Raw genomic sequence first — 113372 nt, 5'->3', positions numbered from 1 at the left:
CCGTAGGTGCCGTACTTTCCAGCTCCCGGTTCATGGTGCTCTCGAACACGACGCTCATGAAGCCCGAGGCGCTGGTCGCCGGCGGTCCGGCCCAGGGCACGGCCACCATGCCGTTCCACAAGGCCAGCATGGGCTTGCAGGCGATGTCTCCCAGCTCCACCAGAGGCCCGCTGATACTGCGCTTGAAGCCATCATCCATGTCGATGACCCAATATTGCAGCTTGACGCCCACCTTGAGCTGTTTGCCCATGTTGCGGTTGAGGGCCGCCTCGCTGTCGAACATCAGGCCCACGGCCTTTTCATGGCAGAAGCGGGTGATGTCGTGCAGGCTCGTGCAGTTGGCCGGCGAGAAGTCCGGCGAATCCGGGTCCAACAGATGCAGGGGCGTCATCAGGGCCGCCAACTCCTTGAGGCGCTGGTACACAGGACTCCCGGCCATAAGGTTGGGGGGCGTCGCTCCCGCCGGGATCAATTCGGGATGGCTCCCGGCCAGTACCGTGCCCCGGTCGGCCAGCAGCGTGACCTCACCGGCATTTTCCAGCAGCTGGCTGGCATCCTTCAGGCTGAACAGGGCCGGGAGCTTGTATTCGCGCGCCACAGAGGCCAGGTGTCCGGCCATGCCGCCCGTCTCGCTGATCAAGCCTGCGGCCCGGGAAAGCAGCGTGGCCCAGCGGGGCTGCGCCCGCTCGATGACCAGGATGCCGCCACGCGGGAAAGACAGCATGTCCGCATCCTTGCGGGCCACGAAAACCGGCCCCACGGCCACCCCGGAGCTGACGGCCATGCCGCCCTGCGCCAGGACGGGCAGATCCCCCGGGTCCTCTTCCCCGGCCACTGCCGCCGGAGCTTCTTCCGTCTGGTCGGGTACGCTTTCGAACAGCGGACGGCTTTGCAGGACCACGATGCGCGTGTTGCCTTCATAGGGTTCCAGCGCCCATTCCACGTCCTGCGGTTCATTGTAGAATTCTTCCAGTGCCAGGGCCACCTGCGCCAGCTCGCGGGCCTGGGCATCCGTCAGGCTGGGACGGACAGCGGCCTCCCCTTCCAGATCGGAACGGCTGACGCCCTGAGCCGCCTCGGGAGCGCAATCCAGGCGAAAAGCCTTGTGGGCGATGTGCTTTTCAAGCAGTTCCGGCGGATTCTGCCGACTGAAGGCGAACACGTCCGGTGTGACGGCCCCGTCCACCACGGCCTGGGGCAGCCCGGGAACGGCATTGAGCGTCACCTGTCCCCGTCCCTGCCGGCTGGCCACGGGGTCACGACTGTAGGCCACACCGCCGGCCAGCGCCTGCACCATGCTGAGCACGCCCACACTCATGGGCGCCGCCTCATCCGGGATGCCGCGCTGGAAACGGTAGCTCATGGCCGTGACCGCGTATTTGCTGGCCACGATCTCTTTCCAGACCTCGCAGGCTTCTTCGGGCAGGACATTGAGCTCCGAGCGGTACTGCCCCGCAAAGGTCACGCCCAAGGCATCCTCGCCCACGGCGCTGCTGCGCAGGGCAAGACGCAGCTCGCTGCCGCAACGTTCCACCATGCCCGCCACGGCCTCTTCGATGGCCTGCTCCAGCTGCGGCGGCAAGGGCGCGTTGAGGATGCACTGCTGCAATGCGGCGGACAGGCTGAACAGGTCGTCCATGCTGTCCATGTCCGCGCTCTGGATACGGCGGGAGATCTCGTCACGCAGCCCGTTGTATTCCATGAAGGCATGATAGGCATTGACCGTCACGGCAAAACCATCCGGCACGGCTAGCCCCACATTGGCGGAGACTTCGCCAAGATTGGCCATTTTGCCGCCGACCTGCGGCATGTCGCCCAGACGGATGTCCGTCAGGGGCAGCAGCAAGGGGCCGTCCGTGACCAGGCTCTTCCGCTCCAGCACGTCCGTGATGCGGCCGCTGACATCATTGAAAGCGGTCTGCAAACTTTCGTAGTGGTTGTCGGAAAGCGCGTTCAGTTCGCGTACCATCTGGTACACGGCCGTTGCCGCCCGCGTACCGGCACCGCGGACATAGCTCATGCCGAAGGGACGCGAACCGGCCAGGGCCTCTTCCACTTCGCTCATGATCTCGAGCGCGTTCTTGTTGGAGGACAGCAGGCGACGGAAACGGGCACAACGTTCGCGGAGCTGCTTTTTCAGCTCTTCCTCGCGTGCCAGATCCTCGGGGCTCAGCTCTTTCTGCCCGCCCAGCAAGTGTCGCAATCGTGTGAATATGGACATATCACGCAGCGGCGCGAACCGCCTCCTCCATCTTGATGATCAGCTCGTTGATGGCCACGGGTTTCAGCATATAGTCATAGGCCCCCAGATCCATGCCCTGCACGGCCACGCCGAGGGAGGCATGGCCCGTCAGCAGCAGGACAGGCAGTTTGGGCGCGATCTTCTTCATGTGGCGCAGCGTTTCCAGCCCATCCATGCCGGGCATGCGCACGTCCATGACCACCACCTGGAACATGGTCTCGGGCTGCTTCATGGCCTCTGTGACGATATCCAGCGCGCTCTGCCCGTCAGGAGCCGTCACGATGGTCATGCCGCGACGGGACAGACGTTTTTCCATCAGCTGCAGGAATTCCACTTCATCATCAACAAAGAGTGCGTGCATGGCATGCTCCTAAGCGTCTTCGCTGGTTTCAAGGGGTTGGCTCGGCGGTTCCGCGGGCAGGCTGATGCAGAATGTCGTCCCCTGCCCCACAACGCTGTTGACCTCTATACGGCCACCAAGCTTTTCCAGAATCGTAAAGCAGATGGCCAGGCCAAGCCCTGTACCCTCGCCCACTGCCTTTGTGGTGAAGAAAGGATCGAAGATGCGCTGCATGGTCTCTTCGTCCATGCCCGGCCCCGTATCCTTGAAGTAGATGCGTGCGCCATTTTCCCAGGGTTCGGTGCGCACGGTGATGGAGCCATTCTTGCCGATGGCGTCGATGGCATTGTCGATGATGTTGATGAACACCTGCTCCAGCTGGGCCGAATCGGAAAGGATGACCGGCACATCGGCGGAGAACTCCTTCTCGATGGCGATATTGCGGCCGCGGGCCTCGGTCTTGAGGAACTCCGTCGCCTGGTCCACCAGCACGTTGACCATGATCTCCGAACGGCCGGGATTCATGCGCCGGCCAAAGCCCAGCATGCGCTGCGTGATCCCCTTGGCCCGCTGCACGTGCTTTTCGATCTTGTCCGTGCTCTCCATAATCTCGTCATAATTGACCATGTTCTTGGGATTCTCGTCCTGCAGCAGGTCGCGGATCCAGCCGGCGTTCTCCTGGATCAGCATGAGGGGATTGTTGACCTCATGGGCCACACCTGCGGCCATCTTGCCGAGAGCCGCCATCTTGCTGGATTGCAGCATGCGGGCATCGATATGGGCCTGCTTGCGGTCGGCGGCGGTCAGACAGGAGACGATGTAGCGCGTCCCCAGGAAGGCCCCCACCGTGACCAGCACGGCACCCAGCCCCACGAAAAGCAGGATATAGATGCGCAGACGGTGCAGCGGGGCCAGGCTTTCCCGCACATCGTCCACCACCACCAGCAACCAGGGCATGGCATCCAGATGCATCATGGCCGCCAAAGGCTCCTTGCTGCCGCTGTCGCCCGGCTGGGACGGCAGGGGCACAAGAGCGATGCCCTGGCGCAGCACATTGGGCAAGGTGACGTCGAAGTGCTCAAGGATGCGGCCGTAGTCACGGGAATCGGTCTGCAGCACGCCCTGCTCGTTGATCAGGAAGGCATCACTACGCTCCCCGGAGTACACGCGCTGCAACAGACCGTTGATGGCTTCCATGTCGATGGTGGCACGCATGATGAAGCTCTCGCCCCCTTCATGACGCAAGACGGCGATGATGAAATGCGGCACATTGCGGAAGCCCATGAACACGTCGCTGACGAAAACGCCCTTGCGCAATACCTCCGTGAACCAGGGGGCATTGACGTAGTTGGCATCGCGCAGGTCGAACGGCCCCACATAGGAGATGTGGCGGCCGTCCATGCCGATGATGCCAAGATCCACGAACGAGCGCCCGCTCTGCTGCATGACCGTGAAGATACGGCTCAGGCGGTCAGGATCCCGCAATTCGGCAAGGTCATGCGTGAAGGCCAGCGTTTTTATCTGGGAAACACGCTCATGCAAAAAGGTATCCAAAGCCCGGTGTTTACTGCTGCAAACGGCTTCGATACCGGCAGAGATCTTTTCATCATAGATGGAATTGATGCGGTCTATGCTGAAGATCCCCAATGCCACCAGCGGCAAAAGGGCAAGCCCCAGATGCGTGACGAACAGACGGCGGAAGATGCGTCTGTATTCCCGTGTGGAAGGCATCTACTCCTCCTTGGCTGAAATCTGGGAAAGGTCTCCACCAGTCAGCAATATACGGCAATGGTTCAGCATGGTCTTGCGGGTCGCCGCCACCTTGGCGCTGTCCTGCATGATCATGTCCAGCTGGCGGGTATGGATGGTCAGATAGCCCGCCACAGCCAGCAGGCACTGCCCTTCTTCCATGTCCATGCCCTCAAGGCGCGCGGTCACGGCGTCATTGCGGACCACCGGCGTCAGGCCGAATTCCCACAACAGATCGGCCACGAAGCGCACTCGCAGGATGCGGCGTTCGATATTGGCCGCCCCGCCGCGCAGCTGGAAGGCCACATAATTCTCCGGTGTACGGTCCCCCAGACGGGCTTCGACAGAGACGAAATGGAAGCCGAAGCGCGAATGCAGGCTGCAATAGTCGCGCGAGACCATGAAATAGTTCTTTTCCGTAAAATAGGCCGTCTGTGCCGCCGGATCCAGATTGGGATTGGCCGTGGCCTCGAACAGCACGGAAAGGAAGCCTTTGCCGTCCACCGGCGGGGGGCCCTGCCAGGGGTAGGCGTTCATGCCGCGCCAGACAGCCTGCATGGGGATGGAGGTGATGTCCTCCACGTCGATGACCGGCCCGGGCTGGACCTTGCCGAAACCGTCATTGAGGTTCACGACCCAGAACTGCTTGAGGACCTTGTCCCGCAGCTGTTTGATGCGCTGGGCCGCGTACTGCTTGTCTGAGCCCAGGGTGAACATGGCGCTGACGGCCTTTTCGTGGCAGTAACGGGCGATATCGTGATAGGTCTGGCAGTTGGCCGCCTTGAAGTCCACGCTGTCCACGTCGATGGTCAGGGGCAGGATATGCTCCGCCGCATGCTGCAGCACCCGGTACACAGGGCTGCCGGGCAGATAGTCACGGGGCGGGCGGGCCTGCGCCAGCAGCTCGTCCAGCTGGCCGGTGAAGACACAGCCCATCTCCGTGCAGACCGTCACCTTGTCGCCCGGAGTCAGCTTTTCCATGGCTCCGGCCAGACCGAACATGGCCGGGATGCCGAATTCGCGGGCCAGGGAGAACAAACGCGAACCCAGCAGGCCGTCCTCGGCGATGATGGCCCCGGCACGGTCCACTAGCGAGGCCCACTGGTACAAGTCGCGCTGCACCACCAGGATGCCGCCGTCCGGAAAATCCAGAACATCGGACCAGGAACGGGCGATGACCACCGGGCCGCAGGCCCGGCCACGGCTGGTGGTGACGCCGCCGGTCAGCAGGGGCGCGGGCAGATTGTCGTCCGCGCGGGACTCGGCCTCTTCCTCGCGCTCTTCCTGGGTCCGGGCCTTGATGACCATGGGACGGGCCATGAGCACCTGCGTCCGGCCTGAGGGCGTACGCAACCACACCATGGACTGGGGGCAGCCGGACATGTTTTCCAGCGCCATGGCCAGGGCCGCCACCTCAGCGGCCGCCTGATCGGAAAACGCGCTGCCGTCTTCGGCATCATGCATACATCGGGCGCTGACCTTGTACGGCGGTGTCCGGGAAACGTGCATCACGTTGACGGGCACCAGAGAGTATTCCATGTCCTGCGGCAGGCCGTTACAGAAATAGATGTGGACGTTGCCGCCCTTCAGGTCGATGGGGTTGGCCGTATGGGCCATGCCGCCGAAACTGCCCTCCTCCACGGCAAGGCAGGTGATGCAGATGCGGGCATTGGCTTCCATCAGGCCGCGGGCACGCCGGTAAACCAGGGCCTGGGCCTGCTGCTTGCGGGCCAGCGTCGTATGCAGGGAGGCCAGGATGTCCATATCGGGCGCGTTCAGGGAGACCGTGGGACCCCAGACCAGAAGCCCGGGATCCGTACCCGGCGTATCTTCGCCGTCATCCATGCAGGGCCACAAACGCCCCTTGAACAGCAGGCGCATCTCACCCGGGCATCTTTTGCGCAGTTCCGCCAGCGCGGCACAAAATTCTTCCACCAGCCTGTCCGGCAGGGGCGTGCTTTCCGTCAGTTCGCTCAGGCTTTCCGAAAGATCCTGCAAGGTCTCGGGAAGATAGCCTCCTGCGGCCTGGATGCGCCGGTTCATCTCTTCCAGCATCCCGGTGCCGGCAAAAAGGCTCATGCAACCTGCGGCCGTCACCACAAAACCGTCAGGCACCACGTCGGGGCTATGACGGCGCAACTCGCCCAGGCGGGCCGTGGATTTGTCGGCCAGATGGACTTCCGCCGCCCGGCCCGCCTCCTCCAGCGGGATGATGTAGGGCCCTTCCAGCAGCTGCACACGCGGGTAGACCTCACTGGCGACCGCTGTTTGCAGATGGTCGAAGCGTTCGTACAGGGCCTTGCACTGGGAAGGGTTGAGCCGTTCGAGGTGCTGGATGCACTGGTATACCTGCGTGGCGACACTGGTGCACAGGGCCCGCACCCGGTGCAGGCCGAAGGGATGGTCACAGCACAGGGTGTACTCCAGGGAGGTCATGTTCTCCTGGAATTTGTTCCAGGCCGTCAGAAACAGTTTGAAACGATGATGGCGGACAGCAAACGTATGTTCAGGGCTGCTGTCCGCAGAAGACTCGTTTTTTTTATCGCTGGTAAACCGTTTGAAAAATTTGCTTAAAAACATTCTCTTCCTCGTCCGGAAAAACAAGGGGCGGCAAAGCTCCGCCGCTTTACAGGAGGCCGGGAAAACGATTTGCAGGATATTGTGCATAATATCCCAAGCAGGACGCAGATTCAAGCCCGGTCAGGGATTTCGGCAAATTTCCCACCCGGCTCCTGTGCCGTGATACCGCTCAGGACGGCGGCCTGTTGCAGATCCTGCGGCGTATTGACATTGAAGAATGCACGGGCATCTTCCGTGCGATAATGTTCGAAGCATTGCAGCTCCAGGGGCACGGCTTCCCGCATCTTGAAGTGCCCTTGCGCCACCGCAGCTTCCAGAAAAGAGACAGCCTCCACCCGGTAGATGGCGGCCAGGGATTCCGTCCAGCCATTGGGCGCCATGAAGGCCGTCATCAAAGACTGACGGGGAGATGCGGCAAAAGCCGCGATCAAACGTCGCAACATGCCGGCGTGCATGAGCGGCATGTCACACGAAAGTGCCAGCACGGCAGGGATGCCTGCCTCACGGGCGCGGACCAGGGCCGCATGGACACCGCAGATGGGGCCGGAAGCCGACAAGATGTCCGGCACGCAACATTGCCCGGCATAGGTCTGCCCTGCCCGGCATGATACCCAGACCTGCTCACACAACGGCCCCAACAAAGCGACGCTCCGTTCCAGCAGGGTCGGGGCAGCCTCCCCTCCCAGGCGCAACAGGCTCTTGTCCCGGCCCATGCGCCGGGAACGCCCCCCCGCCAAAACGACACCGGCGATCCGTACCACGTTCCCTCCTGCCACTGGCGGCCACAAAAGGCCTTGCCAAGACGTCTTCCTGCCAGCATAATGCCCGCCGGAGAGGCTGGCAAGTCTGTGGTTGACAGACAGCCAACCTCTCTACTAAGTTTTTTGAAAATCATTTTCGGATTTACCCTATGCTCGCAATCGCACTCCGGTACAGCTCTCGAACGGCTGCAAGCCTTCTGATCCTGGCCCTTTTCTCGCTGCTGGCCCTGCCCGTACAGGCGGCCTCCCGGCCTCTCCATGTCCTGGCCACCACGTACCCTGTCTGGCAGCTGGCCCGTCCTCTGGTGGCTGGTCTGGAAAATGTCCGGCTCGACCTGCTGATCCCTGCCGCCACCGGCTGCCCGCATGATTATGCGCCGACCCCGGCCGACCTGACCAAAGTAGCCGGCGCGGACGTGATCCTGATGAATGGCCTGGGACTGGAGGCGCCTTTTGCCCCGGCACTGGCCCAGGCGGAAGCCCACAAGGCCGACTGCAGCCAGGGCATCGCCCTGCTCGCCGGCAGCTCCGACCATGAGGAAGAAGGGCACGAGCATCATCATGATGACAACCCGCATGTCTTCACCTCTCCCGCTGCTGCGTCCCAGATGGCCGGGACCATGGCCGAAGCCCTGATCCGTGCCTGCCCGGAACAGGCTGAAACCATCCGGAACAATGCTGCGGCCCTGCAAAACAGCCTGCAGGATCTGGAAAAACGCCTTGCCGCCCTGGGGGCTGCCCATCCCGGTGCCAGCGTGCTGCTGCAACATGACTCCCTGGCGTACATGATGCGTTCCGCAGGCCTGAAAGTCATGGACGTTTTGCGGGAAAACGAGGAACAGGCCCCCTCTGCCGCCCGGCTGCTGGAATGCATCGAGCACATCAAGAAAGAACGGCCCGTCCTGCTCATAGGCGAGCCCCAGTTCTCGCCCCGTCCGCTGGAGACCCTGGCCGCAGAAACGGGAATCCCCGTCATCCAGCTGGATTCCTTGGCTTCGGGGCCGGAAGGCACTCCTGTGAACCATTTTGAGCAGCAGATGCGCAACAACTGTCAGATTCTTGAAAATGCCCTCTCTCACTAATCAGCCTGCGGCCATCGACATCGCCCATGTGGATGTCCGTCGCGGGGACCTCCACATCCTGCAGGACATCTCGGCCGCCGTCCCCCAGGGGAGCAGCACGGTCCTGGTCGGCCCCAATGGCGCGGGGAAAAGCACCCTGCTGCACTGCATCATCAACGAGATCGCCTATACCGGCGAGATCCGCATGCAGGGGAGCCGCGGCCGGAGACCCCGCCTGGCCTATGTGCCGCAGAACCTGCAGATGGACAGCGCCCTGCCCCTGACCGTGGCCGAATTCCTCTCCCTGGGGCATCAGCGCCGTCCCCTCTGGCTCGGCATCAAGGGCAGTGCCTCCCGGCGTGCCCGCGCGGCCCTGGCGCCCGTGCATGCGGAGCATCTCATCCGGCGGCGCATGAGCGATCTTTCCGGCGGGGAACTGCGCCGTGTCCTGCTGGCTGCGGCCCTGGCCCGTGAGCCCGAGATCCTGCTGCTGGACGAACCGGCGGCGGGGGTCGATTTTCAGGGAGAACGCCTTTTCTGGGAGGTCCTCGACACTGCCCGGCGCCAGCAGGGTTTCACCCAGCTCATGGTGACCCACAACCTGCCTCTGGCGGCCCATTACGCCGACCATGTCATCGGGCTGAACAAAAAAGTCGTCGCCCAGGGGCCGCCCCAGCAGACGCTGCTCGCCCCCACGCTGATGAAACTTTTCGGCGTGCCCATCCATCTGTATCCCAACCAGTGCGAACACCCTGAAGCCGCCTGCAACAAATGCGGCGCCCTGTGCCACGCCCTGCGCATGGCGCCTGCGGGCAGGGAAGACAAGGGGCAGCGTCATGCCTGATATCTCCGCCATCTGCCATATGTTTTCCCTGCTGCCACTGGACTGCCTCAAACTGAGCTTCATGCAGCAAGCCCTGCTGGCCATCCTGTTGCTCACCCCCATGACAGCCGCCCTGGGAGTGGAGGTCATCTCCTTCCGTATGGCCTTTTTTTCCGATGCCATCGGGCACTCGGCCTTTGCCGGTGTGGCCCTTGGCCTGCTGCTGTCTGTGGATCCGCACTGGTCCATGCCCGCCTTCGGCGTGCTGGTGGGCCTGGCCGTCATGGCCGTGCGCCGGGGCAGCGCCCTTTCCTCGGATACGGTCATCGGCATCGTCTTTTCCGCCGTCGTGGCGTTCGGTCTGGCCGTGGTCAGCCGCCAGCCGGGCATGGCCCGCACCATGCAGCAGTTCCTTTATGGGGACGTGCTGACCGTGAGCCAGGGCGAGATCCTGTGCCTGGCCATCCTCTTCGTCGCTTTGCTGATCTTTCAGATCATCGGCTACAACCGCCTGCTCTATATCGCCCTCAATCCTGTCATGGCGCGTGTCCACGGCATCAATGTCTGCCTGTGGCAGTATGTTTTTTCCGGCCTGCTGGCTCTGGTCGTCATGTTCTGTGTCTGGACCGTGGGCGTGCTGCTGATCACGGCCATGCTCATCGTCCCGGCGGCGGCAGGCCGCAACTTTGCCCAGACGGCGGGCGGCATGTTCTGGTGGGCCCAGGTCGTGGCCATCACGTCCGGGGTAGCCGGTCTGCTGCTCTCGGCGCAGGAATGGATGTCCACGGCCAGCGGTGCCACCATGATCCTTGTGGCCTGCGTCTGGTTCGCCCTCAGCAGCGTGTGGGCCCGGTTGCGCCGTCCCCACCGGCTTTCGTGACGAGGAGGCCTGGTCCATGAACATGCGAGTCCTGGTCTTTGCCGGCAGCCGCTCCCAACTGCTGCAACACATCCCCGTAGAACGTACGGTACGGAGCTTTCGCGCCTGGGAGCCCCGCCTTGTCCTTTCTTCCGAAAAGGGCGATCCCACCCTCTGGGCCCCCCTGCTCGAGGATTATGGCATCACGCCGTGCCATCGCCTTGGCCCGGCCCCGGCCTCCCTTTCCGATGCGAGCCTGCTGGCCCACATCATGGGCAGTGCCAGCCTGCTGATGCACAGGGAAGCCCCTGCCGCGGTGCTGGTCTACGGCCATTCCGTCACGACGATGGCCGTGGCGCTGGCCGCGACGGAGCTCAGTATCCCGGTCATCCATGTGGGCGCCGGGCAACTCCCGGGAGACATGGACAGCCCGGAAGGACGGCATGCCGAAATCACGGATCGCCTGGCCACACTGCTTTGCTGTCTCGACCCTGCCGACGAGCGGTCCCTGCATACCCGGCTGATGGAACGGGGGACCTGCGTCACAGGGGATACCCTCTATGATCTGTTCGAACAGAACCGTCCCCGCCTGCAGCCCTTCGAAGAAGCGGAACGCCACGGGGCAGCCTTCGGGGAGTTCATCCTCTGCTATCTTTCCCGGCCGGCGGCCCTCCGCAGCCCCGACGACATCCGCTCCCTGCTGGAAGGGTTGCAGGCCCTGCACGCCCGGCAGGAGCGCCCCATCCTGCTGGTGCGGCATCCGTCCGTCCTTTCCTGTTTCCGGGAACAGCGGATCCCGGAGGGCATCCGCATCCTGCCGCCTCTGCCGCACACCGCCTTTCTTTCGCTCGTCTGTGCCGGCGCCTTTGTCGTGACCGACTCCCCTTCCCTGCAGCGGGAAGCCCTGTATGCCGGCAAGCGCGCCCTGCTGCTCCCTCCGCTGCTGTCCGGATCGGCCGCTGTGGAGGATGGCTGGCATATCCCCTGCGCCTCTGCCGCAGACCTGGCCGCCGCCGGAGACACCGTACTCCAGCCCTGTCCGCATCCGGGTCTGCCGGGGACCAGCGGTCAGGCTTCCCGCCGGGTGGCCGCCGCCGTGATGGCCATCCTGGCCGACATCGCCGACGGCATCCCTCAGGGGAACGCCGACTCCTGTCCGCAGGGGGATTGATGCTCTATCCCCCACAACCTGTTGACAATCAGGGAAAAACGCGAAACAAGGGTTGCTTGGTGTTTTCACCGGGCAATCTTTTTTTTGCCCTGTACAAAAGAGCACAATCCCCGGGAGGAACCATGGATGCGCTTATGCTGAGTCAACCGGAAACCGTGGCCTTTGGGATAGCCATGGGAGAGAAAAAGGCCAACGCCGGCTGGGTGCGTCAGCTCGTGCTTGCCTTCTGGGCCGGGGCCTTCATCGCCTTTGCCGCGGAAGGTTCCAACATGGCCGCCTTCAACCTGCTTGCCCGGCCGGAGGCCTACGGCCTGGGCAAATGCCTGGCAGGCACCATCTTCCCGGTGGGTCTGATGCTGGTCATGCTGACGGGAGCGGAACTGTTCACCGGCAACACGCTCATGTGCATGGCCCTTGCGGAAAAACGCATCACCCTGACGGCCATGCTGCGCAACTGGCTGTTCGTCTATATCGGCAACTTCCTGGGCAGCATCTTCCTTGCCCACATGATCGTTACGTCCGGCCAGCTCGCCAGCGGCGCCGGGATGCTCGGCGGCGTGACCCTGCGCATCGCTGCCGGCAAGGTCGCTCTGGACTTCCTGCCCGCGTTCTATCTGGGTCTGATGTGCAACTGGCTCGTCTGTCTGGCGGTCTGGTTCTGCTGGAGCGCCCGCAGCCAGACCGGCAAGATGCTGGGCATTTTCTTCCCCATCTGGCTGTTCATCACCTCCGGCTTCGAGCACAGCGTCGCCAACATGTACTATATCCCTGCGGGCATCATGGCTGCGGGCAACGAACTTTTCGCCAAGGCTTCGGGCCTGTCCGCCGAGGCGCTGGCCAGCCTGACCTGGAGCAACTTTGCCATCAACAACCTCATCCCCGTCACCCTGGGCAATATCGCCGGTGGGGCACTGTTCGTCGGCATGATCCACTGGTGGACGCACCGCGGGGCACTGCCTGCCAAGCAAAACCACTAAAAGGCAGACCAACCTGCGAGGGAGCCTGATCCCTGCGGGACCGGGCGGCAACGGCGCTGTCCTTCCGTTTCGTCCCGTCATGCTCTTCTCGACTGCAAACGATGTAAAAAGGCGGACATCTCTTCAAAAAGGGATGTCCGCCTTTTCCCATGCTGCCGGATGGACGTCAGCCGCCATTACGCATCTGCCGCCTCACGCCTGAAAGATATGAGCGGGAGCCCCCCGGCGTGACCGGAATCTTGCGGTAACCGCCCTCCTCACAGCCTGTGACACTGCGCTCTCGCGCTCAGTGCCACTCTATACTGTCGATCAGGCTTTCCAGGACGGCATGTTCTCCCATGATGGTGATCACACGCAGATCCGCGTCGGCAGCATGTACGACGGCCACGCCATTTTCCCCGAACGCGAAACTGTAGACGCCATCTTCCTCCACAAGCTCACTGCCGCCCAGCCCCTGGGCCATCTCCGCGGCAAAAGCCGCCGGATCGACATCACGGGATGAAGCCACCGTCACGGTCACGACGGCCTCCCTGCCGGGCGAGACGAAGCCAACCATGGCATCCTTTTCCTCGATGACCTCCCATCCCGGGGGCACATCGGCACTAAATCCGTTGAAATCCCTGGCCATAGCGATTGCAGGCAGGAACAGGAGCAGGGCAAAGAAAACAAACATCTTTTTCTGCATCGATATCTCCTTGAAGGAAGAGGGCCCCGTTGCGGTACCGGTACGGAGCCTGCGTACCCGCGAAGGCCACCGCACTTTCCGGATGACCGTATGCGCGGCCCGCACGAGCAACCTATCCTGCGCCCCCGTTCCAGACAATCTTCCAAGCAGTCAGATAGGCTTTGACAAGACAAAGACCTGCGCCTAGCATGACAGGGGCATCGGAATCAGAAATGACATGTATTGCCTTCATGTCGCCGATGCCAGAATCCGGATCGCGTTTTTATGGACAGGTTGCTCCTTTCCCTTTGCCTCATTTTTCTCAGTCTTGCCGCGGGTCATGCCGCGCAGCATCTGCTGCGCATGCCCCGTCCCCGGCTGGAAAACGTCCGGAACCGTCTGCAATCCTTCGCTGTCTTCTGCCTCATCCCCTGCTCGGCCATGCTTTCCCTGTGGGGCCTGCCCTCCCCGGATACCCGCTTGCTGGCCCTCCCCTTCCTGGGCATCGCCTCCTGGATCTGGGGCGGCCTTCTTTCCCTGCGCGTCGCCCGGGCCCTGCATCTGGATGCGCCGCGTACCGGCAGCTTTTACTGTTGCGGGACCTTCTCCAATCTGGGGGCGGTGGGGGCGCTGGTCTCCGTCCTGTTTTTTGGGGAAAAGGCCATTGCCATCGTGGCATTGTTCCGCATCTGCGAAGAGATGTTCTACTTCGGCATCTCTTTCCCTGTGGCACGCCGTCTCGGGGGCGGCGAAGGGGCGTTCCGTCTGCGCTCCTTCCGGCCTGATCCTGTGCTGCTGCTCATCCTGACCGCTCTGGGGCTGGGCCTTGCCCTCAACATGCTGGGCGTGCCTAGGCCCGCGCCGCTGGGTTCTCTGGCTGCGGCCGCCATGCTCCTTGCCACGGTGCTCTTCCTTTTTGCCATCGGGCTGGGGCTGCGTCTTTCCCGCGTATCCTGCTACGCGCGCGAGGCCGCGGCCCTGGCTGTCGTCAAATTCATCGGCGTCCCCCTGCTGCTGGTGCCACTGGCCATCCTGGCTGGACTCGGCACCATCGACGGGGGGCTGCCGCTCCGGGTCGTGACGGTCCTTTCCTGCATGCCCGTTGCCATGACGGCTCTGGTGCCCCCGGCCCTGTTCGGGCTCGACGTAGACATGGCCAATGCGCTGTGGATCTTTTCCACCCTGGCCCTGGTCGTCATTTTGCCTGTGCTGTATTTCGTCCTGCCGCTGTTGTGAGATGCTGCCGCGTGTCGTGGGGACCTGTGGCCACGGCAGGACGTTCTATCCTGAGGAGGATGTTTCATGAAAGGTTTCTACCGCTGGGCGGTCATGGCCGTGTGCGCCTGTCTGCTGGCCCTGCCGGCAACGGCAGCTCCGTACAAAAGCGAGTACAAACTGAGCGTCGTGCCCGGCGCCACCTCCGGCTGGGGCATGACCGGCACGTTCTTTGCCGACCTGGTGCGCGAGCGCAGCCAGGGCCGCATCAACATCAAGGTCTACCACTCCAGCCAACTGCTGGCCGGCAAGCAGACTTCGGAATTTTTGCTGCTGCGCAACGGCGCCATCGACTTTGCCCTGGCCTCCACCATCAACTGGTCGCCCCAAATCAAGGAACTGAACCTGCCCGCCCTGCCCTTCTTCCTGGCCGTGCAGCCTGACCGCTACAAGGCCATGGACGCCATCCTGAGCGGCAAGTCCGGCAAGATGATGACCCAGGCTGTGGAAAAGAAGGGCGTCAAGATCATCGGCTGGACCGAGAACGGCTTCCGCGAGCTGACCACCTCCAAGGGCCCCATCACCAAGCCTGAGGACCTGCGCGGCCTGAAGATCCGTGTGGTGGGCAGCCCCATCTTCATCGAAACCTTCCGTGCCCTAGGCGCCAACCCTGTGAACATGAACTGGAGCGAAGCCACCACCGGCTTCCAGCAGGGCGTGGTGGACGGTCAGGAAAACCCCACCAACGGCATCAACATCCCGCTCAAAATCTGGGATTACCACAAGTTCCACTGCGACTGGCACTACATCATCGACCCCCTGATGCTGGGCGTTAACCCCCGCGTCTGGAAGTCCTTCAGCCCTGAAGACCAGAAGCTGCTGCTGGAATGCGCCGCCGAAACGGAAAAGTACGGCAAGGCCCTTTCCCGTCTGGGCATGGACGACGGTTCCGCCCTGGCCTACCTCAAGAGCATCGGCAAGCTGCCCGAGACCACGGATTGCTACGCGGTCATGGAAGCCAACGGCATGACGGTGTCCCGCCTGAGCAACGAACAAATCGCCGCCCTGGCCAAGGCCACGGAAGGCGTCCGCAAGGACTGGACCGCCAAGATCGGTGCTGACCTTGTCAAGGCCGCCGAGGAGGACATGGCCTCCGTCCGTTAGGGGTGATCCCCGTACGGCAGGCTTTGCTGATCTTTGTTTTTTCGTTTTGCGGGGAGGGCCCGGCCCTCCTCTTTCAACCACCGGATGGATTCGATGCTGCGTTTTCTGGATACGCGCCTGGAAGAGATGCTGGGCGCGCTGCTGCTGGCGGTGATGGTGACCATCGCCTTCGTCAATGTGGTCGTGCGCTATTGCACACCGTTTTCTTTTGCCTGGACTGAGGAGCTGACCATCAACTTCTTCGTCTGGATCGTCCTGCTCGGTTCGGCCCGCTCTTTCCGTGACGGCAGCCACCTGGGCATGAGCATCCTGTATGATGCCCTGCCCAAGTCGCTACGCTTTTGCTGCTATCTGCTCTCCATGGCGCTCTGCCTCGGCTTTTTCGGGGCCCTGGCCTGGACGGGCTGGCTGGAAGTACGGGACGAATACGAACTGGAAGTCATTTCCGAAGCGCTGGCCGTCCCTGTCTGGTGGTATACCATCGCCACCCCGCTTTTTTCTGTGCTGACCATGTTTCGCATGTTGCAACGAGCCTGCGCTGACCTGCGCAGCGGCAGCTATTAGGAGGCCCGTGTGGAAACCACATCCTTGCTGCACGATCCGGCTTTCTGGCTGCTGGTCCTGTTCGCCATCCCGCTGATCCTGCGTGTGCCCATCGCGCTGGCCCTGGGCTTTTCCGCCCTGGTCGTCGTCTGGCAGTGGGACCTGGGCTTCAGTATGCTTTCCTACAACTTTTTTGCGGGGATAGCCAAATTTCCCCTGCTGGCCATCCCCTTCTTCATCCTGGCCGGCTATATCATGGAGCGTTCCGGCATCGCCGCGCGTATCGTGGCCCTGATGGAAGCCCTGGTAGGCTCCATGACCGGCGGCCTGGCGCTGGCCACCGTGGCGGTGGCCACCTTTTGGGGTGCCGTCAGCGGATCGGGCCCTGCCACCGTGGCGGCCCTGGGCCTGATCCTGATCCCGGGCATGGCCAAGGCAGGCTATGACAAGGCCTTTGCCGCGGCCACCGTCTCCGTCACTTCGGGCCTTGCCATCGTCATCCCGCCCAGCATCGCCTTCATCGTGTACGGCAGCGTGGCCGATGTCTCCGTACCTGCCCTGTTCGCTGCCGGTTTCGTGCCGGGCATCGTGGTGGCCCTGTTCATCATGGCGGCCGTGCTCATCATCTCCCGTAAACGGGGCTACAGGGGACAGGCCAGCGGCAAGAGCGTGGGCACCGCCCTGAAGGAAGCCTTCTGGGGGGTCATGACGCCTGTGGTCATCCTGGGCGGCATCTACGGCGGCGTGTTCACTCCCACGGAAGCTGCCGCCGTGGCCGTGTTTTACGGTCTGTTCGTGGGGGTGTTCATCTACCGCACCATCAACAGCATCAGCATCCTGGTCGAGATCTTCGCGGCCAGCATCCGGGCCACGGCCGTGGTCATGCTGGTGGTGACCTGTGCGGGCCTCTTCTCCTGGGTGGCCTCCACTGTGGGCCTGGTGGAAAAAGGCTCCGCCGTGCTTCTGGCTGTTTCGGACAACCAGTGGATCGTCCTGCTGATGATCAACATCATCCTGCTGCTGGCGGGGATGCTGCTGGACGCCATTTCCATCTATTACGTTTTCCTGCCGTTCATGCTGCCCATCATGGCCCACTTCAACTGGGATCCCGTCTGGTTCGGCATCATGATGACGGTCAACCTGGCTGTGGGACAGGTGACGCCGCCCGTGGCCGTGAACCTGTATGTAGGCGCCAACATCAGCGGCATCAGCATGGAACGCATCAGCAAGGCGGCCCTGCCGCTGATCTTTGCCTCCCTGCTGGCCCTGGTGGTCATCATCATCTTCCCCGATCTTTCGACCTTTGTGCCGCGCATGCTGGGACAGATGTAAACCGGCAGGCAGCCCTTGCGGCTGCCTCCTGAAGGAGATCCAGAACATGAAATTTGCCATCATCTATTACAGCAAGACCGGCCATACCCGTGAGATGGCCGAAGTCATCGCCCGCGGTCTGGCCGCCGAAGGTGGCGAGACCCGCTTCTTCTCCGTGGAAGAAGCCATGGATGCCGACTATATCGACCAGTGCGCCGGTGTCATTTTCGGGACGCCCACCTACCTGGCCAATACCTGCTGGCAGATGAAGCAGTGGTTCGATGAAGGTTCCCGCGGCATCAAGCTAGCCGGCAAGCTGGGCGGGGTCTTCGCCACCGCCCACTACGCCCAGGGCGGAGCCGATGTGGCCATCATGACCCTGCTGCCCCACATGCTGGTCAAGGGCATGCTGGTCTATTCCGGCGGCGCTGCCCACGGCAAGCCCTACATCCATCTGGGGCCTGTGGCTCTGGATGCCGTGGGCAACCATTATGAAGAATGCAAGGCCGATTTCGAGATCTTCGGCCGCCGCTTCGCGGAAAAGGCCCGGGAGCTGTTCCCCAATAAATAGCCTGTACCGGAGCGCGACACAGGCGCCGGGAATAAAAGAGCTCTCTGCCCTTCATCCCGTTCCCTGTGCCGCAAATAGCAACAAAAGCGGTCTGTCCTTCTGGGGCAGGCCGCTTTTGTTATTTAGCTGGCCGTTGGTTAGCTCCGGCAGGCGATGGTACTGGACCTGCACCGGTAACGGCACTGGCAAATCTTTCACCGGACTTTCACTGCCCGGGAATACTTTACCTAGTTCTGGACAAAAAGGTGGGGATGGAACGGATATGCCCTAGCAACGCTTCCCTGTGAATCTTTTCCGCAGTTTTCTCTATGGCCTGGCATCGCCCCATACCGGACCTGACTTTGAAAAGGCTTCTTCGCTTCAAAGCTGCGTCGTCGTGCTGCCCTGTCGTGCGGCAACGGATCCATGCTTTACCAAATCAGGATCGTTCCATCTTGGCCCAGTGACGATAGTCCCGGCAGCCCGCACCTCAAGCCGGTGTATGCTTCCAAGCGATTCCGGCACCCTGCAGGGGACATCCTGATCCGGCATTTTAACGCCCCTCTCGAACTGGCTCTGCTGTTCTGGCACACATGGTAACGGCGTTTTTCCAAACAAAAAGGGCCGCCCCCGAAGGAGCGGCCCCATATCAGCTTTGAGCAAAAACCTTACTTGAAGGCCTTTTCAAAGTTGGGCACGACCTGCTTTTTGCGGCTCATCACGCCGGGCAGCCACACGCTGTCGCCGTCGGGCTTCACGCCAAAGGCCTTTTCGACCACGGCGGGATCATCGGAGACGATCAGCATTTCAGAGCCTTCCTTCATGATGTCGGTCAGCAGCAGGAACACGCTGTGGCGGCCTTCGCCCTTGACCTTGGCGATTTCGGCTTTCAGGCCGTCTTTCACCTTGTCGAGGATGGACAGGTCGACGACTTCCAGCTGGCCGATACCGACCTTGTTGCCGTTCATGTCGAAGTCCTTGTAGTCACGGAAGACCAGGTCGGACATGGAGGCGCCGTCAACAGCGCTCTTCACGGTGAACATTTCCATACCGAGGGCCATGACGTCTTCCACGCCGGCGACCTTGGCCAGGGCTTCCACGGCCTTCTTGTCAGCTTCGGTACAGGTGGGGGACTTGAACATCACGGTGTCGGACAGGATGGCGCACAGCAGGCCACCGGCGATGGCTTTGGGCAGTTCCACGCCGTAGAAGTCGTACATGTTTTTCAGCACGGTGCCGGTGCAGCCCACGGGCCAGATCCAGGCTTCCAGCGGGCTGGAGGTGGTCACATCGCCCAGCTTGTGGTGGTCAACGATACCCAGCACGGTGGCGGAGTCCATGCCTTTGGGGGCCTGGGCCAGGTCAGAGTAGTCAACCAGGTACAGGTCCTTACCGGCCACATCTTCCACAACCTGAGGAGCGGTCAGGCCGAACTTCTTCAGCACGAATTCGGTCTCAGGGGTAGGAGCACCCTGGGCGGCGGGGGTGACTTCAAAGCCACGCTTGCTGTACAGGTCAGCAGCGGCGATGGCGGAAATGATGCTGTCGGTATCGGGGTTCATGTGACCAAGAACGAGTGCAGCCATGGTATATCTCCTCTTTGGGAATTTCGTTGCACAGTTACGTGTGTAAGTTGCCTTACGCTTGTTACCTTTAGCACAAGACCTGGGGCTTGCCAAGCCCCCCATAAAAAAAAACCTGACCCGTTTTACCGCAAAACAAAATTTATCTCATTGATTTTTTATCTATTTTTCACTTTTATGACGAACTTGTGATTTTTTTATTTTTTCTGTGCCCTCGGATGCGCTTCATCATACAGGTGCATCAGCCGCTCCAGACTGACCCGCGTATAGCGCTGTGTCGTGGTCAGGCGCTGGTGCCCCAGCAGCTCCTGTACGCTGCGCAGGTCGGCACCGGCATCCAGCAGATGGGTCGCGAACGAATGCCGCAGGGCGTGGGGCGAGACGGGCTCCACCCCTGCGTTACGGCACAGCCTTTCTATGCGGCGCATGGCTTCACGGCGATCGAGACGACCGCCCCGTGCCCCTACGAACAGGGCTTTCTCTCCTTCCGGTGCCAGCGTGCCCCGCTGCTCGAGCCAGGCCCGCAACGCCGTCACGGACGTGTCCGACAACGGCGACATGCGCTCGCGGGCCCCTTTGCCGAAGACGCGGACGACGCTCTCGTCCAGCCGCAGATCCGTCACGTCGAGCCCCAGGGCTTCGGAGATGCGCAGGCCGGAGCCGTACAACAGTTCCGCCAGGGCGTGGTCCCGGGCCGCCAGGGCATCACCGGTGGCAGGAGGGATACGGGGAGAACCTGTCCCGGCCAGGGCATCAGGGGTATCCAGCACGGCAAAAGCCTGATCCACATTAAGGACGCGGGGATGGCGCTGCTCCTGCTTGGGGTTGCGTACCTGGGCCGCCACATTGTTTTCCGTGCGCCCCATGCGCTGCTGATAGCGGAAGAACGTCCGCGCCGCCGCGAGCTTGCGGGCCATGGTGCTTTTGGCTTCTCCCAGCGCGTACAGACGGGCCAGCCAGGCCTGGATATGCTTTTTGCTCACCTCGGCAGGACGGGCAAGACTGGCACCACGCTGCGCAAGGAAAAGGGCCAGCTGGCGCAGGTCCGTCCCATAGGCGATCTGCGTCGTGGGCGAAAGGCCCCGCTGCACGTCCAGCCAGGCCAGGAAAGATTCTATCTCCAGGGTGGTGCGGGGATCGAGCTCCTCTTCCATCGTGTCCTTTTCGATATGTCGTCCCATCTATACGGCCTCGTAACGCGCGCCCGGCAAGCGCCGGATGCGGCCCATTATCTCCAGTCCCAGCAGCACCGGCGCCAGCTCGGCAGGGCTGCGTCCCAGAGCGGCCCCCAGGGCATCCACGTGCAAAGGGCCCTGCTCCCGTAACAACGGGACGATATTGTCCTGTGCCGGGGCAGCGGTATCCGTCTCCCCGTCCGTCCCTTGTGCCGGAGCCCCTTCCCCGTCGCCGGGATCGACCTTTCGCGCTGGCGCATCCGTTTCCGGCGGCATACAGGCAAAAAGAGTGCGGGACAGGCCCGTGCCTTCGGCTTCGGCCCGGCGACGGCGCTCCGCGGCTTCCCGTGTCAGATGTTCGGCCTGCACGCCAAAATCGCGCAATGGCCCGGCAAGGTCTTCCAGCACATCCTCCGGCGCGAACACCGGCTTGGCTCCCTGCCGGACAAGTTCCTGGCAGCCCAGGCTCTGGCCGGACAGGGCCGCTCCCGGTACGGCATAGACTTCCCGCCCCTGCTCCAGCGCCAGACGCGAAGTGATGAGGGTCCCGGAGCGGCTGGCGGCCTCCACCACGATCACCCCCAGGGAAAGACCGCTGATGATGCGGTTGCGGATGGGGAAATTCTCCCGCAGGGCCGGTATGCCGGGAGCAAATTCGGAGACCAGCAGTCCCTTTGCCGCCATCCTGTCATACAGCCGGATGTTGGCCCGGGGATACGGGACATCTATGCCCGTCCCCAGCACGGCGATGCTGCTGCCTGTCCTGTCCAGCGCGGCCTCATGCGCCGCCTTGTCGATGCCCCAGGCCATGCCCGAGACCACCGTGATGCCCCAGGAAGCGAAGGCCCCCGCCATATGCCCGGCCAGGGCCTGTCCCCGGGGCGTCGCCTTGCGCGAGCCGATGACGGCCACGGCCGGATTGGCCAGCAAGGAAAGATCCCCCATGCAGTACAGCAGGACCGGGGCGTCTGGCAGTGTACGCAGCAGGGCCGGATAAGCCGCCTCATGCCACTGGACGATGACAGCGTCCAGATCACGGACGGCATCCCACTCCGTCCGGGCCGTGACCCGCCACGACCCCGTGGAGATCTCGGCGGCCTTGCCCCGGTCCACTCCGGCATCGGCCCATCTTTCCCGGCCTTCCAGCGCGGCGAAGGCCGAGCCGAAATGGCGGAGCAGGCGGCAGCACGAGCGGGCCCCCAGACCGCGGCAATGGCGCAGGGCAAGACCGGCCCAGTATTCGCGACGGGCACGGTCATCCATATCGCCCCAGCGGACGGACAGGGGCGCTTCGGTATCCGTCATGGCTGCACGAGTCCTTTTTTGCGGATGATAGCGGCCGCTGCGGACGCGGGGAAGCGTTGCACCACCTGCCGGAAAGCCTTGCCGGCGCCTGCCGCATCTCCCTGCTGCCTCAAAATCATCCCGGTACGCAGCAGGGCATCGGCATTCTTATGATGCTTGGGATAGCGGGCCTCCACATTACGGAAGTGTTTCAGGGCCTCTTCGTTCCGGCCCTGGCTGGACAGGGCCTCACCCAGCCAATATTCGGCATTGGCCGCATACGCTCCGGAAGGATGCTGATCCAGCAAGGCCTGCATCCGGGCCATGCCCTCATCCAGACGCCCCGACAATATAAGATCCAGCCCCGCCTGATAGGCGGCTTTTTCATCGGTGACGGGCACAGAGGTGTCCGCTGTCGCGCCATCGGACGAGCTATCTGCGCCGGGAGCAGGAGCTACGCCTTGAGCCGCCCCGTCAAGCTGTTGCGCCGAGGAAGGGCCGGACGCCTTATTTGCCGCCGGTCTGGAAGCGGCGGCGGACTGTTTCTTTTTGGGATCCCCGGAGGGTGCCTGTGCGGAGGGAACCTCCTGTGACGGGGCCGTCATGCCCTTCCCGGCAGCAGGACTGGCGGTCGCGGCGGTGGAGGACGGACGTTTTTCCCGGGACGGGATCTCTTGCTCCGAATGTATCTCCTGCCCTTTTGCGACAGGCAGATCCGCCTTTTCCCCAGCCTTGCCCTGCGCCACAGGGGCATCCTGTCGCGTGGGTGCCGCAGGCTCCACCTCGGGCGACAGGCCTTCGGACGGACCGCTGGCTGGGGCGCCTCCTTCGTGGGCAGGCAGGGGGCATTGCCCCTGGTCACACTGCAGGTACTCCTCCCGCACGGGGCCGCGGTAGGCGTGCACGGGCCCGCCGCCATCAGACCACGGCAGCTGCCAGCTTTTCTGCGATCGCTGCGCGTCTGCGGCCGGAATGGCCACGGGATGCGACAGGGCAGGCAGGACCGCAAGCAACAAGGACAGACTGAGGGCATGTGCTTTCATGGGAGACTCCTGTCTTTTTTCTGCCCGATGCGCTCCGGCAATGCAAGCGCTGCTTGCAGCACGGCCATTTTTGAGGCACAACCAACACGAACTCGGCGTCTCCCTGCCGGAGAACCGGGATCCGGTGAATCTTTGGAGGAACAATGGGGAACTTTTTAGAGAGCGTACGCGCCTTCATCGCTGACAATCCGCTGCTGCAGACAGGGCTGGACATGGGGAGCATCATCGTACCCTTTGCCCTGCTCTATGCCTATTTCGGCCTTACCTGCATCGCCATCTGCGGCGAGATCGTAGCCCTGCGGCGCAAGCGTTCCGCTTACAACAAATGTGCGCGGCAACTGGCCTGCCTGAGCATGATGCTGGGCTGGCTCATGCTGCTGGGGGGCCGCCTGTGGCTCATCCTGGCGCTGGACGGCTTCGATTCCTACAGCATCATCGTCCTGCTCAGTGAAGCCACCTGGATGATGTTCGGTTTTTCGGTCATCGTTTCCTGCTGCTACTTCATGCTCTGGAAATTCCTGACCAATTACCCTGTGCTGCACATCATCCTGGGCGTCATCGCTTTCCTGCAGGGCCTGATGACCTGTGTGGGCGTCATGGCCGTCACCCGCCTGTACAATGCCCTTTCCCTGCCCGAGGCCAGCAGCATCACCATCCCGCAGCTGTTCACGCCCCAGTTCGGTCAGGCCTACCTGAGCGCCCTGTGCTACACCCTGCCCCTGATCTTTGCCCTTGCCGGTGCCTTTGGCGCCGTGTGGCTGCTCCTGCGCCGCAAGGCCGATGATTTTGGCCGGGACTACTACAATACCATGGTCCCCTGGTGCACGCGCTGGGCCCGCAACGCCTGGGTCCTGCTCTGGCTGCTGCTGGTGGCCTCCAGCGGGCTGGAGATCTGGCAGACCTGGCAGACCACCGGCGTGTTCATGCAGCAGGATGCCATTTTCCAGAGCCTGCGTGTGCTGCTCTGGCTTTTGCCTGCCCTGCTCTGGACCCTGGTCGCCCGCAGTGCCACGCCGCTGCGCCAGAAGCCTGCCCTTGTGATCGGGCTGCTGCTGTCCATGGGCTTCACTCTGCCCTATTTTATGGAACTGATCCGGCTCTAGCCGATGCGACAGCCAGTGTGCCGCCTTTTTGAGGGAGGCATGCTGGCTGTCGTGCGTCCGGGCCGCTACCGGGAAGTTGCCCATGCCTCACGAATCCCCTGAAAAAAATTTCTATCCCCTTTTTCTGGACCTGAGCGGCATGCACTGTCTCGTGGCCGGGCTGGGAGGTGTCGGCAGCCGCAAACTGCAAGGGCTGCTGCATTGCGCACCGGCTTCCATCCTGGCTCTGGACATGGAAGCCCCTGCCGCAGACCTGCTTCCACTGCTGGAACAGCCCTGCGTCCGTTTTGAGCAGCGGCCCTTCCGTGACGAGGACCTGGACGGTCGCCAGCTGGTCTTTGCCGCCACGGGCAACGCCGTGGTCAACAGGCATATCGCCCTTCTTTGCCGCGAACGCCATATCCTGTGCAATTGTATCGATGCCCCTGCGGAAGGCTCGTTCATCGTGCCCGCCGTGGCCCGGTCCGGCAGCATGGCGCTGGCCCTTTCCACAGGCGGCGCCAGCCCGGCCCTTTCCCGACGCTGGAAGGGCGAACTGACGACCTGGCTGGACGCCCGCCAGAAAATGGTCCGTCTGATGGGACGGTTGCGTCCCATGGTCCTTGCCTTGCACGACGAGACAGGGCACAATACGGCCCTGTTCCGCGCTCTGGCCCAGTCGCCCCTGCAGGATCATCTGCAACAGGGCGACCGGCAGGCGTGCCTGCGCTGTCTGCAGGCCCTGCTGCCGCCAAAGCTGCACGACCGCATCCCGGAGTTGCTTGATGTTATCGCCTGAGACCTCCACCCTACTGACCCTGTGTTGTTACGGCGCTGCCACTGTGGCCGGTCTGGCCGGCATGCTGCTGCGCAATGCCTTCTGGCGGCGGCTGGGCTGCTGGCTGGCGGGACTGGGATTCGTCTGCCAGACGTTCTCCCTCCTGCTCGGCTTCCACAAGACCATGCCCACGGGCCTGAGCCTTGGCGGCTATCTGCAGATGCTGGCCTGGTTCGTCCTGCTGTGCGGGCTTGTCAGCCGCCTGCGGTACAAGCAGGAAGCCCTGCTCCTGCTGGCCACGCCGCTGGCCCTCATCCTCTTTGCCGTTTCCGCCCCGTATCTCTCCGCCGTGGTGCAGGTGCCTCCCCAGCTCAAGGGGTCTTTCTACGCCCTGCACGTGGGGGCGCTGTTCCTCAGCATGGGCCTCATGACGCTGGCTTTTGCCGCCAGCTCCCTGTTCCTGTTCCTGGAACGGCGCATCAAGAGCAAGCAACGCATGGAAGGCTTCTGGCAGGACATGCCGGCCCTTTCCCTGCTGGACAAGATCAATGCCTTCGGCGTGGCGGCTTCGTTCCCGCTGTACACGCTGGGTGTCGTCTCCGGCCTGTTCTGGGCCAAGCCCGTCTACGGTGCCACCTTCACCGGTGACCCCAAGGAAGTGGTCAGCATCATCGTCTGGCTGCTCATGGCCTATGTGTTCCATGGCCGTCTGGCTACCGGCTGGCGCGGCCGCAAGCCTGCCCGCCTGATGGTGCTGGTCTTCGGCCTGAGCCTTTTCTCCATCGTGGTCGTCAATACCCTGATGGAAACGCATCATTCCTTCATCAAACCTTAATCCACCGACGTTGATATGGATTGTGATATCGTACTTGTTGGCCTGAACCATCGCACCGCCGGTGTGGACGTGCGCGAACGTTTCGCCCTTGTGGATTTTTGCAGCCGGGAAAACTGGGCCCTGCCGTGTGACGACGTCATCGGTGAAGCCATGATCCTTTCCACCTGCAACCGTGTGGAACTGCTTGCCACCGGTCATGGCGATGTGGCGGGCCGTATCCTGGAACGCTGGGCCACCGCACGCGGTACCGACCCCGAAGAGCTCCGGCCCTATGTCTACATCTACAAGAACATGGATGCCGTGCGGCACCTGTTCTCCGTGGCTTCCAGTCTGGACTCCATGATCCTGGGCGAGCCCCAGATCCTGGGACAGCTCAAGAGCGCCTACCGCAAGGCGGCCGCCTGCCATGCCACCGGCGTGATCCTCAACCGCCTGCTGCACAAGGCGTTTTCCGTGGCCAAGCGTGTGCGTACCGAGACCGCCGTGGCCTCCAGCGCCGTTTCCATCAGTTATGCCGCCGTGGAACTGGCCAAGCGCATCTTCGGCGAGATGCAGCACCACAAGGCCATGCTGGTGGGCGCCGGCGAAATGGCCGAACTGGCCGCCACCCACCTGCTCCAGGCCGGTGTGGACGAGATTCTGGTGGCCAACCGCACGTTCTCGCGCGGTGAAGAGCTGGCGCGCCAGTTCAATGGCCGAGCCCTGCCCTTCGAGTCCCTGGCGTCCCATCTGACGAAAGTGGACATCATCATCACATCCACCGGTTCACCGGATCCCGTCATCCGCGCCCGTGACATCCGCGGTGTGCTCAAGGCGCGCAAGAACCGGCCCATGTTCTTCATCGACATCGCCGTCCCCCGTGACATCGACCCCGACGTCAACGGCCTGGACAACGTCTATCTTTACGATATCGACGACCTCAAGGAAGTGGTGGAAGAGAACCTGGCCACCCGTCGCGACGAGGCCCAGAAAGCCGCCGAGATCGTGGACGAGGAAGTGGACATCTTCCGGCAGTGGCTGTGCAGTCTGGACGTGCAGCCCACCATCGTGGATCTCATCCAGCATGGCGAGAACGCCGCCCATGAAGAAGTGGCCCGCACCCTGAAACGTCTGGGCCATGTGGATGACGCCACGCGCGAAGCCATCGAAGTCATGGCACTGGCTCTGGTCCGCAAGCTGAACCACGACCCCATCATGTTCCTCAAGCGCGGTACCATGTCGCAGGAAGGCAGCGCGCCGCGCATCAGCCTCATGCGCCGCATCTTCAACCTTGACCAGGGCTGTACCTGTAGTGCCCGGAACAACGGAGAGCACGAATAATGCGCTATTTCCTCATCGATGACCTGCGTGCCGAAGAGACCAAGCGTCTGTGCGAACATCTGGATGCCATGGATCTGGGCGCCGGACTGGACGGCATCTACTGGCTGCCCATCCCCGCCCATATGCTCAGCGCCGTGCAGAAGGAACACGAAAGCCAGTGCGGCCCCTATGTCATGGCGCTGGAATGCGAAGAGACCAGCCTGCGTCTGGAGCTGCTGGTGCGAGCCCGGGGCCGCATCCGCTGTGAATGCGTGGCCTATGCCTCGCCCGAGCTGCAGCGCCACATGATGGACTACATCACGGATACCCTGAAAGAACTCAATATCCCCAACTAAGCGGAATGCCCTGCGGCATGATCCCCATCCCCGAACTGCAAACGCTCCCGTCCCGGCTGGCCCGTCTGTGCCTGGATGTGGAGCGTTTTTGTCGTGACGGCCTGAAGATGGCTGACGGAAAAAGCTGGCTGCTGGCCGTTTCCGGCGGTGCGGATTCGACAGCCCTTTTGTTCATCATGGTCCTGCTGGCCCCCCGGCATAACTGGCGGCTGCATGTGGCAACGGTGGACCATCAGCTGCGTCCGGAATCCGCCGAGGATACCGCCTTCGTGGCCCGGCTCTGTCAGGACTGGCGCATCCCCTGCCGCATCCTGACGGCAGATGTGGCCCGCCTGGCACGGCAAGACGGTCTGGGAACGGAGGAGGCAGCCAGGCTGGCGCGTTATGCCCTGCTGGAGCAGGCCAGACTGGCATGTGGCGCCACAGCCATCCTGCTGGGGCATCACCGGAGCGATGTGGCCGAAGACCAGCTGCTCCGCTTCCTGCGCGGTACCGGCTGGCCGGCACTGGGCGGCATGCGGGCCGAAGATGCGGAACGGCATCTGCTGCGTCCCCTGCTCCGTACGGATAACCGTGCTCTGAAAGAGCTTCTGCACCACTGCGGCATCCTCTGGCGGGAAGACAGCAGCAACGCGGATACCCGCTATACCCGCAATCGCCTGCGGCATACCGTCCTCCCCCTCCTGCGGCAGGAGAACCCCCGTCTTGAGGAAGCCTGCCTGCATCTCTGGGAACTGGCCGGTATCGACGGGGACTACTGGCAGCAGGAGCTGGAACGCCATCTTGCCCGTACGCCCTGGCAGGAGGCCTCCGGCAGCATCACCCTGCCCCGCGCCCTGTTGCGGGGGGCGCATGCGGCCCTGAGGCTGCGTCTTTACCACCGGGCCGTTGCCCGGCTGGCCCGCCTTTCCGGCGGTCAGGCCCGTTCCGCCACGCTGCTGGCCCTTGACCAAGCCTGGCAGGATGGCCGGGGCGGCACCACCTTCCAGCTGCCCGGCAATATCATGGCCCATCTCAAAGGGGGCAGCATCCGCTTTTATGTCGAAAACCGGCAAAGCGCCCAGAAAAACTGAGGCACTGCATCCGGCGGCAAGAGCAGCAGATTCCCGGCCTTTCCCCCTCCGTACAGAAGGCCTGTTCCCTGTGCGCATATCTTCGCCAACGTCTGCCTATTACCTTCCATCCTCCTGCCGGAACGCTATCCCTCTGGGATCTTCCTCATCCCAAAATCGCGCGCCCGGCCTTCTTTTCCCCAGCATACATAAAAAAAGAGCGTACCGGCAGGTACGCTCCTTTCGTTCCCGTTGATGCAATAAAATGATCAGTCCTTCAGGACCAGTTCCCGCACGGCCCGGATGATGTCCGGTGCCCGCAGGCCCACCAGTTCGCGCAACTGGGCCTGAGTCCCGTGCTCCACGAAGGCATCGCCGATACCCAGTCGGCGGATACGCTGGCCGCGCAACAGGCCGTCATCGGCCCAGCGTTCCAGCACGGCCGAGGCAAAACCACCTGCCAGGCAACCTTCTTCCACAAAGACGACGTTGTCGAATGTGCGGGCGATCTCGGCCAGCTGCACCGCAGGCAGCGGCTTGAGCCAGATGGGATCGAAGACCAGCGGCCGGAAGCCGAATTCCTTTTCGATGGCTGCCGCGGCTTCCAGAGCCGGGCGCACGCGATTGCCTACGGCCACGATGGCCACCCGCTCCCCGTCCTGCACGATCTCACCCTGGGCAGAAGGCAGCAGACGCAGCTCGGCATCCAGCGGGACTCCCATACCGGCACCGCGCGGATAGCGCACGGCGCAGGGCCCACCGGACGTGGTGGCCGTCAGCAGGCAATGGCGCAGCATGTTCTCGTCACGGGGGGCCAGCAGGGTCATCTCGGGGATATGGCGCAGATAGGCGATATCGAAGACACCGTGGTGCGTGGCCCCGTCCTCGCCCACCAGACCTGCCCGGTCCACACAGAAGGTCACGGGCAATTTCTGCAGGCAGACGTCATGGACGATCTGGTCATAGGCACGCTGCAGGAACGTGGAATAGATGGCCACCACGGGATGGAAGCCGCTGGCCGCCAGACCGGCGGCAAAGGTGACGGCGTGCTGTTCGCAGATGCCCACGTCCACGAAACGCTCCGGGAAGCGCTCTTCAAAAAGGTTCGTCCCCGTGCCTTCGGGCATGGCTGCCGTGATGGCCAGCAGGCGGTCATCTTTTTCCGCCAGCTCGACCAGTGTCTTGCCGAAGATGCCGGTAAAGGAAGGCGTCTTGTTGCTGCTGGGGATGAGCAGGCCCGTTTCCGGCTCAAAGTGGCCCACACCATGGAAATGCGTGGGATCTTTCTCCGCCGGGGCATAGCCCTTGCCCTTGCAGGTGCGCACATGCAGCAGCACCGGCCCGTCTTCCACGGCTGCCGCCATCTGCAAATGACGGCACAGAGCGGGCAGGTCGTGCCCGTCCACAGGCCCGATATAGGTGAAGCGGAAGGCTTCGAACAGCATGCCGGGCGTGAAAAAGGATTTGAAGCTCCATTCGCCGCGCATGGCGTACAGGGCCAGCTTCTGGCCGATACGGGGGATGGAGCGTAAAAGCTGGAGCACATCCTTGCGCGTCTGCCGTACCCAGCGCCGGGACAGCGTACGGCTCAGGAACAGGGACAGGGCGCCCACATTGGGCGAGATGGAGATCTCGTTGTCGTTGAGCACCACGATGAGCCGACGTCCCATATGTCCGGCCAGGTTCAGGCCTTCGAAGGCCTCGCCCGCGGTCAGGGAGCCGTCACCGATGACGGCCAGCACATGCTCCTTGCCGCCGGCCAGGTCACGGGCCATGGCCATGCCAAGGGCCGCGGAGATGGATGTGGAGGAATGCCCCACCCCAAAGCGGTCATACGGGCTCTCACTGCGGCGCGGAAAGCCCGCAAGGCCTCCCAGGGTACGCAGGGTGTGGAACTGGGAGGCGCGTCCGGTCAGCAGCTTGTAGGCGTAGGCCTGATGCCCCACGTCCCAGACGATCTTGTCCTGCTCCATATTGAAGGTATGCAGCAGGGCCAGGGTCAATTCCACGACCCCCAGCGAGGGGGCCAGATGCCCGCCGTTCTTGGACACCACATCGATGATGCGCTTGCGCAGCTCCGCAGCCAGCACCGGGAGCTGTTCGTCAGAAAGATCCATCACCTGCTTCGGTGAGATCAGGCTGTCCAGCAGGGACTGTGCAGTATTCTCCGTCATCTTTTAGGCCGCTCTCGTGATGGTGTACTCGGCAAGGGCACGCAGGAATTCGGCTTCGGGGCCGTTGAAACCGGCCAGCGCGGCACAGGCGGCATCCGCCTGCTCGCGGGCCAGACGACGGCTTTCGTCAAGGCCCACCAGCGCCGGATAGGTGTTCTTGCCCTGTTCGGCATCGCTGCCGGCAGGCTTGCCCAGAGTGGCCGTATCCGAAACGACATCCAGGATGTCGTCCGCGATCTGGAAAGCCACCCCCAGCGCGGCACCGTAACGGCCGATGCGCTCGCACACATCGTCCGCGGCACCGGCCAGCAGCGCACCGCACACGCAGGAGGCCCGCAACAGGGCTCCGGTCTTCATGGCGTGCATGCGGCGCAGCTCCGCCATGCTCACGGGCGGCAGGCCGGTGTAGAGCATGTCCCATTCCTGTCCGCCCACCATGCCGGACGAACCGGCGGCACGGGCAAATTCCGCCATGGCCCGCAGCACCTGACCGGCGGGCAGTTCCACCCGGCACATATGGGCGAAGGCATCCGTCAGCAGGGCATCTCCGGCCAGGATGGCCGTCGCCTCGTCGAAGGCCTTGTGATTGGACGGCTTGCCGCGGCGCAGGTCGTCGTCATCCATGGCGGGCAGGTCGTCGTGGATCAGGGAATAGGTATGGACCATCTCGATGGCGGAGGCGAAGGGCAGCACGTCCTCCGCTTTCAGGCCGCACAGGGCGGCACAGCTCAGGCACAGGACGGGACGCAGACGCTTGCCGCCCGCCTGCAGGCTGTACAGCATGGATTCCCGCAACCGGGGCGGCATCTCCTGCCCGTCAAGACAGGTCGCCAGATAGCTTTCCACCAGCTTCCCGCGTTCTTTCAGCAGGGACTTCATGGCTTCTGTAGACATCATCATCGTTGCTCCACACTCTGTTGCAGGGAATCTTCCATATTTTCTTCCGGCCGGAACGCCCGGACCTGTCCTTCCTGCCAGACCGTCAGCTGCTGCCGGGCCTGTTCCAGCTGGCGCCGGCATTGCAGGGAACATTCCATGCCCTCCTGATACAGGGCCATCCCCTCTTCCAGCGACGGCTGCCCGTTCTCCAGGGCTTCCACTATCTCCTGCAGGCGCGCCATGCGTTCTTCAAAAGTCAGGTTCTTCTTGGTCGTTCTGGCTTTCATGCTTCATCATCTCCGGGCAGCGGGACGTGCTTCCAGCAAGGGTTCCGGGTCCACCGCCTGCCCCAGGACGATCAGGGAAAGGTGCAGATGCGGCCCCGTGACCCGCCCCGTGGATCCCACTTTGCCGATGATCTGGCCACGCCGGACCACATCGCCCGGCCGGACAAGGATTCGGGACATGTGCAGGTAGGAAGTGAACACTCCCTGCCCGTGGTCAATATATACGGCATTGCCGGAAAAATACAAATCGTCGGCCAGCACGACCCGGCCGTCGGCACAGGCCAGGATGGGCGTCCCTTCCGCACCGCGCAGGTCGAGCCCGCGATGCACGCCACGCGGCTGGTCATTGAAGACCCGCTTGAGCCCGAACTTGCTGGACACGCCCCCCGGCACGGGCCGCGCAAAAGGGGCCGTCCACAAACGTTCCGGGCTGTAGTTGTCCAAAGCCTTGCCGGCCTTTTCCCGGTCCTTGCGGATGCGTTCCTGCACTGCTGCCGGCGGGTCCACATATTTTTTGTCCACCCGCAGGGCCTGCACGGGACGTTTTTTGTCGAACAAGGCCACACGGGCCTCCGCCTGTCGGCCGTCTTGCGTCCGTGCTTTCAGGACAAGGCTTTTGGCGCCGCTGTCCAGCGGCACGGGCAGCAGGAACTCCGCCTGCCAGCCGCTCCCCGACGGCTGTGCCGCCATGACATGCTCGCGCTCCAGCCAGAAGACGGTCACAGGGCGGGCCGGTCCGTCACCGGAGGCCTGCACACGGATGGCCTCGCCGCGGGCTGCCCGTGCGGGAACGTCCAGATGCATGGCCGCCATGGCCGGGAAAGCCCATAGCAGGAGCAGGGCCACTGCCCCCAGGATGCCGCTGAGCGGCCGTTGGAAAAATGAAAACTGCTCAGGCATGATCCCCTCCCTGCCCGTCATGCGGATGCACTGCAGTGACCCTGGCTTCCAGCTCCCCGTCCTGCAACAGGATGCGCACGTCCTGCCCGGCACGGCCCTGCCCGGCCGAAGCAAGCACGCGCCCTTTGGCCGTACGTACCACGGCATAGCCGCGTCCCAGCGGAGCCAGCGGATTGCAGGCCGCAAGGCGCAGCTCCAGACATTCCAGCTCGTGCCCGCGACGCGAGGCAGCCTCCTGCCCCAGACGCGCCAGATCACGCGTATAGTCCCGCACGACCTGCTCACGGCCGCGCACCAGCAGATGTGCGGCATTGCCAACCTTCTGTTCCAGCAGGGCAAGACGCTGCTGCAGATGCGCCAGCCGCCCCGGCCCCGTGAGGGCCCGCAAACGCTCCTGACTGTGCTGCAGGCGCTGTTCGCGATCCCGCAACAAACGTTCCCCGGCCTGGAGCAGACGTTGCTGCCACTGCCGCAATTGCAGCTCCGCCCCTTCAAGACGGCGTGCAGGCGAACACAGGCGCAGGCCACGCTCGCAACGCCGGAGCCGGTCTTCCTGCCGTTGCAGCCATCCCTGCCGTGCGCGTTCCAGCGCCAGCGAAAGCTCGTCCAGCCGCTGCCAGTATTCGCGCCGCAAGGGCCAGAGCAGCTGGGCCGCGTGGGACGGAGTGGCCGCACGCACGTCGGCCGTCATATCGGCCAGGGTCACGTCCACTTCATGGCCGATACCGGCCAGCACCGGGATCTTGGAAGCAAAGATGGCTGTCGCCACTTCTTCCTCGTTGAAGCACCAAAGATCTTCCAGTGAACCGCCGCCCCGGATGATCACCGCGACCTGAGCCCAGCCCTGGCGGTTGATCTCGTCCAAGGCCCGACAGATCTGTCCGGCAGCGCCTTCGCCCTGTACCCGCACCGGGAACAGGCGCACTTCGGCCCCCAGGCCCCGCACGGAAGCCAGTTCCATGAAGTCATGGATGGCGGCCCCGGCAGGCGACGTCACCAGTGCCACGCGGCTGGGGCTGGCAGGCAGCGGACGCTTGCGCTCCGCAGCAAAAAAACCGCGGGCAGCCAGCGCCTGTTTGCGCTCCTCAAAGGCCTGGGCCAGCAGGCCCTGCCCTCCGGCCTGCACCAGCTCCACGATCAGCTGGTACCTGCCGCGCGGCCCGTAGACACTGATCTGTCCGGCACAGAAGAGTTCGGAGCCCTGCCGCAGCAGGCGCACGGGGTCCGGCCGGGGCTCGGCAAAGATCTCGCCGGTCAGGGGGTCGAAATTCCGGCCGCGCATCTGGCGGTCCCGGAACCAGACGCATTGCAGCTGGGCACCGGCATCCTTGAGGGTAAAATAGATATGCCCGGATCCGGGGAAAGACAGTTCTCCTATCTCGCCCCGGACCCAGACGAAGGGGAAGGTCCCCTCCAGAGTACGACGCATCCTGTCCGTCAGCTCAGTAACGGACAGGATGCGCTCTTGTTCACACGCAGCGGGCATGCAGGGGCTCCGCTGTCAGCCGTCCTAGGCGCGGCGCTCGGCCCAGGCCTTGCGCACGCCTTCCATCCACTGGGGCAGTGCGGTTTCCAGGGCGTCCACGGGCAGCTCGCCCTTTTCGCCCGTACGGCGGTCCTTGCATTCCAGCACGCCGCGGGACAGGCCCTTGCCGCCCAGCACCAGCTGCATGGGCGCACCGATGAGGTCGGCATCCTTGAACTTGACGCCGGGGCGCTCTTCGCGGTCATCCAGCAGCACGGTCACACCGGCCTTGCACAGCATGGCGTAGATCTCTTCGGCCTTGGCGCGGACTTCTTCCTTGCCGGGGTCGAGGTTGAGCAGGATGCATTCCACAGGAGCCACGGTGGGCGGGAAGATGATGCCGTGCTCGTCGTGGTTCTGCTCGATGGCAGAGGCCACCACACGGGAGATGCCGATGCCGTAGCAACCCATGATCATGACGTTTTCCTTGCCGTTCTCGTCCAGATACACGGCATGCATGGCGTCGCTGTACTTGGTGCCCAGCTTGAAGATGTGGCCCACTTCGATGCCCTTGGGCAGCTCGATGGCACCGCCGCAGCGCGGGCAGGGATCGCTCAGAGTGATGCAGCGCAGGTCGGCGTAGGAGGTGACCTTCACGTCGCGGCGCAGGTCCACGTGCACCAGATGCGCGTCAGCGGCATTGGCGCCCACCACGTAGTCGGTGGCACCCTGCAGCTCGAGGTCGGCATAGATGGGCACATCCAGGCCCACGGGACCGGCAAAGCCCAGAGGCGCGGCCGTCACCTTTTCCACCACGGCGGCCGGAGCCAGTTCCACGGTGGTGGCGTTGAGCAGATTCTTGAGCTTGATGTCGTTGACTTCGCGGTCGCCGCGCACCAGCACGGCCACGGTCTTGCCGTCCACCACGAAGAGCATGGTCTTGACCACCTGCGAAGGAGCCACCTTGAGCATGGCGCTCACTTCTTCCACGGTGTGGGCCGCGGGCGTGGCGACCTTTTCATAGGGGGCGCAGGTCTCGGTGCAGGGCGTACCGTTCCAGACCACTTCGGCGCGTTCCACGTTGGCGGCATAGCTGCATTCGGTGCAGGCGGCGATGGTGTCTTCACCGGTATCGGCCAGCACCATGAACTCGTGCGAGAAATTGCCGCCGATGGAGCCGGTATCAGCTTCCACAGCGCGGAAGCGCAGGCCCAGACGCTTGAAGATGCGGCAGTAGGCGTCGTACATCAGCTTGTAGCTTTCATCGGCACCGGCATCGCTGGAATCGAAGGAGTAAGCGTCCTTCATGACGAATTCACGGCCGCGCATCAGGCCGAAGCGGGGGCGGATCTCGTCGCGGAACTTGGTCTGGATCTGGTACAGGCGCACGGGCAGCTGACGGTAGGAGCGCACTTCGCCGCGTACCAGGTCGGTGATGACTTCCTCATGCGTGGGGCCAAGGCAGTAGTCGCGGTCGTTGCGGTCCTTGAAGCGCAGCAGCTCCTTGCCGTAGTACTCCCAGCGGCCGGTCTCTTTCCAGAGGTCGCCGGGGATGACCATGGGCATGAGCAGCTCGGAGAAACCGGCGGCGTCCATTTCCTCGCGCACCACGCGCTGCACGTTTTCCAGGGCCTTCAGGCCCAGAGGCAGGTAGATGTACACGCCGGAGGTGAGCTTGCGGACCATGCCGGCGCGCAGCAGCAGCTTGTGGCTGACCACTTCCGCTTCGGAAGGGGATTCCTTGAGCGTGGGGATGTAGGTGGAGCTGAAACGCATCAGTGAGTTTCCTTTTCTTTAAGCAGTCGTTGAAGTTCTTCCATAAAAGCCGCGAGCAGGGCGTCCTGTCCCTTGACGGAACGGATGACTTCCCCCTTGCGGAAAATGATGCCTTTGTCGCGGCCGCCGGCCACGCCCAGGTCGGCCTCGCGGGCCTCGCCGGGGCCGTTGACCACACAGCCCATGACCGCGACCTTGATGTCCGCCGTGGATTCGGCCAGCGCATCCTCCACGGCACGCGCCAGGCCGAAGAGGTCGATCTCCGTACGTCCGCAGGTGGGGCAGGAGATGATCTCCGGCCCGCGACGGCGCAGGCCCAGGGCCCGCAGGATCTCCCAGGCCACGGTCACTTCCTCGGCAGGATCGGCCGTGAGCGAGACGCGCAGGGTATCGCCGATGCCCTCGTGCAGCAAAATGCCCAGGCCCACGGCGGACTTGACCGTGCCGCGCATGAGCCCGCCCGCCTCGGTGACGCCGATGTGCAGCGGATAATCGCAGGACTTGGCCAGCAGGCGATAGGCCGCGATGGTATCGAGCACCGAGGAAGACTTGAGGGAGATCTTGGTATCGTAGAAGCCCCGGTCTTCCAGCATGCGCACATGGCTGAGCGCGCTCTCCACCATGGCTTCCACGCAGGGGCCGCCGTATTTCTGCAGCAGATGCTTTTCCACGGAACCGGAATTGACGCCCACGCGGATGACCGCGCCGTTGGCCTTGGCGGCATCCACCACGCGGTCCACATGCTCGCGGGGCCCGATGTTGCCGGGATTGATGCGCAGGCCCTCCAGCCCGGCTTCCAGGGCGGCCAGCGCCAGACGGTAGTCGAAATGGATGTCCGCGATGAGGGGCACGGGCGAACCGTCACGCAGGGCCCGCAAGGCCTTGGCCGCCGTCATGTCGGGCACGGCCACGCGCACCGCTTCGCAACCGCGGCGCACAAGGCGGTCGATCTGGGCCAGCGTGGCTTCCACGTCACGGGTATCGGTATTGGTCATGCTCTGCACCATCACCGGCGCGCCGCCGCCGATGGCCAGCTTGCCCAGCCTGATGCCCCGGCTGATACGTTTTTCCTGCATGGCAGACCTCGAAAAAATTGGTTTGCAGCAAAAGTGCCGCCAGTGTCTTATGCTATTTCAGCAGGCAAGCCAAGTCCCGTACGGGGGCGGAAGCACGACGGCGCCACTTTCCTGCCGTCAGGACACCGCAAGGTGCCGCACGCCGGGGGCAGACGCCCCTCCTCCGCGGCCCATGCGGCCTTCCACTGCCGCCGCACTTGCCAGCCGTACGGCTTTTGCCTATAAACTCCCCATTCCAACGACATGTTCCGGGCGCTCCTGCGCCTTTTTTCCGCCTGCGCCACCGGCGCATGGCCCTGAACTTCCAAGCCCGCAAGGAGAGGCCATGTCCCTCAGCATCGGCATTGTGGGTCTGCCCAACGTGGGGAAATCCACCCTGTTCAACGCCCTGACCAAGGCTCAGAACGCGCAGGCCGCCAACTATCCTTTCTGTACCATCGAACCCAACAAGGCCACCGTGGCCGTGCCCGACGAGCGCGTGGACGCGCTTTCGGCCAAGGTCTCGCCCAAGAAGACCATCCACGCCAGCGTGGACTTCATCGACATCGCCGGTCTGGTGCGCGGCGCCAGCAAGGGTGAAGGTCTGGGCAACCAGTTCCTGGGCAATATCCGCGAATGCGCCGCCATCGTGGAAGTGGTGCGCTGCTTCGAGGACGAGAACATCACCCATGTGGACGGCAGCGTGGATCCCCTGCGCGACATCGATACCATCGAGACCGAACTGCTGCTGGCCGACCTGCAGAGCGTGGAACGCCGCCTGGAAAAGCTGCAGAAGATGGCCAAGGGCAGCAAGGACGCCAAGGCCGCCGCAGAGATCATGCAGGGCCTGCTGGAGCACCTCAATGCCGGTAACGGCGCCCGTTCCTTCGAGCTGCCCGACAACGAGACCTTTCTCCAGTCCTGGCGTGAACTGGGCCTGCTGACCGCCAAGCCCGTCATCTACTGCGCCAACGTGGACGAAGCCGCCGTGGCCGACGGCAACGACTTTGTGGCCCGCGTGCAGCAGCTGGCCGAAGAACGCCATTCCGGTTTCGCCTGCATCTGCGCCAAACTGGAAGAAGAGCTGCAGGGCCTTTCCGCCGAGGAACAGGCCGAGATGCTCTCCTCCTACGGCATCTCGGAAAGCGGCCTGGTGCGCATCATCCGTACCGGCTACGACACGCTGGGCCTGTGCAGCTACTTCACCGCCGGTCCCGACGAAGTGCGCGCCTGGACCATCCACAAGGGCTGGAAGGCCCCCCAGGCTGCCGGTGTCATCCACACCGACTTCGAACGCGGCTTCATCCGCGCCGAAGTCATCTCTTACGCCGACTACATGAGCCACGAAAGCGAAGCCGCCTGCCGCTCCGACGGCGTGCTGCGCGTGGAAGGCAAGGAATATGTGGTGCAGGACGGCGACGTCATGCACTTCCTGTTCAACGTCTAGCCACATCAGGCCAACGATCTCAAAGGGACGGCAGCAGCCGTCCCTTTTTTTATGCCTCCCGACGGCACCGGGCAAAAGCACAGCCGCTTCTGTCCGCAAGCAGGATGACTCCGCCCCTTTCCTCGCCCTCCCGCCATCCTTGCGACGATTGGACAATTTTTAGCGCCGATTTGATATTTCCCCCTTACTGCGGCCGCGCTAGGTTCGTTCCGTGATCTTCCTCAAGGAGCTTGCCATGCGACGACAATCCCTTCTTCCCCTCCTGGTCATCCTGATGTTCCTGGTCCCGCTGCTGCAGGCGGGCAACAGCCCGGCCAAAGGACTGGACGGGCGGCAGCAGAGCATGGTGCTCGTGTCCGCCTACACCGCCAATGGCGATCTGGAGCGCCTGCGCCCGGCCCTGATCCAGGCCCTGGACGCCGGGTTGAGCATCAATGAGATCAAGGAAGTCCTGACCCATCTGTACGCCTACATCGGCTTTCCCCGCAGTCTGAACGGGCTGCAAGTCTTCATGGAAGTCCTGGAGCAACGCCGTGCCCGGGGCATCACGGATGCGGAAGGAAAGGCTGCCTCTCCCCTGCCGCCTTCCCTGGACCGGGACGCCTACGGCGCCCGTGTCCGGGCCGACCTTGCCGGACAAAAGGAGATCCAGCCCCCGTCCGGCGTCCTGGCCTTTGCCCCTGTCATCGATACGTTTTTGAAGGAACATCTTTTTGCGGACATCTTCGCCCGTGACGTGCTCGACCGCAAAGCGCGCGAACTGTGCACCATCGCCGCCCTGGCCAGCCTGCCCGGGCTGGGAGGCCAGCTGCAATTCCATATGGGAGGGGCCATGAATTGCGGCCTGAGCCCGGAAGAACTGGAGAGCTTCCTTGACCTGCTGGCCGCCCGTGTCGGCACCCAGGAGGCGGATGCGGCCCGCACTGTGGCCCGAAAGGTGCTCGCCTCGCGCTGATGTTCCCCACCCCATTACGGAGGAAATGCCATGTCCGTGAACCGAAGACAGTTCATCAAGGCCGGCAGCCTTGCCCTGGGCTCCCTGGCTGTCCACAGTCTGCCGCTGCAGGCCCGGCCTGCGGAAACGAAGGCCACCGTGTACTTCACGCCCGAGATCACCACGGAAAGCCTGTTGCGCATCTACGAAAAGGTCTGTGCCCCGTTGCAGGGCCGCATCGCCATCAAGCTCCATACCGGCGAGCCCCACGGCCCCAACATCCTGCCGCGCGACATGGTGCGGGCCCTGCAAGCCCGCATCCCGAACAGCACCATCGTGGAATGCAACGTCCTCTACCCCAGTCCCCGCCAGACCACGGAAGGCCACCGCGAGACCCTGCGGACCAACGGCTGGACCTTCTGCCCGGTGGACATCATGGATGCCGACGGCGAAGTCTCCCTGCCCATCCCCGGAGGACGGCACCTCAAGGAAGTGGCCGTGGGCAAGAACCTGCTCAACTACGATTCCATGCTGGTGCTGACCCACTTCAAGGGCCACGTGATGGGCGGTTTTGGCGGCTCGCTCAAGAATATCGCCATCGGCTGCGCTTCAGGCAAAACAGGCAAGGCACAGCTGCACAGCGACGGCACCAATCTGTGGGCGGGCGGGCCGCTGTTCATGGAGCGCATGGTGGAGGGCGGCAAGGCCATCACCACCCACTTCAAGGGGCATATGGCGTACATCAACGTCCTGCGCCGCATGTCCGTGGACTGTGACTGCGCGGGGACCAGTGCCGCCGAGCCCACCGCCCCGGATATCGGCATCCTGGCTTCCACCGACCTGCTGGCCGTGGATCAGGCTTCGGTGGACATGGTCTACGCCCTGCCTGAAAAGCAGCGGCACGATCTTGTGGAACGCATCGAAAGCCGCAGCGGCCTGCGCCAGCTGGAATATATGGAGACCATGGGCATGGGCCATGCCCGCTACGATCTTATTTCCCTGTCATGACAGGAGATCATGTCATGCGACGTTTCGCTTCCCTGCTCCTCCTTTGCGGCGGCCTGCTTGCCGCTGTCTGTATCGCCCCTTCCACCGTAGCCGCCGGGGAGCCCGGCCAGGAGATCATTCGCTGCGGACAACAGACGCCCATCAAAGGCTCCCCACGCTTTTTCACCGGGACCGTGCGCATCGATCCCCTGTATGCCGCCAACAACGCCATGCGCTCCAGCGGCGGCAGTGTCACCTTTGAACCCGGCGCCCGCTCCCACTGGCATATCCATCCTGTGGGACAGGTGCTCATCGTCACCGCCGGGGTCGGCCTGACCCAGGAATGGGGCAAGCCCATCCAGGAGATCAGGGCCGGGGATGTGGTCATCTGCCCCGCCAAGGTCAAGCACTGGCACGGAGCCGCTCCCGGCAGTGCCATGACGCGTATCTCCATCTGTGAGGAAACAGAGCCCGGCAAGGTCGTGGAGTGGCTGGAACCCGTTACCGATAGCCAGTACGCCGGCCGCTGAACATGAAGGAAATCAGCATGGAAACATACAACAACGGACGCCGTCAGATCCTGATGGCCCTCGCATCCCTCGCAGGCGGCCTGTTCCTTCTGGACACGGGCCGCGCTGCCCCTCAAGCGCAGGAGGCACACCACATGCTTGTCGTCTTTTATTCCCATACGGGCAATACGCGTACCATCGCCCGGCACATCCAGGCCCTGACCGGCTGTGACCTGCTGGATCTGGAACCCGTCACCCCCTATCCCCGCGACTATGACACGGTCGTCAGCCAGGCAAAAAAGGAAAAGCAGCAGGGCTTCCTGCCGCCGCTGAAAAATCCGCTGGATATGGTCAGCCGCTATGACGTCATCCTTGTGGGATCGCCCAGCTGGTGGGGCACCTTTGCCGGACCGGTGCGCACCTTCCTGTCTACGGCTGCCCTGGACGGGAAAACGCTCATCCCCTTCATCACGCACGAAGGCTCCGGCCTCGGCAGTGCCCCTGCCGACCTGCGCCGTCTCTGCCCTGCCGCGAAGACAGGCGAAGGGCTCGCCATACGCGGCAGCCGCGTGGACGGCGCCCGCCAGCAGGTGGAATCCTGGTTGCGAAAGGCAGGTCTGCTGCCAGCCTAAAAAGAGGTCTTCTTCGGGACGCTCTTCTGCTTTCCCCTGTGTCCCGCCGCTTCGGGAAAACGGAGGACAACGGGCCCCTATAAGTCCTTTGGGTGAGGACCGGTAGCCCGGACCAAAAGGATTCAGTTCCCTTAAAAAAGAAAGGGCGGCAGGATATTCCCTGCCGCCCTCTTCATCACAGTTCCATGCTTTTTGAAAAAAGATGCATGACCGCCACTCCGGCAATGATGAGGCCCAGACCGATCGTGGCCGGCAAATCCAGTTTTTGATGGAAGAAGAACCAGCCCACCAAAGAAACGATGACCACGCCTATGCCTGACCACAAAGCATAGGCTATGCCCACAGGCACATATTTGACCACCACCGAGAGCAGATAGAACGCCAAGGCATAACCGCCGATGCAGAGCAGCGACGGCAACAAACGGGTGAATCCCTGCGTTTCCCTCAGTGCCGAGGTGGCCACGATCTCCGAGCAGATGGCCAGCAGGAGCAACAACCAGTGCATGCGGCTCTCTACGCCTCCTGCGCCAGTAGCGCGGCCTCGTACAGTCCCTCGGCCAGCGTGGGATGGGCATGGATGGTATGGGCCACCTGCTCCAGGGTCAGGCCGTTGGCCACCCCCAGAGCGGCTTCCGCCACCAGGTCGGAGGCATGGGCGCCCACGATGTGCGCCCCCAGCAGGCGACCGCTGTCCGCAGCGGCCACCAGCTTGAAGAAGCCCGGCAGCTCGCCCATGGCCTGGGCCTTGCCCAGCTCGCGCATCTGGAAGGTGACGCAGCGCACGTCCAGCCCCTGTTCTCGGGCCTGCTGCTCGCTCAGGCCCACGCTGCCCACTTCGGGCGAGGTGAACACGCCGGACGGCACGGCATCATAGCGCATGGCGCGCGGCTTGCCGCACAGGCCCTCCACCACGCACAGGCCTTCCATGGCCGCCACATGGGCCAGCATCACACGGGAGGGGCCCAGCAGGTCGCCGATGGCATACACTTCGGGTAGGGATGTCTTCAGGGCATCATCCACCACGACCCAGCCGCGGCGGTCGGTCTCGATACCGGCCTCGGTCAGCCCCAGGCCTTCCGTGGCCGGGCAGCGGCCCACGGTCACCAGCACCATGTCGGCTTCCACGGGCACTTCCTTCTGCTGGGCGGGCGTGGGCTTGTCCACGAAGGGAGAGGCCGTCAGCGTGGCACGCACCACGCCATCCTCCACCCGTACATCCTTGAGGGTACGGCCCAGCTCGCAGGAGATGCGGCGCTTCTTCATCTCGCGCTGCAACAGGGTGCTGACATCGGCATCCATAGACGGCATGGGCAACAGGCGGTTCTGGCCTTCCACCACAGTCACCTGCGCACCGAAAGCACGGTAGATGAAGGCCATCTCGCAGCCGATGACGCCACCGCCTACGATGACCAGGCGCTGGGGCACACGGTCCAGTTGCAAGGCGTCATCACTGCTCAGGATGTGGCTATGATCGAAAGCCAGGCCGGGCAGCTCCGCCACCCGGGAGCCGGTCGCCAGGATGAGGGCGTCATTCTCCACCACTTCCACGCCGCCGTCAGCCATGGTCACTTCCACATGACGGGCATCCAGCACCTTGCCATGGCCCACGCACAAACGCACTTTAAGACGGGTGCAGGCCTTTTCCAGACCACCGCGCAAAATGTCGACGACCTTTTCCTTGCGGGCCAGCACAGCGGCCGGATCCACATGGGGAGTCCCATCGCAGGTGATGCCGAACTCGGCCAGACGCAGAGCGGTCTCCAGGGCCTCGGCCGAGGCTTTGAGGGTCTTGGTGGGGATGCAGCCGGAGTTGAGGCAGGTCCCGCCCAGATGGGCGGCCTCCACCAGCGTGACTTCCATGCCCGCGCGGGCAGCGGCAAAAGCCGCCGTATAGCCGCCGGGGCCACCACCGATGACGGTCAGACGTTTCATGCATCCCTCCTGTTGCGCTGATCGGTATTTAGCCAGCCAATATACTGAATTTTATTGATTTCACTACCAACGATAGTGACGCATCCCGCCTGCCCGGTCAAGGCAGGCAAAAAAGGATCTCCCGCAAACGATACCTCATGGTCTGCGGCGATTTCTGAGCGAACTCCCTCCCCGTAGGCTATACCGGGGCTCTGACGACCTCCGGCGCAGGGAAGGCGGGGAGCCCCGTATGCGGAAGCTCCCCTGCCGTCATGCATTACTTGCCGTGCTTGGCACGCCACTGGTCGGAATTGGGGAAGAACAGGGGCTGCCCGTACTTGTCCTTGCCGAAATCACGGATGATGGTCTGGGCTTCATCGCCCACCAGCCAGTCCGCGAACTTCAGGGCCGCATCCTTGTGGACCTGGGGGAACTTGTCGGGATTGACCCGGATGATGGCGATGAGGTTGAGCATGATGGGGTCGTTTTCCACCAGAGGCACGACCTTGACCGTATCCTTGAGGGTCAGCCAGGTGGCACGGTCCATCAGGGTGTAGGCCTGCTTCTTGTCCGTATACAGCGTCGTGGCCTTGTTGCCCTTGGCGCCGTCGGCATAGACTTCATACCAGGCGCCTGCGGGCTGGATGCCGGCAGCCTGCCAGATGTCCATTTCCTTGACATGGGTACCGGACTTGTCCCCGCGAGAGACAAAGGGCACACCGGCCTTGGCGATGGTGGCAAAGGCCTCGGCGGCGCTCTTCATGCCCTTGATGCCCGCCGGGTCACCGGCAGGGCCCAGGATGACGAAGTCATTGTACATGACATCGCGGCGATCCACGCCGAAACCGGCGGCCACAAAGGCATCCTCAAGCTTGCGGGCATGGACCATCACCAGGTCGAAGGACCCGCTCTCCGCCTTTTTCAGGGTCTTGCCGGTCCCGGCTTTTTCCATGCTGATGGCGATACCGGTTTTTTTACTGAAGGTATCGGCCAGCAGCGGCAGGATACCGGCATCCACCGGACCGATGGTGCTGGAGATCTTCAGGCTGTCCGCAGCCTGGACGGGGATGGAGAACGGGAACAGGCACAGCAGGCAGACCAGACTGGCCATACGGGAAAACTTCATGATGCTTCCTCCTGAGGAACTTGCAGCCGGACGGGATGCCCGGACTTACGTCGCTTACGGCCACTCTGCCCCAAAAAAAACTTTCGGACAATATGCAAGGCACATGCCGGCGCACGTTCGGCCCGGCATGCTGGCCGCACGGCTCCACCGATCCGTCTTTCCGCCGTGCCGTGACGCGTGAGCGGGCAGCCTGCCTTCACAAGCGATACATTTATGCTCTTTTTTTGCCAGATCCTCTCTTCCGCTGTTCAGGCTACGAGAACTTGCTTATATTCAAAGTTGTTGCAGCCTTTTTCCTTTGAGGATGTTCCCATGCTCGACCCGCACGCTGAACTGCTCCGCATCAATGCACGCATCAAGGAGATCCTGCTCCGGCACATGCCCCGCACGGGCACGTACGACAGCCCCGTGCCCGGACTGGTCATGCGCAGGCTCGAGACCTGCCACACCACCACGACCTGCCTTGGCAAACCTTCGGCATCCATCATCGTGCAGGGAGAAAAGATCGCCATGCTGGGGGACCGGGAGATTCATTACGGGGAAGGCCAGTGCCTGGTCACGGGCATCGACATGCCCAACGCCTTCCGGGTCCTCCAGGCCTGCCATGACCACCCCTTCCTGGCCATGTCGCTGGAGCTGGACAGGAGCCTGACCGGGCAGATGGTCAAGGAGCTGGCCGATGCCGTCCCGCCTGCGGCCCGCCCGGACAGCGGCGTCAGCCTGGGCACGACCAGCCCTGAACTGCTGGATGCCTTCCTGCGCCTGGCACGCCTGCTGGACACGCCGGAAAGGATACCCATCCTCGCGCCGCTGGTCATCCGCGAGATCCACTACCTGCTGCTCATCGGCCCTCAGGGGGCCGGGCTGCGACAGCTCAATACCCACGGCACCCAGGCCAACAGCATCGCCCTGGCCACGGACTGGCTCCGCAAGAACTATCGCAAGCCCCTGCTGGTGAGCCAGCTGGCCCGTCAGGTCAACATGGGCACATCGACCTTCCACCGTCACTTCAAGGAAGTCACGGGCATGAGCCCGTTGCAGTACCACAAGCGCCTGCGCCTGTACGAAGCCCAGCGTCTGATGCTGGCGGGCGAGATGGACGCGGGCAGCGCCGGGCTGGCCGTGGGCTACGAAAGCACGGCCCAGTTCAATCGTGAGTACAAGCGCCTCTTCGGCGAACCGCCCCTCCGCGACCTGAAAAGGATGCGCCGCCACGACGCCTGCCTCCCTGAAAACTCCCACTGAGCGCCGAAAAACGTATTGCAAGGCTCGGAGAAACTGCGTAAAAAAAATTCCTGCCTTTAACGGCAGGTTTCAACGTTTTTTGCGCTATGCGCACACAGAGCACAGAGGAGTGCACCCATGTCTTACGCTCAACGAGTCATTGAAGGCCTGAAACAGAAGTACGCCAGCGAACCTGTCTTCCTCCAGGCCGTGGAAGAAGTGCTGATGACCCTCCAGCCCCTGCTGGACAAAGACGCCAAGTACGAAAAGTACAAGATCCTCGAGCGCATCACCGAGCCCGAACGCATCATCAGCTTCCGCGTGGAATGGGTGGACGACAAGGGTGAGATCCAGGTCAACCGCGGCTACCGCGTGCAGTACAACTCCGCCATCGGCCCCTACAAGGGCGGCCTGCGCTTCCATCCCAGCGTGAACCTGGGTATCCTCAAGTTCCTGGGCTTCGAACAGATCTTCAAAAACTCCCTGACCGGTCTGGCCATCGGCGGCGGCAAGGGTGGTTCCGACTTCGATCCCAAGGGCAAGTCCGAGACCGAAGTCATGCGCTTCTGCCAGGCCTTCATGACCGAGCTGCACCGCCACATCGGTGCCACCATCGACGTGCCCGCCGGTGACATCGGCGTGGGCGGCCGCGAAGTGGGCTACATGTTCGGCCAGTTCAAGCGCCTGACCCGCAGCTATGAAGGCGTGCTGACCGGCAAGAACCTGCTCTTCGGCGGTTCCCTGGCCCGTACGGAAGCCACCGGTTACGGCGCCGTGTATTTTGCCCAGAACATGCTGGAAGACCGCGGCGAAAGCCTGGAAGGCAAGGTCTGCGCCGTTTCCGGCGCCGGCAACGTGGCCACCTACTGCTGCGAAAAGCTGCTCCAGCTGGGCGCCAAGCCCGTCACCGTGTCCGACTCCCGCGGCATGATCTATGATCCCGAAGGCATCAAGGTCGACGTGCTCAAGCAGGTGAAGGAAGTGGAACGCGCTTCCCTGACCCGCTACGCCGAACTGGTGCCCACCGCCAAGCACACCCCTGTGGCTGAATACCCCGAAGGCCGCAACGCCGTGTGGTCCGTGCCCTGCTTCGCCGCCTTCCCCTGCGCCACCCAGAACGAACTGAACCTGGCTGACGCTAAGACCCTGCTGACCAACGGCTGCAAGTGCGTGGCCGAAGGCGCCAACATGCCTTCCACTCTGGAAGCCGTGCACGCCTTCCTGGAAGCCGGTATCGCCTACGGCCCGGCCAAGGCTGCCAACGCCGGCGGCGTGGCCACCAGCCAGCTGGAAATGCAGCAGAACGCCGGTATGCAGAGCTGGACCTTCGAGACCGTCGACGGCAAGCTGAAGGACATCATGGGCAACATCTACAAGAATGCTGCCGCGACCGCCAAGGAATTCGGCCAGCCCGGCAACCTGGTGCTGGGTGCCAACATCGCCGGCTTCCGCAAGGTGGCCGATGCCATGATCGCCCAGGGCGTCTGCTAACGCTCCTTCCTAAACAGCAATGAAAAAAGCCCGGCCATGCCGGGCTTTTTTCATTGCTGCCCAAACAGGGATTCCGCGCGGGGAAGCTGCCTACCAGTCCTCGTTATGGACGCGTTCGGCACGGAAGCGTTCCTGAGCCTTGAATTCCTGATCCGTATGCCCAAGCACGATCAGGCTCAGGGGGCGGATGTTGTCCGGCATGTGGAAGATCTCGCGGAACGGCCGGGCCCTGTCTTCGATGGGGTGCAGACCGCACCAGACCGTGCCGATGTTCAGGGCACGCGCCGCCAGCATGAAGTTCTGCGTGGCCGCCGAACAATCCTGGACCCAGAACCCGGGGGTCTTCTCTTCATTTAGATCGGCGCAGATGATGACGGCCGCGGCCGCGCCTGCCGCCATTTTGGCATAGGGATGGACCTCCGCCACCTTGCGCAGCATCTCACGGTCACGGATCACGACAAAATGCCAAAGCTGGCGGTTGTTGGCGCTGGGGGCGCACATGGCGGCCTCCAGCATGCGGTCCATGTCTTCCTGGCTGACGGGCTCCTCGGTAAAGGAACGGATGCTGCGCCGGGTCTTGATCGCTTCAAACAAGTCCATAAGTACTCCCTTGCGGCTTTGGCCGCCTTTTTTTATGATGGCTCCCCTGCAAACGGCGTGCCCAGCCGGTCCGGGACCGACGCATGCCGTGCGGGTTCGCACCTGCCCCGGAGGTACAAATGCATTTTGAACTGCTCGATGAACTGGTCATCATTTTCCTGCTTTCCATCGTCGTCAACCTTGTATGCAACAAGATAAAGCTGACGGCAACCGTAGGATTTTTGCTGACCGGTGTGTTGTGCGGGCCTTCCCTGCTGGGCATCGTGGACAGCCAGTCCATCAGCGATGTGGCGGAACTGGGCGTGGCCATGCTGCTGTTCACCATCGGCATGGAACTGTCCGGCGAGGCCCTGAGCCGCCTGAAACGTCCCGTGTTCCTGGGGGGCAGCCTGCAGATCGGTCTGACGGTTCTGGCCATAGCCGGGCTCACCGCCCTTTTGGACGGGACCAGCCTGTCCAGCGGCATCTTCTGGGGCTGCCTCGTGGCCCTTTCCTCTTCGGCCATCGTCTTGCAGATCTTCCAGCAGAAAGGGATCACCAGTACCCCGACGGGGCGCCTTTCTCTGGCCATCCTCGTTTTCCAGGACATCATGGTCGCGCCCATGATGCTCTGCGTGCCCCTGCTGTCCGGTCAGTTCCACATGGCGGCCCTGGACATGCTGCTGTCGGTACTGAAGGTGGGGGGCATCCTCGGGGCCGTATTGCTGGCCGCGCACCTGGGCCTCAACCGCTTCATGGAAGCGGTCATGCGCACCCGCTCGCGCGAGCTGCTTTTCCTTTCGACCCTGGGCACCTGTTTCGGCATGGCCCTGCTGACCCACAGTCTGGGCCTTTCCCTCTCGCTGGGCGCCTTCCTGGCGGGCCTGATGCTGGCCCGTTCCCAGTACAGCATGAGCGTCATCTCGGGCATCATGCCCTACCGTGACGTGTTCATGAGCCTGTTCTTCATCTCCGTCGGCATGATGCTGGACCTCTCCTTCTTCCTCCAGCATATCTGGGCCATCCTGTTCAATACCCTGCTGTTCATCCTGATCAAGAGCCTGCTGACCATGCCCGCCGTCCTGGTGCAGGGCTACCCGCTGCGCACGGCCATCCAGACTTCCCTCAGCCTCGCGCAGGTCGGGGAATTCTCCTTCGTGCTGGCCGCCTCCGGTCTGGCCGCCGGTCTGCTCAACGATATCGGCTACCAGTCCTTCCTGGCCTTGAGCGTCATCACCATGATGCTCACGCCCTTCCTCATCAATCTGGCGCCCCGCGCCGCTGCCCTGCTGACCAAAGGACGCGGCAAGGAAGCCTCCAGCCCGGAAGAAGAACAGCAAAAGGCCAGCACCCTCAAGGATCATCTCATCATCGTGGGCTTCGGCATCAGCGGCAAGCATCTGGCCCAGGTGGCCAAGGAATCCGGCATCCCCTACACCATCCTGGAAATGAACCCCGAGACCGTGAGCCGCTACAAGAACAAGGAACCCATCTCGCACGGGGATGCCTCCCAGCCTGTCATCCTTGAGCATCTGGGCGTCTATACGGCCCGTGTCCTGGCCATCATCATCTCCGATCCGGCGGCCGTGCGTGCCATCACCCTGGAGGCCCGGCGCATGAACCCCGACCTCTATATCGTGGCCCGTACCCGGTTCATCACCGAGGTCGCCCCGTTGCGCCGTCTGGGGGCCAATGTGGTCATCGCCGAGGAATTCGAGACCTCCATCGAGGTGTTCAACCAGGTACTGACCCAGTATCTGGTGCCCCGTCAGGACATCGACGCATTCTCCGCCCGCCTGCGCCAGCAGAACTACCGCATGATCCGGCGCATGAGCAGCGCCGCGGACAGTCTGGAAAGCGTGGCCAGCCGCCTGCCCGAAATGGGCGTGCAGACCATGCGTCTGGAGGCAGGCTCCCCCTTGTGCGGCCTCAGCCTTGCCCAGAGCAATCTGCGCCGGGAATATGCCGTGACCGTGGTGGCCGTGGCCCGCAGCGAACAGGAGGTGATGGCCTCCCCGCCTGCCGACTTCGTCATGGAAGCCGGGGACCTGCTCTACCTGTTCGGCAAAACGGACAAGCTCTTTGCCGTCAAGCCGGTCATCTGTGCAGCCCCCGCCACCCCCGCGGCTGCGACCGCGCAGGAGGCCTCCCGGGCCTGATGATTCCATGGCAGGGACAAAGTTTCCACCAAGTCCGGGCCCAGACTTGCACTTGTCCCTGTCAGCCCGTATATTCGTCTTCCCCTGTCGGCCATGCCGGGGCAATCCCTTATGGAGGCAAGGATGCTTTCATTTACCGCCATCCGGGACGTACTCCAGCGATCCCGCAGCATCGCCATCGTAGGCGCCAAGGACAAAGCCGGGCAGCCCGTGGACAAAGTGGGCCGCTACCTGCTGGACAAGGGCTACACCATCTTTCCGGTGCATCCCGTCCGCAAGACCGTCTGGGGCCTGACGGCCTATCCCGATCTGGCGTCCCTGCCCCAGCCGGTGGACATCATCGACCTTTTCCGCGCTCCCCAGTACTGCCCCGCCCATGCGCAGGAAGTGCTGGCCCTGCCCTGGAAGCCCCTCTGCTTCTGGATGCAGGAAGGCATCCGCTCTGCCGAGGCACGGGCTTTGCTGGAGCCTGAACAGATCCTGGTGGTGGAAGACCTTTGTCTCATGGTCGAACATGCCCGCCTGCTCACTTTGCAAAAATAATCCTGAGGATATCGAAATGAGCCAAGAAACCCAGGCCTTTTCCTGTAAGATGTGCGGCCATTGCTGCAAGGGGAAAGGCGGTATTGTCGTCAGCCCCTCCGACCTGAAGCGGCTTTGTGCCACCCTCTGCATGGAAGAGGAAGAGGTGATACGCCGGTTCGGGGAATATGTAGGGACAAAGCTCAAGATCCGCGTGGGTGAGGACGGCTACTGCATCTTTTTCCGGGAAGGCAAGGGCTGCATCGTCCATGAGGGCAAACCTTCCATCTGCAAAGCCTGGCCCTTTTTCCGGGGCAACATAGAAGATCCCGTCAGCCTGCATCTGGCCAAGGATTTTTGTCCCGGCATCCCCAAAGAGATCAGCCATGCCGACTTTGCCGCCCAGGGCAAGCGCTATCTGCAGGAAAATGGCCTGCTGGCCAATGACCGTAGCTGCGAGGCCAACGCCCTGATCCTGGACAAATGATCGCGCGAACAGTTTGAAAAAAGAGCCCGGAAGATGTCTTCCGGGCTCTTTTTCATGCTTCGGCCCTCTCGGCGGCTTTTGCCGCATCCAGATCAGCCTGCATGCGCTCCGCCTGCAGATGCCGCACGCGGCGCAAAAATTCTTCACGGTATGCCACCGACTGGCTGACGGGCGGCCCCTCATCACGAAGACGCCGCTCGATGACAGGACGCCGTGCCTCCGGCACACGCTCCAGCAGGGCCTCGCGTACGGCAGGCCCACAGCTGCTCAGGAGCCCGGCCAGAGCTTCACCGGAAGTTTCCTCCAGCGCCTCTTCCAGCAGACCGTCTTCCAGCTGCAAACAGTCCTCAGGACAATGCACCATCCTGCCCAGCAGTGCCGGCAAGCGGGAATCTTGCCGTTCCAGATCGGCCAGCAGCTCCCTGCCCGCATCCTTGCCCGCCGCCGCCACGATCTCTGCTGCCACCTGCAGGCCGGGGCGCCAGTCCTGTGCTGATTTTTCCGCAGCCTGCCGGGCAAGCACGCTGTCCACCTCATCCAGTATGTCCGCATCTACCGGCGTCAGTCCGCCGATATGTTCCAGCAGCAGAGAGCGCATGTCTGTAGGCAGGCGCATGAGCAGGCCCGCCGCCTGGGAAGCGGAAAGATGACCGAGGACCAGCGCCAACGTCTGGGGATGTTCCTGACGCAGCAGTTGATAGAGCTGACCCGGGCGCATCCGCTCCAGCGATTCGAACGGCCGCGCCGCGTCCGCCGGGCCCCAGGCGCGCATGGTCTCCCGTGCCTCACGCTCGCCAAGGCAATGCGTCAGCAGACGTCCGGCCAGTGCCTTGTCCGCACAGATGCCGTCAGCCTGCGTGTCAAGGAATACCCGGGCTTCCCGCAAGATGGCCCGCACCTCGCTTTCGGGGACGTGCGGCAGACTGGCCATGGCTTCCGTTATCCGGGCCACCTCCTGCCGCTGCATGCCGCCCAGCATGTCCGCAGCCACATCTTCGCCCATGGCCAGGAGGAAGACGGCACAACGCTGGCTGCCTGTCAGTTGCATGATCCCTGTCCTCCTGCTGTCCCTTCCGCTATGCCATCTTCCTGCGCCAGCCAGTGGCGCAGCAAGGCCGCACCATGCCCGGGATGCTCACGGATACGGGCCTCCACCTGCTGACGCAGACAGTCCACGGTATCCGGCGCTCCGCTGTCCGCACCAGCCTCAACCGGCATACTGCCCTCCACCGGCATCCCGGCAGAAACAGAGGCGACAGCAAAGCGGCGACGCGTCCAAAAGAACGCGGCCATGCTGGCCAAAGCCAGCACGGCAAAAGCCAGGGCCACGCCCCGCAGTACAGCCACATCCCGCCGGGCAGGCAGGAAACAGATCCGCAGCGTATCGCCCCTCTCCTCCTCCAGCGCACAGGCCTGCCCCAGCAGGCTCTCAAGATACGGGCGTACCGTCTCCGGAACGACATTTTCCTCCAGCAAGACCGCGACCGTACGGCGCCCCATTGCCCGGGATTTTTCCTTGCCCGTTCCATCCAGACTGACGAGGACCTCTGTCCTTCCGTTGTCTGCCAGCAGGGGCCGCAGGACCCGCAGAGCTTGGCGCTCCAGCGCCATTTCCTGTTCCCGGCGGGCCGTCTCGTCCGTATCCCGATCAGGATACAGGCGCCGTCCTTCCGTATCGAAGACCAGGACATGGCGTTTGTCCGGGCCGTCCGGTACCAGGGCCAGGACATCCAGCATCCTGTCCAGTGCCGCCGCATCCGGCATGGCTTCCGGCCGTGAAGGCTCCAGGACGATGACCGCTCCGGGCTGCCAGCTTTGAGGGGCAAGCTGTACCTTCACCTGGCGGATGCAGGAAAACTGTTCCAGCTGCCGGGCCAGCAGCGTCTCCTGCTCATGACGAAGGGCGACGGCACTTTCCTTGCCACCGCATCCGCCCGTTCCCCGCAAGGATAAGCCGCCCATCAACGCGGCCAGCAGCAGAGACACGAACGCGACCGCCGCCAATACGGCCTGCCGTGTACGTCCTGTGCCCTTGTGGCGCTCCTGGATGCTGCTGCCTGACACTGCCAAAATTCCCCCATGGATAGCTGTATCCACATATAGCTAGCAAAGAGGATGCCATTTGCAAATAATCATTGATTACAAGATATTAAATATCTTTTCAGAATAACTCCGCGCAAATCATTCAAAAAAATGACACACATTTCTTCCCGGGGCGGCTCCACGCTGTCAGCCTCATCTCCCGGCAGACAGCCGGCGCCGCAGGTACACCATATCACGCAAGAGAATGCCCTCTTCCACGATGGGCTGGGGGTAGTTGCGGGTAAAGAAGTCAGGGATGCGGTCAAACGGCACAAAACCACAGGCACGGTAAAATGCCAGCGTCGAAGGGACTTCCCCTGTCCCCAGCTGCAAACTATGGCAGGACGAGGCATAGCGCGCACAGACAAATTCTATCAGCGCCTTGCCGTAACCGCGTCTGCGCCAAGGGGCCGCCACGGCCAGGTTCTTGATCTCCGCCACGCCCTCGCTCTCCCGGGTCACGACGCACAGCCCCCGGGCATCGGGGTCATGAAGGACGAACAGCTCCCCGCGGTCCAGATAACGGTCTATCATGGCCTCGCTCTCATCCCCTACGAGCAAGAGCGGCAACCAGGCTTTTTTATGGCTACGGACATGGACGATATCCATATATCCTCCCAGCTCGTTGTCTTTCCATATAATCGGGCGGCTTTCCTCATCCGCCCGGGTCCCGTTCGCCATTCTTCAGCCATAAAAAAAGGAGGCCATCCCGGGGATGCCTCCTGTCTGTGCTGCCGGGCAGCCATCACAATTTCATCTGACCATCCGTGACGCCCAACGCATGCAGACGCAAATAGATCTCTGCGCAGGCCCGGGCGTCGGAGCCGGCGTGATGGTGATCCAGCGGGATGCCGAAGTAGTCGCAAACGCTGTCCAGCGCCCGTGATGCCAGCGGCAGGCTACGCCGTGCCCCCTTGAGCGTACATAAAAACGGCAACTGCGGCTGCACAAGGCCCAGAGCCTGACAGGATGCGTGCAGCACCCTGCGGTCAAACCCGGCATTGTGGGCCAGGATCGCACGGCTGCCCTCCATGAAGGCCGCCAGCTGCGGCCACACTTCCGTGAAGGTGGGGGCATCTTTCAGCAGGGGCCAGGTCAGGCCATGCACATGGGTGAACAAAACGCGGGAGGACGGCGGACGGATCAGGCTGTAAAAGCTGTCCGTCACCGCGCCATCCTCGATGCGGCAAAGGCCCACAGCGCACGCGCTGTGGGCCGCATAGCCGGAAGTTTCAAAATCAAGGGCCACATACCGGCCTGTCATCATACGGGGCTACTCCTTGCCCTCTGCCGCACTGCGGGCAGCTTCGGCGATGCGGTCAGCGATGTAGGCACGCATGGCATCGTCGTCTTCATCCAGATTGAAGCAGCAGGCATCCTCGCCCATGAGACCGGCCGGCACATAATCGCCCAGCTCGTCGGGATCCTGGATCATGTCGGCATAGAAGCAGACCGACAGCCAGCGGCTTTCCGGTTCGTCATCCACCACGTCCACCAGGACGAACAGCTCACGCTGTTTCTGGGCGGCATTACGCGCACGCAGCGAATAGCTGACGCCCGGACGGGCCTTGAATTCCAGCGAGACGTTTTCCAGACCCGCCAGATAGTCACGATACGCCAGGAAGGCCGCGCGGGCATTCAGGGGATCGCTCTGCCAGGCTTGCAACAGTTCCTCAACGCCCTTGCTCCAGTCAGCGGACATATGAATACTCCTTTGTCTGCTCTTTGCCACGGCGCACCGCATACGGACGAAACGGTCTCGTCGTGAATCCGGGCATGCTCTTTCGTGCACAGCCTGACCACCGGCTGTCGCGCGCGTCCATCGTCTGCGGACCGCATGTCCGCCGGGTCAGAGAATGCCCCATCATGGGGATAATGCCCGTGCTCCGCAGCCTTTGTCAAGGCAGGGGACAGGCGCCCGACCGGAGAGAGGCAGGGACGCCAAGTGCGCCAAACGTCCATCGCGAACATCGTGCTTCCGCCCACGGCCTGCTCCGGAACGGACAGAGATCCTCAAGCCCCGCGCGTATCCAGGGCTTGTGCTGCTCCTGCGACCTGCAGCCCGGACAAAAAGCCTGTACGCAGCCGGCACAGGGGAAGAGAAAACACAAAAAAAGCCCCGGAAAACGGGGCCTTTTTTGTTCGCTTCGCACGATGCGTTCGCTACTTGAAAAGCTCGCGTTCCTGCACCTTGGCTTTGTCGGTGCGGTCTTCCACATCTACGCCCTTGGGCGGCGTGAACTGGAATGTGCCGCTCCCCAGCATGACGTCCGGAATGAACTTGATGAAATTCACGTCGTTATGGTTACCGTAAAAATCCACCAGATCCACGCGACGGATAAAGGTCTGGGCATCGACCCAGATCAGGGCTTCGACCATCTGAGGCGTCGGGTCTTTGGGATACAGACGGATCTTCCGCATCCCGTTCTCCGTGCCTTCTTCCTTGATATCAAAATCCTTGCTCAACGCGGCCTGACCGGTCAGCACCTGGATGATGCTGCGGGAATCCTGCACCAGATCGTGAGGATAGCGGTAGGCCACTTCCTCGTCCGGGATGTAATCCCAGATCTCTTTGCCCGTGACCACCAGGGTCTCCTTGATGGGCTTTTTCGTTTCCCAGCGGATGAGCAAGGGCTTTTTGAAGTGCAGGGTCCCGTAACGGGTCTCTACAGCCCCGCTTTCCTTATGGGTGAGCTTTTGCTCAAACTCGGCGGAAAAGGACTGCAAAGTGTCATAACGCTGCTTGAGATCCCCCACGAGGTCGGCGGCCTGCGCCCATGAGGCAAGCGCCAGCAGGGATACGGCACCAAGCACCAGAGATTTGATCATGCGCATTGTTACCTCCTATTTGACCACGGCTCGCGGCTTGCTGCCGTCGGCAGGGCCAATGATACCGTCGGCTTCCAGCTGTTCCACCATATTGGCGGCCCTGTTGAAGCCGATCTTGAAGCGCCGCTGGATCAGGGAAATGGACACCCTGCCCTGTTCGGTCACAAAAGCCTGGACCTCGGCATACAGGGGGTCCGAAGCCACGTCCCCCGCTCCGCTGCCGCCACCATTGCCACCAACGGCACCGTCAGCGTTCCAGTCCGCAAAGCTGACCTTATAGCTGGGCACAAGGTGGTGCTTCCAGTAGCCGACGACGTTCTGCACTTCCTCATCGCTCAGGAAGGGGCCGTGCAAACGCTGCAAGCGACCGCCGCTGGGTTTGAACAGCATATCGCCGCGGCCCAGAAGATGCTCGGCGCCAGCCTGGTCCAGGATGGTACGCGAATCATGCCGCGACGTGACCTGGAACGAGATGCGGCAGGGGAAGTTGGCCTTGATCAGGCCGGTCACCACATCCACGCTGGGACGCTGGGTGGCCAGGATCATATGGATGCCGGCGGCACGGGCCAGCTGGGCCAGACGCACGATGCTGGTCTCCACTTCGCGGGCGGCCGTCATCATCAGGTCGGCCAGCTCGTCGATGACGATGACCAGATAGGGCAAGGGCTCCAGATCCGCCAGATCCGGCGGGAGCTGACCGTTGTAGCTGGCCAGGCGCTGGTTGTAAGAGGCCACGTTGCGTACGCCCATGCGGGCCATGGCCTCATAACGCTGATCCATTTCATGCACGGCCCAGTCAAGAGCGTTCTTGGCTTCGCTCATCTCCGTCACCACAGGATGGATCAGGTGGGGCTCATCGGCGTACATGGCCATTTCGATGCGTTTGGGGTCCACCAGGAGCAGGCGCATCTCTTCAGGCTGCGTGCGGTACAGCAGGCTGAGCAGGATACCATTGAGGCAAACGCTCTTGCCCGCACCGGTGGCACCGGCCACCAGCAGATGCGGCATCCTGGTCAGGTCCGCCATAAAGGGACGACCGGCGATGTCCTTGCCCAGGATCATGGTCAGGGGCCCGCACCCCTTGCGGAAATCTTCCGACGAGGCCAGCTCCCTGAAGTTCACGATCTCCCGGTCATCATTGGGGATCTCGATACCCACGGTATCGGACCCGGGGATCGGGGCCTGGATGCGCACGGCAATGGCCTTGAGGGCCAGGGCCAGATCATCGCTGAGATTGGCGATGCGGTTGACGCGGATACCGGGGGCCGGGCGCACCTCGTACATGGTGACCACAGGCCCGGGCGTGATGCGGACAAGCTCGCTCTGGATATCGAAATCCTTCAGGCATTCCATCAAAGCTTTGCCGCGAGCTTCCAGATCCTCGCGGCGGACGCGGGGGGCATCTTTGGAAGGCAGGCTCAACAGATCGAGACTGGGCAAAGGAATGGGAGCACGAGGACGCTTTTCCTGTGCGGCAGGCGTCGTCGGCCGGGAAGCAGGCGCCGCAGGAGCTGCGGGAGTCCCAGCTGCGGCCTTGGGGGCCACAGTATCCTGCTTTGCAGGAACCGCTTCCATCGAGGCGGACGTGGCAGTCTGCTTGTGGCCTTCCTGTGCCGGAGCCTCTTCCGCTTCCGCAGCAGTCGCACCGGCATCAGGGCCGTCCTCCCCGGCCGGGATGACGGAAGGCGTCTCGACGATGACCGGACGGGGAGCTGCCGGAGCAAAAAAGTCATCATCGTCATCAGGCCCGGAGACAGGGGCGGCAACAGGCGCCTGCTCCGTGGCGTGAACGGCGGGTGCGGCGGGCTGGACAGCCTCATCGGGCTCCACAGGATAGATTTCCGGCATGGGATCCTTGGCCGGACGGATATTGCCCAGCTTGTCGCGCAGGGCCCGCCAGAAATCGGATCCCTTGCCCGGCTTTTTCTGCTTCAGCCCGGCGAGGATGCGCTTATGGAAAGGAAGGGAGGCAAGCTCCTGACCGTGGGTGACGATCTCGGGCTTGTGCTCTTCATCCTGTTTTTTCTGCAGGATGCGTTCCCGGATGCGGGCCACGCACAGCGCCCCCACAGAGACCCAGGAAAAATTGAAGGTCAGTTGCACGCCGACCAGAAAAATGAAGAACCAGACCAGCCCCGAGCCCCCGGGGCTCAGGTAGTAGCTGGAATTGGAATGGAGGGTGCCGCCGATCATCCCGCCACCGGCGATATCACCAAGGGACAGATCCCATGCGGCCCCCACGACCAGCAGGCAGATAGTCAGCAAAAAAAGGCCGCACCAGCGCCACCAGCTGATGGTATACGCGGGGGAGACACAGGACGCGCCCAGGGCTCCGAAGACCAGAGGCCAGATATAGGCGCCTATGCCAAAAACATCATTGAGGAAGCCGGCAGTATAGGCACCAAAAAGTCCCGCCTGGTTGCTGACTTCGGCCTGTTTGCTGACCACATGGTTGAGGCTGGGGTCATTGGCGCTGAAAGTCACCACACTGAGCAACATCAACAGTGCCCAGAAAAGCAGGAAAAGCCCAAAAAGTTCGCGGCTGAACTTGCGTGCGTCCGTATGTCTACCCTCGCGTATCTTGCAAAAAGGCCTATTCGCGGCCCAGGTATTCCTTGGTACGGGTATCGACCTTGATGCGGTCACCTTCGTTCACGAAGATGGGCACCTGCACCACGATACCGGTCTCCAGCTTGGCGGGCTTGGTCACGTTGCTCACGGTGTCGCCCTTGGCGCCGGGTTCGGTCTCCACCACTTCGAGCACCAGGCTCAGGGGGATGTCGATATCCAGAGGATTGCCCTTGTACAGCAGCACGCGGCATTCCTGACCGTCCTTGAGGAAGCCTTCCTTGCCACCGGTGGTGGAGGTGGACACCTGGAGCTGTTCGTAGGTGGTCATATCCATGAAGATCAGCTCGTCGTCCTGACGATACAGGAACTGCATGTCGCGGGTCTCCATGTCGGGCTTGCCCACCTTTTCGCCGGAGCGGAAGGTGATGTCCTGGATGCGTCCCGTCAGAATGTTGCGCAGCTTGGTGCGGACCATGGCACCGCCCTTGCCGGGCTTGAAGTGCTGGAAGTCAACAATTTCGTAGGGGATGCCTTCCACCTCGATCTTGAGGCCCTTGCGAAAATCAGTCGTCGAATACATTCTTCCTCCTGCTGCCGTGCGCGTGGCCTTTGTTCGGCCATTTGCAAAAAAAACGCGCTACGGCTAGTATACGCTTAGTGAATTGCGGATTATTGTGAAAATACCCCTTACTGTCAAGCTGTGCCTGAGGTCCACACCATGCCGACGCTTACCCTAGAAAGCACCGTCTACACCCTCCAGCAACTCTTGGATGTCCCCGAAGCCCAGGTGGCCCTGGCCGGCCGTTCCAACGTGGGCAAGTCCTCGCTCATCAATGCCCTGGCCGTGCGCAAAAAGCTGGCCAAGGTCAGCGCCACGCCAGGCAAGACGCGCTCCATCAATTTTTATCGGGTGCAGCCCCACAACTTCTTCCTGGTGGACCTGCCGGGCTACGGCTATGCCCGGGCCAGCCACAGCGAGCGCCGCAGCTGGGCGACCCTGCTGGAAAAATATCTTTCCACCTGCAAGAACCTGAGGGCTCTGGCCCTGCTTCTGGACAGCCGCCTGCCCCCCCAAAAGCTGGATCTGGACCTGGCCGGCTTTGCCCGTTCCTGCGGGCTCCCCTTGCTGCCCATCCTCACCAAGGCCGACAAGTGCAACCAGCGGGAACGTGCTGCACGCCAGGCGGAATGGGGCGAGATCGTCGGCGTCAAACCGGTCATCACCTCTTCCAGCAAACGCATGGGTATGGATGCCCTGTGGCAGCGCCTTATCGAAGCCTCGGGCTGTGCGCCGGTCATCCTTGAGGAAGAAGCCGCCCAGCCTGTGACGGCCTCCCTGGCCGAAGCCCTTGCCCGGACGACAGCTGCCACGGAGGAAAAAGCTTAGATCCGCATCGGGGGCTGGCCCCGGCTCCCGCTCACAGGGATCCGTTATCCCGGCCCATAGTCCTTCAAAAGACGCTGCCCCTGAAAGATACTTTTTCAGACGGGACGGCAAAATATCTTTGATAAAAAGAGGCAGGAAAATGTCCCTACATCTTCCTGCCTCTTTTCTTTCGCTCATTACTTGCCCAGCGGGGCTGCTTCCGTCCTAGGGGGCTCCAGATGGATGAGTATGCGTCCCAGCAACGGCAGACGTTCGCGCAGCTCTTTTTCCAGGCGCACCGTCAACTGATGAGCTTCCTCTACGCTCAGGTCATGCCGGACGCAGCAATGGAAGGAGATGCACAGGCCGTATACCGGCAAGGTGTAGGCGTGGTAGCCGTGGGCGCAGCACAGCAGGGGCTCACGACCAACGGCCTGCTCCACTTCCTTCCAGGCCAGTTCGGCCACGGCTGTTTGGGCGGGAGTGGCTTCTTCCTGGACGTCTCCCCTCTCCTCAGGATCCATGTGGGTGACGATCCCGGCCTGCGGCAGGGCCGCATGCAGCGCCTCCTCAAAAGTACGGACCCGTTTGTGGGCCTCGCAGAACGCTTCCTGCCCCGGGACCTCCACATGGACTTCCACAAGCGTCCCCGCTCCGCTGCGCAGGATCTGGACATCATGGATGGCCAGCCCCTGGATGGAGGCCACGTGCTGCACCACCGCAAAGGGGTCTTCCTTCTGGCCGGAGCGCACGGGCTCCACGTGGACCGTGACATCCGCTCCGGGCAGGATGCCATCCACGGCCAGTTCGGCATCATGGGCGATCTTGTGCCCTTCACTGACCCGTATGGCGGGATCGACCCCCACGGTCAGATCCACAAAATAATGCGGGCCGCTGGAACGCAAACGCACACGCTGTACGTCCTGGACGCCCGGCAAATGCCTCACTGCTTCGCAGATGGCCTGCTGCTCTTCCGTGGAACCGCTGTCCATGAGCATGTTGATGGCTTCCCGGGCCATATGCAGACTGGCCCGAAAAATGATCAGGGCCACCAGCAGGGCGGCAACGGTATCCGCCTGCACCAGGACCTTGTGCACCGGCTCAGGCAATTGCAGCTTGGCCGCCAGCCAGACTGCCGCCACCCCTACGAGGACGACAGCGGAAGAAAGGATGTCCGTCGAAAAATGCAGGGCATCGGCTTCCAGCGCCTGGCTCCGCGTCTCTTTGGCGACTTTTTTCAGCACCCGCACCCGGTTCACGTCGATCACGATGGAGATGCCCATCACGATGATGCCCCAGATGGAAGGGGCCACCGGAGTATCCCCTGACAGGAGACGGCCTGCCCCCTCATAAACGACCCAGATACAGATAACGAACAGCAGCACGGTCTCACCCAGTGCCGACAGATTCTCGACTTTGCCATGCCCATAAGGATGCCGGGCATCCGCCGGACGGGAGGAAAGCCGGACGGCATAAAGGGTCATGGCCGCCGCCAGCAGGTCAAGCCCGCTGTGCAATGCCTCGGAAAGGATCCCCAGGCTGTTGGTATAGACACCTACGACCAGCTTGATGGCCGTAAGCAGGCAGGCTGCCAGCAGGGAGACCAAGGCCGCCCTGTTCTTGGCCTGACTGTGTTCCTCGTTCATCGTATTCCATCCTTGTCTTCATGCGGCAGAGCGTCCCCAAGCCAGACCGGAATCCTCTGCGGCATAATCGTACCGGTTCCTTTCAGTACCGGACATCCCGGAAAGCGGGAGTGGAAGTCATTTTCCATACAGAACAAAAAAGCCCCGAACGGGGCTTTTTTGTTCTTACAGCCAGGTGAACCAGTTTCGCCAGCTGCCCTGCCGCTTTTCGCGGGTCAGGCGGCCTTGCTCTTCCTTGTAGTTGTGGTACGCCGCCAGGGATTTCTCCTTGGCATGCGAGGCCACTTCGGGAACATCCGGGAAGGTCTCGCTCACATACTCGTAGCGTCGCCAGGCAGGGCCGTATTTTTCCATATGCCAAAACACGTCGGCGATATAAAGTTCATGCTCGGCCATCAGACGACGGCAGGTATGCATCTTTTCCTCGGCATCCTTGGCATAGGGAGAGTCGGGATAGACCTGCCGCAGCCGTGCGAAGTATTCGTGGGCTTCCTGCAGGATCGTCGTCGCCCGGTCGATGGACCGGAACTGCTTCATGAGAGACATGCCCGTCTGGTAGATAACGTAGGGGGTCGCCTCATGCCGCGGGTGCAGCGACTCGAAATCCTTGTATGTTTCCGCAGCCAGCACATATTCCTCATCGAGGTAATAGGCATCGGCCAGGGCCAGCTCCGCATCGACCGTATACGGGCTGAAGGGATAGGTATCCCGCAGCTTGTTGTACAGTTCGACCGCGCGCACATAGTTCTTTTCGCTCATGGCATCATTGCCGGCTTCAAATATCTCCTGCGCTGTATCCTCGGCCGGAGGCAGGTAGATCATATCGATGATGCCGCAGCCAGACAGCGAAAAGATGGCCAAAGCCAGGGTCAGAGAGCGAAGATAGTTTTTAAACATGGAGCTGTTCCAGGAAGACGAAAGCTGCCTGCGCAGCAGTTGCACCGTCACCGGCGGCAGTTATGACCTGACGGCACAGCTTCGAACGCACGTCGCCCGCGGCAAAAATGCCGGGGATGCTGGTCCGCATTTCCGTATCCGTCACAATAAAGCCCTGGGCATCACGTTCCAGCGCGGCGGGCAGGTACGCCGTTACCGGCTCGAAACCAACGTAGATGAACAGCCCTTCGACGGGGATCTGACGGATCTCGTCCGTCTTCAGATCCCTGACGCTCAGGGAGGTCAGGGCGTTTTCTCCATGGAGGGCGGTCACGACGCTGCTGCGCACCAGCTCCACCTTGTCCGACATGGCTTCCAGCTTGTCCTGATAGATCTTCGCACCACGGAACTCGTCACGGCGATGGATCAGATAGACTTTGGAAGCCAGCTTGGCCAGATAAAGGGATTCTTCCAGCGCAGCATTGCCGCCGCCGACGACAGCGACAGGCGCGTTGCGGAAAAAGTTGCCGTCACAGAGGGCGCAATAGGAAACACCGCGTCCCTGCAGGCGCTTTTCATCGGCAAGCCCCAGCTCGCGATGATGGGCGCCGGAACACACGATGACCGTCCGGCAGCTGTGTTCCTTGCCGCCGGCCTGCACGACAAAGTTGCCGGCCTCGCCGCTGACGCTTTCCACAGCGTCCCGGCTGTGCGTCACCGGCAGGCCTTCCAGATGCGCGGCAAACAGATCCGCCAGCTCGTAGCCCTTGATCCCTTTGGGATAACCGGGATAGTTCTCCAGGGCTTCGGTCTGCAGGATCTGTCCTCCGGCTGCCATCTTCTCAAAAAGGATGACGGAGCAGCCGGAACGGACGAGATACAGCGCCGCCGTCACCCCGGCAGGGCCACTGCCTATGACTGCAGCATCGAAGGTGCTCATGCCAGGGCCTTGGTCTGCAGGATGTTGACGATGGCGTCCTTGTTGACGGCACCGGTCACCTGGTCGATGGCCTGGCCATTCTTGAACAGCATCAGGGTCGGGATGGCGCGGATACCGAATTTGGTGGGCGTCGCCGGGTTTTCGTCAACGTTCATCTTGACGATGCGGACCTTGCCTTCGTACTCGGCGGCCAGCTCGTCGATGATGGGGCCCACAGCACGGCAGGGGCCGCACCAGGGGGCCCAGAAGTCCAGCAGCACAGGGATATCGGAATTCAGGACAACGCTATCGAAAGTGGCATCAGAAATCTGTTCGGCCATAGTGTCTCTCCTTAAAGAATAAGCAAATTCCCGTCACAGACGGACGGATCCCGCCATCGCAGACGAGCTGCCACGGCTGCCAAAAGATTAGTTGCCTCACCCGCCACTGTCAAGACGGTGACACAAAAACGATGACAAATGTCTAGAGTTCCCGGAAAACCATATCGTCCGGGATCGCCTTGCCCCGGGGGATGGTCTCCATGCGCAGATCGTGCTGCCAGCCTTCTCTGGCGATGAGCCAGGACGCATAGGCCACCATGGCGGCATTGTCCGTACACAGGGCCCGGCCGGGCATGATGGTGCGGCCCCCCCGTTTTTCCATCAGCTGTGCCATGCGTTCGCGCAGCAGGCTGTTGGCGGCAACACCTCCGGCCATGATCAGCAGATCCAGATCGGGATTGGCGGCAAGCGCCCGCTCCACCTTGGTGGCGATGGTCTCCACCACAGCCAGGTTGAAGGAAGCGCAGCAGTCTTTCAGAGCCTGGGGGGCATCCGCCGTATCCTGCAGCGGATGCGGCCAGGGCTGATCCGGCAGCACCTGGTACACATAGCTGGTCACGGCGGTCTTCAAACCGCTGAAGCTGAAATCCAGATTGTCATTGTCCAGATACGGACGCGGGAACAGACGGGCATCCGCCCTGCCCTGCCGGGCCAGGGCGTCCATCAGCTTGCCGCCGGGATAGGCCAGGCCCAAGATCTTCCCGACCTTGTCAAAGGCCTCGCCTGCCGCGTCATCCAGCGTCTTGCCCAGGACGATGCAGCGGGAAGGCGATTCCATGCGATAGATATGCGTATGCCCGCCGGAGACCAGCAGCCCCAGCGCGGGAAAGCGCAGCTCGTTCTCCAGCCCTGCGGCCAGCAGATGCGCATGCAGGTGGTTGACGCCCAGGAAGCGGGCCCCGCAGCCCAGCGCCAGCGCCTTGGCAAAGGCAACGCCTACCAGCAGGCTGCCCAGCAGGCCGGGCCCCCGGGAGACCGCCACCACATCCAGGTCGGACGGCCGCAGGTCGAGGCGCTGCATGAGCTGGTCGAACAGCGTCCCCAGATAGCGATAATGCTCGCGGGACGCCAGTTCAGGGACGACACCGCCGAACAGGGCATGGATATCCGCCTGGCTGGCCAGGACGGCATCCAGCAGGACACCATCCCAGACCACAGCCAGTGCGGTCTCATCACAGGAACTTTCAATGCCGAGGCACAGCAAGGCTCTCTCCCACTCGGACTAGGCCGGATATTTGGCGTAGATGGCTTCCACAGCCTCCACGTCGCGGGCCGAACCGATGTACAGGGGCGTACGGGCGTGCAGGGTCTCGGGGCGGCGCTCAAGGATGCGGCGGCGACCGTCGCTGGCCTTGCCCCCGGCCTGTTCGGCCAGGAACGCCAGAGGAGCGGCTTCGCACATCATGCGCAATTTGCCGTTGGGCTTGTTCTTGTCCGGCGGATACAGATAGATGCCGCCGTACAGCAGCGTACGGTGGAAGTCAGCCACCAGAGATCCCACATAACGGGCGGAATAATCCTTGCCTTCCGGACTCTTGCAGGTATGGAACCACTCGACGGCCTCACGCGCGGGCGCATCCCAGTTGTTCCGGTTGCCTTCATTGACGGAATAGATGTGCCCCTGTTCGGGGATGCGCATGTCAGGATGGGAAAGCAGGAATTCCCCGACGCCGGGGTCCAGCGTGAAGCCATGCACACCCTGTCCGGTACTGAACACCAGCATGGTGGACGGGCCGTACAGGATATAGCCTGCGGCCACCTGCTGGATGCCGGGCTGCAGGACCTCATCCAGGGAGACTTCGCCGGTGCTGCCCGCAGGACGGCGCAGGATGGAGAAGATGGTGCCCACATTGATGTTGACATCGATGTTGGACGAGCCATCAAGAGGGTCGAAAATCAGGATGTAATCGCCACGGGGGAATTCCGGGCCCACGCGCACCAGTTCCGGCTCTTCCTCGGAACCCATGGCGCACAGGGCACCACAGCGTTCCATACGGTAAAGAAGGATACGGTTGGCGATGCTGTCCATCTTCTGCACGTTCTCGCCCTGGACGTTCACTTCGCCCGTGCCGCCGAGGATATCCAGCAGGCCGGCTTTGTTGATCCGCCGGGAGATGGTCTTGCCCGACAGGATCAGGTCATACAAAAGACCGGTGAACTGGCCGGTTGCCTGGGGAGAGCGTTTTTGATGCAGCAGAAGGTGTTCGGTAACGGTAATGTCGGCCATGGAAAGCCTCCTTACACTGGATATGAAAGCGTGTGCGCCGCCGAAGCGGCGCACACTGCGTGATTGCTGTCAATGACTACCTGGGACCGAAGGGACTGGGACGCCCGCCAGGCAGCAGGGCCGGACGCCTGGGCTCCGAAGGATCTTCGGCTGCCGGGGTTTCCGCAGGCTCGGCAGCGGGTTCCGCCGCGGGCGCTGCCGTCTCTGCCGGAGCGGCAGGAGCCGGAGCAGCTGCGGGCTGGGCAGCAGCCGGTGCCGCGGGAGCAGACGTTTCCGCTGCGGGAGCCGTCTCGGCAGCGGACTCGGCCGGAGCCGCCGGGGCCGCCGCATCCGCTCCACCCTGCCCGGTCACCGGCTTGGCGCCGCCCCGAGGACCGAAGGGGCTGGGCATGCGTACCTGCGGTGCAGGTGCGGTCTCTTCGGGCAATTCGGGCACCGTGAGCGCCTCATCGGGGATGACGAGCCGTCTGCGCGGACGCGGCTTCACGTTCTCGCCGGCCAGCGGCCGTTCACGCACACGGGAAGGAGCCGGGGCGCTTTCCTGCGGCGGCTGGACGATGTTGGCGCCCGGAGCCACATCCTGCGGCGGCATGCCGCCGGCGTCACCATAGCTGTCGACGGCATCCTCGGAAGCACCGAAGGCGGGCGTCGTCTTGGCGTCGTCCTTCTTGCGCTCGGGCATGGGCGGCGGCGGCAGCTTTTCCCTCTCCTTGGGGAAGAACTTCAGGCCCTGGTCCACACTGCCGTTCCCCTGCGGGAAGGTGCCGGATTCCGGCACGGCAAAGACCAGCGGCAGATTGCCCAGATAACGAACCATGTAGTAGAAGCTCCCCATGGCATTGGTGCAGGTGCCGGAAGAGCTTTTGGTAACGGTTTCTTCCCAGTTCACCGAAGCGAGCGGGGTCGCCGCATAGTCATACTTGCCGGGCCAGAGCAGCGCCTGGGGGCTGAGGATGACCATGTCCTGGGGATTGCCGGAATACTGCACCAGATTGCGCATGTCGAAATAGGCCACGACGATGCCGAGGAAATCCACACCATCGTACAGGGGGGCCGCCAGCATGACTTCCGGCCCCATGGGGGTCTGCTGCACATCGGCACGCAGGGCACGGCTGCCCTGTTTCTTGTCCTCATACAGCAGCGGGATGAAATCCAGCTGCTTCAGCGGATTGGCAGGCTCCTGCCCCAGCAGGGTCCCGTCATATTTGACGCCGGCAAAACCGTCCAGCCAGGGATGGGCGGCAAAAAGGCTGTCCAGCCACTGGCGCGTCGGCGGTTTGTCCGCGTTGAGCATGGTCCGTTCAAAACGGCCCAGCTCCACGTCCAGCCCCATCATGCAATTGGTGAGCGCCAGCGCACGCGGGGAAAGATCTCCTTTTTCACCATAATCCACAGATGCAGGAGGGCTGACATAGGTATACCAGACATCCTTTGTACCCTTCCAGACATTCTTGGTGGGCTGGTAGGAACTGCAGCCCGCCACCATGGCGGCGGAGGCAAGCAGTACACAACAACGCCTAAACAAATGGGACACCACGCACTCCTGCTTCTTAACTCTGGGCCCTGGCTTCCACGCGTTCGGCCAGGGCTTCCAGCATACTGATGAGTTTGTCCTTGCCTGCGGCCATATCCGGCGAAGGCGGAACGAGATCCTCCGCAGCAGCGCCCTCAAGCTGAGTGCGCAGCATGGCGATACGCTGCTGCAGGACTTCCTGTTCGGGAGAGCCGGCGGCGGCAGCTGCCAGCTCGGTATAAATATCCAAAGCTCCCTGGAGATCCCCCTGCTCGGCCAGGACTTCCGCCATGGACCGGGTCCGGAGGGAAAGGGGCCTGTCCGGGGCCGGTTGCGGCAGCGGATGTTCCCGCCGGCCCTGCGCTGCAACAAAGGGGACATGCGCGTCTTCCACCGTCATCCCGGCACCGGAAGGCATGACCGGAACGGCCATGGCATCATGTTCCCGCGCATCCGCAGCCTCGGGCCCCATGACGGCCAGGTCGGCCAGGGCCTTGCCGCGCGGCAGATCGCTGCTCTGGGCCTCCTGCATGAAGGAACGCAGGCCCCGCTCAAAAACTTCGTTCAGGTTCAGCGGACGGCTTGCGAAGCTGGCCGCCAGAAAACGCAGGGCCGTCGCCACGTCCCCGCAGCCGCTGCCGAGCATGCTGGCCGCCCAGGCCTGCCAGAAGCCGGGATAGGAGGCAAAAAGCTGCCCCAGCTCCGTCACCTCCGCCACGCAGGCTTCGGGCTGCCCATGGTGGTAAAGCTGTTCGATATAAAAAAGCCGTGCTTCAAGAAATTCGGGATGACGCTCCAGGCCCCGACGCAGGGTCTCCAGAGCGGCTTCGGGCTGTCCGTCCTCCACCAGCAGGCGAGCCAGGGGAAAAAACAGCTTGGAGCTGGGTTCCAGCTCCAGCACTTCCCTGTACCATTCAATTTTGTCCATCATGCGTGGCTGCCCCGCTCTCCCGATTTTCGGAGGAATCACCAAAAAGGTACAGCACTTCGTTCTCGTGAACGTAGTGCAGTCGCTGGCGTATCATTTTTTCGACATAGCGCTCATCCGTCTGGAGCAAACGGATGTCCCGGCTCAACGAGCGGTTCTCCGCGTCGATGCTGGCGATTTCGGCCTCGATGGCCGCATGTTTCTGCTTGAGTTCCCGGTAGGCGATGAGGCCCTCAGATCCCCAGATCATGTGACAGAAAATGATGAGGTTGATCCCCCACACAGCTACCAGAACTATGACCCGCCAAGCTACCATCTTATTGCAAGACCCGTCGTTGTTTCTGCCAGGTACGCCGGGAGAGGCCCAGCTCTTCCAGAAAAGTCGCTGTGGCGGACTCCAGGCGCTCTACGTCATCCTCTCCAAGACGCATCTGCTCGACACTGTCCAAAAAACGCCGTAGTGCCATGAATTCTTCAACAAAATAGCGATCGGAGAGGTCAGCACCGATCTGTGGCTCCAGCTCGAGGATGGTCTGGATGCAGTTTTTCAGCCGTAACTGCAGGGTACTCATCTTATTCGGCAGCGTTTTTTGCAGCGATCTTGCGGTAGAAACCGTAACAGTAGTTCACACAGGACACTACGGACATGATGAGCGCCAGATAAAGGATGACCTCCCCGATGGGCCACAGGCGCACGCCCCAGTAGGGATAGTGCAGCAGCATGGGGATGATGGCCGCGATCTGCAGGACGGTCTTGAGCTTCCCGTACCTGTCGGCAGCCAGGACGATCCCTTCATCGATGGCGATGGCGCGCAGCCCCGTGACCACCAGTTCACGGCAGACGATCAGGATGACGACCCACGCTTCAGCCCAGCCGAGAGTGCAGAACATGATGAGTACGGAACAGATGAGGACCTTGTCCGCCAGAGGATCAAGGAACTTGCCCATGCTGGTGACCATATTGTTGCGCCGGGCCACGTAGCCGTCGGCCCAGTCCGTGATGGAGGCGGCAATGAATGCCAGCGCGGCCAGCACACAGGTCACCGGACCCTGGAAATACAGCAGCACGATGACGAGCGGGACCAGCAGCATGCGCAACAGCGTCAGTTTATTCGCAAGATTGAACATATTCTCACCGACCGGGAAACAGGACTACATGGAAACGGGTATCACAAACGCGCCCACGAGAAAAGGAAAAAACGCGCAGGTATCCTAAGGGGGTGGACGAGCCACCCCCCAAAGAGCACCTAGCTCTTGCTGACCAGCTTCGCGGCGCCGCTGTCGGCAGCCTGGGCGATGGCGTCAGCCAGATGCAGGAAGGCCTGCTTGGCAGGGCAATCCTGTTCAAGATAGACCACGGGCACGCCCCTGTCGGCGGCCACCACGGTGGCCGGATCCAGCGGGATGGCACCCAGGAAGGGGATACCGTAGTGCTTGGCAAGCTCTTCACCGCCGCCCTTCTTGAACAGGTCGATCTCCTGATGGCAGTGGGGGCAGACCAGGCCGCTCATGTTTTCCACCACGCCCAGGACCTTGCCTTCGGCGACCTGCAGGAAGTTGACGGCCTTGCGCACGTCGGCCAAGGAGATCTCCTGCGGCGTGGTCACCGTGACGCTCTGGGCATCGGTGATGGTCTTAAGGATGGTCATATGTTCGTCACCGGTTCCTGGAGGGGAGTCGATGAGCAGGAAGTCCAGCGGGCCCCAGGCCACGTCGGAAAGGAACTGGCGGATGGCGGCCGTCTTTTTGGGGCCGCGCCACAGGATGGCCTGGTCACGATCCTGCAGGAAGGAATCCATGGAAATGACTGCCAGGTTCTCATTGTACATGGCAGGGATGAGTTCGTTTTTCTCATTCATTTCGATGGTGGCCTTCAGACCCAGCAGGTTGGGCACGCTGGGGCCGTGCATGTCCACGTCCAGGATGCCGACCTTGAAGCCGCGATGGGCCAGGGCCGCGGCGGTATTGACGGTAACGGAGCTTTTACCCACGCCACCCTTGCCGCTCATGACAAAGATCTTGTGCCGGATGTGGGCCAGGCGGTCGGCAATGATCTGGTCTTGCCGGGCCATGGCCGATTCCATGCAACCGGCGCCGCCGGGATTGCCCTTGGAAGAGCAGCCCGACGCAGAGGAACAGGAAGAACAGGAAGACATGATATCTCCTTTACAGGGTATGACAACAGGCGGGCTTACCAACCATGGTCGCCCACCAGATCCACGAAGACGGCAGGCCCCAGGTCCTCGCTGCAAAGCCGCCCCTGACGGCGCATGATGCGCATCAGACGTTGCGTGCGGGGCCGTGCCCCCACCGGGATCAGCATGATGCCGTCCACGGCAAGCTGTTCCAGCAGGGGGCGGGGGATCTGGGGACCTCCGGCAGTGACGATGATGCGGTCGAACGGGGCGGCGGCAGGCATGCCCAGCGTTCCATCGCTTCGTTGCATGTGAATAGCGCGAAGATCGAGCTGCTGCAAGAGGGTCCGGGCCGATTGGTACAGCTCTTTGAGGCGCTCCACGGTATAGACCGTGCAACCCATGGCGGCCAGCACCGCCGCCTGGTAGCCGGAACCTGTACCGACCTCCAGCACGCGCATGCCGGGCGAAGTCTCCAGCATCTGGGACATGAGGGCCACCGTGGACGGCTGGGATATGGTCTGGCCGTAGCCGATGGGCAGCGGGCAGTCCTCATAGGCCCGCGAGCGCAGCCCTTCGGGCACGAAAAGATGCCGGGGGACACGCGACATGGCATCGAGGACGCGTCCGTCCGTTATGCCCCTGGCGGCCAGCTCCCGAACCATGCGCAGACGCAGGCGTCTGGGATCTATCGCGGTACCTCTTGCCATCATGCTCGTTTTGTCCTTTGCGTATGGCGAAGAAAGAACAAATTTTCCCCCCCAAGTCAAATACCGTCGATGCAGGGCTATTCCTTGAAAACTCCCCTGAAACGTGCAACACTCCCGCTTGTATGAGAAAGGAGTCTCCATGCGCAAAAAAAATTTCTTTTCCACTATCCTGAGCCTGCTCATCCTGATCGCGCTGATTGCCTGTGGGTACATCTTTTTCAAGGATATGGACGGCCCGTCCATCGCCATCGCGCCCGATACCGGGCGCGTCTCTCCCCACACGCCCCTGCAGATAACGCTGGCGGACCCTTCGAACATCCGCTCCATCTCTGTGGGCGTGCGCCGCAACAATGTGGTCACCCCCATTTTCCAGCGGCATTTCGAAGAGTACCTGCCCCAGCGCACCGTCGAGGTCTCGCTGAAGAATGCCGGCCTGCGTGAAGGCGCTTTCGAGCTGGAGATCAAGGCGACGGACGCCTCCCTGGCGGGATTCGGCCAGGGCAATACCCGGACGGAAGTGCTGGCCATGCGTCTGGATACCCAGCCGCCGCGCATCTCCGTCAAGACCCTTCCGCCCAGCGTGCGCCGCGGTGGTGCCGCCGCCATCCGCTATACCATCGACGAGGAAGTCACCCAGAGCGGTGTGCTGGTGGCGGGGTATTTCGTCCCCGGCTTCCTGCAAAAGGACGGCAGCTACATCTGCTTCTTCCCCTTCCCCTACACCATGACCGCCGTGGAATACAAAAATGCCGTGGAACTGACCGCCACGGACATGGCCGGCAACGTGACCCGCAGCCGTCTGGGCCTGCTGGCCTATGAGCGCAACTTCAAGAGCGATACCATCAGCATCTCGGACAACTTCCTGGCCAGCGTCAACAGCAAGCTGGGCTACCTGGCCCCCAACGCCGCCAACCAGCTGGAAGGCTACCTTTATATCAACAACCAGGTCCGCGCGGCCAACGTCGAGACGCTGCGCGCCCTGCGCAAGGATACCGCAGCGGCCATGCTCTGGGACGGGACGTTCCAGCGCCTGCCCCGCTCCGCGGCCCGTGCCGGGTTTGGCGACCACCGCTACTTCACCTATCAGGGCAAGCAGGTGGGCGAATCCTACCACCTGGGCTTTGACCTGGCCTCGGTCCGCAATGCCGAAGTCCCCGCAGCCAACAACGGTCGTGTGGTCTTCACCGGTGAGCTCGGCATCTACGGCAACCTCATCGTCATCGACCACGGCCTGGGCCTCATGTCCCTCTACTCCCATCTGAGCGAGATCCACGTCAAAGTGGGCGATGTGGTCCAGAAAGGTGCCATCATCGCCAAGACCGGCAGCACCGGTCTGGCCTTCGGCGACCACCTGCACTTCGGCATGCTGGTCGGTGGCGTGGAAGTCACCCCGCTGGAGTGGATAGATCCCAAGTGGATCAAGGACAACATCACCGGACGCCTCAACGCCCAGTAAGATCACGAAGCCATCCCACAAGGGATGGCTTTTTTTATGTCCGCTCGGCCATTGCCCGGATTTGGGACATCAGAAAATTCCTTGTCTTATGAAATATTTTATGCAATAAGGATTGCCGCTTTTTCTCATTTATCCACAGGAGTTTCCATGGAACGTACTTTTTGCATCATCAAACCCGATGCCGTTGCCCGTAACCTGCAGGGCGAGATCCTTGCCATGATCCAGGCTGCCGGCCTGCGTGTGGTGGCCATGAAGCAGATCCGCATGACCCGCCAGCAGGCCGAAGGCTTTTATGCCGTGCACAAGGAGCGGCCTTTCTTTGCCAGCCTGACGGAATACATGAGTTCCGGCCCTGTGGTTTGCGCCATCCTGGAAGGCGACAAGGCCATCTCCCGCTATCGGGAACTGATGGGCGCCACCAATCCCGCCAATGCGGCGGAAGGGACCATCCGTAAAAAGTACGCCGAAAGCATCGAAGCCAACTCCGTGCACGGCTCTGACGCTCCGGAGACCGCTGCCTACGAAATGGCCTACTTCTTCAATGCCCTGGAGATCACCGGCTAGGTATTCCCGACGATCTGCCGGCCCCCGGTCCTCCGCGGACCGGGGGCCTTTTTGTTTTTCTCCTCTGCCCTGTGACCTTGCAGGCTGACGGGGCCTCGGCTATTGGTGGCATGAACATCCCCGGCCGCAACACTTTTTTGGAGGAACTATGCCCGTTGCCATCATCACCGGCGGTGCCGCCGGTATAGGACGCCACCTGTGCGCAGGATTTGCCCGCGAGGGCTATGTGGTCGCCTCTCTGGACATCCGGCCCATGGACAGCCCCCATCCGGACATCCATTTCTTTCCCTGTGACCTGCGCGACGAAGCCGCCATCACCACCGTTTTCCGCACGGTATCCCAAACCCTCGGCACTCCGCGCGTCCTCATCAACAACGGGGCCATCAGCCGCTTCCGGAAGCCTTTCCCCCTGCTGGAGGCAAAGGAATTCGATGACGTCCTGGGCACGAACCTGCGCGGCGCCTTCCTCTGCTGCCGGGAGTTCGTCCGCCTTTGCCGGGGGACAGGCTACGGACGCATCATCAACATCGCCTCCACGCGCTACCAGCAGAACGAATGCGGCTGGGAAGCCTACGGCGCCTCCAAGGGCGGACTGGTCTCCCTGACCGCCAGCCTGTGCGTGTCGCTGCACGGCACGGGCATCACCGTCAACGCCATCAGCCCGGGCTGGATACAGGTGGACGATTACGACAGCCTGCCCCCCTGCGATCACAGCCAGCACCCCTCCGGACGTGTGGGAAAACCGGAAGATGTCTGCAACGCCTGCCTGTTCCTGGCCCGTGAGGAAAACGGCTTCATCAACGGGGCCAACCTGCCGGTAGACGGCGGCATGACCAGGCGCATGATCTATCCCGAGAACGATCCTCTCTGGATGGAATAAACGGGCCCTCTTCCTTTTTGCCGCCCCTCCTGATATGAGGCCCGGATGACATACGGCAGGGCCCCTGTCTGCCCTGCGGCGCCCCAGCGGCACGGATACCGGCCGCACAAGGCGCGGAACCAGCCTGCCCCGGTGGCAGGAAGAACAAAGGATATACGATGATAGCCGAGAGAGTACGCGGCATCACGCCGTTTCTGGCCATGGAAGTGCTGGAACGCGCCCAGAAGCTCGAACGAGAGGGTGCTTCCATCATCCACCTGGAACTGGGCGAACCCGATTTCGATACGCCCGAGTGCATCCGTCAGGCTGCCTTCAAGGCCCTGGACGAAGGTCAGACCCACTACACCCACTCCCTGGGTGACGTGGAGCTGCGCGAGCACCTGTGCGCCTATTACAAGCGGCGCTATGGTGTCAGCCTGCATCCCGACCAGGTGCTGATCTTCCCCGGTTCTTCCCCGGCCATGATGGTCCTTTTCTCCGCCCTGCTCGATCCGGGCGACGAAGTGATCCTCTCCAATCCCGGCTATGCCTGCTATCCCAACTTCGTGCGCTATGCGGGCGGGGTGCCTGTCTGGACGCTGACCCATGAGGAAGAGGGGTTCCAGTTCCGCCCCGAGGACGTGGCCAAACAGATCACGCCGCGCACCCGGGCCGTGCTCATCAACTCTCCCTGCAACCCCACGGGCATCGTGCTGGAACCGGAACGCATGCGCGCCCTGGCCGGGCTGGGCCCCATGATCGTTTCCGACGAGATCTATCACGGCCTGACCTACGGGGATGCGGAAGAGCACTCCATCCTGGAGTACACGGACAATGCCGTGGTCATCGGCGGCTTCTCCAAGGCCTATGCCATGACAGGCTGGCGCCTGGGCTACCTCATCGTGCCCCGCGACCTCGTGCGTCCCATGCAGGCCCTGATGCAGAACTTTTTCCTGTCCACCAATTCCGCGGTGCAAAAGGCCGGTATCGCGGCCCTGACCTGCGCGGATGAAGATGTGGCCCGCATGCATGCCACCTATGATGAACGCCGCCGCTTCCTGCTGGGCGAGCTGAAGCGCCTGGGCTTCAACATCCCCGTGGAGCCCATGGGCGCGTTCTATATGCTGATCAATGCCCGCCATCTGGGCAACAGCTCCATGGAACTGGCCTTCGACCTGCTGGAAAAAGCCCATATCGGCATCACCCCCGGTATCGACTTCGGCAGCCAGACCGAAGGTTTCCTGCGCCTTTCCTACGCCAACTCCATCGACAACCTGGCCGAGGCCATGCGTCGTCTGGAAGACTATATCCGCCAGCGCTAGCGCTTTCTGCAAAGCGGGGGGATCCCTTTCCCCCTGCTTTGCCCTCATGCCCCGCTCTTTCCCCCGCATGCTTTTCCGGGCCGGCCCTGTCCACCGGATGGGCTCTTCCGTCTGCTCCTGTCTTTTCCCTCCCCATTGCCCGAAGCCCTGCGCAGCACATTTTTCAATATCTTTTTTCTTTGCGAGCGGGGGAAGATATGCTAACCTCGTATACCCCCGACAGGGGAATCAAAGGGGAGGCACTATGGCCGACGCGCCGATCATCGATATCGTCAATCTGGAAAAACGCTACCGCAGCAAAAATACGGATGTTTTTGCCCTGCAGGGCATCAATCTTGCCATCAACAAAGGGGACATCTTTGGTGTCATCGGTAAGAGCGGTGCCGGCAAGAGTACGCTCGTCCGCTGCATCAACATGCTGGAACGTCCCACGGGCGGCTCCATCTTTTTTGAAGGCAAGGACATGTGCCGCCTATCGGAGAGCGAACTGCGCGCCGCCCGGCGTTCCATGGGCATGATCTTCCAGCAGTTCAACCTGCTCATGCAGCGCACGGCACGCCAGAACGTCTGTTTCCCGCTGGAGCTCATCGGCATGGACAAGGTCCAGGCCCGCAAGCGTGCCGAGGAACTGCTGGATCTGGTGGGCCTTGCCAACCGCATGGATTCCTATCCTTCTCAGCTCTCCGGCGGTCAGAAGCAGCGCGTGGCCATCGCTCGCGCCCTGGCCACCAACCCGCAGGTACTGCTCTGCGACGAAGCCACGTCCGCTCTTGACCCGGCCACCACGGATTCCATCCTGACCCTCATCAAGGACATCAACAGGGATCTCGGCATCACGGCGGTCATCATCACCCACGAGATGAGCGTCATCGAAAAGATCTGCAGCCATGTGGCCATCATCAATCGCGGCAAGATCGTGGAGCACGGCGAAGTGGAAGAAGTCTTCTTCCATCCCCGCACCGAGGCCGCACGCCGCCTGGTCATGCCCGAGGCCCTGCAGAACCTGCCCCAGGAAAACCTTTATCGCCTGATATTCAACGGCCGCTCCTCCTTCGAGCCCGTCATCGCCAATATGGTTCTGGAATGCCACTGCCCCGTGAACATCATGTATGCCGATACCCGCGACATCGGCGGTATCGCCTTTGGCCAGATGGTGTTGCAGCTGCCCGAATGCCCGGAATCGCGCCGGAGCATCCTGGAATTTGCCAAATCCAGGAACATCCTGCTGGAGGAAATGAAGCATGTTTGATCAGGCCACTGTGGAAATGCTCATGGAAGGGGTGGTGGACACCCTGTACATGACCGTCGTCTCCACGTTTTTTTCCTATGTCTTCGGCATCGTCATGGCCGTCATCCTGGTCATCTGCCGCAAAGACGGTATCCGTCCCAATCCCGTGGTCTACAGCGTGCTGGACGTGGTGGTGAACCTGACCCGGTCCTTCCCCTTCCTTATCCTGATGATCGCCGTCATCCCCTTCACCCGCTACATCGTGGGGACCACCATCGGCAACAACGCCACGGTCGTGCCGCTGGTCATCGCCGCGGCGCCCTTCGTGGCCCGGCTCATCGAGTCTTCCCTGCTGGAAGTGGATAACGGTGTGGTGGAAGCCGCCCAGAGCATGGGCGCGTCCACCTGGCAGATCATCACCAAGGTCCTGTTGCCCGAGGCCATGCCCTCGCTCATCAACGGCAGTGCCGTGGCGGCCATCACCATCCTGGGCTACTCCGCCATGTCCGGCGCCGTCGGCGGCGGCGGTCTGGGCAAGCTGGCCATCATGTACGGCTACAACCGCTACCAGACCGATATCATGATCGCCACGGTGATCCTGCTCATCATCATCGTGCAGATCTTCCAGAGCTTCGGCAACTGGGCCACCCGACGCAGCGACAAACGCGGGTCTTGATCCGCTTTTTCTATCACCCTTTCCCCGAGGTTTTTCCCATGAAAAAACTTCTGCTGACGCTGGCCGCCATGCTGGCCGCCGGTACTCTGGTCTGCCATGCCCAGGCCGCCACCACCGTGAAGGTGGGCGCCTCTCCCACGCCGCACGCCGAGATCCTGAATGCTGCCAAAGACATGCTCAAGGCTGAAGGCATCAATCTGGAGATCATCGAATATTCCGACTACGTGCAGCCCAACGTGGCCCTGGACAGCAAGGATCTGGACGCCAACTACTTCCAGCACAAGCCCTATCTGGACGATTTCAACGCCCAGAAAGGCACCAAGCTGTCCTCCATGGGCGGCGTGCACTATGAGCCCTTCGGCATCTACGCCGGCAAGTGCAAGAGCCTGAAGGACCTCAAGAAGGGTGCCATCGTGGCCGTGCCCAACGATGCCACCAACGAAGGCCGCGCTCTCCTGCTCATGCAGGACCAGGGCCTCATCACCCTCAAGGACGGTGTGGGCCTGACCGCCACCGTGCGCGACATCAAGGAAAACCCCAAAAAGCTCCGCATCGAAGAGATCGAAGCCGCCCAGCTGGTGCGCGCCCTGCCTGACGTGGACATCGCCATCATCAACGGTAACTACGCCATCCTCGGCGGCCTGAAGGTGGCCGATGCCCTGGCCGTGGAAGCCGCCGACTCCGCCGCTGCCACCACCTACGCCAACATCCTGGCCATCCGCACCGGCGATGAAAAGCGTCCCGAACTGCAGGCCCTGTACAAGGCCCTGTGCAGCGACAAAATCAAGGAATTCATGAAGACCAAGTACGAAGGCGCCGTGCTGGCCACCCACTAGGCCAAGACCGCAACGTCATCCATGAAGGCCCCCTACCTGGGGGCCTTTTTCATGGCGCCGCGGTCCGCACCACTATCCGACCTCTGCGACAGGCAAGGATCGCCCGCCGTACGCCACGCTGGGCAACAGCCATTTTTTCATCTGCGGCCGGGCGTCCTGACCGGTCTCCAGCTCATGCGGGCAAGGTCACGAAGCCCGCACCTGCCGGCCCGGGCATACCCCTGCCCCTTGAAGCCATTTCCTCCGCCTGCTACCCTTTCCCCGTATCGTCACTTTTTTCAAAGGAGAGCGCATGCGCCCGGCCCTGCTCCTGTTGCTGACAATCCTGCTCCATGCCCAGCCTGTCTTCGCCGCCCGGACCTTCGTCGATATCTGGGACGATGCCGTCCCGCTGCTGCACGACGGGGTGGATATCATCGCCTCGGGAGAGGACCCCTCCGAACGCAGCTGGGCCGAGGCCCTGACGTTCCGTGATCCCAAATTCCAGCGCATCGTCTCCGAATGCTTCGCCATCCTTGCGGATTCCCAGGCCCTGGACCTCATCGCCAGCCGGGATGCCACCCGGGACGAGATCGCGGCAAAGCGCCACAAAATAGCGGCCTTGCAGCAGGAACTGGTCTCCGCTCCCTCCTCGCACTGGAACCCGCTCAAGGCCACGCGCAGCAGCCTGCAGGAAGATATCGCCGGATTGCGCAAGGAGATCGCAGACCTGGAGCACGGTCTGGAGGCGGACAAAGAGCGCATCTTTGCCGAGATCTCCGCCCGCGGCCTGCCTGTCAGCCGTGAGCAGCTGGAAACCATGCTGAGCGCGGCCGACGGCAAGGATACCGCCAGCATCATGGCCGTGGCCGAGAACATCAGCGCCATCCAGCGCAGTATAGAAAGCCAGCTGGCGGCCCCGGACGCCTCCGTGGAGCTGCTCCAGACCTATACGGGCATCTACATGATGTGCAACAAGGTCTACGTCTATGCCCTGCAACAGGCCTTGCAACAGATCGACAGCCGCTACCTCGGCCGTCTGGGGAAGATCAGGAAAGAAGCCTCCCAGCTGCAGGAACATGCCCGCAGCCTGCTTTCAGGAGCGGAGGAGACGGACCGAAAGATCCTGGAAGTGAATATCGCCGCCAACCAGAGGACCCTGGATGCCGTGGACCTCTACAACCAGTACCTGTCTCGCCAGAAAAAGCATTTGCAACAGCTGCTGCAGCGGGCGGAAAAGTCCTTCAAAGTGGCCGTCAATACCTACCGGACCGTCAAGACCAGCAGCGATCTGCTGGGGATGATGCATACGTCGGAAGCGGACTTTTCCCGCATTTTCGCCTTCCAGCCGCCCGATCTCTCATTGTTGTATGATGCCCGGTTGCGGCAGGAGTTCGACGACATCACCAGCAGATTGCGGGCAGCGGAATAAACAGGGCTGATCCGGAAACAAAAAAACTCTCCTCAAATGAGGAGAGTTTTTTATGGTAGCTTTGTTATCTTATCGTTTGCCTGCTGCGCGTGCCGGCAGGTCACATCATCACCGACCTGCCACGCTCATAGCAGTACGACCGGCTGGCACGGAGCCCCGGGAAAAGCCTGTGATGCCCTCTGAGCCACACAGCCACCCGGGTGACAGCGGATAGTTGTTTTGCGTCTGCCGCGTGCAGGACAAAGCGCATAACGAAAAAGGCTGGTATTGCTACCAGCCTTTGCTTTCTCTTGGTGCCGAAGGGGAGAGTCGAACTCCCACTCCGTTGCCAGAACTAGACCCTGAACCTAGCGTGTCTACCAATTCCACCACTTCGGCACAACAAAGAAATGTTTACGCCATCCCTGCCCGTCTGGCAAGCATTTTTTCGCCTCTTTTTCTGTTTTGCGGAAACCTGATTTTTTTATTCTTTATTTTCAAGTTGATAGAGTGATATTTGACAGATGCTCCGCATCGGGATAATCGACATTTTTGTTCCGGCACAGCCGAAACTGCCGGAGGATCTCCATGCAAAAAAGCTCTTGGCATTACTGGCAGCAATGGCGCCAGCGTTTTCCTCTGCAACGGGATGTGCATTTCGATCAGGGTATCCTGAGCAATGAGTATTGCCGGGACTGCCGGTACTGTTGCGGCCCGCAGGACTGCGCGACCCCTTTCCCCATGAAGCTGCTGCCCTCACAGCAGCATGCCCATCTGGACAGGGATTTTTTTCTGCTTGCCCCTGATACGGCCTGCCTGGACGACAGGGGGTGCAAATCCTGCGGTCCGGAAGGTTGTCTTCTGCCACGGCAGCGGCGCCCCGTGGCCTGCAGCCTGTTCCCGCTGGTCCTGCTCGAAACGGGCCTTTATCTGTACAAGATCTGCCCGGCGGTCCTTTTCCTGCCGCTGGACCGCTGGCTCGTCATGGCTCGCGAGGCCGTGGACTGGCTTGTAACGCTCGCTCCGGAGGACCTGAAGCAACTCGCCATCCATATCCCGGAAGCCACCGTGCGGGAACGCTTCATCGATCTGGAGCTTCCCCTGCCCTTTTCACCCCGGATGACGGACACCGTGCATCAGCCTGTCCAGGGCTGACGAACGCGCTCCGCTTCCGGCCTTCCCTCTCCAGGAGAACTCATGAAACGTCTTTCCACCCTCCTCATGTTGACGGCCTGTCTGGCCCTCAATGGCTGCGGCCTGCTGGGAGATTCCCCTGAAACGCCCGAGTACAAGCCCAGTCCTGTGGAAAATTTTATGGCCAATGCCGTGCCCGGTGACATCACCACCCTTTCCGATCCCGCCTTCGGGACGGATGTGCGCGTGAGCATGGAAGACAGCTTCTTCTCCGCCGCCGGTGAAGAATGCAAGCGTGCCACTGTCCGCAACCATCTCAATGAAGCCGAGATCATCGTTGCCTGCCGCAATGCCCAGGGCCAGTGGCGGCTGGCGCCCCGCGTCTGGGGCCAGGGCATGAGCCCCGCTGTCGTGACGGCTTCCCAGACGGAAGAGGGCAAGGAATAAGCCCGGATCTGCACCATGAAAAATCCTGTCTTTCTTTTGTTGCTGTGCCTGTTGCTCCTGCCGCAGGCCGCCTACGCCGCTGACGCTCCGGCACCTTACGGGGCCAACCTTTTTCAGGGCAACTTCGGTCAGGGGGCTGCCGCCGGCGCCATGGCTCCGGGCGACAGGGTCGTCCTGCGTCTGTGGGGCGGGAGCCTCAATGTGGATACCGTCCTTGAAGTCAGTCCTGCGGGCCAGCTGGACATTCCCGAGGTCGGTCAGCTCAACGTGACCGGCCTGGCCCAGGACAAATTGCAGGATGCCCTGCGCAGCAAGCTGGCGGCCTCCGGCCATGCCGACAGCCAGATCTATCTGGCTCCCATGGATGCGCAGCCCATCACCCTGTTCGTCACCGGCAACGTGCCCAAGCCCGGCCGCTACAGCGGTTCGGCAGCCGATCCCCTGTTGAGTTATCTGGACAAGGCAGGCGGCATCGACGCCGGGAGGGGCAGCTACAGGAACATCCAGGTCCGCCGCAACGATCAGGTCGTGACCACGGTGGACCTGTATCCCTTCATCCGTGAAGGCAGCATGCCGCCCATCCGCTTCCAGAACGGCGACATCATCGTCGTTCCCGACAAGGGGCCCACGGTCACCGTGACGGGCAAAGTGCGCACCAGCGCCCGTTTCGAGCTGCCGGAAGGCAATACCTCGGGGGCCAGCCTGCTGAAACTGGTGGACCCCGACAGCAGCGCCTCGCATATCGCCATCAAGGGTGTCCGCAACGGCAAACCCTACAATACCTATCTGCCCCTTGGGGAACTGGCCAGCCTGCAACTGGCGGACGGTGACACCATCGAGCTGCTGGCGGATGCCGCGGGCAATACCATCACGGTCACGGTGCAGGGCGCCGTGCGTGGTGCCACCCGTTTTCCCGTGCGTCGCGGGGCACGCCTGGATGAAGTGCGCAACTTCATCGCCGTCGAACAGGGGCGCGCGGATCTGAACGGCATGTACATCAAGCGCAAGAGCGTGGCCGCCCGCCAGAAAAAAGCCATCGCCGACAGCCTGCGCCGTCTGGAGGAATCCGCCCTCACCGCCTCTTCGGCCAGTACGGAGGAATCCCAGATCCGCGCCAAGGAAGCGGAAATGATCGCCAAATTCGTGGAACGGGCCAAGGCTGTGGAGCCTGAAGGCGTCGTCGTCCTGAGCGACGGCCAGAAGATCGGCGACATCACGCTGGAAGATGGCGATGTCATCGTCATCCCGGCCAAGAGCGACGTGGTCCTCGTCAGCGGTGAAGTCATGATGCCCCAGGCCATGCTCTGGAGCAAAAAAAAGGATCTGGACGATTATATCAAGGGCGCCGGCGGCTATAACAGCCGTGCGGACCAGGATACGGTGCTGGTCATGCATCCCAACGGCTCGGTGAGCCATGACGGCGACAACATCCGGCCCGGGGACCAGATCCTTGTGATGCCGCGGGTGGCGTCCAAGAACATGCAGGCCGTCAAAGACATCTCCCAGGTCATGATGCAGGTGGCCGTGTCCGCCCGTGCCATCCTGGGCCTGCCCACCCTCTACTGATCCGTCCTCTCTCTGCAGATATAAAAACAGCCCGCATGGTCCGTTCTCCATGCGGGCTGTTTTTGTCCTCCGGGAAAGCCGGGCTCTCCTCCTGGCGACAAGACCGATGCATCATCCTGCCAGCAGCATACCCACACCGGCGCACAGCAGGATAATTGCATGCACGGCGCCGGATAGCGCCAGCACAAGTAAAAGAGCTGCCCTCTGATGCCGGTTCACGCCTAGATGCGGTCGAAGTACAGGCCTTCGAGGAAGCGTTCCATGGCTTCATCTGCCTGGCTGATGAACTGTTCCAGCGGGAACCGCTTGCCGCAGAACGGGCAGCGCATGAAGGCCTCGTAGCAGGTACGCGCGATTTCCAGTTTGTGATCGCATTCAGGACAGGACAATGTCGTCTGGGCCTGCCGGGCTGCAAAATAAGACATGTTTCCTCCCTTGTGTGCTGAGGGACACACACGATGCCGCCCCTTATGCCGGGACTGACAGCCGCTGTCAATTGTTCTTTTTTACACAGCCGCTTACCTGCGTTTTTCCGACGATCGCACGCAGGCACCGTGTTCCTCTCACGATTTATATGATAAAATTTTATCAAATAAATTTAACATATTAAAAAACAGCATTCTGTCCGGCCACCATTTTTCTCTGGCAGATCATGCCCCTGATAGCATCCAATTTTCTGGAATAGCGGGAAATTTGTTTCATAAAATATATAATACGCCAGAATAATTATATTTTCTTATTTCAAGTTGATATTTTTGTTTAAAATTATCAAACAAAAATATTTTTTTATTGAATTGACAAAACAGTACCCCTGACATGATAACTTTTTCACATAATGGCTGCGGGCAACGGCCATACAGGGAGAAAATGGTGGGGCGCATGGTATTGCGGACAGACATGTCCCCTCCTGTATTGGATGACCGAAGGAACAGCCGCCTTTGCGGCGGTATGTAGCGATCTCTCAAGAAGGAACTTATCATGGCTGGAAAAGAATCCACCCCCAAGCGCTTCTCGGCGCCTGCCTATTATCTGCACGCTGTCGTCTGTCTGCTCATCATGTTCGGCTTTGGCCAGCTACCGCCCGTGGAACCGCTGACGCCCCTGGGGATGAATCTTATCGGTATTTTCCTGGGCGTGCTCTACGGCTGGGTCTGTATCGAGATCGTCTGGCCCAGTCTGGCCGGTCTGCTGGCCCTGATGCTCATCGGCGGCATGAAGCCCATGATGCTGCTCAACAAGAGCTTTGGTGACCCTGTTGTCCAGATGATGTTCTTTATCTTCGTCTTCTGCGCCACCATCAGCCATTATGGCTTGTCCAAGTTCATTTCCCTGTGGTTCATCACCCGCAAGTTCGTTGCCGGGCGTCCCTGGGTCTTCACCTACACCTTCCTGGGCTCCATCTTCATCCTCGGCGGCCTGACCAGCGCCTCTCCGGCCGCCATCATCGGCTGGAGCATCCTCTACGGTGTCTGTGAAGTCTGCGGCTTCAAGAAGGGCGACGGCTACCCCACCATGATGGTGTTCGGCATCGTGTTCGCCGCCCAGGTGGGCATGTCCCTCATCCCCTTCAAGCAAGCGGCCCTGACCGTGTTCAGCGCCTATGAGACCATGTCCGGTGTGGGCATCGACTACGCCAAGTACATGCTCATCGCCCTGCTCATCTGCGCCGTGTGCTCGCTGCTCTTCATCGTCATGGGCAAGTACATCTTCCGTCCCGACATGAGCAAGCTCGTCCATCTGTATGTGAGCAAGCTGGACAAGGACGGCAGCCTGGTCCTTTCCCGCGTGCAGAAGGTCATCCTGGCCTTCCTGTTCCTGCTGGTCATCCTGCTGCTGGCCCCCAACTTCATGCCCAAGGACTTCTTCCTGACCCGCTTCCTCAAGGGCATCGGCAATACCGGCATCGTCATCCTGCTGGTGACGGTCATGGCGGCCATCAAGGTGGAAGGCAAGGCCCTGCTGAACTTCAAGGTCATGGTGGACTCCGGCGTCACCTGGGGCATCGTGCTGCTGGCCTTCGTGCAGCCCCTGTCCGGTGCCATGGCCAAGCCTGAAAGCGGCATCACGCCCTTCCTGATGATGGCGCTTGATCCCATCATCTCCGGCGGCACCCCGCTGACCTTTGCCCTGTTCCTGGGCCTTGCCGCTACCCTGCTGACCCAGGTCATGAACAACGGCGCCGTGGGTGTGGCCCTGATGCCCATCATCTACAGCTACTGCCAGGCGGCCAACGTCAGCCCCGAACTTCCGCTGATCATGGTGGTCATGGGCGTGCACTTTGCCTTCCTCACGCCTGCCGCCAGCGCCAGTGCGGCCCTGCTGCACGGCAACGAGTGGTCGGATTCCAAGGCCATCTGGAAGACGGCGCCTGCCGTTATCCTCATGTCCTATCTGGTCACCGCGGCCATCACGATCGTCGTGGGCAAGGCCATCTTCTAATCTCCCTTGCGGGACGAGGCCTTCCTACGCGGGCGGGCAGCCTTGGGCTGTCCGCCTTTTTGCGTCTGTCCGGCAAGCAAGGTGGGGCCAAGGGGCTGGGCCGCAAGCTCGATGAAATGCCGCCGCAGGGCATCCATCAGGGCCTGCGCCTGGGGGCTGATATGCTTGTGCCTGCGCACAAGGATGCCGTACAGCACGTTGGGCAGCAGATGGTCCAGAGGACAGCTGACGATGGAGCTCCAGTCCGAACCGAACATGGTCGCCCGGTAACACAGCTCGTCCATGATGGCCACCCCGACGTCGCAACGGACGAACTGCATGATGAGGTGATAGTTGTTGACGCTGATGACGGTGTTCTTTTGCAGACGGCGTGCCGCATACTGCAGGGTCGGCGTCGGCTGCTCGCTTTCTTCCAGCGATGTCTGAAAAACGACGAACGGCAGGCGCTCCAGATCCGCTTCCGTGGGGATGGGCGGGATGTCCCACATGCTGTCCTTGCGCATGACGAGCAAAGGTCGGGCCTTTATCAGGATCTCCATGGTGTCCAGCTTGGGCAGGGCCGTCATGCCCGTGAGGCCGAAATCAAGGCGGGATTCCTTGACCGCCTGGACGATCTCGGAGGAAAGGGCGCGCTGGATGCGGATGTTGACCTGGGGATTCTCCGCACGGAAGGCGGCGATGGCGTCCACGGCCATGATGGCCACCGGCAGGGTCGCCCCCAGGAAGATGTCGCCCTGCAGATGGCCGTCCGTGGTCCCGACGGCGGAGCGCATGCTTTGCAGGGTCTCAAAGGTCGTGATGGTCCAGCCCAGCAATTTTTTGCCTTCAGGCGTAATCTGAAGGCTTTTTTTGTACCTGTCGAAGAGGACCGTGTTGAGCTCGGTCTCCAGCGAACGCAGCTGATAGCTGATCGTTGAGGGGTTCCTGTGCATCAGCTCCGCGGCCCTGCGCACGCTCCCTGTTTTGGCGACATAATAAAACCCTCGTAACCATTGAAGAAAATCACCATTCAACTCCGGGATCATCACGTCCTCCAATGTTTGATTTATTGAAACGATATTTGATTTTTATTGATTTGACAATACAGGCGTTTCGCATGATTTTTTATTCACAAACGCTGGGCCAGCCACTGAGGATTGCCCGACCGGCCCGGCGATGACTGTCCGCTAAAAATCACAACCAGGATATCGTTATGAAGATGACCAAACACCCTCTCGGCACATTGGTGGAAACCGACGTGCTCGTGATCGGCTCCGGTGCTTCGGGCTGTGGTGCGGCGCTCGGCGCGCGTGACCAGGGCCTCGACGTAGTGCTGATGGACAAGGGCAAGCTGGAAAGCTCCGGCTGTATCGGCGGCGGCAATGACCACTACATGGCCGTCCTGGATGAGCCCGGCGAAGCCCACGATACCGTGGAAGATCTCGTCAAGTTCTACGCCAAGCCCCTCAACGGCTGGTCGCCCGCCATGCTGCAGAACGGCTGGTACGCCCACATGAAATATTTTCTGGATGTGCTGGGCAAGGCTGGTGTGCAGTTCAGCAAGAAGGCTGACGGCACCTACCTGCGCACCCAGGGTTTTGGTCAGCCCGGCCGCTGGTGGGTCCATATCGCCAACGGCATGACCATCAAACGCGCCATGGCCCGCATCGTGCGTGATGCCGGCATCAATACGCTCGACAACGTCATGGCGGTCAAGATCCTCACCGACAACGGCAAGGCCTGCGGTGCGCTGGGTTGGAATGTCCGCACCGGCGAATTCGTGCTGGTTCGCGCCAAGACCGTTGTTTCGGCCCAGGGTCGTTCGGCCACGCGCGGCACGGATAACTCCACCCACAATCCCTTCAACGTCTGGATGTACCCCTATAATACCAGCGCCGGTGTGGTGCTGGGCTATGATGTGGGCGCCGCCGTGACCGAACTGGACACTTATCAGCGTGCCACCATGCTGCCCAAGGGCTACGGCTGCCCCGGCATGAACGGCATCAACAGCTCCGGTGCGCACGAGATCAACGCCCTTGGCGAACGCTTCATGGGCAAGTACGACCCCATGATGGAAAACGGCGTGCGCAACAACCAGATCCAGGGCACCTTCCAGGAACAGATGGAGGGTTCCGGCCCGCCATTCTACATGGACATGCGCCACGTGGACAAGGATGTCGTGCATGAACTGCAGTATGTGCTCATGCCCGGCGACAAGGCCACCTTCGGTGACTGGGCCGACTGCACCGGCACCGACTTCCAGCACAAGCTGCTGGAAGTGGAGATCGGCGAGCTGATCTTCGGCGGCACCATCGCCGTCAACGACACCTTCGAGACCACCGTGCCCAACCTCTTCTGCGGCAGTATCTTCCTGTACTGCTCCGGCGCCATGTGCGGTGGCTACGAGGCCGGTCGCCAGGCCGGCATGCGTGCCGCCGGTATCACCGAAGCCGGCAAGATCAATGAAGATCTGGCCGCCAGCGTCAAGAAGGACGTGTTCGCCCCCATGCAGGTGCCCGCCGACGAAGGCGTCAGCTACAAGGAGATCGAACAGGCTACCCGGAACGTCATGAACTACTACATGGGCTTCCGCCGCTCCATGGCCGGCATGGCCCGCGCCCTGGAAAAGATCCGCTTCCTGTCCGGCCAGGCCGACCGCCTGCACGCCGACACCCTGCGCGACCTCATGCGCTGCCACGAATCCCGCGACATCCTGACGGTCTGTGAACTGGCCATCCAGGCCACCATGGAACGCAAGGAGACCGGCCGCTGTGTCTACAAGCTGCGGGACTACCCCGAGCTGAATCCCGACATGGCCAAGCCGCTGCTGCTGATCCGCGGTGAAGACGGCCCCCGTTTCCAGTGGGGCAAGGCGCCGCTGCTGTAATGCCCGCGGCATCCTCATGCACTTTCCAAGGAGTTTGTAATCATGCCCCCGAGATATAGCCGTGAAATAACGCGCCCCGTCGTGCTGGGCGCCCAGCTGAAAGAGCAGTTCCGCACTTCGCCCTGCGAAACTTCCTGCCCCATCGGCAACTCCATCCAGAAGATGAACTCGCTCATCGAAAAAGGCCAGTTCACCGAAGCCCTGCGCTACCTGCGTGCCAAGAACCCCTTCCCGGGCATCACCGGCCGCGTCTGCCCCCACTTCTGCATGGATGCCTGCAACCGTAAGGAAATGGACGGCTGCCTGAACATCCGCGCTCTGGAACGCGCTGCCGAGACTTTTGCCGAACGCGGCCACGTCTTCTTCAAGCGTCGTCCCGCCACCGGCAAGAAAGCCGCCGTCATCGGCGGCGGCCCTGCCGGCCTGACGGCCGCCTACTTCCTGGCCCTGCTGGGCCACGAAGTCACCATCTATGAAGCCGAGCCCCTGCTGGGCGGCGTGCCCCGCTACGGCGTGCCGAACTTCCGTCTGCCCCGCGATGTGGTTGACCGCGAAGTGGGCCTGGTGCTGGAAGCTGGCGTGCGCGCCTGCGTCAACACCCGCGTGGGTGTGGACATCACCATGGAAGAGATCTCCGCCCGCTACGATGCCGTCATCGTGGCCACCGGTGTGCCCGCTGAAAACAGCCTGCCCATCCCCGGCGCCGAAAAGGCCGTCAAGGCCGTGGAATTCCTGCGTGCCGCCGCTCTGGGCCAGAACACCGGCAAGATCGGCAAGAACGTCGTCATCATGGGTGGCGGCGGCGTGGCCTTCGACTGCGCCTTCACCGCCCGCCGCCTCGGCGCCGAGAACGTCCATGTGATCTGCCTGGAAAAGGCCGGCGAGATGCGTGCTCCTGCCGAAGACCTGGAACTGGCCGCCAAGGAAGGCGTGCATGTGCACAATTCCTGCACCATGTCCGCCATCCGCACCGAAGGCGACAAGGTCACCGGCGTGGACTACTTCGAAGTCAAGGACTGCCACTTTGACGAAAAGGGCAAGCTGACCCTGGAAGCCGTGCCTGGTGGCGAGCATGTCCTGGAATGCGACACCGTGATCTTTGCCGTGGGCATGAAGACCGACCTGGCTTTCCTGGGTGAAAACGCCGGTGGTCTGGAACTGACCCCCCGCAACTGGATCAAGGTCGACGAAAGCCAGCGCACCTCCAAGGCCGGTGTCTTCGCCGCCGGCGACGTGTCCGCCGGCCCCGCCTCCATCGCCCGTGCCGTGGGCGACGGCCGCCGCGCCGCCTTTGCCGTGCACCAGATGCTGACCGGCACCAGCAGCCGCGTCTACGCCCTGAACGAAGAAAACATGATCGAAGACTGCGACGCCATGGGCAGCGACACCGCTCCCTATGTGGTGCAGTACGCCGACATCTACGGCATCGCCCAGTATGAGAGCGTTCCTTCCGAAAAGGAAGCCGAAAATGCCTGTACCAAGGCTTTTGCCGAACTCAACCTGGGTCTGACCATCGAACAGGCCCAAAAGGAAGCCGCCCGCTGCTTCCACTGCGGCCACTGCAAGGCCTGCGGTACCTGCGTCGAGGACTGCCCCGGCTATGTGCTGGAGATGCGTCCTTACCAGGAAGCGGAACGGCCCGAAATGGTCCATGGCGAAGAGTGCTGGCACTGCGCCAACTGCCGCACCAGCTGCCCCTGCAGCGCCATCGGCTTCACATTCCCCCTGTTTATGCAAGTCTAGCATGATGGAAAGGGCGGATCGCATGATCCGCCCTTTTTAAGATTGCACCAGACCCCCTGAGGCCCCCTTTCGGCCTCCGGGTCTGCTTCTGCACCCAAGTTTCCGGGCTTTGCCCAAAAACTACTGTCTCTCTGGAGGAAGGATTATGAAAAAGATCTGGTGTCTGCTGCTGGCAGCAGCCATGGTGACGGGAGCCGCCCAGGCAAGCCACGCTGTAGACTTCAAGGCCAAGGGGGTATGGCTGGCGAGTTTCCAGTATGGTCAGAACGGCAACTTCACCAATGGCGGGCATACCGGCTATGACCCGAGCGAAGACGAGTTCGAGGCCCGCTCCCGTGTCCGTCTGGTCATCGACGCCGTGGCTGACGAAAACCTTTCCGGTCAGGTCTACTTTGAAATCGGCAAGTCCATCTGGGGCAAGGCCGACAATCCCCAGGGCGGTATGGCCCTGGGCGCCGACGCATCCATCGTGAAGCTCAAAAGAGCCTTTATCGACTGGCGCGTGCCCAATACGGACCTCAAGCTGCGCATGGGTATCCAGGGCATCGGTCTGCCCTACATGGCCATGGGCGGCCCCACCGTCTTCCAGTCCGACGTGGCCGCCATCACCGCCAGCTACGTCTTCAATGAGAACGCTGCCATGACGGCCTTCTGGGCCCGTCCGTACAACGACAACTATGTGGGCGATGCCGACGGCGACCAGAAGAATTTCATGGACAACATGGACATGGCCGGCCTGATGGTGCCCCTGACCTTTGACGGCGTCAAGCTGACCCCCTGGGGCATGTTCGCCTCCATCGGTTCCAACACGTTCCGCAATGACAGCTCCAAGAACTATGCCTACGTCGGCAACAAGATCAACGGCGTCAACGGCGGCTATGCCCTGAGTGGCCTGTTCCCCCTGCGTGCCGACCTGCTGAGCCACAAGGAAAAACTCAATGCCTACGGCACCGCCTGGTGGGGCGGCCTGAGCGGCGAGATCACCAAGTGGGATCCCTTCCGCATCGCCTGGGACTTCTCGTACGGTAATGTGACCTATGACGACGGCTCCCTGAACCGCTCCGGCTGGCTGGCCGGCCTGCTGCTGGAATACAATCTGGACTGGACCAAGCTGGGCCTGTTCGGCTGGTACAGCTCCGGTGACGACGACAACGTGGGCAACGGTTCCGAACGCCTGCCCACCATCAGCAACGACTACGGTCCCTGCAGCTTCTCCGGCACCTTCATGGGCCCGGACATCAATGGCCTCGAACGTGACCGCGTCATCGGCAACAACCTGGTGGGCACCTGGGGCGTGGGCTTCCGCCTGAAGGACATGAGCTTCCTGGAAGACCTCAAGCACACTTTCCACATCAGCCTGCTCGGCGGTACCAACGACCCCGGCATCCTGAAGAAGTACCACGAGCGTACCAATCAGTGGATGGCTCCCAACAATCCCGAAGGCACCACCAAGGTCGGCCGCGAGAACCTGTACCTTACCACGCGTGACTACGCCCTGGAGTTCGGCCTGCTCAACGAATACAAGATCTATGACAACCTGCAGGTCAACCTCGAAGCCAGCTACATCGCCCTGTGGCTGGACAAGTCGGATGACGTCTGGGGCCAGAGCCTGACCGGCGGCGACCATCGCGATATCCGCGACGCCTGGAACGTAAGCGTGCTGTTCATCTACTCTTTCTAGCCAGCCCTCCTGAACACGGGCACGGCTGCACCTCCACTGCGGCCGTGCCCAAAGGAAAGATCATGATCGAAAGAATCGATGCCGCTATCTGTATCGGCTGCGGCGCCTGCGTGGAAAAGTGTCCTCTGGACGCCCTGCGGCTCGGTGAGGACGGCAAGGCCTTCATCGCCTATGCCGACGACTGTATGACCTGCTACATCTGTGAACGGCTGTGTCCGTCAGGCGCCATCTTCGTGCACCCGTTCCGCGAAGAACTGCCGCCTGTTTTCCCCGATATCCCCAAGGCCCTGGGCGGAGGACTGTAAGATGAACATGCATCATATCACTACGGACGTCCTGATCATGGGCGGCGGTTCCGCCGGCCTGTGGGCCGCCTACCGCTGCTCCGAACTGGCTCCCGAAGCCCGCATCTGCATCGTGGACAAGGGCCCCCGCGACTGGGGCGGCCTGATGACCATGGCGGGCGGCGATTTTGAAGCCGTCCTCCCTCCGGACAACGTGGATGAATGGGTCCAGGATTTCATCTATTATTTCGACGGCCTCTGCGACCAGGACCTCATGGAAGAGATCCTCGGCTGCGAGTTTTTCAAAAAAGAAGACGGCAGCATGAAATACGTCCCCCAGCGGGGACTGGAGCATGTGAAGCTGTATCCGGCCCAGCTCAAGGGCCGCGGCGGCGAACTGATGGTCAAGAACATCGTGCGCCAGCTCAAGCAGCGCTCCGTGGAGCGGGTGGGACGCATCCTGCTCACCGAGCTGTTGCAGCAGGACGGCCGCGTATGCGGCGCCCTGGGCTTCGACACCATCAACGGTGATTTCTACCGCTTCGACGCCCGGGTGGTCATTGCCGCCAGCGGCATGGGCGGCTGGAAGACCTCGTACGGCAAGAACACGCCCACCGGCGAGACCATGCAGATGACCTATGAGGCCGGTGCCGTCCTGCAGAACCTGGAATTTGCCCGCGTCTGGAACATGCCCCGCCTTTTCGGCTGGGAAGGCCAGACCGTGCTGATGCCCCTGGGGGCGCGCTTCGTCAATGCCGAAGGCGAGCCCTTCATGGAGCGCTACTCCCCCGTGCTGGGATCCAATACCGACCCCCATTACACCACCATGGCCATGGCCATGGAGATTCGGGCCGGTCGCGGCCCCATCACCTTTGACCTGAGCCGCATCCAGCAGGAGAACCTCATCCTGCTGCGCCCCCAGAACGGCTGGCAGAAGCTGAATTACGACAAGCTTTCCGCCCTGGGGCTGGACCTGTTCCGGGATTCCACGGAATGGGTGCCCCAGATGACCGTTTCGTACGGTGGCCTGCGGGCCGACGCCTGGGGCAACACCAATCTGGAAGGTCTGCTGGCTGCCGGTACGGCCCGTGCCACCGAGCCCGGTGTCTACGCCGGCGGTTTCGCCCTGATGACCACGTCCGTGCTGGGCCACATGGCCGGCGAGAACGCGGCCCGTCTGCTCCAGACGCTGCCGGAAGTCAAGAGCGACCTGTCCGATGCGGAGATCACCGCCCGCCAGCAGGCCCTGTTCGCTCCTCTGGGCAAGGAAGGTCTCACGCCCAAGGAAGTGCTGACCTCCATCCAGAAAACGGTCTTCCCCTACGGGGTCTCCATCCTCAAGAACGAATGCAGCCTGCAGGCCGCGCTCAAGGAACTGGAGCGCATTCGGGAAGAAGATCTGCCGCGCATGGCGGCGGCGGATCCCCATTACCTGCTCAAACTGCATGAGACCCGCGGCGTGGCCTTTGTCAGTGAAATGTACGTCCGGGCCTCTCTGGAACGCAAGGAGACCCGTGCGGGCCACTACCGGGAAGATTACCCCGTGCGCGACGATTCCCAGCTGGCCTGGCTCTGCCTGCGCAAGGATGCGGCCAGCAAGCCGGAATTCTTCCGCGTCCCCGTGCCGCTGGAGCAGTACAAGCACCCTGTGACCCGATACTACCAGGACAACTTCGCTTTCCCGACCAACGAAAGCGCCAAGTGATCCCCACCTCCTAGACGGCCCGATGCCATGCCCTCCCCCGGGCAGGAGGCACCCCCGCTTCCTGTCAAATGAAGGGGCGGCAGGAATACCCTGCCGCCCCTTCTTCTTTTGTCAAAGGATAACCGGCCCCGGACAGCCAGACAGGAAATGGACGACAGTCCGGCAACCTGCCGCATCTCGTACGCTGGAACAGGGCAAGCCTCTTGTGCCCGGCACTGCCAGGACGACGTCGTTTGCTCCGCAGCTGCCAGCGCCTGCCGCCCGTTTCCCATGTAGCTGGCCGGTGTAGCCGGGCGGACGCTCTGTTTGCGACTCGCCCATCCCGGATGCGGGTCTTGTCCGTTCCCCGGGGATCTTCAGCGCCTAAAGATTTTTCCAGAACAGGAAGATCGATTTTAGTCCGAATCCTTCATCAGCCTTCTTCGCATCCTGCCCGCTTCCTTCCGCCGGAGGCTGTGCGATGATGGCGGCAACCCTGGCCCCCAGATTCTGCACCTGCCGCAGCACGCCCTCATCCATGCGGTACAGGGAAAACTGCCAGTTTTTGGTTTTCCCGTACAGCCAGCAGGCGGATTTTTGACCTGTGACCGTGTCGAGACGGATGGACAGCAGGCGCACATCGTTCCGGCTCCGCCAGCCTCTGTTGCCGCCGAACAAGAAATTCCCCAGTCCCCAGGCCACAAAAGTCTTTCGTGGCGTGGCTTCCAGGGTCTCGAACCCGCCATAGCAATGACTGTGGGCAAAAAGGATGATGTCTGCCCCGGCGGCGGCGAACCAGCCCGCCCAAAGCCGCTGGCGCTCCGAAGCTTCGGAGAAACCTTCATCCCCGTCATGGGAATACAGGATGATCCAGGCTTCCGGTTCCCGGGCACGCAACGCCCGCACGGTCTCCAGCAGCTGGGGATAGGACAGTGTGACGATCCGGGGACCGCTGCCGATCTGCGACATGGGCGAGCCCGTCAGCAGGTAGACCGGAGGATCCCGTTGCGGCAAGAGAGAAAGTGGCGCAAAGGTGCCGCGATCATGCAGGCCGTTGTGGCGGATACGGGCACCCTCCAGCACGGTCAGCAGATTGGCCGCGCCCTCTTCCAGCCCGTCGAACACATGGTTATTGGCGGTACAGGCGGCTCCATTGGCAAACGCCATCTGGGGGAACAGCAGACCGTCGGCATGGAAGACGAAGGTATTCTGTTTGGAGACGGAAGAAAGACCGGCGATCTCGCAATTCCACAGGAAGATGTCCGCCTGTCCCAGACGCTGACGGGTCAGGGGCCCGAAAAGTTCTCCCGCCTGGGGCGCTTCGAGCATCCGGCCGCCCAGCAGCACGTCGCCGGCCGCCAGGATCTCCAGCATGCCTTCCGCGGCCAGGACCGGCCCCGACAGCAGCAGGAGCAAGCCCGCACATCCCAACCATTGTATCCACGCCATGGTCATGCGCTGCACCATGATGGTCCTTCCCTCCTGTCCCGAACACATGTCCTGTTTCCCCTCTACGCCGGGGCGGCAGGACAGACAAGCTAAATCTCTCCGGCAGGCAGCGGAAGCAGGGGAAAGGCACATGGCCTTTCCCCGTGGACAGGTATATGCTGCGTCCTGCAAGGCGGGCTGTACCGGTCTGCCAAGGAGGAACCATGCGCATCTTCACCCAGGAAATCATCGTCGCTCCCCAGCATATCGACATCCAGAACCGCGTCAGCAACCTGTGCTATGTCCAGTGGATGCAGGACCTGGCCATCAACCACTCCACTGTCCAGGGCTGGGGCGTGGAACGCTACGACGCGGAAGGGCACGGCTGGGTCGTCCGGCAGCACACCATCACCTACAAACGCCCTGCCCTTGCCGGAGACGTCATCACCGCCGCCACCTGGGTGGCCGAACTGGCCTCCCGCCAGAGCCTGCGCCGCTATCTGTTCTGGCGTGCCGCCGACCGCAGCGTCCTGGCCGAAGCGGCCACGGTCTGGATCTATATCGATATGGCGACCGGCAGACCTTCCCGCCTGCCAGCCTCCCTGCAATCGGCCTTCGAGGTCGTGGAAGACGACAAGGAAGTCTTGCAGTTCCTGCAGGGCTAACCCTCTCAAGGGCAAGCTGCTCCTGCCTGTTTCTCCAGATGTTTTCATCCCCCCGTCTCCCTTCTGCGGCAGGACGAAACACGCGCTCCCGGCAGTCGGCGCAAAAGCCACGCGAAGATCATCCTGTCCGTTTCCGAAGATCAGGCCGCAAAAAAGGGAGGCAGACGGATCTCCCTCCCTTTGTGATAGCAGATGGCCGCATACCGTGGCTGCGAATGCCTGAGCTGCTGCGACGCCTCAGCTCAAATCAGCATCGGCACAGGCCAGATTGCTGTCGATGCCATACCGTTCGCGGAAGCGTTCCTCGGCTTCCGAGTCACCGATGAGATACAGGGCATCCCCCAATTCGAACACGTAGCCCGGATCGGGGTTGACGTGCATGGTGCCGGTATGGTCGCGCACGGCCAGCACGCTGCACTTGGTCTTGTTACGGATGCCGCATTCCATCAGGCTCTTGCCCTGCAGCTGTCCCCGGATGGTATAGCGGAAGACGAGCAGGCGTTCGTTCAGCATCATCATCTTGTCCGGGGCCAGCAGATTGATGATGCTGTTGCTCACCAGCGAAGCCAGGGAAAGTACCTGGTCCGCACCGGCACTGTGCAGGCCGTTGACGTTACGGTCCAGCGATGCTCGGCAAAGGATCTGGGCATCCGGCCGCAGACGACGGCTGTAGATAGTCAGATAAATGTTGGCGTCATCGTCATGGGTGGTGATGATGATGGTGCGCGTCTTGCGGATGCCGGCCTTTTCCAGGACGGCGAGATCCGCGGCGTCCCCGTGCACATGGGGGATGGCACCGGAATTGATGTGCGGCTGCCGGTCCACGATCACCGCCGGGATCTTGCGGCGTGCCAGGTTCCGCGCCACGGCAAGCCCCACCCTGCCGCCGCCCAGGATGACCACGGGCGCGCTTTCCATCTCTGCCTTTTCCGGCTCACTGATCAGGCGGTCGAACGCCCGCACCTGCTTTTCCGTACCGGCCACCACCAGCACGCTGCTCTCCGTGAACATGGTATGCGGCCCGGGCAGCTGGAAAGCACCGCGATCCCAGACACCGACCACGTTGATGCCCGTCCGTTCGCGCAGACTGCAGTCCAGCAGGGTCTTGCCGGCTAAACTGCTGTGCATCACCGGGGCTTCCGCCACCACCAGACGGCCGAAGCGGCCCATGATGCTGGCCCGCTGGGACGAGCGGACCACCCGTCGGGCCATGGCCTCACCCAAAACATTGTGGAACTGGAACACCCTGTTGCACCCTGCCAGGCGCAGGATGTCCGTAGCGTCGGGGTTTTCCACCCCCGCGGCGATGACCACCTGTGGCGCGGCTTCACGGGCCGAGAAGACGATGTTGGTGCTGCGGATGTCCGTATCCATGACCACCAGCATGGCCGCCGTATCGGCGTGTAATTTCTGGTAGGTCTTCACGTCGTCATGGTCACCGGCGGCCACTTCGTAGCCCTGGTCGAGCAGGTCGAGGCCGGTCTGGGGATCATTGCACAGCAGCACGCGCCGGATGCCGTGGCGCGCCAGGTCGTCCGCCAGGTTGAGGGTGATGGGCCCGCTCCCGGCGATCAGCACATGCCCCCTGATCCCGGCAGGCAGACGGCGCGGCACCATGTCCTTTTTCTGGCTTTCCAGCCACGGCATATAAAAGTGCTGGATGAAGGTAAAGGGCATCATGATCAGGAAAAAGATCACGCCCGACATGAGCACGATGATGGAAAAAATGCGGCCCGGATCCGAAGAAAAGGTGATGTCCCCGAAACCGAGCGTGGACATGACCGTCAGTGTCCAGTAGACCCCGGTGATCCAGGAATGTTCCTTCCCCTCATATTCCATGAGCCAGTGGAAAATGACGCTATAGGCGGCGATCATGATGCACAAGGTAATGAAAAAGCGCCGCAGCACGATCATATTATGCTTTGCGCCGCGCTCGTGCAGAAAGGTCATGATCTGGGATGGTAGATATTTCATGCGCACCAGTCTGTTGCTGAAACAAGGTATTTTTTGAAGATACCAAAACAGTCAGGCTACGCAAGCATCTCTTTGCGGCCCTGTCCGGGCAGGACAACGGATACCCGAACGAAGGGCAGGGATGACAGATGCAGTCAGCGGGACCGCGCAGAACAGAACACCTGTTCGCCCGCACTCCCCGCATCACTTCTATCGCCGCGCAGTCCGGCACCAAGATCAGAGCAGCGCAGAACAGTGTTTTTTCGATGCGCGTCCGGCAGACGCACCGCTTGCCCCAACAAAAAGCACCCGTGTACCGGGTGCTCTACATTCCCTGTCTGCACGGATCAGTGCAGCTCATAATAAAAAAGGACGCCCCAAGGAGCGTCCTTGCCTGAATGCTAATTTTCTTCCGAGAGGCGACGGAAACTTTTCTTTGCCGCGCCACAGACCGGACAGCGCCAGTCATCGGGAAGGTCTTCGAATTTGGTACCGGCAGGGATCTTGTGGCGTTTGTCACCACGATCCGGATCGTAGACATAACCGCAATTCACCATCTGGCAACGCCACATATCCTGAGCTTCAGCCATAGCAATCTCCTTTGAAGGATCGGGACGGAAAATATCCGTCCCGAAAGTTGTGCTTACTTCAAGCCCTTGGCGGCGCAGGCTTCACAAATCCCGTCAAATTCCACGCGGGAATCGACGATGGAATAAAAACCTTCCACCTGCATGCCTGCCACAGAGGGTACCGGCAGGGGTTGCATGACATCACCAATGCGCCCGCAATGGATGCAGCGCACATGCTGATGCCAGGAAATATCGCCATCGAATCGTTTGGTCGTCCCTGCTGCTTCGAGCCTGCGGATCTCGCCGGTATCCGCCAGGAAATCGAGGTTACGGTATACCGTGCCGAGGCTGATGCGGGGCAGGCGCTCACGGACGATGCTGTACAGCTCATCCGCTGTGGGGTGTGTTTTGACTTTTCTCAGTTCTTCAAGGATGACAGCACGTTGCCTAGTCATTCTGGTCTGTGGTTGGGCCATAGCAAACTCCAAGTATTTAATAAACATTACTATTTAAACCTGTCATTGTCAAGCTATGACCATAAAATAAAAACTTTTACTGTCTCTTTTCCGGCCAGACCAGCAACACGGCCAGGTCCATCACGTTCGTCCGTGTGGGACCGGTGCGCAGCAGCGCGCCACACTGGTGCAGTATCGGATAGCTATCGTTATTTTCCAGGGCATGGCGTGCCTGTTCCATTCCCGTCACCGCCAGATTCCCGGCCCAGGCGCATCCACCGGCAGCGTCCGTGGGACCATCGGTGCCGTCCGTGCCGGCAAACAGGGCGCAGACATGCGGGCAGTCCTGCAAGGCCAGGCTGGCCGCCAGCGCCATTTCCTGATTGCGCCCTCCCCTGCCCCTGCCACGGAGCGTCACCGTCGTCTCACCTCCGGCCAGCAGGCAGACAGGCTGGGCGTCCGCCGGCAGTTCAGCCGCCATCTGCCGGGCCTGTGCCACCAGCAGGGCCGCCTGTTCCCGGGCTTCCCCCACCATCTTGTCCGTCAGGATGACAGGACGGAAACCCTGCTGCCGGGCCTGCTCCGCCGCCGCATCCAAGGCCTGCCGATTGGTGGCGACCAGGGCATTCTGCACATGCCGGAACAGGGCGTCCCCGGGCTTGGGGGTCTCGGCGTCCTGGCGCAGATAGCCTTTTTGAAGATGATCCAGAACAGCGGGCGGCATGGACGATGCCAGTTCATAACGGGCGAAGATGTCCATGCAGTCTGCAAACGTCGACGCATCCGGTGCTGTGGGACCCGAGGCGATGACATCCAGGGCGTCCCCGACCACGTCGGAAACGATGACGCTCACCACACCGGCCGGAGCGGCCGTCCGGGCCAGCTGGCCACCGCTGAAGCGGGACAGATGTTTCCTGACGGCGTTGAGTTCCGTGATGGTCGCGCCGCTGCGCAGCAGCAGCTCCGTCACCTGCTGCATGTCTTCCAGCGTGACCCCGGACACCGGGGCTGGCGTCAAAGCGCTGGCCCCGCCTGTGAGCAGGCACAGGACCAGATCATCTGCCGTGGTCCCGGCAGCCATATCCAGCAGTGCCTGCGTGGCCGTCGCCCCTGCCGCATCGGGGACGGGATGGGCGGCCTCCACCTGGGTGATCTGTTGCAACGGCAGGCCGTGACCGTATTTGACCACCAGCATCCCGCTATCGATACGGTCCCCCAGCAGCTCTTCCACGGCAGCGCCCATGGGGGCGACCCCGCCGGAACAGCTGCGTGAGGTCGCCCGCAAGTTCCACGGCAGCGCCCATGGGGGCGACCCCTTTCCCGGCCCCCAATACCAGCAAACGTCCCCGGCGCGGCAATGGCCAGCGATTCCCGTCCACAAGCAGGGCATCGCCTTCCAGACGGACATGGCGCATCAGGGCCGCATCGGGGGCCACAGCCCGCACCCCGGCATCGAAGATTGAATACAATACGGCTTTGCGGGCTTCCAGTTCCATCACGGTCTCTCCTGAAAAACAAAGGCCCACGGCAGTATGCTTTCCGTGGGCCCGGGACGACAGGGACTATTCCTTTCCGGCAAGGTAGGGACCATCCCCCTGGCAGGGACGGCACACATCGCCAAGCACAGCCGGATACCATTCCCCACAGCGGGGACAGCGGCGCACCATGCCTTTACCCTTCTTCACCAAAAAGTCGGGATGGATGCGTACAGGGGCGGCCTGGAGCAGGTCCATGCCGGCCGTGCGGATCTCTTCACGCAGCAATTCCGGCTCCTGCTCACGCTTGGGCTTTTCCTTAAGGAACCAGGCCCGCACATGCGGGTAGGCATCCAGCGCCTCCACATTGAGGCGGACGCGCGTCCCTTCCCCCGTATATTTGTCATACAGGGAAAGAGCATAGATACCAAAATGATAGACCTTCAACCAGCCGTTGCCCACCGTGCAGGGGGTCAGCAGCTGGATGGCATCCGGGAGACACTGGACCGTTTCCGAAACGGCGTCGTACAGGATGCCTCCCGGCAGGGTACGCCGTGCCATTTCCACCATATATCCGCCGATGATGACCCCGGGGGCCACATGGCCATGAAAATCCTTTACCACGGCCACAAAGGCATCGTGATCCCACTTTCCGATCCGCATGCATGTCTCCATTGAAAATCCTGCGGCTCTCCCGCATATTGCCCGACCATTGGCGGGCCTCCTCGCCGGCCTTTTGGAAAAACCGGCACACGAAAGCCTATGGCATGGAAGAACGCCGGACAGGCTGCCTGCCCTGCCGAAAGACCTATCCTATAAAGATACCCGCTTGTTGCAGCCCTGTAAACTGCATGGGCCGGGGAACCTGTCCGGCAAGGAATACGTACTCCCCCGTTTCCGGCGGCTGTCCGGGATCCAGAAAAAACTGCCCCGCAGGATCTCTCCCTGCGGGGCAGCAGACAGACTGTAGCTTACTTTCCTTCGGCCCCGCCACCCTGGGGAGGCATGTGACACGGGCGGCAGCCCGGCCCCACCATGGCCGTATGGCAGCCATAGCAGGAACGCTCGGAATTCTTGGTATGATACGCCCAGAACAGGCTCTGGGGATCACGTTCCCGCGTCCCCTTCAGGGAATGGCATTCTTCGCTCGCACCACAGGACACATAGGCATCCTTGGCATCAGAAGGTGCCGCGTGATGGCAGACGTCGCACTCCACGCTCTCATGGGTAGCGTGATCGAACTTTACCCACATCTTTTTATGCTCCGAGCTCTTGAGCTCGATGGGCTTGTCCGGAGCCTTGGCGTCGCCGGCCACGGCCCAGGTGGCCGCGCCGCCGATCAACGACAGCATACATATCGCAATGAGCGCTCGTTTCATGCGTTACCTCGTATTGACCGCTGGCCGCAAGGCAGCCACGGCAGTCGTGCTAAAACGTGTTCCAGAAAGCGGGATGGATGGGCTGCAAGCCTTTTTTGGCCGCGACCATATCCATATGGAGCATTCCCAGCGCCAGGGCGTCCAGATCGGGCGTCGTATCACGCTCGCGCAGGTCCACCGCCGGGCAGTAGGTCTTGCAGCGGGTGCACCAGTCCAGGCGCTCGCCCAGGGCATTCCCCGCCTCTTTCAGGATCTCCATGACGCCTGCCCCTTCTTCGCCGCAGAAGGGACAAGCCCCGCGGCGGAAGGTCCAGTCCGTGCCGCACAGCGAACAGTGGAGGTGTTTTTTGCCGCCACCGCCCGCCAGGAACGCGTTTTTCTCATCAAAAACAGGCCGGTCCAGATACGCTATGGAAGGCCCGGATCCGCAGACGGGGCAATAGCCCTGCCGCCAGGCACCTTCCACGTTCCAGGGAGCCTCCTTCCCATTCCCATGCGGCGACAGCTCCACCAGGGCCCGCAAGACGGGCCCCAGCATGAAGCTGAACGCGAACAGCAGCACCTGCACAGGCATATCCAGATGCTCCGCTATCTTTCCCACGTTTTCGGCACTCTCGGCCGTCTCGTTGAGCACGGCTTCCGCCAGGGCCACCGGAGCCTCAGGCCCCTGCGCAGCATCCACGAAGAAGGCCCGCAGCTTCGCCTCATGCGGCTTGATGACCTCCTGGGCCGCAAGCAGCGGGATCAGGGTCTCGGCCGCAGCCCTGAGAGCTGTCCCGATACCGGCAAGCGACATCTCCGCCAGCAACGGATACCCCTGCGCGGCCCGTTCACGCTGCATCTCGGGCAGACGGATACCGGCGGCTTGCAGCAAAGGCTTGAGCTGTTCGGGCAGCGCGGCCCGGGCAGCCAGCAGCGGGGCAAAGGCTTGCAGGACAGGGGACAGGACAGGACGGCGGGCAAGGATACCGCTGACGGTTTCTTCCACGCTTTGACAGGATGCGGCCATGGATACTCCGGCTAACGAAGCCTGCGGGCTTCGGAGAGAGGGTGGGAACAGGGAGAAGGCAACGACATTTAGCCGAAGGTCGCGTATTCGTGATAAAACTCGGCTTCCTCCGCAAGCAGGTAGATCACGCTGACTTCGTCAGGATCTGCCAGGAATGCCTTGGGATGAGTCTTTTTGACGACCTCCAGCCGCTTTTTGGCAAGGGCCAGGATCTCATCCCGTTCACCAAAGGCCATGGCCCCGGTGGGGCAGGTCTTGACGCAGGCGGGCAGCATCCCGGCAGCGACGCGGTCGGAACACATGTCGCACTTGGCAAGGGTCTTTTTGACCTTGTCATACCTGGGGATATTGTACGGACAGGCATGGATGACGTCTGCCATGTCCTGCTCGCTGAGCTTCTGGATCTTGTCGGTCACCAGCACGGCACCGGTCTTGGGATCCTTGATCACGGCGCCGGGCACGGCCATGTCGGCCACGTCCACACAGATGGGCGTGACGCAGTGGCGGCACTGGTCCGGGAAGAAGTTCCAGACCACGTTGCCCTGCTTGTCCAGATGCTCGTGGAAACGAACGATCTTGTAGTTGTTGGGGTTCAGATCCGGCGGATTCTGATGGCTCCCCCGCTGCTTGGTCTCGTTGGCGGGCAGATCGTGCCATTCCTTGCAGGCAAGCTGACAGCCGCGGCATGCCGTGCAGCGTGTGGTATCGACTAAAAATGCTTTCGGCATATCTTTGCTCCTTGGGGGGCGTGCCCCGAAGGGCACGCCCGGTGCTGGTTAAGCAATTTCCGTCAACTTGTCCGCCTTGCGGATGTTCACACAACAGGCCTTCGCTTCGGGGATGGTCGTGTTGGGGTCACAGGCCACAATGGTCAGACGGTTGGTGGAGTCGCCGCATTTCGGCGTCGTCCAGCCATAAGCAAAGGGCATACCGATCAGATGGACTGTCTTGCCCATGACCTTGAACGGACGGATGCGGACCGTCACCATGGCAATAGCTTCCACCTTGCCGCGGGCGCTTTCCACGATCACGCCGTCACCGTTGGCGATGCCCTTTTCCTTGGCCAGCTCGGGGCTCATCTCCACATAGAGCTGGGGCTCGGCTTCAAGCAGATTGGGCACGTTGCGGGTCTCACCGCCGCCACACCAGTGTTCCGTCATGCTGTAGGTCGTCAGCACGATGGGATACTTGGGATCGGCCGCCTTGGCCAGTTTGTCCATATCACTGGTATGGAACTTGTAGACCGGGCTGCTCAGCTGCTTGGAGAAGGGATGCTGCGCCACGGGCGTTTCTGCCGGCTCGTAATGCTCGGGGAACGGGCCGTCCAGACGGCCGGGGCCGTACAGCTGGGCGTAACCGTCCGTCGTCATGATGTAGGCCAGCTTGCCGTTCTTGGTATCGGCCTGCGGGGCCCAGGGGCCGTCCGGCACGTCGCCCACCCACTTCTTGCCGTCCCATTCGATGACGGCCTTCTTGGGATTGTAGGGCTTGCCGTTGAGGTCCACGGAAGCGCGGTTGTACAGGATGCGCCGGTTGACCGGCCAGCACCACGACCAGTTGGGATACAGGCCGATGGCGGCCTGCATGGGCGTCTGGGTCGGGTCGCGCCGCTTGGACTTGTTGCCTTCATCCTCCGTATAGCTGCCGGTGTACAGCCAGTTGAGGGACGAGGTGGTGCCGTCGGCCTGCAGATTGCCGAATGCCGGGACCAGATCGCCCTTCTTGTACAGACGGTTGCCGATCTTGGTATCGGCCCAGAAGAAGCCGTTGATGCGGCGGGTCCATTCTTCGGGGTCGTACTTTTCGGGCCAGTTCATCTTCAGCAGGGCTTCGGGCAGCTTGCCGCCCTCGGCCTTGTACAGCTCGCGCAGCTTGTTGATCAGCGGCACGAACATGTCGGCGAAGTTGCGGGCTTCGCCGGCGGGTTCCACGGCCTTGTCGAACCACAGCAGCCAGCGGCCGCTGTTGCTGATGGTACCGGCCTTTTCCACACGGTGCGCCGACGGCAGCAGGAAGACTTCGGTCTTCATCTTCTTGGGATCGACGCCGGGACGGTGCCAGTTGTCCGTGGTTTCGGAATTGTGCAGCTCGGCGCAGACCATCCAGTCCAGATTGTCCAGAGCCTTGCGCATCTTGTTGGTGTTGGGGAAACTGTTCATGGGGTTGACGCCGAAGACAAAACCACCCTTGATCTTGCCCTGGTACATCTTGTCCATGACATACATGTACGAATAGTCCGCTCCGGGCTCGCCCTTGGGCAGCAGGCCGTAGCAGAAATCGTTTTCCGGCTTGGCCTCTTCACCGTACCAGCCCTTGAGCAGGCTGGCGAAGTACTTGGGCCGGTTGCCCCACCAGTTGGCACTGTTGGGGATCTTGGTGACCGGGGTATTGGCCTTGTTGAACTGGGCCAGGGTCTGCCAGGGAGCCAGCGGCAGGCCGATATAACCGGGCAGCACATGGTACAGCAGAGCGTGGTCCGTGGAGCCCTGCACGTTGGGCTCGCCACGCAGGGCGTTGATGCCGCCGCCGGCCACACCGATGTTGCCCAGCAGCAGCTGCACCAGCGTGGAGCAGCGGATGTTCTGCACGCCCACGGTATGCTGGGTCCAGCCCAGGGCATACAGGATGGTGCCGGCCTTGTCGGGTTTGCCGGTGGCACAGAACTGCTTGTAGACCTTGAGCAGGTTCTCTTCGGAAACACCCGTGATGTCGGAGACGTTCCTCAGGGTGTAACGCGAATAGTGCTTCTTCATCAGGTTGAAGACGCAGCGTTCGTGCTTCAGCGTGGCGTCACGCAGCGGAGCGCCGTCCGGGCCCTTTTCAAAGCCCCACTTGCTCTGGTCATACTTGCGCGCCTTGGCGTCATAGCCGCTGAAAAGGCCGTCCTTGAAGTCATAGCCCTTGCCGACGATGAACGAGGCGTTGGTATAGTTGACGACGTAATCGTGGAAATAGCTGTTCGATTCCAGGATATAGTTGACCATACCGCCCAGGAACGCGATATCCGTACCGGAGCGCAGCGGCACGTGATAATCGCAACGGGCGGACGTACGGGAGAACTTGGGGTCGACGTGGATAAGCGCCGCGCCGTTGTCCTTGGCCCGCATGATCCATTTGAACGAAACAGGATGATGTTCAGCGGCATTGCTGCCGATAATAAGAACCACGTCGGCATTCTTGATGTCGATCCAGTGGTTGGTCATAGCACCGCGTCCGAACGACTCTGCCAGAGCCGCAACAGTGGGGCTGTGTCAGACCCGGGCCTGGTGGTCCATTTGGACAACTCCCAGGCCGCGCATGGCTTGATGGATGACCGCGCATTCCTCGTTGGAGGCGTGCGAGGTGCCCATCATGAAAATGCTTTCCAGACGGTTGACCGTCTGGCCCTTGCTGTTTTTGAGGATAAGATCCTTGTCACGCGTATCCTTCACGCGACGGGCGATCTTTTCCAGCATCCATCCCCAGTCCTTTTCTTCCCACTTTTCACTGTAGGGCGCCCGGTACAAAGGCTTGGTGAGGCGGTGCGGGTTCGTGTACATGGAGAACAGGGCAGCGCCCTTGGCACACAAGGCACCTTCGTTTACGGGGAAGTCGGGATCGCCTTCCGTACTGACGAGCTTACCGTCACGCACATAAGCGATGACCTGACAGCAGACAGCGCAGAACGGACAGATCGTGATGACTTCCTTCGCGCCTTCTATCTTGAGACTCCCGGCATAGGCCTGGGCCTCGCCGAGGTTGAAACCGAACTGGCTGAGCGAGAGACAGAGGGCACTCACGCCTGCCAGTTTCAGGAATCCCCTTCGTGTGTAGCTCATAGGCTTCCTCTCCTGGGTCAGGATGAAACAAGGAACATGCCGGAGGGAGTGCTTGCCTGGCGGCTGCGAGCTCCGGCACGTTTTTTCTGTGAAGCGTTCCTGAAACAAGGTGCCCCACAAAAAATATTTTATAAAACCGTAGCACCGAAACAGAAAGTTCGCAAGGGGATACGACAAATAAACGATGTTGTTCAAAACGGGACAAAGCCGTACGGCCAACCTTGCCCTCTGATCCGGCCAATTTCATCTATCTGCTTCAACTCGTTGAGATGTATAGTTAAATATATACAGCTCGTCTGGGTGTGGATCCGCTGTCTTTCCTCAAAACTATGAGGGATGCTCCGTTGCCCTTACGGATACATCTCTCACCGTGCCATAAGACAAAAAGGAAGAGGGCTTATGTCTTTTCTGTAAAGTCCCCACAAGACCATGAACATAGGCATCCAAAGGATCCCGTCAGGAAGGCCCCTTTCACAGCGCCAGCCACATCCATCTGTATGGTATGCTGCACGCCCTTTCCAACGGCAGCTATCCGCTCCTCTTGCCTATCCACCAAGAAACGTTTAGCCTTTTTCAAACTTTTAGGAGGATCATATGCAGAAAGTCCTGACGTTTACGGCAACCTGCCTTCTGGGCATCCTTCTTTGCGCATCCGTGGCGCTGGCTGCTGAAGTGAAGACCGATTACTTTACGCTGAACCTGCCCTCCGGCTGGACCCAACCCCAGCCTGTCCAGTCTGCCCAGGGCGCTACCATGGCCATCCTCCAGAACGCCGCTGAACAGACCGTTGTTACTGTGGCCGTCACCCCTGTCCCCCTTTCCGCCAAAGATCTTGCGACCCAGACCCTTACCAATATGAAGGCTGCCGGTTTCACGGTCTCTGAACCTGTGGCTTCCGGCGATTCCTACATGGGAGAATTTTCCAAGGAGCAGGTCAAGGGCATCAGCTACTTCAGCGCCAACGGCAAGCTCGGCAGTGTCATCACCATCATGGGCGCTTCCCTTGATGCCGGCAAAAAGATGCTGAAGGACAACCTCAAGCCCGTCGACAGCAAGCTCTTCCCCACGGACTTCTAGCCACCGCGCTGTTCTCGGCTTTATGCGACACGAAGGCCCTCGCTCCAGCAGAGCGAGGGCCTTTTTCCTGTCGGTAAAAGGCGGGAGAAATCCCGCTTGATTTTTGCTTTTCTGCTGCCAATAGTGCCGCAAACTTATTCCGACGGCTTCACGGCCCAGGCCTTAAGTGTCACGCTCTTCCCCCCTGATAAGGTCCCGCAACGCTACAACTGGCCGACAGGGGAACCAGTGAGCTATGCCAGGCCCTTCAGCAGCAAGTCGGATAGGGGAGGAGCAATTTTCACCCCGTGAAATTGCGAAGCATAAGGGTCTCCCTAGGTACATGGCTCCTCTCTTGCCATCTTGATTCGGCATAAGAGGAGAAAAGCCCCTCCCTAAAGAATCCCCTATCCTTTCCCTAAACTTTCCCTTAGCTCTTCTTGGTTAAAGGTTCTAATAAGATTTTCTTTTATGATTGTGATAGAGCATCTTCAAATAAGAATACCTCTAGTAAACTGTAGTAACATCCCTATCCCATTGACATTCTATAGTTATCCAAGATAAAATATCTTCCTTTTCTGATAGACAGAAAAGCTGAAGCCGTGTGGAAAGTCAGGCTGAAGGTTGCGAAAGAGGGACGGAAGGAGAACTGAAGGGGCTCGGAGGTGTCTCTGGAGCTGGCTGGACCACGGGATCGAGAGGTTCCTAGGGTGGGGCTGTGGGAATCGTAGGTGGCACCGGGATGTTTTTGGCAGAAAAATTTGAAAGCCCTACACGATGTATAGAGAGCCTGGCTCCCCCCATCGGCCCAAGGCCAGTGAATCCTGTCCAAAACCTATTGGAAAGGATGGCCTGCCCTGCCCAAACCTCTATATATGTAACCAAGGCCGCAACCAAAGGAAAACCGTTGCTATTCCTTGCGTTGCGATGGATTATAAATCCTTTTTCCGGTTTTGGCCTGCCGCCCTGGCCTGAAAGCAGAAGGCGTCAGGATTCTTTACAGCTTGTGGAAACCGCTTCTAATTTTAGATATATCTATTCACAAAAATAAGACAAACAATACGGAGACAACGGAAAATGAAAAAGTGCATTTTATTATTTTGTTTTTTATCCTGCACACTGTTTTTGGCTTGCTTCAAGCCTAATCTGTCAACGATGCCGGATAACGAAAGACAAGAACTTAATAAAATAACAGAAAAATATTACAATTGTGTTGTCAAAATCATAGCAAATACAGATGATTTTAAAACAGATATAGAAACACTCGCTGATAATGCTATTTATTTATGTAAAAAATACGAAAAAGAATCTACTGCAATTATAATTAACTATGATGGTGGTGAATGGTCCAGTGTTGGCTATAATGATGCCATGCGAGAAGATGTAAAAAGGCGGGCAATATACACTTCTCTGAATGGTAGGAAAACAAAATATCAATAGAATAGGAATGGCAAAATGCCTGTAGAATTGAACGGTGTATATTATACGATTGCCGAGGCAGCGGAGTGCCTGGGATACGCTGGGCAGTCTTCAGTACGGCAAGGCTGTATCAACGGCACGATACCTGCCCACAAACTAGGCAATACATGGTTAATAGAGGAAAAGACCTTACTTGAAATCCTCAAAAAATCCGTAAAACCACAAGGAAATCGTGGTGTTGCAAGAAAATAATTTTTTAGACAAAAACGTCTTAAAAAGGACTTGCGAGGGCGGAAGAAGCACAGGGATGCAAGTCCTTTTTCTTTTGCCTCTATTTAGACAAAAACATCTAAAAACTCTTTCACAATCCGCCGGTATGCTTCGCCACGCCGGGCCGCCCACACGGAAAAGCAATCTGGAGCCTCTGCCGTGTGCCATAGGGAACACTTCGGAAAAGTTGACTTGAAGCAGAAAAAACTGAAGTATCCAACTATGAGCAATACAAATGAAAGAATCAAAAACTGGGCAGCCGCTTGGCTAGAGAAAATGTCCATTGTGCTATTTTCAATGACTTGTTCAGTTGTTCTTCATGGTCTTTCTGGCTAGGTCTTTTCTGTGCAGCTAGTAGCTTATGCTTGACCTTAATTAAGGAGAAATAAAAATGAGCATGCTTGCACTGACGACAATCCTTTGTATATTGGTTGCGGCTATAGGCCTCTATGCTGCCTTAACAAAGTAAATACTAACCATCCCACACCTCACCAAACACAAAGCCCGCTTAGGTCTAATCCTAGGCGGGCTTTTCTATTTCAAAAAATCAAACTATACACACCCAAAAACAGGAGCATATAACATGCATACCAATACAAATAGTTCCGACACCTTTTCGGGGACGACACCTCGGAGGGGATGTAAACACATGGCAACCAAGAAGAAAGACACTATCATCCTGCCCAGGGGCATCCGTCCTCACCGCTCCGGCTACATCGTGGACGTGACCGTAGGCGGCAAGCGCCGGATCAAGACCGCCGCCACGCTGGAGGCTGCCCTCCTTGCCCGCGAGACGCTCCGCTGCGGGGAACTGTGGCGTCTCGAATGCCGGGACATCGACCTCGAACGGGGCACCCTGACGGCATGGAAGACCAAGAACCACCATCCCCGCACGGTCCCCATCGTGGGCCGGATACGCCCCATCATCGAACGTAGGATGCGGGCCTGTGGCGGAACGGGAAGGCTGCTCCCCATGGGCAGCAACGATTGGTTGCGTCGTCCGTGGAACATCCTCCGCTACCACATGGGGATGGACGATGACCCACAGTTCGTCCCCCATATGCTCCGCCAACATGCGCCACCCGCTTGTCATAGGCGGGGGGGTCCATGCCCATCATCAAAGAGTGGATGGGGCACACGAGCATAACGACCACAGCGCGTTACGCACACTTCTCTCCCTCTGACTTGCGCCATGCAGCCACCCTTCTTGGGGATTAGGTTGCACTAATTGGAGAAACGGAGAAGGCTCCGGGCATAGTTTTTACAGGTAATTCTTTGTGACAACAGGAAGCCCTCTGGTTGCCGCAACCAAGCAACAAAACATGCAACCACAAGAGGAAAAAGCCTGGGAATTGCGTAAGGAATCATAGAGGTTATACCCGGCATAACAAATAGCCCCTTGAATCATGGCCCTTGCCGCAACCACTTTGGGTACAGCAGCCATGCTCCAAGGGGCTATCACCTTATGTAAGGTATTCATTTCTTTATGGTACCGGGAGCGAGACTCGAACTCGCAAGGTGTTGCCACCGACGGATTTTGAGTCCGTTGCGTTTACCAATTCCACCATCCCGGCGTAGCCGCAGGCCAGAAGCCCACAAAGTTTTTAAAGATTACAGGCGATAGGTGTCTTCGTCAAGTTTTTTACGTCCTGTTGCCTGCATTTCTTCAAAAAATGCCTTCATTGTCTTTTTGCAAAAATGCGCTCTCCTGCTCCGGCCAAAGGCCTGCAGACAGGCAGGGCTCCTTGACGAACCTGTTCTCGTTGCCCTGCAAGCGTTCTATGCGACTTGCCCGACGGCACTCCCAGGCGTCCACAGGATATTGGCGCGCCCAGGCTTGCATGAGCTGCCGTTGCTGACGGCTCAGACGGTAATGCTCAGCATAACTGTCAGCCATATAGAGGCTTGAGCGTGCGATCTGACCGCGCGCCCGTTCCGGCGGCTCCACCTTGTTGCCGCTGACCTTCATGGGGCAGGAACCAAACGCAGAAGGGACGCCCGGCCCCAGCATCTGGAAATTTTTGTTGGAACGCACGGCATTGACCTTTTCCGCGCAGGCCCGTCCCCTGAAAGTTTTGCCCTTGCGATCCACACAAAGGGCGTGACCTTCCCGCCATTCCGAAAATGCCCTGCCGAAATTCTCGGCAGGGACGACATGCTCCCACTCCACTCGCGCAGAACGCTTCTGGTGCTTATCGGTCGTAAAGCCCTGCAGCAGCTCGACCTGCTTGTGCGCATCGAAAAAAGCTCCGCAATAGAGCGTCTGTCGATGGTCATAGTAAACTTCCTGCTCCAAAAGCCGCTTGGCTTTGGCAAAACTTTCGTGTTGCATATTGCCCGCTGCCCTGCCCTGTGCAGGCAACACCAGCAACAAAGCCCACAGCAACCACACGATCCTTTTCATGATGATACCCTCGAAAAGTGCCCGCGTATGGCCTGACTATGGGGCGCAGCCTTTCCAAAAGATGAAATCCGCGGACAAATTTTAGAGGGTATATAATATTCTCTATATACTTTTCAAGATATGCCTTCCACGAAGACACTGCGAAAACACCAATAAAAAAGGCCCGTCATCAACGACGGGCCCTTCCCTGTCCGCCCTCCGGGAGGGCAGCGGTCATATCTGTTTACAGGATATATTGGCTCAGATCCTGATCTTCCCGGACATCACGCAGATGCTCCTGCACATAGGCCCGGTTGACCACGATCTGCGCACCGGGCATGTCCGGCGCATCAAAGGAGATGTCCGCCAGAATCTTTTCCATGATGGTGTACAAGCGGCGGGCACCGATGTTCTCACTGGTGGCATTGATCTCTTCGGCAAAAGCGGCGATCTCTTCGATGCCGTCTTCCGAGAACTGCAGACGGATCTGCTCGGTCCCCAGCAGGGCGGCATACTGCCGCGTCAGGGCATTGTGGGGTTCCGTCAGGATACGCAGGAACTCGTCCTTGCCCAAGGCATTGAGTTCCACACGCAGGGGGAAGCGCCCCTGCAGTTCGGGGATCATGTCGGAAGGCTTGCTGAAATGGAAAGCACCGGCCGCGATGAACAGGATATGATCCGTGCGCACCATGCCGTACTTGGTATTGACGGCCGAACCTTCCACGATGGGCAGCAGGTCACGCTGCACGCCCTCGCGCGAGATATCGGACGTGCGGTTCTGGGAAGAGCTGGCGATCTTGTCGATCTCGTCGATGAAGATGATGCCCATCTGCTCCACGCGCTCGCGGGCCTTGTCCACCAGGGCCTCCTGATCCACCAGTTTGCCGGATTCCTCCTGGATCAGGACATTATAGGCCTCGCGGACCTTCATCTTGCGGCGGCTGCGGCGCGGCGGGAAGGCCTTGCTGAACATGTCCCGCACCTGGTTGCCCATCTGTTCCATGCCGGGGATGGCGAACATGTCCACGCCCTGAGCAGGCTGCTCGGTCACTTCGACTTCCACTTCGCGGTCATCCATAAAGCCGAGGCGGAACTGCTGGCGCAGCTTTTCGCGGGTGTCGTTGCGGTCGCCGCCAAAAGAATTGGGCAGCAACAGATCCAGCAGACGGGATTCGGCAGCAGCTTCGGCAGCGGCCCGGACACGGGCATTTTCTTCTTCCCGTACAAGATTGATGCCGATCTCCATAAGATCGCGCACCATGGATTCCACGTCGCGGCCCACATAGCCCACTTCCGTGAACTTGGTGGCCTCGACCTTGATGAAGGGAGCGCCGCTCAGCTTGGCCAGACGGCGGGCTATCTCCGTTTTGCCCACACCGGTGGGGCCCATCATGATGATGTTCTTGGGCGCGACCTCATCACGCAGCTCCTCAGGAAGATGCTGACGACGCCAGCGGTTACGGACAGCAACAGCGACCATACGCTTGGCCTGTTCCTGTCCCACCACAAATTTATCCAGTTCTGCCACGATTTCACGCGGGGTGAGTGTGCTCATTGCATCTCCTGCGCGTCCTTCGACGCTCTATTTTCCAGCCGGACAACCTGTAAACGGTCCGGCGATTTTTCCGGCAGTCATGCCTCCTTATATATGAGCATGATTTTGCCTCTGACAATGGCCCCATTGCCGAGAACCTGCTTTTTTCCTATCGTGGCCCATGCACCTTTCCCATATCTTCCATCTTCCTCCCCTGCCTCCGGGGCTTGACTGGCTGCCGCCACTGCTGGGCATAGCGGCTTTTCTTCTGCTCCTGCGCATGGTGACGCGCGGTGCCTGCCGGTTATGCCTGCTGGCCATCCTGCTCCTTTTGGCGCTGGCTGCCTTCCCGCATCATGATCTGACCATGTTCGCCCTGGGGGGCATCGCCGTCTGGTGCCTGATGCCGGAACGGGATCCAAAAGAGAAAAGGCAAAGCGACCGGTCCTGATGAAGTCCTAGCTTGCTCTACCCGGTATCCACAACGCGTCCAACGGCGCTATACTCTCTTTTGCGAATCATTCTGATCGTTGCCGGACGACACGGCCGTCATACCCGCATTGCCCCCTGCCCCCTTAGCGTGACCATCAGCAAACACCA

The 113372-nt window shown here is 61.4% G+C and carries 108 protein-coding genes, 2 tRNA genes and 1 pseudogene (1 of these 111 only partly in view); 50 read left to right on the top strand and 61 right to left on the bottom strand.

The genetic code is table 11. The features are described from left to right. The 5 genes from DESPIG_RS04475 to mobA all read right to left on the bottom strand — a co-directional run. Positions 1–2221, bottom strand: the 5' portion of a protein-coding gene (locus tag DESPIG_RS04475) for a PEP/pyruvate-binding domain-containing protein (RefSeq protein WP_006005509.1). It extends 425 nt beyond the left edge of the window; 2221 of the gene's 2646 nt are visible here — the first part of the coding sequence; the start codon lies at positions 2219–2221; the stop codon falls past the left edge of the window. 1 nt (position 2222) lies between these two features. After that, positions 2223–2603 carry a response regulator gene (locus DESPIG_RS04470; RefSeq protein ID WP_006005507.1) on the bottom strand — a complete coding sequence of 127 codons (381 nt, stop codon included), beginning with the start codon at positions 2601–2603 and terminating at the stop codon, positions 2223–2225. Between the two features lie 9 nt (positions 2604–2612). Beyond that, positions 2613–4313, bottom strand: coding sequence for a sensor histidine kinase (locus tag DESPIG_RS04465; RefSeq protein ID WP_006005504.1), 1701 nt, complete (start codon positions 4311–4313; stop codon positions 2613–2615). Continuing rightward, positions 4314–6767, bottom strand: coding sequence for a PEP/pyruvate-binding domain-containing protein (locus DESPIG_RS04460; protein ID WP_246118372.1), 2454 nt, complete (start codon positions 6765–6767; stop codon positions 4314–4316). It abuts the gene before it with no gap. A gap of 254 nt (positions 6768–7021) precedes the next feature. Then, positions 7022–7672, bottom strand: a complete 651-nt coding sequence (mobA, locus tag DESPIG_RS12750; RefSeq protein WP_147589073.1) for a molybdenum cofactor guanylyltransferase — start codon at positions 7670–7672, stop codon at positions 7022–7024. Between the two features lie 149 nt (positions 7673–7821). Between mobA and DESPIG_RS04450 the strand changes: the two genes are divergently transcribed. From DESPIG_RS04450 to DESPIG_RS04430, 5 genes are all read left to right on the top strand, one after another. Then, positions 7822–8754, top strand: a complete 933-nt coding sequence (locus DESPIG_RS04450; protein WP_006005498.1) for a metal ABC transporter substrate-binding protein — start codon at positions 7822–7824, stop codon at positions 8752–8754. Beyond that, positions 8738–9577: a metal ABC transporter ATP-binding protein gene (locus tag DESPIG_RS04445; RefSeq protein WP_006005497.1), complete on the top strand. Its 840-nt coding sequence runs from the start codon at positions 8738–8740 to the stop codon at positions 9575–9577. Before DESPIG_RS04450 ends, DESPIG_RS04445 begins: the two co-directional genes overlap by 17 nt. Next, positions 9570–10436, top strand: a complete 867-nt coding sequence (locus DESPIG_RS04440) for a metal ABC transporter permease (protein ID WP_006005495.1) — start codon at positions 9570–9572, stop codon at positions 10434–10436. The genes DESPIG_RS04445 and DESPIG_RS04440 overlap by 8 nt, the downstream gene beginning before the upstream one ends. Positions 10437–10452: 16 nt before the next feature. Next, complete coding sequence (locus DESPIG_RS04435; RefSeq protein ID WP_006005493.1) at positions 10453–11586, top strand: UDP-N-acetylglucosamine 2-epimerase; 1134 nt, start codon at positions 10453–10455, stop codon at positions 11584–11586. Positions 11587–11759: 173 nt separating this feature from the next. Then, the gene (locus DESPIG_RS04430; RefSeq protein ID WP_211204911.1) at positions 11760–12563 is read left to right on the top strand and encodes a formate/nitrite transporter family protein; all 804 of its coding nucleotides are present in this window, start codon (positions 11760–11762) and stop codon (positions 12561–12563) included. 286 nt (positions 12564–12849) lie between these two features. On the opposite strand, the gene DESPIG_RS04425 is transcribed toward DESPIG_RS04430, so the two are convergent. Next, entirely contained in the window at positions 12850–13248 is a 399-nt protein-coding gene (locus tag DESPIG_RS04425; RefSeq protein ID WP_006005487.1) for a hypothetical protein, read from the bottom strand. A gap of 264 nt (positions 13249–13512) precedes the next feature. Here DESPIG_RS04425 and DESPIG_RS04420 point away from each other — a divergent pair, with 264 nt between their 5' ends. The 5 genes from DESPIG_RS04420 (at position 13513) to DESPIG_RS04400 (ending at position 18031) form a co-directional block, all read left to right on the top strand. After that, complete coding sequence (locus DESPIG_RS04420) at positions 13513–14463, top strand: AEC family transporter (protein ID WP_006005484.1); 951 nt, start codon at positions 13513–13515, stop codon at positions 14461–14463. Between the two features lie 66 nt (positions 14464–14529). Then, complete coding sequence (gene dctP, locus DESPIG_RS04415; RefSeq protein WP_006005483.1) at positions 14530–15606, top strand: TRAP transporter substrate-binding protein DctP; 1077 nt, start codon at positions 14530–14532, stop codon at positions 15604–15606. A gap of 93 nt (positions 15607–15699) precedes the next feature. After that, on the top strand, positions 15700–16170 hold the full coding sequence (locus tag DESPIG_RS04410; protein WP_040369261.1) for a TRAP transporter small permease: 471 nt from the start codon (positions 15700–15702) through the stop codon (positions 16168–16170). Positions 16171–16179: 9 nt separating this feature from the next. Further along, complete coding sequence (locus DESPIG_RS04405) at positions 16180–17481, top strand: TRAP transporter large permease (RefSeq protein ID WP_211204910.1); 1302 nt, start codon at positions 16180–16182, stop codon at positions 17479–17481. A gap of 46 nt (positions 17482–17527) precedes the next feature. Beyond that, positions 17528–18031 (top strand): flavodoxin family protein, encoded by a 504-nt coding sequence (locus tag DESPIG_RS04400; RefSeq protein WP_006005480.1) that lies wholly within the window; start codon positions 17528–17530, stop codon positions 18029–18031. A gap of 647 nt (positions 18032–18678) precedes the next feature. Here DESPIG_RS04400 and DESPIG_RS04395 read toward each other — a convergent pair. The 4 genes from DESPIG_RS04395 to ybgF all read right to left on the bottom strand — a co-directional run bounded on the left by DESPIG_RS04395 (position 18679) and on the right by ybgF (position 22453). Then, positions 18679–19596, bottom strand: a complete 918-nt coding sequence (locus tag DESPIG_RS04395) for a manganese-dependent inorganic pyrophosphatase (protein WP_040369259.1) — start codon at positions 19594–19596, stop codon at positions 18679–18681. A gap of 194 nt (positions 19597–19790) precedes the next feature. Then, positions 19791–20774 (bottom strand): tyrosine recombinase XerC, encoded by a 984-nt coding sequence (locus tag DESPIG_RS04390; protein WP_006005475.1) that lies wholly within the window; start codon positions 20772–20774, stop codon positions 19791–19793. Beyond that, complete coding sequence (gene dprA, locus DESPIG_RS04385; RefSeq protein ID WP_006005474.1) at positions 20775–22073, bottom strand: DNA-processing protein DprA; 1299 nt, start codon at positions 22071–22073, stop codon at positions 20775–20777. Next, positions 22070–22453, bottom strand: a complete 384-nt coding sequence (gene ybgF, locus DESPIG_RS14015) for a tol-pal system protein YbgF (protein WP_169304808.1) — start codon at positions 22451–22453, stop codon at positions 22070–22072. The genes dprA and ybgF overlap by 4 nt, the downstream gene beginning before the upstream one ends. Positions 22454–23238: 785 nt before the next feature. Between ybgF and DESPIG_RS04375 the strand changes: the two genes are divergently transcribed. The 6 genes from DESPIG_RS04375 (at position 23239) to tilS (ending at position 28518) form a co-directional block, all read left to right on the top strand. Then, positions 23239–24198, top strand: coding sequence for a hypothetical protein (locus tag DESPIG_RS04375; protein ID WP_006005470.1), 960 nt, complete (start codon positions 23239–23241; stop codon positions 24196–24198). 82 nt (positions 24199–24280) lie between these two features. Beyond that, positions 24281–24976, top strand: a complete 696-nt coding sequence (locus tag DESPIG_RS04370) for a precorrin-2 dehydrogenase/sirohydrochlorin ferrochelatase family protein (RefSeq protein WP_006005468.1) — start codon at positions 24281–24283, stop codon at positions 24974–24976. Further along, positions 24963–25790: a cytochrome C assembly family protein gene (locus DESPIG_RS04365; RefSeq protein ID WP_006005466.1), complete on the top strand. Its 828-nt coding sequence runs from the start codon at positions 24963–24965 to the stop codon at positions 25788–25790. The genes DESPIG_RS04370 and DESPIG_RS04365 overlap by 14 nt, the downstream gene beginning before the upstream one ends. 15 nt (positions 25791–25805) lie before the next feature. Continuing rightward, on the top strand, positions 25806–27110 hold the full coding sequence (gene hemA / locus DESPIG_RS04360) for a glutamyl-tRNA reductase (RefSeq protein ID WP_006005463.1): 1305 nt from the start codon (positions 25806–25808) through the stop codon (positions 27108–27110). Further along, entirely contained in the window at positions 27110–27445 is a 336-nt protein-coding gene (locus tag DESPIG_RS04355; RefSeq protein ID WP_006005461.1) for a hypothetical protein, read from the top strand. Before hemA ends, DESPIG_RS04355 begins: the two co-directional genes overlap by 1 nt. Before the next feature lie 17 nt (positions 27446–27462). Continuing rightward, entirely contained in the window at positions 27463–28518 is a 1056-nt protein-coding gene (gene tilS / locus DESPIG_RS04350; RefSeq protein ID WP_006005459.1) for a tRNA lysidine(34) synthetase TilS, read from the top strand. Positions 28519–28766: 248 nt separating this feature from the next. Here the strand turns inward: tilS and dxs are convergent, their stop codons facing one another. From dxs to ispG, 7 genes are read right to left on the bottom strand one after another with little or no spacing between them, the layout of a single operon-like run. Continuing rightward, positions 28767–30671, bottom strand: a complete 1905-nt coding sequence (gene dxs / locus DESPIG_RS04345; protein ID WP_006005455.1) for a 1-deoxy-D-xylulose-5-phosphate synthase — start codon at positions 30669–30671, stop codon at positions 28767–28769. Between the two features lie 3 nt (positions 30672–30674). Further along, positions 30675–31568, bottom strand: coding sequence for a polyprenyl synthetase family protein (locus tag DESPIG_RS04340; RefSeq protein WP_040369394.1), 894 nt, complete (start codon positions 31566–31568; stop codon positions 30675–30677). Continuing rightward, positions 31568–31837, bottom strand: coding sequence for an exodeoxyribonuclease VII small subunit (xseB, locus tag DESPIG_RS04335; protein WP_006005450.1), 270 nt, complete (start codon positions 31835–31837; stop codon positions 31568–31570). Before xseB ends, DESPIG_RS04340 begins: the two co-directional genes overlap by 1 nt. A 6-nt stretch (positions 31838–31843) precedes the next feature. Beyond that, positions 31844–32737, bottom strand: coding sequence for a M23 family metallopeptidase (locus tag DESPIG_RS04330; protein WP_147589069.1), 894 nt, complete (start codon positions 32735–32737; stop codon positions 31844–31846). Beyond that, positions 32730–34223 (bottom strand): exodeoxyribonuclease VII large subunit, encoded by a 1494-nt coding sequence (xseA, locus tag DESPIG_RS04325; protein ID WP_006005446.1) that lies wholly within the window; start codon positions 34221–34223, stop codon positions 32730–32732. The genes DESPIG_RS04330 and xseA overlap by 8 nt, the downstream gene beginning before the upstream one ends. 24 nt (positions 34224–34247) lie before the next feature. Beyond that, positions 34248–35978 carry a proline--tRNA ligase gene (locus DESPIG_RS04320; RefSeq protein WP_006005444.1) on the bottom strand — a complete coding sequence of 577 codons (1731 nt, stop codon included), beginning with the start codon at positions 35976–35978 and terminating at the stop codon, positions 34248–34250. Next, positions 35978–37054: a flavodoxin-dependent (E)-4-hydroxy-3-methylbut-2-enyl-diphosphate synthase gene (ispG, locus tag DESPIG_RS04315; RefSeq protein ID WP_006005442.1), complete on the bottom strand. Its 1077-nt coding sequence runs from the start codon at positions 37052–37054 to the stop codon at positions 35978–35980. The genes DESPIG_RS04320 and ispG overlap by 1 nt, the downstream gene beginning before the upstream one ends. A gap of 325 nt (positions 37055–37379) precedes the next feature. Between ispG and ychF the strand changes: the two genes are divergently transcribed. From ychF to DESPIG_RS04290, 5 genes are all read left to right on the top strand, one after another. Further along, the gene (ychF, locus tag DESPIG_RS04310; protein WP_006005438.1) at positions 37380–38480 is read left to right on the top strand and encodes a redox-regulated ATPase YchF; all 1101 of its coding nucleotides are present in this window, start codon (positions 37380–37382) and stop codon (positions 38478–38480) included. Between the two features lie 235 nt (positions 38481–38715). Then, the gene (locus tag DESPIG_RS04305; RefSeq protein ID WP_050760262.1) at positions 38716–39435 is read left to right on the top strand and encodes a carboxymuconolactone decarboxylase family protein; all 720 of its coding nucleotides are present in this window, start codon (positions 38716–38718) and stop codon (positions 39433–39435) included. 30 nt (positions 39436–39465) lie between these two features. Next, complete coding sequence (locus DESPIG_RS04300; protein ID WP_006005431.1) at positions 39466–40422, top strand: DUF362 domain-containing protein; 957 nt, start codon at positions 39466–39468, stop codon at positions 40420–40422. 14 nt (positions 40423–40436) lie between these two features. Continuing rightward, on the top strand, positions 40437–40931 hold the full coding sequence (locus DESPIG_RS04295; protein WP_147589068.1) for a (R)-mandelonitrile lyase: 495 nt from the start codon (positions 40437–40439) through the stop codon (positions 40929–40931). A gap of 17 nt (positions 40932–40948) precedes the next feature. Beyond that, a complete protein-coding gene (locus tag DESPIG_RS04290) occupies positions 40949–41542 on the top strand; it encodes a flavodoxin (protein ID WP_246118371.1) in 594 nt (197 codons plus the stop codon). A gap of 175 nt (positions 41543–41717) precedes the next feature. Here DESPIG_RS04290 and DESPIG_RS04285 read toward each other — a convergent pair whose 3' ends face one another. The 3 genes from DESPIG_RS04285 to DESPIG_RS04275 all read right to left on the bottom strand — a co-directional run bounded on the left by DESPIG_RS04285 (position 41718) and on the right by DESPIG_RS04275 (position 44579). Further along, entirely contained in the window at positions 41718–42047 is a 330-nt protein-coding gene (locus tag DESPIG_RS04285; protein ID WP_006005425.1) for a DMT family transporter, read from the bottom strand. Positions 42048–42055: 8 nt separating this feature from the next. Then, the gene (gene lpdA / locus DESPIG_RS04280; RefSeq protein WP_006005423.1) at positions 42056–43474 is read right to left on the bottom strand and encodes a dihydrolipoyl dehydrogenase; all 1419 of its coding nucleotides are present in this window, start codon (positions 43472–43474) and stop codon (positions 42056–42058) included. A 256-nt stretch (positions 43475–43730) separates the two neighbouring features. Next, a complete protein-coding gene (locus tag DESPIG_RS04275) occupies positions 43731–44579 on the bottom strand; it encodes an ABC transporter substrate-binding protein (protein WP_006005421.1) in 849 nt (282 codons plus the stop codon). A 312-nt stretch (positions 44580–44891) separates the two neighbouring features. Between DESPIG_RS04275 and DESPIG_RS04270 the strand changes: the two genes are divergently transcribed. Together DESPIG_RS04270 and gdhA are read left to right on the top strand one after the other, a co-directional pair. Beyond that, positions 44892–45824: an AraC family transcriptional regulator gene (locus DESPIG_RS04270; protein WP_147589067.1), complete on the top strand. Its 933-nt coding sequence runs from the start codon at positions 44892–44894 to the stop codon at positions 45822–45824. Between the two features lie 117 nt (positions 45825–45941). After that, positions 45942–47294, top strand: coding sequence for an NADP-specific glutamate dehydrogenase (gdhA, locus tag DESPIG_RS04265; protein WP_006005415.1), 1353 nt, complete (start codon positions 45942–45944; stop codon positions 47292–47294). Between the two features lie 90 nt (positions 47295–47384). On the opposite strand, the gene DESPIG_RS04260 is transcribed toward gdhA, so the two are convergent. After that, complete coding sequence (locus DESPIG_RS04260; protein WP_006005413.1) at positions 47385–47894, bottom strand: nitroreductase family protein; 510 nt, start codon at positions 47892–47894, stop codon at positions 47385–47387. 119 nt (positions 47895–48013) lie between these two features. On the opposite strand from DESPIG_RS04260, the gene DESPIG_RS04255 reads away from it, so the two are divergent. The 3 genes from DESPIG_RS04255 (at position 48014) to DESPIG_RS04245 (ending at position 51041) form a co-directional block, all read left to right on the top strand. Continuing rightward, entirely contained in the window at positions 48014–50032 is a 2019-nt protein-coding gene (locus DESPIG_RS04255) for a monovalent cation:proton antiporter family protein (RefSeq protein WP_006005410.1), read from the top strand. Between the two features lie 123 nt (positions 50033–50155). Continuing rightward, positions 50156–50575 (top strand): CoA-binding protein, encoded by a 420-nt coding sequence (locus DESPIG_RS04250; RefSeq protein ID WP_040369256.1) that lies wholly within the window; start codon positions 50156–50158, stop codon positions 50573–50575. Positions 50576–50591: 16 nt separating this feature from the next. Beyond that, positions 50592–51041 carry a YkgJ family cysteine cluster protein gene (locus DESPIG_RS04245; RefSeq protein WP_006005406.1) on the top strand — a complete coding sequence of 150 codons (450 nt, stop codon included), beginning with the start codon at positions 50592–50594 and terminating at the stop codon, positions 51039–51041. 52 nt (positions 51042–51093) lie between these two features. On the opposite strand, the gene DESPIG_RS04240 is transcribed toward DESPIG_RS04245, so the two are convergent. The 9 genes and pseudogenes from DESPIG_RS04240 to efp all read right to left on the bottom strand — a co-directional run bounded on the left by DESPIG_RS04240 (position 51094) and on the right by efp (position 59103). After that, entirely contained in the window at positions 51094–52089 is a 996-nt protein-coding gene (locus DESPIG_RS04240) for a hypothetical protein (RefSeq protein WP_006005404.1), read from the bottom strand. Then, the gene (locus tag DESPIG_RS04235; RefSeq protein ID WP_006005402.1) at positions 52080–53105 is read right to left on the bottom strand and encodes a hypothetical protein; all 1026 of its coding nucleotides are present in this window, start codon (positions 53103–53105) and stop codon (positions 52080–52082) included. Before DESPIG_RS04235 ends, DESPIG_RS04240 begins: the two co-directional genes overlap by 10 nt. 171 nt (positions 53106–53276) lie before the next feature. Further along, positions 53277–53732, bottom strand: a complete 456-nt coding sequence (locus DESPIG_RS04230; RefSeq protein WP_040369384.1) for a GNAT family N-acetyltransferase — start codon at positions 53730–53732, stop codon at positions 53277–53279. A gap of 136 nt (positions 53733–53868) precedes the next feature. Then, complete coding sequence (locus DESPIG_RS04225; protein WP_370684897.1) at positions 53869–54372, bottom strand: 3'-5' exonuclease; 504 nt, start codon at positions 54370–54372, stop codon at positions 53869–53871. Beyond that, positions 54362–54406: pseudogene (locus tag DESPIG_RS14520) on the bottom strand (hypothetical protein); the annotation flags it as partial. The gene DESPIG_RS04225 and the pseudogene DESPIG_RS14520, both read right to left, overlap by 11 nt. Next, positions 54397–54825, bottom strand: coding sequence for a hypothetical protein (locus DESPIG_RS04220; protein ID WP_006005396.1), 429 nt, complete (start codon positions 54823–54825; stop codon positions 54397–54399). The pseudogene DESPIG_RS14520 and the gene DESPIG_RS04220, both read right to left, overlap by 10 nt. Positions 54826–55286: 461 nt before the next feature. Next, entirely contained in the window at positions 55287–55958 is a 672-nt protein-coding gene (lolA, locus tag DESPIG_RS04215) for an outer membrane lipoprotein periplasmic chaperone LolA (RefSeq protein ID WP_006005394.1), read from the bottom strand. A gap of 9 nt (positions 55959–55967) precedes the next feature. Further along, positions 55968–58451, bottom strand: coding sequence for a DNA translocase FtsK (locus DESPIG_RS04210; protein ID WP_006005392.1), 2484 nt, complete (start codon positions 58449–58451; stop codon positions 55968–55970). A 94-nt stretch (positions 58452–58545) separates the two neighbouring features. Next, complete coding sequence (gene efp, locus DESPIG_RS04205; RefSeq protein ID WP_006005390.1) at positions 58546–59103, bottom strand: elongation factor P; 558 nt, start codon at positions 59101–59103, stop codon at positions 58546–58548. A gap of 138 nt (positions 59104–59241) precedes the next feature. On the opposite strand from efp, the gene yihA reads away from it, so the two are divergent. Further along, a complete protein-coding gene (gene yihA, locus DESPIG_RS04200; protein ID WP_006005388.1) occupies positions 59242–59910 on the top strand; it encodes a ribosome biogenesis GTP-binding protein YihA/YsxC in 669 nt (222 codons plus the stop codon). 176 nt (positions 59911–60086) lie between these two features. On the opposite strand, the gene DESPIG_RS04195 is transcribed toward yihA, so the two are convergent. The 13 genes from DESPIG_RS04195 to DESPIG_RS04135 all read right to left on the bottom strand — a co-directional run bounded on the left by DESPIG_RS04195 (position 60087) and on the right by DESPIG_RS04135 (position 71187). Then, entirely contained in the window at positions 60087–61535 is a 1449-nt protein-coding gene (locus tag DESPIG_RS04195; RefSeq protein WP_006005386.1) for a cation diffusion facilitator family transporter, read from the bottom strand. Between the two features lie 165 nt (positions 61536–61700). Continuing rightward, on the bottom strand, positions 61701–62432 hold the full coding sequence (locus DESPIG_RS04190) for an outer membrane protein assembly factor BamD (RefSeq protein ID WP_006005382.1): 732 nt from the start codon (positions 62430–62432) through the stop codon (positions 61701–61703). Next, a complete protein-coding gene (trxB, locus tag DESPIG_RS04185) occupies positions 62425–63351 on the bottom strand; it encodes a thioredoxin-disulfide reductase (protein ID WP_006005380.1) in 927 nt (308 codons plus the stop codon). The genes DESPIG_RS04190 and trxB overlap by 8 nt, the downstream gene beginning before the upstream one ends. Further along, positions 63348–63671: a thioredoxin gene (gene trxA, locus DESPIG_RS04180; RefSeq protein ID WP_006005379.1), complete on the bottom strand. Its 324-nt coding sequence runs from the start codon at positions 63669–63671 to the stop codon at positions 63348–63350. The genes trxB and trxA overlap by 4 nt, the downstream gene beginning before the upstream one ends. A 142-nt stretch (positions 63672–63813) precedes the next feature. Further along, positions 63814–64875: a tRNA (adenosine(37)-N6)-threonylcarbamoyltransferase complex transferase subunit TsaD gene (gene tsaD / locus DESPIG_RS04175; protein ID WP_006005377.1), complete on the bottom strand. Its 1062-nt coding sequence runs from the start codon at positions 64873–64875 to the stop codon at positions 63814–63816. Between the two features lie 18 nt (positions 64876–64893). Next, positions 64894–65898, bottom strand: a complete 1005-nt coding sequence (fbp, locus tag DESPIG_RS04170) for a class 1 fructose-bisphosphatase (protein WP_006005375.1) — start codon at positions 65896–65898, stop codon at positions 64894–64896. Between the two features lie 76 nt (positions 65899–65974). Beyond that, entirely contained in the window at positions 65975–67432 is a 1458-nt protein-coding gene (locus tag DESPIG_RS04165; RefSeq protein ID WP_246118370.1) for a hypothetical protein, read from the bottom strand. A gap of 16 nt (positions 67433–67448) precedes the next feature. After that, positions 67449–68342 (bottom strand): tetratricopeptide repeat protein, encoded by an 894-nt coding sequence (locus tag DESPIG_RS04160; RefSeq protein WP_006005371.1) that lies wholly within the window; start codon positions 68340–68342, stop codon positions 67449–67451. Continuing rightward, positions 68326–68655 carry an FtsB family cell division protein gene (locus tag DESPIG_RS04155; RefSeq protein ID WP_006005369.1) on the bottom strand — a complete coding sequence of 110 codons (330 nt, stop codon included), beginning with the start codon at positions 68653–68655 and terminating at the stop codon, positions 68326–68328. The genes DESPIG_RS04160 and DESPIG_RS04155 overlap by 17 nt, the downstream gene beginning before the upstream one ends. A 1-nt stretch (position 68656) precedes the next feature. Then, entirely contained in the window at positions 68657–68911 is a 255-nt protein-coding gene (locus DESPIG_RS04150) for a hypothetical protein (protein WP_006005367.1), read from the bottom strand. Position 68912: 1 nt separating this feature from the next. After that, positions 68913–69467: a CDP-diacylglycerol--glycerol-3-phosphate 3-phosphatidyltransferase gene (gene pgsA / locus DESPIG_RS04145; protein WP_006005365.1), complete on the bottom strand. Its 555-nt coding sequence runs from the start codon at positions 69465–69467 to the stop codon at positions 68913–68915. A gap of 119 nt (positions 69468–69586) precedes the next feature. Then, a complete protein-coding gene (locus DESPIG_RS04140; protein WP_040369252.1) occupies positions 69587–70495 on the bottom strand; it encodes an Mrp/NBP35 family ATP-binding protein in 909 nt (302 codons plus the stop codon). A gap of 35 nt (positions 70496–70530) precedes the next feature. Further along, a complete protein-coding gene (locus tag DESPIG_RS04135) occupies positions 70531–71187 on the bottom strand; it encodes a protein-L-isoaspartate(D-aspartate) O-methyltransferase (protein WP_246118369.1) in 657 nt (218 codons plus the stop codon). Between the two features lie 136 nt (positions 71188–71323). On the opposite strand from DESPIG_RS04135, the gene DESPIG_RS04130 reads away from it, so the two are divergent. From DESPIG_RS04130 to DESPIG_RS04095, 8 genes are all read left to right on the top strand, one after another. Then, the gene (locus DESPIG_RS04130) at positions 71324–72640 is read left to right on the top strand and encodes a M23 family metallopeptidase (protein ID WP_006005361.1); all 1317 of its coding nucleotides are present in this window, start codon (positions 71324–71326) and stop codon (positions 72638–72640) included. Positions 72641–72787: 147 nt separating this feature from the next. Further along, a complete protein-coding gene (gene ndk / locus DESPIG_RS04125) occupies positions 72788–73204 on the top strand; it encodes a nucleoside-diphosphate kinase (protein WP_006005360.1) in 417 nt (138 codons plus the stop codon). A 148-nt stretch (positions 73205–73352) separates the two neighbouring features. Continuing rightward, positions 73353–74084, top strand: a complete 732-nt coding sequence (locus tag DESPIG_RS04120) for an SDR family NAD(P)-dependent oxidoreductase (RefSeq protein ID WP_006005359.1) — start codon at positions 73353–73355, stop codon at positions 74082–74084. A 158-nt stretch (positions 74085–74242) separates the two neighbouring features. Beyond that, the gene (locus DESPIG_RS04115; RefSeq protein WP_006005358.1) at positions 74243–75385 is read left to right on the top strand and encodes a pyridoxal phosphate-dependent aminotransferase; all 1143 of its coding nucleotides are present in this window, start codon (positions 74243–74245) and stop codon (positions 75383–75385) included. Between the two features lie 244 nt (positions 75386–75629). Continuing rightward, positions 75630–76634, top strand: coding sequence for a methionine ABC transporter ATP-binding protein (locus tag DESPIG_RS04110; protein ID WP_006005357.1), 1005 nt, complete (start codon positions 75630–75632; stop codon positions 76632–76634). Next, positions 76627–77289 (top strand): methionine ABC transporter permease, encoded by a 663-nt coding sequence (locus tag DESPIG_RS04105; RefSeq protein WP_006005356.1) that lies wholly within the window; start codon positions 76627–76629, stop codon positions 77287–77289. Before DESPIG_RS04110 ends, DESPIG_RS04105 begins: the two co-directional genes overlap by 8 nt. Before the next feature lie 38 nt (positions 77290–77327). Then, a complete protein-coding gene (locus tag DESPIG_RS04100) occupies positions 77328–78125 on the top strand; it encodes a MetQ/NlpA family ABC transporter substrate-binding protein (RefSeq protein ID WP_006005355.1) in 798 nt (265 codons plus the stop codon). 292 nt (positions 78126–78417) lie between these two features. Continuing rightward, positions 78418–79536: a coiled-coil domain-containing protein gene (locus tag DESPIG_RS04095; RefSeq protein ID WP_006005354.1), complete on the top strand. Its 1119-nt coding sequence runs from the start codon at positions 78418–78420 to the stop codon at positions 79534–79536. Between the two features lie 291 nt (positions 79537–79827). Here the strand turns inward: DESPIG_RS04095 and DESPIG_RS04090 are convergent. Then, positions 79828–79914 (bottom strand) — tRNA-Leu (locus tag DESPIG_RS04090). 189 nt (positions 79915–80103) lie between these two features. Between DESPIG_RS04090 and DESPIG_RS04085 the strand changes: the two genes are divergently transcribed. Genes DESPIG_RS04085 through DESPIG_RS04075 form a run of 3 tightly spaced genes read left to right on the top strand, consistent with a single transcriptional unit; the run spans position 80104 to position 82662 of the window. Beyond that, positions 80104–80670 (top strand): hypothetical protein, encoded by a 567-nt coding sequence (locus DESPIG_RS04085; protein WP_050760261.1) that lies wholly within the window; start codon positions 80104–80106, stop codon positions 80668–80670. A 42-nt stretch (positions 80671–80712) separates the two neighbouring features. Then, entirely contained in the window at positions 80713–81096 is a 384-nt protein-coding gene (locus tag DESPIG_RS04080) for a DVU3141 family protein (protein ID WP_006005350.1), read from the top strand. A gap of 15 nt (positions 81097–81111) precedes the next feature. Next, entirely contained in the window at positions 81112–82662 is a 1551-nt protein-coding gene (locus DESPIG_RS04075) for a polysaccharide biosynthesis/export family protein (RefSeq protein WP_006005348.1), read from the top strand. A gap of 221 nt (positions 82663–82883) precedes the next feature. On the opposite strand, the gene DESPIG_RS04070 is transcribed toward DESPIG_RS04075, so the two are convergent. Further along, positions 82884–83087: a dual CXXC motif small (seleno)protein gene (locus DESPIG_RS04070; RefSeq protein ID WP_006005347.1), complete on the bottom strand. Its 204-nt coding sequence runs from the start codon at positions 83085–83087 to the stop codon at positions 82884–82886. A gap of 273 nt (positions 83088–83360) precedes the next feature. After that, complete coding sequence (locus tag DESPIG_RS13605; RefSeq protein ID WP_006005345.1) at positions 83361–83561, bottom strand: hypothetical protein; 201 nt, start codon at positions 83559–83561, stop codon at positions 83361–83363. A 79-nt stretch (positions 83562–83640) separates the two neighbouring features. Here DESPIG_RS13605 and DESPIG_RS04065 point away from each other — a divergent pair, with 79 nt between their 5' ends. Further along, a complete protein-coding gene (locus DESPIG_RS04065; RefSeq protein WP_006005343.1) occupies positions 83641–85101 on the top strand; it encodes an SLC13 family permease in 1461 nt (486 codons plus the stop codon). Here DESPIG_RS04065 and DESPIG_RS04060 read toward each other — a convergent pair. Further along, on the bottom strand, positions 85098–86126 hold the full coding sequence (locus DESPIG_RS04060; RefSeq protein WP_006005341.1) for a LysR family transcriptional regulator: 1029 nt from the start codon (positions 86124–86126) through the stop codon (positions 85098–85100). The genes DESPIG_RS04065 and DESPIG_RS04060 overlap by 4 nt on opposite strands. A gap of 167 nt (positions 86127–86293) precedes the next feature. On the opposite strand from DESPIG_RS04060, the gene DESPIG_RS04055 reads away from it, so the two are divergent. From DESPIG_RS04055 to DESPIG_RS04035, 5 genes are all read left to right on the top strand, one after another. Next, a complete protein-coding gene (locus DESPIG_RS04055) occupies positions 86294–87967 on the top strand; it encodes an FAD-binding protein (RefSeq protein ID WP_006005336.1) in 1674 nt (557 codons plus the stop codon). A gap of 42 nt (positions 87968–88009) precedes the next feature. After that, positions 88010–89710 (top strand): FAD-dependent oxidoreductase, encoded by a 1701-nt coding sequence (locus DESPIG_RS04050; RefSeq protein WP_006005334.1) that lies wholly within the window; start codon positions 88010–88012, stop codon positions 89708–89710. A gap of 145 nt (positions 89711–89855) precedes the next feature. Further along, positions 89856–91391: an outer membrane homotrimeric porin gene (locus tag DESPIG_RS04045; protein WP_006005332.1), complete on the top strand. Its 1536-nt coding sequence runs from the start codon at positions 89856–89858 to the stop codon at positions 91389–91391. Between the two features lie 62 nt (positions 91392–91453). After that, the gene (locus tag DESPIG_RS04040; protein ID WP_006005330.1) at positions 91454–91696 is read left to right on the top strand and encodes a 4Fe-4S dicluster domain-containing protein; all 243 of its coding nucleotides are present in this window, start codon (positions 91454–91456) and stop codon (positions 91694–91696) included. A gap of 1 nt (position 91697) precedes the next feature. Next, positions 91698–93380 carry an FAD-dependent oxidoreductase gene (locus DESPIG_RS04035; protein WP_006005328.1) on the top strand — a complete coding sequence of 561 codons (1683 nt, stop codon included), beginning with the start codon at positions 91698–91700 and terminating at the stop codon, positions 93378–93380. A 363-nt stretch (positions 93381–93743) separates the two neighbouring features. Here DESPIG_RS04035 and DESPIG_RS04030 read toward each other — a convergent pair whose 3' ends face one another. Then, positions 93744–94826 (bottom strand): CapA family protein, encoded by a 1083-nt coding sequence (locus DESPIG_RS04030; protein ID WP_040369251.1) that lies wholly within the window; start codon positions 94824–94826, stop codon positions 93744–93746. A 185-nt stretch (positions 94827–95011) separates the two neighbouring features. On the opposite strand from DESPIG_RS04030, the gene DESPIG_RS04025 reads away from it, so the two are divergent. Next, on the top strand, positions 95012–95452 hold the full coding sequence (locus tag DESPIG_RS04025; RefSeq protein ID WP_006005322.1) for an acyl-CoA thioesterase: 441 nt from the start codon (positions 95012–95014) through the stop codon (positions 95450–95452). Between the two features lie 237 nt (positions 95453–95689). On the opposite strand, the gene DESPIG_RS04020 is transcribed toward DESPIG_RS04025, so the two are convergent. From DESPIG_RS04020 to fdnG, 10 genes are all read right to left on the bottom strand, one after another. After that, positions 95690–97426, bottom strand: a complete 1737-nt coding sequence (locus DESPIG_RS04020) for a potassium channel family protein (RefSeq protein WP_006005320.1) — start codon at positions 97424–97426, stop codon at positions 95690–95692. Between the two features lie 380 nt (positions 97427–97806). Next, on the bottom strand, positions 97807–97995 hold the full coding sequence (locus tag DESPIG_RS04010; RefSeq protein ID WP_006005317.1) for a rubredoxin: 189 nt from the start codon (positions 97993–97995) through the stop codon (positions 97807–97809). A 53-nt stretch (positions 97996–98048) separates the two neighbouring features. Further along, positions 98049–98450: a Fur family transcriptional regulator gene (locus tag DESPIG_RS04005; RefSeq protein WP_040369377.1), complete on the bottom strand. Its 402-nt coding sequence runs from the start codon at positions 98448–98450 to the stop codon at positions 98049–98051. Between the two features lie 76 nt (positions 98451–98526). Continuing rightward, positions 98527–99672 carry a glycerate kinase type-2 family protein gene (locus DESPIG_RS04000; RefSeq protein ID WP_006005313.1) on the bottom strand — a complete coding sequence of 382 codons (1146 nt, stop codon included), beginning with the start codon at positions 99670–99672 and terminating at the stop codon, positions 98527–98529. After that, positions 99629–99925 carry a DUF4147 domain-containing protein gene (locus DESPIG_RS14490; RefSeq protein WP_306345853.1) on the bottom strand — a complete coding sequence of 99 codons (297 nt, stop codon included), beginning with the start codon at positions 99923–99925 and terminating at the stop codon, positions 99629–99631. Before DESPIG_RS14490 ends, DESPIG_RS04000 begins: the two co-directional genes overlap by 44 nt. Positions 99926–99991: 66 nt before the next feature. Continuing rightward, positions 99992–100567, bottom strand: a complete 576-nt coding sequence (locus DESPIG_RS03995; protein WP_040369249.1) for an FmdE family protein — start codon at positions 100565–100567, stop codon at positions 99992–99994. 308 nt (positions 100568–100875) lie between these two features. Further along, positions 100876–101256, bottom strand: coding sequence for a cytochrome c3 family protein (locus tag DESPIG_RS03990; protein WP_050760260.1), 381 nt, complete (start codon positions 101254–101256; stop codon positions 100876–100878). 76 nt (positions 101257–101332) lie between these two features. Further along, entirely contained in the window at positions 101333–102292 is a 960-nt protein-coding gene (locus DESPIG_RS03985) for a formate dehydrogenase accessory protein FdhE (protein ID WP_006005304.1), read from the bottom strand. A 68-nt stretch (positions 102293–102360) separates the two neighbouring features. Beyond that, positions 102361–103020: a 4Fe-4S dicluster domain-containing protein gene (locus tag DESPIG_RS03980; protein ID WP_006005302.1), complete on the bottom strand. Its 660-nt coding sequence runs from the start codon at positions 103018–103020 to the stop codon at positions 102361–102363. 48 nt (positions 103021–103068) lie between these two features. Continuing rightward, positions 103069–106110: a formate dehydrogenase-N subunit alpha gene (gene fdnG / locus DESPIG_RS03975; RefSeq protein ID WP_147589066.1), complete on the bottom strand. Its 3042-nt coding sequence runs from the start codon at positions 106108–106110 to the stop codon at positions 103069–103071. 594 nt (positions 106111–106704) lie between these two features. Here fdnG and DESPIG_RS03965 point away from each other — a divergent pair. The 4 genes from DESPIG_RS03965 (at position 106705) to DESPIG_RS03960 (ending at position 110002) form a co-directional block, all read left to right on the top strand. Further along, positions 106705–107187: a hypothetical protein gene (locus DESPIG_RS03965; RefSeq protein WP_006005296.1), complete on the top strand. Its 483-nt coding sequence runs from the start codon at positions 106705–106707 to the stop codon at positions 107185–107187. A 1134-nt stretch (positions 107188–108321) separates the two neighbouring features. After that, positions 108322–108606: a hypothetical protein gene (locus DESPIG_RS13600; protein ID WP_147589065.1), complete on the top strand. Its 285-nt coding sequence runs from the start codon at positions 108322–108324 to the stop codon at positions 108604–108606. Between the two features lie 15 nt (positions 108607–108621). Beyond that, a complete protein-coding gene (locus DESPIG_RS13135; RefSeq protein WP_081446814.1) occupies positions 108622–108837 on the top strand; it encodes a helix-turn-helix domain-containing protein in 216 nt (71 codons plus the stop codon). A gap of 667 nt (positions 108838–109504) precedes the next feature. Then, complete coding sequence (locus tag DESPIG_RS03960; protein WP_006005284.1) at positions 109505–110002, top strand: tyrosine-type recombinase/integrase; 498 nt, start codon at positions 109505–109507, stop codon at positions 110000–110002. Between the two features lie 340 nt (positions 110003–110342). Here DESPIG_RS03960 and DESPIG_RS03955 read toward each other — a convergent pair. The 3 genes from DESPIG_RS03955 to hslU form a co-directional block, all read right to left on the bottom strand. Then, positions 110343–110429 (bottom strand) — tRNA-Leu (locus DESPIG_RS03955). Positions 110430–110521: 92 nt separating this feature from the next. Further along, complete coding sequence (locus DESPIG_RS03950) at positions 110522–111259, bottom strand: endonuclease I family protein (protein ID WP_006005282.1); 738 nt, start codon at positions 111257–111259, stop codon at positions 110522–110524. A gap of 223 nt (positions 111260–111482) precedes the next feature. Beyond that, positions 111483–112793 (bottom strand): ATP-dependent protease ATPase subunit HslU, encoded by a 1311-nt coding sequence (gene hslU / locus DESPIG_RS03945; protein WP_006005280.1) that lies wholly within the window; start codon positions 112791–112793, stop codon positions 111483–111485. A gap of 160 nt (positions 112794–112953) precedes the next feature. On the opposite strand from hslU, the gene DESPIG_RS03940 reads away from it, so the two are divergent. Further along, positions 112954–113223: a hypothetical protein gene (locus DESPIG_RS03940; protein WP_006005279.1), complete on the top strand. Its 270-nt coding sequence runs from the start codon at positions 112954–112956 to the stop codon at positions 113221–113223. Positions 113224–113372 lie beyond the last annotated feature (149 nt).

Source organism: Desulfovibrio piger ATCC 29098 (genome assembly GCF_000156375.1).
GTDB classification, from domain to species: domain Bacteria; phylum Desulfobacterota; class Desulfovibrionia; order Desulfovibrionales; family Desulfovibrionaceae; genus Desulfovibrio; species Desulfovibrio piger.
Note: the sequence above shows the minus strand (reverse complement) of the source record. Positions and strands in the feature narration are given on the sequence as shown.

Bases quoted from the DNA above. Each gene is read 5' to 3' on its own strand.
- DESPIG_RS04470 (WP_006005507.1), bottom strand. From the start codon at position 2,603: ATGCACGCACTCTTTGTTGATGATGAAGTGGAATTCCTGCAGCTGATG.
- DESPIG_RS04465 (WP_006005504.1), bottom strand. From the start codon at position 4,313: ATGCCTTCCACACGGGAATACAGACGCATCTTCCGCCGTCTGTTCGTC.
- DESPIG_RS04460 (WP_246118372.1), bottom strand. From the start codon at position 6,767: ATGACCTCCCTGGAGTACACCCTGTGCTGTGACCATCCCTTCGGCCTG.
- DESPIG_RS04450 (WP_006005498.1), top strand. From the start codon at position 7,822: ATGCTCGCAATCGCACTCCGGTACAGCTCTCGAACGGCTGCAAGCCTT.
- DESPIG_RS04445 (WP_006005497.1), top strand. From the start codon at position 8,738: ATGCCCTCTCTCACTAATCAGCCTGCGGCCATCGACATCGCCCATGTG.
- DESPIG_RS04440 (WP_006005495.1), top strand. From the start codon at position 9,570: ATGCCTGATATCTCCGCCATCTGCCATATGTTTTCCCTGCTGCCACTG.
- DESPIG_RS04435 (WP_006005493.1), top strand. From the start codon at position 10,453: ATGAACATGCGAGTCCTGGTCTTTGCCGGCAGCCGCTCCCAACTGCTG.
- DESPIG_RS04430 (WP_211204911.1), top strand. From the start codon at position 11,760: ATGGGAGAGAAAAAGGCCAACGCCGGCTGGGTGCGTCAGCTCGTGCTT.
- DESPIG_RS04425 (WP_006005487.1), bottom strand. From the start codon at position 13,248: ATGCAGAAAAAGATGTTTGTTTTCTTTGCCCTGCTCCTGTTCCTGCCT.
- DESPIG_RS04420 (WP_006005484.1), top strand. From the start codon at position 13,513: ATGGACAGGTTGCTCCTTTCCCTTTGCCTCATTTTTCTCAGTCTTGCC.
- dctP (WP_006005483.1), top strand. From the start codon at position 14,530: ATGAAAGGTTTCTACCGCTGGGCGGTCATGGCCGTGTGCGCCTGTCTG.
- DESPIG_RS04410 (WP_040369261.1), top strand. From the start codon at position 15,700: ATGCTGCGTTTTCTGGATACGCGCCTGGAAGAGATGCTGGGCGCGCTG.
- DESPIG_RS04400 (WP_006005480.1), top strand. From the start codon at position 17,528: ATGAAATTTGCCATCATCTATTACAGCAAGACCGGCCATACCCGTGAG.
- DESPIG_RS04395 (WP_040369259.1), bottom strand. From the start codon at position 19,596: ATGGCTGCACTCGTTCTTGGTCACATGAACCCCGATACCGACAGCATC.
- DESPIG_RS04390 (WP_006005475.1), bottom strand. From the start codon at position 20,774: ATGGGACGACATATCGAAAAGGACACGATGGAAGAGGAGCTCGATCCC.
- dprA (WP_006005474.1), bottom strand. From the start codon at position 22,073: ATGACGGATACCGAAGCGCCCCTGTCCGTCCGCTGGGGCGATATGGAT.
- DESPIG_RS04375 (WP_006005470.1), top strand. From the start codon at position 23,239: ATGGGGAACTTTTTAGAGAGCGTACGCGCCTTCATCGCTGACAATCCG.
- DESPIG_RS04370 (WP_006005468.1), top strand. From the start codon at position 24,281: ATGCCTCACGAATCCCCTGAAAAAAATTTCTATCCCCTTTTTCTGGAC.
- DESPIG_RS04365 (WP_006005466.1), top strand. From the start codon at position 24,963: ATGTTATCGCCTGAGACCTCCACCCTACTGACCCTGTGTTGTTACGGC.
- hemA (WP_006005463.1), top strand. From the start codon at position 25,806: ATGGATTGTGATATCGTACTTGTTGGCCTGAACCATCGCACCGCCGGT.
- DESPIG_RS04355 (WP_006005461.1), top strand. From the start codon at position 27,110: ATGCGCTATTTCCTCATCGATGACCTGCGTGCCGAAGAGACCAAGCGT.
- tilS (WP_006005459.1), top strand. From the start codon at position 27,463: ATGATCCCCATCCCCGAACTGCAAACGCTCCCGTCCCGGCTGGCCCGT.
- dxs (WP_006005455.1), bottom strand. From the start codon at position 30,671: ATGACGGAGAATACTGCACAGTCCCTGCTGGACAGCCTGATCTCACCG.
- DESPIG_RS04340 (WP_040369394.1), bottom strand. From the start codon at position 31,568: ATGATGTCTACAGAAGCCATGAAGTCCCTGCTGAAAGAACGCGGGAAG.
- xseB (WP_006005450.1), bottom strand. From the start codon at position 31,837: ATGAAAGCCAGAACGACCAAGAAGAACCTGACTTTTGAAGAACGCATG.
- DESPIG_RS04330 (WP_147589069.1), bottom strand. From the start codon at position 32,737: ATGCCTGAGCAGTTTTCATTTTTCCAACGGCCGCTCAGCGGCATCCTG.
- xseA (WP_006005446.1), bottom strand. From the start codon at position 34,223: ATGCCCGCTGCGTGTGAACAAGAGCGCATCCTGTCCGTTACTGAGCTG.
- DESPIG_RS04320 (WP_006005444.1), bottom strand. From the start codon at position 35,978: ATGCGTTTCAGCTCCACCTACATCCCCACGCTCAAGGAATCCCCTTCC.
- ispG (WP_006005442.1), bottom strand. From the start codon at position 37,054: ATGCAGGAAAAACGTATCAGCCGGGGCATCAGGCTGGGCAAGCTGGCC.
- ychF (WP_006005438.1), top strand. From the start codon at position 37,380: ATGTCCCTCAGCATCGGCATTGTGGGTCTGCCCAACGTGGGGAAATCC.
- DESPIG_RS04305 (WP_050760262.1), top strand. From the start codon at position 38,716: ATGCGACGACAATCCCTTCTTCCCCTCCTGGTCATCCTGATGTTCCTG.
- DESPIG_RS04300 (WP_006005431.1), top strand. From the start codon at position 39,466: ATGTCCGTGAACCGAAGACAGTTCATCAAGGCCGGCAGCCTTGCCCTG.
- DESPIG_RS04295 (WP_147589068.1), top strand. From the start codon at position 40,437: ATGCGACGTTTCGCTTCCCTGCTCCTCCTTTGCGGCGGCCTGCTTGCC.
- DESPIG_RS04290 (WP_246118371.1), top strand. From the start codon at position 40,949: ATGGAAACATACAACAACGGACGCCGTCAGATCCTGATGGCCCTCGCA.
- DESPIG_RS04285 (WP_006005425.1), bottom strand. From the start codon at position 42,047: ATGCACTGGTTGTTGCTCCTGCTGGCCATCTGCTCGGAGATCGTGGCC.
- lpdA (WP_006005423.1), bottom strand. From the start codon at position 43,474: ATGAAACGTCTGACCGTCATCGGTGGTGGCCCCGGCGGCTATACGGCG.
- DESPIG_RS04275 (WP_006005421.1), bottom strand. From the start codon at position 44,579: ATGAAGTTTTCCCGTATGGCCAGTCTGGTCTGCCTGCTGTGCCTGTTC.
- DESPIG_RS04270 (WP_147589067.1), top strand. From the start codon at position 44,892: ATGCTCGACCCGCACGCTGAACTGCTCCGCATCAATGCACGCATCAAG.
- gdhA (WP_006005415.1), top strand. From the start codon at position 45,942: ATGTCTTACGCTCAACGAGTCATTGAAGGCCTGAAACAGAAGTACGCC.
- DESPIG_RS04260 (WP_006005413.1), bottom strand. From the start codon at position 47,894: ATGGACTTGTTTGAAGCGATCAAGACCCGGCGCAGCATCCGTTCCTTT.
- DESPIG_RS04255 (WP_006005410.1), top strand. From the start codon at position 48,014: ATGCATTTTGAACTGCTCGATGAACTGGTCATCATTTTCCTGCTTTCC.
- DESPIG_RS04250 (WP_040369256.1), top strand. From the start codon at position 50,156: ATGCTTTCATTTACCGCCATCCGGGACGTACTCCAGCGATCCCGCAGC.
- DESPIG_RS04245 (WP_006005406.1), top strand. From the start codon at position 50,592: ATGAGCCAAGAAACCCAGGCCTTTTCCTGTAAGATGTGCGGCCATTGC.
- DESPIG_RS04240 (WP_006005404.1), bottom strand. From the start codon at position 52,089: ATGCAACTGACAGGCAGCCAGCGTTGTGCCGTCTTCCTCCTGGCCATG.
- DESPIG_RS04230 (WP_040369384.1), bottom strand. From the start codon at position 53,732: ATGGATATCGTCCATGTCCGTAGCCATAAAAAAGCCTGGTTGCCGCTC.
- DESPIG_RS04220 (WP_006005396.1), bottom strand. From the start codon at position 54,825: ATGTCCGCTGACTGGAGCAAGGGCGTTGAGGAACTGTTGCAAGCCTGG.
- lolA (WP_006005394.1), bottom strand. From the start codon at position 55,958: ATGCGCATGATCAAATCTCTGGTGCTTGGTGCCGTATCCCTGCTGGCG.
- DESPIG_RS04210 (WP_006005392.1), bottom strand. From the start codon at position 58,451: ATGTTGCTCAGTGTGGTGACTTTCAGCGCCAATGACCCCAGCCTCAAC.
- efp (WP_006005390.1), bottom strand. From the start codon at position 59,103: ATGTATTCGACGACTGATTTTCGCAAGGGCCTCAAGATCGAGGTGGAA.
- yihA (WP_006005388.1), top strand. From the start codon at position 59,242: ATGCCGACGCTTACCCTAGAAAGCACCGTCTACACCCTCCAGCAACTC.
- DESPIG_RS04195 (WP_006005386.1), bottom strand. From the start codon at position 61,535: ATGAACGAGGAACACAGTCAGGCCAAGAACAGGGCGGCCTTGGTCTCC.
- DESPIG_RS04190 (WP_006005382.1), bottom strand. From the start codon at position 62,432: ATGTTTAAAAACTATCTTCGCTCTCTGACCCTGGCTTTGGCCATCTTT.
- trxB (WP_006005380.1), bottom strand. From the start codon at position 63,351: ATGAGCACCTTCGATGCTGCAGTCATAGGCAGTGGCCCTGCCGGGGTG.
- trxA (WP_006005379.1), bottom strand. From the start codon at position 63,671: ATGGCCGAACAGATTTCTGATGCCACTTTCGATAGCGTTGTCCTGAAT.
- fbp (WP_006005375.1), bottom strand. From the start codon at position 65,898: ATGGCCGACATTACCGTTACCGAACACCTTCTGCTGCATCAAAAACGC.
- DESPIG_RS04160 (WP_006005371.1), bottom strand. From the start codon at position 68,342: ATGATGGACAAAATTGAATGGTACAGGGAAGTGCTGGAGCTGGAACCC.
- DESPIG_RS04155 (WP_006005369.1), bottom strand. From the start codon at position 68,655: ATGGTAGCTTGGCGGGTCATAGTTCTGGTAGCTGTGTGGGGGATCAAC.
- DESPIG_RS04150 (WP_006005367.1), bottom strand. From the start codon at position 68,911: ATGAGTACCCTGCAGTTACGGCTGAAAAACTGCATCCAGACCATCCTC.
- pgsA (WP_006005365.1), bottom strand. From the start codon at position 69,467: ATGTTCAATCTTGCGAATAAACTGACGCTGTTGCGCATGCTGCTGGTC.
- DESPIG_RS04140 (WP_040369252.1), bottom strand. From the start codon at position 70,495: ATGTCTTCCTGTTCTTCCTGTTCCTCTGCGTCGGGCTGCTCTTCCAAG.
- DESPIG_RS04135 (WP_246118369.1), bottom strand. From the start codon at position 71,187: ATGATGGCAAGAGGTACCGCGATAGATCCCAGACGCCTGCGTCTGCGC.
- DESPIG_RS04130 (WP_006005361.1), top strand. From the start codon at position 71,324: ATGCGCAAAAAAAATTTCTTTTCCACTATCCTGAGCCTGCTCATCCTG.
- ndk (WP_006005360.1), top strand. From the start codon at position 72,788: ATGGAACGTACTTTTTGCATCATCAAACCCGATGCCGTTGCCCGTAAC.
- DESPIG_RS04120 (WP_006005359.1), top strand. From the start codon at position 73,353: ATGCCCGTTGCCATCATCACCGGCGGTGCCGCCGGTATAGGACGCCAC.
- DESPIG_RS04115 (WP_006005358.1), top strand. From the start codon at position 74,243: ATGATAGCCGAGAGAGTACGCGGCATCACGCCGTTTCTGGCCATGGAA.
- DESPIG_RS04110 (WP_006005357.1), top strand. From the start codon at position 75,630: ATGGCCGACGCGCCGATCATCGATATCGTCAATCTGGAAAAACGCTAC.
- DESPIG_RS04105 (WP_006005356.1), top strand. From the start codon at position 76,627: ATGTTTGATCAGGCCACTGTGGAAATGCTCATGGAAGGGGTGGTGGAC.
- DESPIG_RS04100 (WP_006005355.1), top strand. From the start codon at position 77,328: ATGAAAAAACTTCTGCTGACGCTGGCCGCCATGCTGGCCGCCGGTACT.
- DESPIG_RS04095 (WP_006005354.1), top strand. From the start codon at position 78,418: ATGCGCCCGGCCCTGCTCCTGTTGCTGACAATCCTGCTCCATGCCCAG.
- DESPIG_RS04085 (WP_050760261.1), top strand. From the start codon at position 80,104: ATGCAAAAAAGCTCTTGGCATTACTGGCAGCAATGGCGCCAGCGTTTT.
- DESPIG_RS04080 (WP_006005350.1), top strand. From the start codon at position 80,713: ATGAAACGTCTTTCCACCCTCCTCATGTTGACGGCCTGTCTGGCCCTC.
- DESPIG_RS04075 (WP_006005348.1), top strand. From the start codon at position 81,112: ATGAAAAATCCTGTCTTTCTTTTGTTGCTGTGCCTGTTGCTCCTGCCG.
- DESPIG_RS04070 (WP_006005347.1), bottom strand. From the start codon at position 83,087: ATGTCTTATTTTGCAGCCCGGCAGGCCCAGACGACATTGTCCTGTCCT.
- DESPIG_RS13605 (WP_006005345.1), bottom strand. From the start codon at position 83,561: ATGTCTGTCCGCAATACCATGCGCCCCACCATTTTCTCCCTGTATGGC.
- DESPIG_RS04065 (WP_006005343.1), top strand. From the start codon at position 83,641: ATGGCTGGAAAAGAATCCACCCCCAAGCGCTTCTCGGCGCCTGCCTAT.
- DESPIG_RS04060 (WP_006005341.1), bottom strand. From the start codon at position 86,126: ATGATCCCGGAGTTGAATGGTGATTTTCTTCAATGGTTACGAGGGTTT.
- DESPIG_RS04055 (WP_006005336.1), top strand. From the start codon at position 86,294: ATGAAGATGACCAAACACCCTCTCGGCACATTGGTGGAAACCGACGTG.
- DESPIG_RS04050 (WP_006005334.1), top strand. From the start codon at position 88,010: ATGCCCCCGAGATATAGCCGTGAAATAACGCGCCCCGTCGTGCTGGGC.
- DESPIG_RS04045 (WP_006005332.1), top strand. From the start codon at position 89,856: ATGAAAAAGATCTGGTGTCTGCTGCTGGCAGCAGCCATGGTGACGGGA.
- DESPIG_RS04040 (WP_006005330.1), top strand. From the start codon at position 91,454: ATGATCGAAAGAATCGATGCCGCTATCTGTATCGGCTGCGGCGCCTGC.
- DESPIG_RS04035 (WP_006005328.1), top strand. From the start codon at position 91,698: ATGAACATGCATCATATCACTACGGACGTCCTGATCATGGGCGGCGGT.
- DESPIG_RS04030 (WP_040369251.1), bottom strand. From the start codon at position 94,826: ATGGTGCAGCGCATGACCATGGCGTGGATACAATGGTTGGGATGTGCG.
- DESPIG_RS04025 (WP_006005322.1), top strand. From the start codon at position 95,012: ATGCGCATCTTCACCCAGGAAATCATCGTCGCTCCCCAGCATATCGAC.
- DESPIG_RS04020 (WP_006005320.1), bottom strand. From the start codon at position 97,426: ATGAAATATCTACCATCCCAGATCATGACCTTTCTGCACGAGCGCGGC.
- DESPIG_RS04010 (WP_006005317.1), bottom strand. From the start codon at position 97,995: ATGGCTGAAGCTCAGGATATGTGGCGTTGCCAGATGGTGAATTGCGGT.
- DESPIG_RS04005 (WP_040369377.1), bottom strand. From the start codon at position 98,450: ATGGCCCAACCACAGACCAGAATGACTAGGCAACGTGCTGTCATCCTT.
- DESPIG_RS04000 (WP_006005313.1), bottom strand. From the start codon at position 99,672: ATGGGCGCTGCCGTGGAAGAGCTGCTGGGGGACCGTATCGATAGCGGG.
- DESPIG_RS14490 (WP_306345853.1), bottom strand. From the start codon at position 99,925: ATGGAACTGGAAGCCCGCAAAGCCGTATTGTATTCAATCTTCGATGCC.
- DESPIG_RS03995 (WP_040369249.1), bottom strand. From the start codon at position 100,567: ATGCGGATCGGAAAGTGGGATCACGATGCCTTTGTGGCCGTGGTAAAG.
- DESPIG_RS03990 (WP_050760260.1), bottom strand. From the start codon at position 101,256: ATGCTGTCGTTGATCGGCGGCGCGGCCACCTGGGCCGTGGCCGGCGAC.
- DESPIG_RS03985 (WP_006005304.1), bottom strand. From the start codon at position 102,292: ATGGCCGCATCCTGTCAAAGCGTGGAAGAAACCGTCAGCGGTATCCTT.
- DESPIG_RS03980 (WP_006005302.1), bottom strand. From the start codon at position 103,020: ATGCCGAAAGCATTTTTAGTCGATACCACACGCTGCACGGCATGCCGC.
- DESPIG_RS03965 (WP_006005296.1), top strand. From the start codon at position 106,705: ATGCAGAAAGTCCTGACGTTTACGGCAACCTGCCTTCTGGGCATCCTT.
- DESPIG_RS13600 (WP_147589065.1), top strand. From the start codon at position 108,322: ATGCCGGATAACGAAAGACAAGAACTTAATAAAATAACAGAAAAATAT.
- DESPIG_RS13135 (WP_081446814.1), top strand. From the start codon at position 108,622: ATGCCTGTAGAATTGAACGGTGTATATTATACGATTGCCGAGGCAGCG.
- DESPIG_RS03960 (WP_006005284.1), top strand. From the start codon at position 109,505: ATGGCAACCAAGAAGAAAGACACTATCATCCTGCCCAGGGGCATCCGT.
- DESPIG_RS03950 (WP_006005282.1), bottom strand. From the start codon at position 111,259: ATGAAAAGGATCGTGTGGTTGCTGTGGGCTTTGTTGCTGGTGTTGCCT.
- hslU (WP_006005280.1), bottom strand. From the start codon at position 112,793: ATGAGCACACTCACCCCGCGTGAAATCGTGGCAGAACTGGATAAATTT.
- DESPIG_RS03940 (WP_006005279.1), top strand. From the start codon at position 112,954: ATGCACCTTTCCCATATCTTCCATCTTCCTCCCCTGCCTCCGGGGCTT.